Here is a 115,343-nt window from a genome sequence, read left to right on the forward strand (position 1 = left end):
TGATTGTACAGCTGGTTCCGCGCGCTTACAAATAAATAGGCAGTGATATTTTTTTCCTGTTGCAGGCGATCCCTTTTACTCCACAGGCTGGCAAATACTTCCTGCAAAAGATCTTCGGCGATCTCTTCCCGTTTTACATATTTTTTAAAATAGAAGAAAATCTTCGCCCCGTGCTTACGGAACAGGTCTGTGAACATTTGCTGTTCATCACCCGCATTGGGGTACGCGATATATAAAGTAGTGGAAGGCAAAATAAATAATGCACAAAATAGCTACTCATTGTTACCGGAAGGTTAAGCTTCTTTATTCATCCTGCGGTTCCAATGTAAACAGTTGCTCCACCGTAGTGCCAAAGATGCGTGCTATTTTTAATGCCAGTAAAGTAGATGGAATAAACTTACCCAGTTCTATGGCGTTAATAGTTTGCCTGGATACTTTGGCTTTCTCCGCCAGTTCTGCCTGCGTGATATTTTGTTTGGCCCGCTGCACTTTAATTGTGTTTTTCATATCGCCTTACTTGCTGTAGCTGCCAGAGAAAAGCAACCTGATGTAGAATACCAGGATACCCAGAGTGAGTACCAGCATGATAAAGTAGCGGGGAGTAGACAGCTGGAAGGTGAGTACACCTTTGCTGTGAAGATAGGTTGTTGCCACTTCAATGATGTATCCCAATGCAAAGCTGATCATGAGCGCATTGGCACGGAGGCTTTGCGCCCTTTCATCTTCTGTTTTTTCGCGGGTGAAAAAGATCAGGAATAACCCGGTGATGAGCGGCAGTTCAGAACCGGTTTGCGCATGGTTCATCCAGAAAAAAGGGATGCCTGCGAGTACCAGTGCGATGCCGAAATATTTCGTGGCTGTGAACATAGGGAGACTTGTTTTTCTGATATAAATGTAAAGTATACTTTACATAAAGACAAATTTAATTAACGGATGGAGGAGGGGCTTCATCACCGACAGAAAAATCTTATTTTTATAGATACCTTGTAAAATGAACCTATCTACCATCGTCAAAATTCCGCTGTTTATCCTGCTCCTGGTTAGCATTAAAGCCAGGTCGCAGCACATTTCCACAATAAAAGATTCCCTTTTTTCAGCCACGTTGAAAGAAATGCGTCCGCTGAATGTCGTGCTTCCGAAAAATTACGATCCCGCTGCTTCCGATGAATACGAGGTAATATATTGCCTGGGCGATATCCCGGACTTTTTGAACGTGGAATGGAGCCTTTTGCAATGGGAAGGCTTTATTCCTAAGAACACGATCCTGGTGGGTATCCCGGACTTTGAACATCATGGCGTGAACATGCGGGAAAGGGATCTTGCTCCCACAAAAACGTCTGCGAACTCAGGAGAGGCCGGCCGGTTCCTGTTGTTTTTCCGGAATGAGCTGATGCCCTATATCGGCAAGCGGTATCACGCAAAACCAGGCGGACATACCTTGTATGGCGGTTCAATGGGCGGACTGTTTGTAATGTATACGTTTTTAACCGCTCCTGACCTGTTTACGTCCTTTGTAGCCATTGATCCGAGTTTGTGGTGGAATCATTTTTATTTACATCAACTGGCAGCGGAAAAATTTGTCCGGCGCGACACCCTGAACAACACACTTTTTATCGCAGGCCGCGAAGGCGCTGCCTATCAATTCATGGGCGTGGCGGGCATGGATTCCATTCTCAAAGCAAACGCTCCTCCCGGCCTCGATTGGAAATGTGTGCAGTATAGCAATGAAACGCATTATTCCACAAACTTCAAAGGCTTTTGGGAGGGACTGAAATTTTCCTATGGTGGTTTTTACGCCTCGGCAGGAGGTTACCCTACATCCCGGAAAATTGCCATCAAGCCGGATAATGGTATCGTATTGCGCAACAAGCCGTTTAAATTAATATGCTATAACCTGGTGGCAGATGCATATCTCCGTTATACTACTGATGGTACCACACCCGGTATTTATTCTCCCCGGATAACAGGCGAAGAAACCGCCATTACCATCAACAGGGATTCAAAAGTGACCGTTAAATCTTTAGGCAAACGAAGGGAGTACGACAAATCAGCAAATGGTTTTTTTCAGGTGGAAGAAGTGTTCCCTGCGATGCCGATGCCGGCAGGAGCCCTGCCGGGCGGACTAAGGTATAAATATTATGAAGGCAACTGGGATACCATACATGATTTCAGAAAGTTGACGCCGGTAGAAACAGGTATTGCCGGAAAAGATTTTAATCTTAATAAAGTTTCAAAAAAGAATAATTACGCATTGGTACAGGAAGGATATATTAAAATCAGTGAGCCGGGGTATTATATTTTTGAGATGGGAACCGGTAATGACCATACCAGGTTGTATTTAAATAACCGGCTGATTCTTGGCGGGCATTTCAAAACAGGAGAAGGCGAGAGCTTTATGGTACCCCTGGAGAAAGGGTTTTATCCATTGCGGATTAATTATTTTCATAAAAAGAATGAAGTAGATCTTCAGCCCATTTATATTAAAACAGAAGGACAGGAAGATGTCCCCCTTCCCACAGATATGCTTTTCAGCAGGAAGTAAATATTACCAGGCAAGATAGAAAGAAATATTACCTACTTCGTGATGTGATATTCCATTGATCACCGGCGACATGGTTTTCTGGGTGAGAGAGAAGCCCGCCTTTCCAAATACGGCTACCAGTCCGCAGTCTATCCCGGCTAATAGTTTATTATTCGCATAGGTGGGGCGGTTACCCGGAAGCGGCGGCTGGCCCGGGCTTTCTACGGGCGCTACGCCTTTCACGAGCGCGTTGGTGAACATCAGCTCCACACCGGGCCGGATGATAGCATAGAGCTGCCAGTGCTTGGTGTTGGCGTATTGGGTGATATACCCGTTATAGTAAGGAAGCATTTTACCGATCCTGATCAGGGAGTAGGCAGCGAAACCATTCAGCATGGTACCGGCGTATAGCTGACCGCCTGCTGTTACCTCGGCTATTTTTTTATAGGCAGCTACCTGTTTCTCTGCCGTGAGATTGAGATTCAGGAGCACTTTGTTCCCGATCTGGTTACGCCATCCCCGTGGCCTGGTAAAGCCGAGAATGCGATGGGCGATGGTTTGGGTTTCTTTTGCCAATGCCCAGGGACCCATTACACCGGCAAACCATTCCGTTTGCAGGTTGAATTTGCGGACCGGGTTAGTGGAGTGGATAGTATGCGTAATAAACAATCCGCCGGCATAGGCAAAGTCGCCCGGCACCGGCACCACCTTCCGGAGGTCTCTGGGCGTAAACATCACCTGCATAAATCCCCAGCCATATGTATTGATGCTTTCTTTGCCAGCTTTGGGCATCCACCGGTCGGGAAAGGAGCGTGGAGGCTGCGGCCTGGTATAAAACAAATCGAACCGCGTACCATTGGTATATGCCTGGTCCGTTCCATTACCATTGAGGTTAATGAAGTCATTGTCTTCGTAAAAGCGGAACAACCGCGTATTTTCAGTGGAAGCCTGTGCTCTCAGATCATTCCAGGGTGTGCCTATTATGCCGCAGTAAATTAATACTGTTAGAATCGTCTTTTTCATCTAGCGCCTGACATCTTTGCGAAAATCGTACAATGAAGATAAATAAAGATGGTCGATCTGCCGGCATAATTAAATGATCATTTGACTATTCTGCTTTTAAGCTTTTCACCGGATTGGCAAGCGCTGCTTTTACCGATTGGAAACTAACCGTTACCAGTGCAACGAACATGGCAATGATGCCGGCCAGCACAAATATCCACCAGGAAATAGGAGCGCTGTAGGCAAAGCCCTGCAGCCACTTGTGCATGGCATACCAGGCAATGGGAGCGGCCAGCACGGCGGCAATGAAAACATACCGGAGGAAGTCCCTGCTCAGCAGTGCTGCAATATTCGCCACACTGGCGCCCAGCACCTTGCGGATACCGATTTCTTTGGTGCGCTGGCGGGCAGTGAAGGCGGCGAGGCCAAATAAACCAAGACAGGAAATAACGATGGCAATGGTCATACCGGTGTTCATCAGTTGTTCCATCTGCCGTTCCCGTTCGTAAAATTTGCGGATGGTATCGTCAAAGAAATGGTAATCGAATTTCTCGTTGGGATATACCGAGGCATATGCTTTTTGTATATCAGCAATGGTGTGTTGCAGTTGTGCGCCGGTATAACCGGCCAGCGACAACTTCACATTTACAAACCGGCAAATATCCAGGGAAGAAGTGACGAAAACAGGCTTGATCTGGTCACGGAGTGCAACGGTATGAAAATCGGCCAGTACGCCAACAACGGGTATGATTTTCGGGGATGGCCCGTCCCTCATGCCAGGCTCTACAAATTTGCCAACCGCATCTGCCGGGTTTTTAAATCCTAATGCTTTGGCGCAGGTTTCATTGATCAGCACTTCCTTCATGGTATCTGAAGGCTGCAGGTTCCTGCCGGCTACCAGCTTCAGCTGGTAAAGGGGCAAGTAGTTTTCATCGCCGAATTCCAGGTGACAATTTGCCTGCAACTCGGTTTTGCCCGTGTATTTAAGATCGGTGCCCCAATGGCCTTTGTCGGCAGGAGGGCCCTGGCTTAAGCTCACCATTTCCACCTGCGGCAGTAACCGGATCTTCTCCGCCAATACCCGTGGAAGGGTTTTGGCATATGCGCGGTTGGTGTTAAAGGTGATGATCGCATCTTTCGTAAATCCAAGATCCTTGTTCAGCATATACCTGATCTGGTTATTCACCACCAGTGAACCAATAATAAATACCAGGGAGATGGTAAACTGGAAAACTACCAGGCCTATACGAAGATATCCCCGTTGGTTTCCCTTTACCCCGGTGCTTCCTTTGAGACTTTGCACCGGCTTGAACGACGACAATATTTTTGCGGGATAGAACCCGGATAGCAGCGTGGTGAACAGAGTAATCAGCAACAGGAACACAACGGTAGGCCAGCTGAATAAATACAGCGATACACCATCAGGCATAAACGAACTGAAAATATCCAGTAAAGGTTTTACTGCTAAAAGCGACAACAGTACAGCAGCTACCGTAAGGAGGAATGTTTCCGTAAGGAAATAGACTACCAGGCTTCGTTTGTTGCTGCCCAGTACTTTCCTGATCCCTATTTCCTTTGACCGCTCCACTGATTGGGCGGTAGACAGATTGATGAAGTTGATGGCGGCAATGATCAGTATAAATAATGCAATGGCCATGAGTCCGTACATCGTAGGCAAATGTGCCTTGTGCCCGAATTCATCCGTATAGTCGCCGTTGAAATGGATATCTGCCAACGGCTGCAGCCGGAAGGCTTTGCTTTCCCCTGTTTCGGCTAATACCCGTTCGCTGGCGAAGGCGGCCAGCTGCCTGTTCAGCAATGCTGTATCAGCGCCGGGGTTTAGTTTTACATAAGCCTGTGTGCCACCGAACATGCCCCATTGACCAAACCCAAATTCATTTTCGAACGGACTGTTCTTTACCGAAGCAAAGGAAATAAAATCGTTGAAGAGGAAATCACTGTTCCGTGGCAGGTCTTTCACAATACCCGCTACTGTTAAAGGGATAGAATCGTTGTAGTGAACGGTTTTCCCCATGTATTTTTCAACAGGCAGCTCGCCGAAGTATTTAGCTGCTTTGCTGGCGGTTAATACTACCTTAAAGGGTTCCTGTAAAGCGGTGGCAGGATTGCCGGCCAGCCAGGTGTATTGAAATATGCTGAAGTATTCAGGAGAAGCAATCAACACATCGGGCTTGCCGCTGTTTTCAAATTTCTTCACCACGCCGTTGCTTCCATAAACAGCTACCTTGGGGTAAATGGGATGAATAGCCGCGAGCGTTTCAACGCCTGTAAATTTGTTGGTTAAAGCCTCCGGGGCTGAATCCGGCACACGCGACATTTTACGGGCGCCGCGTTCAGGGGAATTGAGCTGCGATACAATCCGGTAAATATTTTCTTTGCCGGGGTGAAAGTTTTCATAACTCAGTTCAAAGTGAACACTGAGAAATATCACCAGGCAGGCGCTGATGCCAAGCCCAAGGCCAATTACGTTGATGGCAGCATATACCTTGTTGCGGAGCATGTTTCTCCAGGCTATTTTTATGTAACTTTTAAACATAACAGGAAGTGTGAGATTGACAGTCAAAGCGTGAAAAATATGCCAATCATCAGGAGTATTGATATTGATAACGTTATGATCCTTGTTATCATGTAAAATGTCCGCTTGCGTAACCGGCGTGTCCGGAAACGAACATCGATGAGGAAGGAAACATTTTAAGCAGTTGAACGTTAATGATTATCATGACAACCGTAGCACTCAGGAGTTCCGAAGGCAGATGGGTAATGGTAACCACCATTCTCGCTTCTGCCATGGCTTTTATAGATGGTACTGCATTGAATGTAGTGTTGCCTGCGCTGCAACACAATCTGAATGCCTCCGCGGCAGAGCTGTTCTGGGTATTAAACGCCTATATGCTCATGCTGGCTTCTCTCATATTGATAGGCGGCACGTTGGGCGACAGGCTTGGCCGCAAAAAAGTTTTCATGGCAGGCATCTTTATTTTTATCCTGGGCTCTGCCGCGTGCGGGTTTGCCGGTACTGCCACGCTGCTTATCATTTTCCGGATGATACAGGGTATTGGCGGTGCATTGATGATTCCCGGAAGCCTGTCCCTGATCACTTCTTCCATTAATGAAAATGAAAGGGGGAAAGCTATTGGAACGTGGTCGTCCGTCACCACACTGGTGACTATGGGCGGACCTATACTCGGTGGCGCCCTGGCAGATGCAGGGTTGTGGCGGTATATCTTTTTCATCAATGTGCCTATTGGCGTGGCGGCCCTGGTATTCCTGGCATTGAGGGTAAGCGAGAGCAGGGAAACGGAAGGGGATCAGCGGCTCGATTATCCCGGCGCGGTGCTTACGGCGGCAGGACTGGCACTGCTCACTTTTGGGTTCCTGCGGATGCCGGTGCTGGGTTTTCGTCACCCGGAAGTATATGGCACTATTGCAGGTGGCGTCATATTGCTGATTGTTTTTATTGTGGTGGAAAACAAAAGCCCTCATCCTATGCTACCGGTTCACCTGTTTAAGAATTTAACCTTTACCGGTACCAACCTGCTTACGTTCTTTTTGTATGCGGGTCTTGGTGCGGGTATGTTGTTCCTTTCGCTGAACATGGTGCAGGTGCAGGGGTACAGCCAACTCCAGTCGGGGCTCACCTTTTTGCCCTTTACTGTATTAATGATCATCATTGCACGTTCCGCGGGGAGCCTGGCCGATAAATACGGTCCCCGTTTATTCCTGGTGGCTGGTCCATGTATTGCCGGCGGTGGGTTACTCTTGTTGTCTTTTGTAAAACAAACACAGGGCGCGGCGGATTACTGGACTACTTTTTTCCCGGGCATTGTGGGGTTGGGTCTTGGCATGTCTATCACGGTGGCGCCGTTAACCGCAGCGGTGATGGGGTCGGTGAGCGATCATTTATCCGGCACTGCCTCTGGTGTAAACAATGCCGTTACCCGTATTGCCGGTGTTTTTGCCAATGCTATTTTTGGTGCGCTGGCAGTATTGTTTTTTTCGGGAGCGGTGCAGCGGGAAATCCATGCGTTGCCACTAAGTGGTGCGCAGCGGGAGGCGGTGATCGCGCAAACGGTGAACCTGGGCAATGCGGCCCTGCCTGCGGATATTGACCCCGCGCATCAGCAGGCCATCCGTAAAGTTTATAAAGATGGGTTTATTGCCGCTTATGGAACTATTATGCGGTTATCGGCAGGGCTGGGCTTTATGGGCGGATTTATGGGCTTTCTTTTTATCCGTAAACGGCCGGCAGCGGCGTCTCCTGCAAAGCAATAGAAATACCGGTTTACAGGTATTGTCTCCGGCGGCCACTTTTCTATATTTGTATAATAACCACTCCTGATGCAAAAATTCCCTTTCCTGACCCTGAAGCAATCGTTATTCCTACTGCGTATATCTGTGGCTGTTATATTCCTGGCACATGCAATTGTGAGGATCTGTAATGGTACCATTCCCCGTTTTGGTGAGTTCATGGAAAGTAAGGGGCTGCCTGTTGGCGTAGCGTGGGTATGGGCTATTACTGCCTATGAAATTGCGGGCGGACTGTTGTTGCTGCTGGGCAGGTATACACGATTGCTCGCAGCGGGTTTTATCGTGTTGCTATTGGTGGGGGTTGTATTAATACATGCTTCCCTGGGATGGTTTGTAGGGGAGCACGGCACGGGTGGATGCGAATATAGTTTTATACTTATTGTAGCTTTGCTGGTAATTGCCGCAGAGAAGCGGCCGGAGGGGAATGTTTAATATGACTTCTTTTATAATGAAATCAGCATGCTGGCTTTTAATTGTTTTCCCGCTGGCGCTTCGGGCGCAGCAAGGAAGCGAAAAGTTATTTGGGTACACGCATCTCCAAACTTTATATAAGGGTGATACGGTGAATATGCTGGTAAAATCAAAGGCAGGGGAAGAGAATAAGAGAAAACCCATTTTTCTCTTCTGCCAGGGAAGTTTACCAATTCCACTGATGATCACTTATACCGCGAATGGAAAAACCCAGGTGGGAAATGTTTTTGTTTTTAATCCCGATGTACTGACAGATAAATATCACCTGGTTATTATCAGTAAGCCAGGAATTCCACTCATAGTTGATCAACGGGCACTGTCCGATAGTTTTACCTTCAAAGACAGTACCGGTAACTTTCCAGGGGCATATACGGAACGGAATCTGCTGGATTATTATGTCGAAAGAAATAAAGAGGTCATCCGGTTTTTGCACAGGCAAAATTGGGTGTCAAAAGAAGGGCTGGTAATTGCAGGTCACTCCGAAGGAAGTACGATAGCGGCTAAGCTGGCATTGGAAATCAAAGCGGTTACAGCATTGATCTATTCCAGCGGAAATCCCCTGGGACGGATCATGACCATTATTGAGCGCAACAGGTTGCTGCAAAAGGATTCCGCCGATTTAACAACAGAGGACATTGTCCATTGGCAAAATGTGGTGAATGATCCGGAGCAAATGGAGGGTGCAACAGGTGATTCGCACAAGGCAACCTACCAGTTTTCGATACCGTCTATACAATATCTTGAAAAATTAAAAATCCCGGTGTTGGTTTCATATGGTTCAAAAGATGCGATAGCGCCATTTGAAATGTATTTACGGGTAGAAATGATCCGGCAAAAAAAGAAGAACTTCAGCTTCCGTGTTTACCCCGGAACGGAACACAATTATTTCCCGCTGCATGCAGATGGTTCCGTCAACTATGATATTTTTAATTGGGACCAGGTAGCAAAAGACTGGCGTGAGTGGCTGCTGCAGATGGATAAGGAAAAGTGAATGTAGGAATCTTTCTCATCCAAAAACAATCCGGTGCACCGACCAACGCCAGGTTTCCAATATCGCTTCATTATCCAGTTTACACAGGTCTTTCAGGATCGTAACAGATTCTATCCCGAAAAATATACTCAACGCATTTACCATGTGCCTGAAGGCTGTGGAATCCATTGTTTTCCGCAATGGTTTGAGCGCTTCTTCTATCAGTACAATACGCCGGCCGGCCCTGGAATAACCACTTTTGGGATGAATGGATTCTGATATCACAGAGCTGAGGAATAACCTGAATTCTGTTTCATTTTTTGTAAAGAGTTCGAAGTGGTAATCGATCAGTTTATTCACCCGCGCTTCCAGATCTTTTTCAGGGATGTTGGCAAAGAGGTCGTCGCTTGTTTGGGCTTTCAACTGTAGGGAGGCTTCTCTTCTTAATACTTCTGTTCCGGTGAAATAGCGGTAGGCCGTAGCTTTGGAGATACCGGCTTCTTTGGCTACCAGTTCCACGCTGATGTCTTTCCCTTGTAACAGGAGGGTGTTGGCCACTGCTATCAGGGCCTCCCGTGTTTTCAATTTCTGCGCAATCCTGCCTCCGTCCAATGATAATTTGCCCATGCGTGGTTTTAAAATTTGATTTTAGATATAAAGGTACTACTTTCGTGAGACTAAAGTCTCATTAATTATGAAGCAGCACCTAAAGGTAAGGGGAATCAATATAGCATACGATGATTACGGGAGTGGGGAAACGATCGTGTTTATCCACGGGCAGCCATTTAACCGCAGCATGTGGGATCAGCAGATCGGCGTATTCAAAACCGGCTATCGCCTGATTATGCCTGATCTCAGGGGATATGGGGAGAGTGATATGCCTTCCGGGATGACGTTGCTGGATGAACTGGCGCTGGATATCATTCATTTGCTGGAGGCGCTGCAAATAAGGAAGGCCACGTTTGTAGGGCTGTCGATGGGTGGACAGGTGCTTTTTGAATTGTACCGGTTAGCGCCGCATTTGTGCCATGCCCTGGTGCTGGCAGATACAGATGCAAAGGCCGAGAGTGCGCAAAGTTACCAGGCGCGGTTGCGGTTATCACAGGATCTGTTGGCGAAAGGAATGCAGTTTTATACAGATCAGCACCTGCATCAATTCCTCGGTAAAGCAACGATGGCAGGAAAGCCGGCTGTGGTAGCACATTTGCGCGATATGATGGTGAACACAAACCCGTTGGGCGCCTCCCTGGTGCAGCGGGGCAGGGCAGAGCGAAGGGACCATACCGTGATGTTGCCAGATATCCATTGCCCGGTATTAATTGTAGTGGGAGAAGAAGATGGGTTTACTCCCGTGGAGGTGGCGAAAGGAATGCAGGCGCGTATCAAAAATGCGCAACTCGTTGTAATAAAGGACGCTTCGCATATGCCCAATATGGAACAACCAGAGATTTTCAATCATCACCTGGAATTATTTTTACAGGGTATTCAATAGATCCGTTGTTCTTCTCACAAAAAGAAAAAAGTTTTTAATTTATTTTATTATCTTTAGGTGGAAGCTATCCAACTCTACGGATGCTTCGCTGCGGTTATACCGTTTCCCGCCTTTATTCATTCCATGAAATTTATTGAATCACAAACCAGTTCATTAACATCTGATTGCTATGAAAAAAAAGGGATTTTTAATCGACATGGATGGCGTAATCTACAAAGGCAGCGAACCTATTCCCGGTGCAGTAGAATTTATTAACGGTCTCAGAGATAAAGGCCTTCCTTTCCTGTTCCTCACCAACAATAGCCAAAGAACCAGCAGGGATGTATGTTACAAGCTGAATAAGATGGGCTTTAAGGTAAATGACACAGATATTTTTACCTGTGCCATGGCTACCGCAAGATACCTGGCTTCCAAAAAGGAAAACGGTACTGCGTATGTAATCGGTGAAGGCGGGTTACTGACGGAACTTTACAATGCCGGTTATTCTATTGTAGATGATCAGCCTGATTATGTGATTATAGGAGAAGGCAGAACGATCATGCTGGAATCCGTTGATAAAGCGATCAACATGATCATGAAAGGCGCCAAATTAATCGCCACTAATCTTGATCCTAACTGCCCCATGGGCGATGGTAAATACCGCGCAGGTTGCGGCGCACTGGTAGCTATGCTGGAATTTGCCAGCGGCATCAAAGCCTTTAGTGTGGGGAAACCCAGCCCCGTGATGATGCGCATGGCGCGCAAAGCATTGCAGCTCACTACAGATGAAACGGTGATGATAGGTGATACTATGGGAACAGATATCCTGGGTGCGGGCTCTATGGGCTTTACTACCGTACTTACCTTATCAGGCGTAACACATGAAGACGACCTCGTGAATTTTGGTTATTCGCCTGATTTTATTATTAAATCCGTAAATGATTTGCTGAATGAAGAGTTGTTTATGAAAGTAATGGGAGAACCGGCGTTCGCGGAAGCGGAGTACTAAATAATTACAGGGGCGCTTGAATGGCGCCCCTGCTTTTTTATATCCTTCTTATTCTGCAGCATGATACTGCTTCAGCCAGGTGATCAGCGCTTCCGGATGATCCGTTTGCACGCCCTGTATTCCTTTGCCCATAGCTGCCTGCCAGCTGGCAGGGCCTTCATCGGGCGACTGTACATCCAGCCACACCGCGGTGTTGTATTTGCCGGTAACCGCCAGCATCGCAGGGTCGGTGATATTATCCAGTACGGCTATACGAATTTTTTTCAGGAAGGCTTCCAGCTGTTCCGGTGTTTTTATTTCTTCAGGTAAACTGGCCATCAGCGGTACTTCCGGCGCAGTTTCCCTCCACGCTTTGTATTGTTTTTTTTCATTGAGATATACTACCACCTGTTTTTCCATGCCGGCGGCTTGCAGTTGTCTCCAGGTTTCGGGAACATCGGCGGCTTTAAAGTCGAGGTAGATGTTCAGCTTGCCCTTACATGCCTGTAATGCTTCTGCGAAAGTAGGCACCCGGTATACTTTTCCATCGGCACTGCGTACCTGCAGTTTTTGGATCTCCGCCAGCGTAAGGTCCGTTACATTGCCGGTGCCATTCGTCATTTTATCCACGGTGGCGTTGTGCAGGAGGATCAACTGCCCGTCTTTGGTGGTGCGGAGATCCAGCTCGGCGTAGTCGGCCCCGCAGCGGATCGTTTCTTCGATGGCTGCCACGGTATTTTCCGGCACGCTCACATGGTTGCCACGATGCGCTACCACCACAAATTTATTTCGTGTAGCCGGCAGCGTTTGACCAAAGGAGTTAATGGCGAGGCAGCAGGCAGCTGCCAGTAATATCATTGATTTCATCAAAGAATGGCTTTAGTATCGGTAACGAATACACGTGTACTAACGGTGTAGGTACCGCCGGTGGCATTCTGGTATTTCAGGTCTACGTAAAAGGCGCGGTAGCCATTTGGCGGCAGGGTGGTGGTTACTTTTACTTTCGACTGATGCGCCATCCCCAGGCTCTTGGATTCCCATTTGTCGTTGCGGAAATCCAGGTCTGAAGAGTTGGCCGACCACAGGATTACATCCAGTAAACGGTCGGAGGTAGCCTTGGCGGTAAGCTGTACTTTACCGCTGTGCGTGCGGGTAGTCCAGCTGCAATCGGGGTACGGCTGTTTGCTCAGCGTCATTCCGAAGAAGGCGCTGAGTCCCTGAAAGGCCTGCTGTTTATCACCCAGGTTATGACCGGCATTTGGTACATAGTTAATAAGATTTTTACCAGGGATACTGTCTATGTAATTTTTGATATTATCTACTACCCAGTATTCATCATTGGTACCCATGAATATCATTTTGGGAATAGACAGGCTGCTGCGGTAGGAGTAGGGGTCAATCATGGTGTTGATGGCCATGCCTTCGGTGGTATGCGCCGTTTGGGGGATGCCCAGTTTCACGTAGTCTTCTATCTGCACACTATATTCTTTCCAGGTTTTGATCTGGTAATCCAGGCTCACCGGCATATTCAGCACATCAATCACCATTGGTGCAATAGCTACCACACGTTTGTCGTTGGCGCCGGTAAGCCAGGTAGTCCAGCCGCGTTTGGACGCCCCGGATACTACAAAGCCATTCACTTTGCGGTTCAGTTGTTTATCTGCAAATTCCTGGATTACATCCATGGCCCTTACCGCGCTTTTTACCATCGGGAACAGCAGAGGCCAGTTGTAGTCGCCATCTTTTTTAAACTGGTGAAGGGTATATGAGATCAGCGCATCTTCTGTTAGTTTACCGAAGAGCGGCTGATTGGGGGTTTGCCGTAATACGGCTGTTACCGCGTGATTCACGGCGGCTACTTTTCCCATTTGCTGGTACAGTTCATCCGTAGGGCCGTTCCAGTTAGGTAAGCCATCTTTTACGGAGCCGCCGGTGATAAACAGCAATGCACCGTCGTATTTAATTTCGTCGGGCACAAAAATAGTGAGCTGGTGCGTCCAGGTGTATTCCCGCCATTTCTGCGAAGTAAGGAGTACGTTATAGCCTTTGCCGTTAGTAACGTTGAAAGAATCCTTCAGTTCCCATTTGAACGAAGTATCTCCGTTGTCCAGGTAGCTTTTCAGCGCGTTGGCAGGTGTTACGGTTTGTTGTGCAAAAGTATTCGCCTGGCTTAACAGGAGTACAAATGCAGTGGCGGCATTTAAAAAGAGTTGCTTCATATCCAGATAGAATTGTTTTTTATGGGTTGATGAAATATAAGAAATTACCAGGGTTTTCCGGTACCCTGGATGATCCAGGGTTTCGACCACGGACTGTTTTTGGTGCCATTGGCGCCAAAGGACGAGTAAGTGGTTACTTCCAGCCGGCCGGCAGCTGCTTCCATATTTGCTTTATTCAGGTTGCGTTCTTCCAGCATATAGTACAGTCGTACCGGCACTACGGGGCCTTTTGCATAAGGGCCGGCCTGCAATACCGGGTAGCCTGTTCTTTTATAATCCGCCCAGGCTTCGGTGGCGGCGGTCCAGCTGGCGATCCATTTCTGTATGATGATCTGTTCCTGCGTATGATTGAATTTTACGGAAGGCTGCGCGAGATAAGCGGCAGTGCTGCCGGCTACTCCCCAAACATTGAGCGATGCCTGAACGCCGGCGTTGTAATGCGCTTCCGCGTCACCGGCCGCCCATCCTTTTATGGCAGCAGCTTCTGCCAGAATAAAATGAACTTCTGATGCAGAGATAATCCTTGCCTTTAACAGTGGTCCTTTCGGTTGTTTGTATATGTCGTTGAGCCAGGAAACATGCGGGTTCCTGGATGCCTGGCTGGCATCAGGACTAAGGTTATATACTGCCGGGCCGGAAATGGCCGGGGGAAGCCCCACGTAATTTTCGTCCTGGTTAATATCATTCGCAGTAAGTCCTTTGGAGGCCAGCACGTCGGGTGAAATGTATCTTACCTTCCGCGGTTCTCCTGCTATCACGGTGTCGGTGGCTTTATAAACGTTGCCGGTGCCGGCTGGTTTGGTATCATCTACCAATAAAAAACACTGCACTTTATTGGCCCATACGCCCAACCTGGGGTCGTGCCTAGATTGCAGGGCATTCACAAATGTGCTGCACATCTTCAGCCTGCGGTAGTTGCTGCTGTCGGTGTCGTAGGCTACATTCATAGGCCAGGAATCCGCATTGCTGTTCCCGGGGAACGACATGGTCGCATCTTCTGCGCCATCAATGCTGAGGATAAGAGGATATTGCGCGGGATCGGCTACCATTTTTTCAATACCGGCTTTTGCGATGGCCGGCAGCTTCTCAGACAGCCGCATATAATACCGTAATGCGAGGGAATTGGCCATTTTACGCCATTTCGCCGGGTCGCCCTGGTAATACACATCCACGGCATCAATAGGGTTGGAATAGGCGCTTTTAGGCTTTGAAAGCAGGGTGTTTGCTTTTTCAAGATCAGCGAGTATCCCGGTGTAAATAGCTTGCTGTGGATCGAATACCGGGAGCGTGGTTTCGGGTGTGCCCTTTTCTCCCTGCAGGGCATAGGTGTAAGGCGCATCGCCCCATAGGTCCGTGATCAGGCCAAAGAGCAGCGACTTCATCACCAGTGCAACGCCCTGGTGCAGTTCACTGTTCAGTTCCACGCCGCGGTTATACACCAGCTGGTTGTTCCGCAGCATATCGTAGTATCCTGTCCAGCTGTTGGACCCGGACCAGTCGTATTCGTTGTGGGTGGTAGTCCAGCCATCTTTTTGCGTGTGCTGCATCACCCCGGCCATATCCTGGTAGCCCAGGAATACCAGCTGAAACCCTGTGGTGGTGAGCACGGTAGACAACACCAGGTTGGGATTAATGGTAGCCGGATTGGCGCCGTTGGGATTTTCGTTCATGCTGATCAGGTCCTTTTTACAGGATGTAACAGATAAACAAAGGAACCCGATGCTGAGTATAATAGATTTACGCACTGTTTTCATATATCAGAATTAAAGGAACACTTAAAAGGTGACGTTCAGTTTTGCGCCCACCGGGATAGCCCAGGGAGTAACATTGTATCTTTCAATACCCTGCTTGAACTGCATGCCCGAGCCCTGTACAGCGGTAGAAGGCTGATAGGCATTTTCAGGATCAATGCCGATTTTGGCGGCAGTCCACAGGATAATATTCCGGCTGTATACAGAGAAGCTGGCGCGTTGCAATTTCGCGGTACTGATCAGTCGCTGCGGCAGCGCATAAGTCAGCGACACTTCTCTCAGCTTCAGGTAAGACGCAGGGAATAAAAACGCCCTTGTAAACGACCAGGCGGTACTGCCGGCATAAGGAAGCGTGAGGGTGCCATCGTTACCAAGGTTTTCCAGGTAGCCGGTAGGGTTACCGTTGCTGTCGTATCCTTTTGCCCTTACGCCCGGAATAAATACGCCGCCATAAGGCAGCACATACGGACCATACGTAAAAGGAAAACTATTGTATTCCGGCGTAGGACCACCTACCAGCGGGAAGTTATTGCCGGTGGGGATTACCAGCTGATCCTGGTGGCTCACCAGGTAATCGCGCAGTTCCTGGCCTTTCATCGTGCCGGGGTCCGTGAGCTTGTCGAGGAACAGCTGGGAGTTACCATGTTCTTCTCCGTAACGGTAAGTTTGCGATACAAAGTCACCGCCATTCCGCCAGTCGAACGTCATGTTCAGTGTAAAACTTTTATAGGAGATGGACGTCTGAAAACCCATGATAAAATCCGGGTTAAAATTGCCGATCTTATTTTTTGTATTGATGGCATCTATACTTTGCCATTTACCGGTGTTATCTAATATAGGGTAGCCGTAGTATGGGGACGATTTGTCTGTAACTGTTACCAGCTGCGCATCGTAGATGTCGCCGATATCTTCTCCCACATAGGTCCAGGCGCCGCCTTTTCCTTCTTCCCAAAGAGTATAGTAAGGCATGTCATCCGGCAGGGAAATGATGCGGGTTCTGTTGCGGGTGAAGTTAAAGTCTACGTCCCATCTCCAGTTCCTGGTTTGTACCGGTGTGCCGCCGAGCGTTAATTCAATGCCCCTGCTCCTGAGCAAACCCGCGTTAATACTACGGGAAGAGTAGCCCGAAGAAGGAGGTGTTTTAGGACTGAAGATCTGGTTTTTGTTTTCAACGATATAATAGGTGCCTGAAAAATGCAGGCGGTTCTGAAACAGGTTGATATCAACACCGCCTTCATACGACGTGGCGATTTCCGGCTTCAGGAAAGGATTCAGCAGGGTGCCGAACGTGGTGAGCTGCGGAATATTCCCCCAGGCGCCTACACTGCCCAAAGTAGCTGCCAGCTGGTAAGGAGAAGCGTCGTTACCTACCTGCGCTGCGCCGCCTCTTAATTTGATCATATTGATATTGGCGGAGGTGATGTGCGCCATTTCATTCAGCAGCACACTCAGTGAGGCCGACGGATAAAAGTAGGAAGCGGCATCGGGGAGAGTGCTGGACCAATCGGTACGGCCGGTCACATCCAGGTACGCCATTCCTTTGTATCCTATGTTCAGCATACCATAAAGACTGTTCACACCTTTTTCAAAGGTGCTGCTGTAGAAGTTGAGGTTGGCAGGAGAAATATTCTGGATGGTATATACCCCCGGCGTATTAAGACCGGTACCGTCTTTCGTAGAGGTGGTAACGTTGCTGCCTGTCTGGTAGCGCATATTACCACCGGCAGAAACGGAAACATCGAAATGATGAATGGCTTTTTTATAGGTAAGCAATACATCCATGTTCCGCTCGTAGTTATCGAGGTTGATGATGCCATAGGCGCCACCGGGATTATTCAGGTAGCTGTTGGAAATTTTGGTTTCTCTTTTTTCACCGTAGGTATCCAGTGCATACCGCGCCATAAAAGTAAGGGACGGCAGTATTTTCCAGTCGGCCCGGATATTACCAAACAACCGGTCCCTCACAAATCCGTTCTTTACTTCATACGCGAGGAAGTAAGGATTATTGAACACGCCGTTATATTGGGTGCGTTGTTGTAATCCTTCCTGTCCGGGCATCCAGTAGTCTGCCAGGTCGCGTATATCAATGTGCGGGGAAACGCTGTATACGGCCTGCAGCGGGTTGGCGCCACGGTCGCCGGCCGCGCGGTTGTTGGAATTGTTGCGGCTGAAATCAATGTTGGTACTTAAGCTCAGCTTTGAGTTCACCTGCAGGCCGGAGTTCAGGCTCAGCGTATTTTTATAGAGATCGGTATTAGGGATAATCCCTTTGTTCGACATGTTTGCATAGGAAATGCGATAGGAGATCTTATCGTTGTTGTTGGCAACAGAAGCGCCGGCAATGGTAGTGATGCCGGTGTTGACGAAATTCTTCACGTTGTCTTTGTGCGATACCAGCGGCATGGGAATTTTTTTGCCGTTTGCATCGAGGGGGCTGTTCCACTGCACTTCTTCATAACCCATATCCAGTTCGGCGCCGAAGGTGCCATCTACATTTTCCTGGATGATGGTGCCGAAGGGATTGGTAAGCAGGTTGCCGCTGCGGGAAAAAGGAATGCCTGCCAATTGACCGGAGCCGAATTTCGTTTGCCAGTTCAGGTATTTATAGGGAATATCGAATACGGAGTTTACATATGCATCAACGGTTACCTTATTAACTTTTCTGCCTGTTTTGGTAGTGATGAGCACTACGCCGTTGGCCGCGCGGGAGCCATACAATGCGGCGGCGCTGGGGCCTTTCAGGATGGTAACGCTTTCAATATTATCGGGGTTGATATCGGAAATGGCGTTGCCATAATCCACCATGTTATCTTTACCGATCTGGCTGATGTTGTTCACCGTGTTGGCTACGGGTACGCCGTCTACTACAAACAGCGGCTGGTTATCACTGCTGAGAGAAGTAGCGCCGCGTATGATCATGCTTACAGACGACCCGGTGGTACCGGTGGAGTTGATGGTAACGCCGGCCACTTTCCCCGACATGGAGTTGAGCAGGTTTTCCTGTGTTACGCGGTTAAATTCCCTGCCGCCCAGTTCTTCCACAGAATACCCCAGTGCTTTCTTTTCTCTTTTAATGCCCAGTGCCGTTACCAGTACCTGGCTTAACTCTTCTACTTTTTTTTTCAGGACCACCGATAAAGATAATTTGCTGGAATCGTTAATCATATATCCGCGCAGCGTATCGGTGGTATAACCCATTTGTGATAATACGAAATGATAGGGGCCGCCAGCAGGCAGTTTGGCAAATGTAAAGATGCCTTTCTCATTGGTGACGGTGGTGGCTAATACTTTATGGTCTGCGTTCTCCATTTTCACCATTACACCGGGCAGGCTTTCATTGCTTTCATTTTTGATCAGGCCGATAGCGGCAGGGCGCGGGTTTTGCGCCAGTGCGTTTCCGGCCATCAGTTGCCAGAGCAACAGCAACAGCCAGATGATGGTGGTGGGGCGTGATTGTTTGATTTTTACACACATAATATTGTTCGTTTTAGGCAAAAGGAAGTCCGTGCAGCCTCATAGAGGTTGCCTGTGTTGTAAGTATGGGAAATTAGTTTCCGGGATTATTGTACTATGTAGATAACATCATCTTTCTGATTAATAGTAAGATTATTTAACGTACCAATAGTTGTCAGGAATTCTTTTAGTGTTTCTTTGCTACTGTCGAATGTTCCGGTGAAATTCATGCCTGTAAGGCTGCTGGCTGTATATTGGATGCTGACGTGGTATTTTTCAGACATCTGCCTGAAAACGCCGGTCAGCGGTTCATTGTTGAAAGTAATAATTTCGTTTATGCGTGAAGGTGTTTTATCTTTTTTGATAACGTCATTCACCGTTACCAGCATTTTCTGGCGGTCGTAGCGCAGTGCCTGGCCAGGACGAAGGTAAACGCCTGCTGCATGATCCGGTTTCACTACTACCTTGCCGCTGATCAGTTGTACCTGTGTGATCGCTTTCCGGTCCCACGCTGTTATTTTGAATACCGTACCCAATGCGGTGGTGCCAAGCTGGCCTGCATATACGGTGAATGGCTGCTCTTTGTTACCGGTTACACGGAACAGGGCCTGTCCTTTTAAATAAACATCCCTGCGGTTGCCGGTGAACGGCTCCTGGTATTTCACCTCGCTTTCCGGGGCCAGTTCAATGATGCTGCCGTCGCTCAGCTGCAGCGGCATTGTTTTACCGGTGTTGTTCATTACGGTACGTAATGTTGCTGCAGGGGCGGTATTTGTTTGCACGGGTTTTACCGCCATTGTTTTATTGATGGGCAACGGGCGTAATATCGTCCATAGCAGTCCGCCGGAAATAATCAGCACAACGGCTGCTGCCGCTGCATACCAGCGCCTGTTTACCTGCTTCTTCTGAAAAGTATGCCCTTCGATCACTGTCATCATTTTACCGGAAACCGCCTCCGGCAATAGCTCTCCTGGCTGGAAGGAATGCCAGCTTTCTTCCGTTAAGTAAGGTTGTAAAGCCTCCGGATGCTGTGCAATGTATTCTTTTACCCATTGCTTCTCGGCTTCATTGCATTCATCCCGGAGAAACTTTTCAATAAGTGTTACTGAATGCTTCATAGTATGTATTCGTTTGAAAACGGTAAATCCCTCACTGCGTCACATTTAGTTAACAGATCAGCAATAGAAGCAGTAGCAGCAGGGAATTTTTTAACTGGCGGATCGCCCGTACAATATGGTTTTCAACTGTTTTAGGGGAGATGGATAACTGCCTGGCAATTTCTTTATGCGGGAGACCTTCAAAGCGGCTGAGTTTAAAAACATTTTTCCGGATGGGGGATAGTTGTTCTATACTGTTATACACGCGCTTCAGTTCTTCTTTTACGGAGATATCTGTTTCCACATGCCAGTTGGTGTTATCCCTTACCAATGTTTGCGTATGGCGGTCACGCACCTGTTGTTTGCGCAGGAGGTCGGTCATTACGCTTTTGCCTATACGAAAAATCTGTGTGGAGATATTGAAGCTGGTAGACAATCGCTCCCGCTTTTCCCAGAGGAGTATGAAAGTAAGTTGCACAGTTTCTTCCGCTATGTAAACGGAGTGTGTACATTTCAGAACGTAGAAGTAAAGTTTTGTGTGGTACTGTTGGTATACCATCTTAAAACTTCCGATATTCCCATTGATAATATCCTGTACAATACTTTCCATAATTGCCAGCAAATATCTGATCAGTCTAAACAAGATACAAGGAATTACCGATTATATTATTGTTATTTTCAACAATAGCATGCGATATCTCCGCGGTTCGTTTATTTCTTTAATTTTAATATTAAGGGTATAGTCGCCACACCGGGGATCGTTACCGTGAGGGAAAGATCCAGGTTGGTACTGCTGATATTTTCAATCCAGTGCGGATCGTTTTCTCCTTTGGCAGAAATGAGTTTTAACACCGAATCATGTACGTCCAGGTCCCAGGTGCCGCTGTTGCCGGCAACAGGCAGGATCAGCGTGGTACAGCCATCAATGGCAAAGGAGCCGTCGCCGTCAAACTGGTAGGTGTTATTCACGGTGCAGGTGAACAGGGCGCCGCCGGGTCCGAGCAGGGGCGCCAATGCAATGATGCTGGTGCCAGCGGGAATGTTCTGTTTATTCAATTTAACGGCTACTGCCAGCACGATGTCCTGTTGTTTCCAGGTACCCGTCACCAGTTCATACTTAGGCGATTTTTGGGGTATTGCAGGCTTGTCTTTTTTACACGCGCCTGTAAACAGGCAGTATACAGGCAGTACAAGAAACAGATAACGGGGGATAAAAAAGCGCATGAGTGTTTGGTATTAAATGATGGAAGGATTTTCGTTCCTTCTATATATTCGTTTTGAAACGCCATATCCCTCACTGCTTAACAATTGGTTAATATCATTCAGCCCTTATCTCTGAATTTTTTGGGCGATACCCCCATGATCAGTTTAAACGACCTGGAAAACGTGTATTGATCCGGGTAGCCCATTTCCTGTGCAATTTCTTTTACGGTCAAACGGGTATCTTTCAGCAGCTGGCTGGCCTTCTGCATCCGCAGGGAGGTGAACAGCTGGATGGGAGAGTAGCGTGTTTTTTCTTTGAAGAGGGCCGACAGATATGAAGCGGAAATACAGGTTTCCCTGGAGAGGTCGGCCAGGGTGAGGTGCTGGTCCAGCTTTTGTTTCATAAGCTGGATACATTGCTCAATAATATTATCTGCGCCCTTCTTCATATAGTTGAAAACCGTGAGCCGGAAGGTGCCAAGGAAACTATAGAACCGGAAATTGGCGTACAGCAGGTTCTCTATATTATTCATGAGGTCGAGATGATGGAGGATATCATCGAACTGTGCATTGCGTCCTACGAGGGGCGGTATGGTATGAGGTTTCAGGCCGGTGCCCAGGTAGCTGTATATGTCGTCTGCCAGCTTGCCGGAAAATTGCACGGCATAGATCCGCCACGGCTCCCCTTCAGCAGGGCCGGAGCGGAAGGCGGCGCCTTTCGGGAACAGCAGGTATTGATTAGGTTTGATAGTCACTTTCTTTTTCCCGGTTTCCAGCCATCCTTTTCCATGTGTTACATATAATAAGGTATACACCGGTGCGCCCTTTGGTTCACTGATTTCCAGGGCAGCATTTTCAGGATAGAGGCCAATAGTGGTAATAAAAAGGTTTCTGCCAAGCGGATGCTTTTCCAGCTTGCGTTTCAGGTGGTCCGGTAAGTTCCAGGTGGTCGGTGTGTTGGCGGCCAGGTTGTTCATCTCAATAGTAATTTAAGCTATTCTTTTCATAACATTCAACATTGTTTGATCCATAAAAATTAGTAATCTTCGTGTAACGACTGTAATTTTTTTTATCCACGTATTGAACTGGTTTTATCGACCAATCGGAGATTCATTATGCACCAACTGCCAATAATTGATCTGGCTGTAATCGCCATTTACCTGCTATGTATGATTGGAGTGGGGGTATGGTTTTCACGGAAAAACAGGAATGCGGCACAATTTACCACGGCGTCCGGAACTATACCGGGCTGGGCTTTGGGGCTTTCTTTATATGCCACGTTTTTAAGCAGTAATACTTTTCTCGGCGTGCCGGGAAAATCATTTGGCAGTAACTGGAATGCTTTTGTGTTCAGTTTATCTATGCCGCTGGCTGCTTTTATTGCGGCAAAATATTTTGTGCCATTTTACCGCCGCAGCGGGGAAGTGAGCGCATACACACACCTGGAACACCGGTTTGGCCCATGGGCAAGAACCTATGCGATGGTTTGTTTTATCCTGATGCAGCTGGCGCGGATGGGCTCCATCTTTTTTGGTGTGGCGCTGGCACTGCAGGCACTTACGGGATTGGAAATGCGTACTATCATGACCGTTACGGGAGTATGCATCATTATATATACGGTGTTGGGTGGTATGGAAGCGGTGATATGGACAGAAGTGCTGCAGGGTATTGTGAAAACTGCCGGCGCCGTAGTGATCCTCTGGCTGGTGATTACAGGTATGAACGATGGGGTGAAGGATATCTGGAAGATAGGAATGGCAGATGGAAAATTTTCACTGGGTAGTTTTTCCCTGCGGGATTTCAGCACTTCTACTTTCTGGGTGGTGTTCCTGTATGGATTTTTTATTAACCTGAATAACTTTGGTATGGACCAGAACTATGTGCAGCGCTACCATACTGCCCGTTCAGAAAAAGAAGCGTCGCGCAGTATATGGCTTTGTGTGTATTGGTACGTACCGGTGAGCATGGTGTTCTTTTTTATTGGCACTGCCTTGTATGCGTATGCGCAACAGCACCCGGAACTGCTGCTGGCGCTGAAACAGCAGGTGGCGGCAGAAAGGCAGGTGCCGGTTGCATCGCTGCAGCCAGCCGATTACGGCGATAAGGTATTGCCCTGGTTTATGGTCACCAAAGTGCCGAAAGGGCTCATGGGATTGATCGTAGCAGCCATCCTTTCTGCGGCGATGAGTACCGTCAGCAGTGGTATGAACAGTACTGCTACTGTTTTTCTGAAAGATATTTATCAGCGGTATGTTGATCCAAAAATCACGCCTGCAAAGGAGATGCGGGTGTTGTATGTCGCCACTACCTTATCGGGTTTGCTGGCTATTGGTTTTGGTATTTCGATGATTGGAGTGAAGAGTATCCTGGACATGTGGTGGGAGTTGTCTGGCATATTTGCGGGAGGCATGCTGGGATTGTTTTTGCTGGGCATTATCTCCAAAACAAAAAATGCCACGGCCGTTACCGCTACCATCATTGGTATTGTAGTCATCCTGTGGATGTCGTTATCAAAGTATCTCCCCGCCGGGTTAGTCAGCCTGCGCAGCCCATTGCATGCGCATATGATCATCGTGGTGGGAACGTTATCAATATTCCTGGCGGGTATGCTGCTATCGCGGCTGCAACGCTTTAAAACTTCCTGATTATTTAAACCCGTTTGTTATGCAAAAGAAATTTGTACCGGTGATGATCACCCCTTTTAATCTGAAAGCACAGATTGACCATGACATGGTGGAGTACCTGGTAGATTTTTATCTGGACGCCGGCGTAAAAGGTTTTTTCGCCAATTGCCTGTCGTCCGAAATGTACAGCATCAGCGAGGATGAGCGACTGGAGCTCACCCGTCACGTAGTGCAGTATGTAAATGGCCGCGTGCCGGTAGTGGCTACCGGGTCCTTTGGTCTTACGATCAAAGACAAGGCGTTGTTTACACAAAAGATCTATGACACCGGCGTGGATTCCGTGATCATGATCACCGGGCACTTCGCGAACGTAGACGAACCGGATTCCGTACTGCTGCAAAGATTCGAAGAACTGTTTTCTCTTACCGGCAATATACCCTTAGGATTATACGAATGCCCGGCGCCTTATAAACGGGTGATTACGCCGGAGATCCTGCAAACCTTACTGGCTACCAACCGCCTCATTTATCACAAGGATACTTCCTGCAAGGTGGAAAACGTGCGCGCCAAACTGGCCGTGACTGCGGGAAGCCGGCTGGAATTCTACGACGCCCATACACCTAATGCGGTAGCCTCCATGCAAATGGGCGCAGCAGGCATGTCGTCTATCTCCGGAAATTTTTATCCTGAAATATTGGTATGGCTGTGTAATCATGTAAATGATGAAAGCCGGCAGGAAGATGTGCATTGGATACAATCGGAGTTACAAAGAGTAGACCCGCTGATCCACATAGCTTACCCGCTGAGCGCAAAATATTTTCTGCAGTTAAGGGGCATTCCGGTGCGTACTATCAGCCGCGCGCATGCGCTGGAGCTGACGCCGGAACAGAAGGAAACCTTGCAGCAGATTTACCGTGATTTTAAAGGCTGGTGCGAGCGTTTACAGATCCGGGAAGTGGTGTCGGCGCCTTTACCCTCACATTAAATCGATGTTATTTCTGACAGGAAGTTATGACGGCAACCGGCCAATGTGTAGTTTAGAGAAAGATCCTTATGCTAATTCACACAATAGATGTCAAGCAGCCCATACAATCCTCAGCAAAATGAACAGCTCCTGTGGGTCCGGCTCTGTAGCGGAGACCGGGACGCCTTCGGAGAAATATACCGGCGCTACTTTCCGTTGCTGTTCCGGTACTGTATCCGGTTTACAACAGACAGGGCGCTGGTAAAGGACATGTTGCAGGACTTCTTCTCGCAGTTATTTGCGCAAAGGGCCGGCCTTTCGCTTCCTGTCAGCCTGAAAAGCTACCTGATGGTATCCGCCAGGAGAAAGCTGTTCAGGTACCTCGACAAGTCGGCCCACGGCCCCGCAAGTCTCGACGAAGGCGCCGCCTCCACTTTCGCCCTGGAACTTTCACCGGAAAGTATCCTCATCAACCGGCAGCACAGTGAAAACACCACCCGGCTACTGCAACAAAAACTAAACGCCCTTACCCTCCGCCAAAAGGAAGCCGTATACCTGCGCTTCTACGAGGGCCTTTCCTACGAGGAAATCGCCGATATCATGGTATTGAAAGAAGTAAAGTATGCCCGCACCCTCATCTACCGGGCCATCGCCGAACTAAAAGAGCTGCTCGCACAGGATGAAGCCGCACTGATGCTGTGGTAACGCGGATTTTGTCTTTCCCGCTGATTACGCTGATTATACTGATTTTGGGGATTTTACTTTTTGGATTTTTATGATTTTATAAAGGAGAAAGGGAGATATAAGCGTATATAGCCGCTTATATTTCCCTTTGCTATTAAATCAAAAAATCCAAAAAAATAAAATCCCCAAAATCAGTATAATCAGCGTAATCAGTGGGAAAGACAAAATCCGCGAAAAAAGATCCATTTCTGTGAGGGTATTTTCCGCATCCGCGTCTCTAGTTATTGTACAAGGTGTTTTTTTATGAATTATAGTGAATTTGAGGCAGCAGATTTTGCTGCGGATGACTTATTCCGTGCCTGGGTGCTGGAGGATACTGCTGCGGCCTTCTGGGAAAGCTGGATAGCGGTACACCCGGAGAAGGAGGCGGTATTGCAGGATGCCCGCGCATTGGTGCTGGCACTACGGTTCCGTACCAACGAAGTAAGCATGGAAGAAATGGAGGCTGTGAAAGCGCAGATAGACCTGTTGCTGGACGAACCCGTTATTAAAAAAAATAACGTAGTTGTCCGCAGGCCGTGGTACTACGCACTGGCTACCGCTGCTGCTGTGCTGCTGTTTGCCGGCATATGGTATGCACAGGGAAGTGAGCCATCCGTTGAAAACATTTTTGTTCAGACCGGCTTTGGTGAAACCAAAACCCTGCAACTGCCCGATGGCTCTATTGTACAGCTGAATGCCAATTCATCTGTTTCTTATCCCCGCAAATGGACAAAGGAAAACGTAAGGTCAGTTACGCTCAATGGTGAGGCCTATTTTAATGTATCCAAATCTCCCGCCGGGCTGCATCCTAAATTCCGGGTATTGATGCCACAGGTAACTATTGAAGTAAAAGGAACTGCCTTTAATGTATATCACCGTCATGATCAGGTGAAGGTATTGCTGGAAGAAGGGAAGATTGTGGTGAACGACAGCCTGGATATGAAACCCGGCGATATGATGTCTTTTTCGCCGGGAGAACATCACCGGCTGCAGGCAGATCCTGTGCAACTCACCGCCTGGAAGCAACGCCGGCTCCTGTTCAGGGATACGCCGCTGATAAGCGTTGCGCAGCAGCTGGAAGATATATATGGTTATAAGATCCAGTTCGGGAATAAGAAAATGGAAAGCCTGTTATTCACCGGCTCTGTGCCTGCTGATGATCCCCCGATGTTGTTGAAAGCGATAGCCACCGTGCATCAGCTGAAAATCAAACAAGATAATTCAGTCATCATTTTTGAATAAGGTTTTTAAAATTTACAGTTATGCAAAAGAGCTTTACGAAGCTTTATGCTCCCTGGAGAGCGATGCTGTTGTTGTTGCTGCTGCTGAACACCGAAACCAGCGCACAGCAATTAATGGTAAGAAGCGGAGATACTCCGGGGGAAGCAGGAACCATCCCACTCCGGCAAATGCTGACCAACCTCGAAACAAGGTTTAACATCAGCTTTAATTATTCGCCCACACAAGTGGCGGATAAATTTGTAGCGGGGAAACAACTCCGTGTTACCGGCAGCAACCTGGAAGCACAGTTAACGAAAGTGCTTACACCACTGGGTTTGCAGGCGGTAAAATTAAGCGATCATGATTATGCGATCCGCCCTGCCGGCGGAGAAGCAGGCGCCACAAAAATGCAGGAAGTAACCGTAAAAGGTATGGTAACCGATGAAAGCGGTGTAGCCCTTCCCGGTGTAAGCGTGCATGAAAAAGGCACCTCTAATGGTACGGCCACTAACGTAGACGGACAGTTTACCATCAAAGTAGCCGGCAGCAATGCCGTTTTGGTATTCCGTTCTGTAGGCTACCAGTCAAAAGAAACGGTGGCTGGCAACGGAACGCTGCAGGTACAGCTGGCGGCTACCATACGCAGTTTGGATGATGTGGTAGTTACCGCGCTTGGTATTAAACGCCAGGAGAAAGCACTCGGTTACTCCATCGCCACGCTGAAAGGCGACCAGGTGAGCACCGTAAAAGAAGTAAACATTGCCAACGCTTTAGCCGGTAAAGTAACCGGTGTAAACGTAAGAAGCACCAGCTCCGACCCGGGCGGCACCTCGCTGGTTACCATCCGCGGCCAGAGCAGCCTGGAAGGCTATAATCAGCCGTTGTATGTAGTAGATGGTATTCCCATTGCACCGGCGGTGCGTAATCCGAAACAGCCCGTAGGACAGGTAGTAGTGGATTATGGCAGCACCATCTCGGATATCAATCCCGATGATATCGCCAGCATCTCGGTGCTGAAAGGCGCCAGCGCTTCCGCTTTATACGGCTCCCGCGCTATCAACGGTGTGATTCTCATCACTACCAAATCCGGCTCAGGTACTACAAAAGGTTTAGGCGTTTCCGTTAACTCCAGCGCGATGTTTGATCAACCCTGGCTGTTCCCGAAATTCCAGAATGAATTTGGTTCCGGCGACCGTGAAGGTTCTGATGAAACTATTTCTGACGCTTCCTGGGGACCACGACTGGATGTAGGCACCAAACACGTACAGTGGAATAGTCCTTTGGATGCGAACGGACAGCCGATTCCTACCGACTGGGTATCTTATCCCGACCGGCATAAGGATTTCTTCCGCACCGGATCTACCTTCACCAACAACATTGCCATCACCGGTAATAACAAGGATGGCAACTTCCGGTTGTCGTTTACCAACCTGAAAAATGAAGGCATCATTCCCAATACCGACCTGAAAAGAAATACGCTCAACCTCGCAGCGGGATATAATCTGAATCCCAGCATTAAAGTGAGTACCAATATCGGCTATACGAAAAACAGCAGCGGCAACCGGCCTACTTTTAACCGGGGAAGCGTGAGCAACATTGTATATACCACCACACCCAACGTGGATATCAGGCAGCTGCGCAACTACTGGCTACCCGGAAAGGAAGGATTGCAGCAGTTTTCACATGTGCCGGGATCTACGGATAACCCTTACCTGGTGGCATATGAATTTATCAACGGGTTTGACCGTGACCGTATGACGGGTAACGTGGAACTGGATATCCAGATCACGAAAGACCTGTCGCTGATGGGCCGCACGGGTATGGACCTCTATTCTGAAACCCGTGAAAGCAAACGGCCTTTCAGTGCGATAAAGAATCCGACCGGCGCCTATGCTTTTGAAACGGAATTTTTCAGGGAACAGAATACCGACTTCCTGTTAAGTTATAAGAAGAATATCAACTCAGATTTCTTTGTATCTGTTTCCGCAGGGGCCAACCGCATGAATCAAATCACCAAAGGCTCCGGCCAGAAATCAGATGCGCTGGTGATACCCGGCCTGTATAATATTGCGAACGCCAAAGCAGGTTCGGTGGTAAATAGTTCTGGCAGGTATACCAAACGGATCAATAGTGTGTATGGAATGGGACAGGTGAGTTTCCGTAACTACGCATTCCTGGATCTGACGGCACGTAACGACTGGTCCAGCACATTGCCGGCAGGGAACAATTCCTATTTCTATCCTTCAGCTTCCCTGAGCCTGATTGTATCCGATATGCTGGGTATTAAATCGGATGTGTTGTCTTTTGCAAAGATCCGTGCCAACTGGGCGCAGGTGGGGGGCGATACCGATCCCTATAATTTGTATAATACCTTCAGCTTTGGGCAGGACTGGGACAAAACGAAATTGGCGAATATCAGCAACGTGCTGAAAAATAACCGGCTGAAACCGCTGATTGCTACCTCGCATGAATTCGGTGCGGATGTTCGTTTCCTGAAAGGAAGAATTGGCATCGACTTTACTTATTATAACACCGTGAACCGTAACCAGATCATCAAAATACCAGTGACAATGGCCACCGGGTATTCCAATATGGTTACCAACGCCGGTAAGATCCGGAACAAAGGTATTGAGATCGGGTTGAATGCAACGCCGGTAGCAGGGCCGTTCCGCTGGGATCTGCAATTAAACTATACCCGTAACCGTAATAAAGTGCTCAAGCTGATAGATGGCTTGAACAGCTACCAGTTAGGCAGTGCCGAAGGTATCCGGTTCCTGGTAGAAGAAGGCGCTGAAATGGGCGACATGTATGCGCAAACCTGGGCTACTGTACCGGATGGAGAATTTAAAGGACAGCCTTTATTGAGTAGCGAAGGTGGTTACCAGCAGTTAAATGAGTATGTGAAGATAGGTAACTATAACCCCGACTTTATGTTGGGTATTAACAACACCTTTACCTACAAGGGATTTACCCTGAATGTACTGATCGACTGGCGCCAGGGCGGCAACTTCTTCTCTTATGTGGCAAAGAACCTCTTGAGCGATGGCCGTACACAAACTACTATTCCCGGCCGTGATCCGAAAAGCGGTGGCCTCGCCTGGAAAGATGCAGATGGCAACAACCGTACAGACGGTATGATCCTTTTCGGTTATATAGATGACGGAAATGGTAAGTATAAGCTCAATGATAATGTTACAGATCCGGAAAACTATTATGGAGAATACTACTGGAGTTTCAACGGCCGGTCTACTTTCGACGCCAGCTATGTAAAGCTCAGGGAAGCTTCTCTTACCTATACTTTCTCAAAGAAAACACTTGGTAAGCTGCCACTGGGAAATCTGAGCGTATCACTGATTGCACGCAACCTGTTTACCTGGACTGCCGCCGAACAGGGCTACGACCCGGAAACGGCCATGACGATCTCCGACGGTAGTTTCTCCCCGGGAGTAGCCAGCTGGGGATTGCCTTACACCCGTTCTTATGGCGCTAAGGTAGGTTTCAATTTCTAAACCAATAATTATATGGTTATGCAACGCATGCCTTTTAAATACCTGATACTGATCTTCGGCGTCCTCTTTGCATCCTGCGAAAAAGGATTGGAAGATATCAATGTGAATCCGAATGAATCGGAAGTGATCAATCCTGAATTCCTGTTATCCTCAGTGCTGATCAATACCGCTTACGATTATCAGAAAGAAGCTTACTTTGATAAGCCCGCTTCCGCCGGTCGTTATATTACCATGGTGCGTAATGAGGGAAATGATAAGTTCGACTGGGGACCTCAAAGCTGGGATGGATACTATTCAAAGCTGTCATCCAACCGGGAGATGATGGACCTGGCAAAGAAGCTGAATGCACCGCAGTATGTAGCTGTAGGTAAGGTGCTGGAAGCTTTTAATTTTGCATATGTCACCGATCTGTTTGGCGACATCCCTTATAGTGAAGCGTTGCTGCTGAAGAGTCAAACACTGGCCCATCCGAAGTATGATCCGCAGCAAACCGTATACCCTGCTTTACTGCAAACATTGAAAGAAGCAAATGATGAGCTGTCTGCCGTTACCGGTAAGATAGATACTTTAGCAGATGTGATGTATAAGGGTGAACCGCTGAACTGGCGCAAGTTTGCCAACTCGCTGCGTTTGCGGATGCTGTTGCGTATTTCCAAAAGCTATCCAACTGCTTTTACAGAAATGCAGCAGATCCTGAATGATAAAAGCAAATATCCCATCTTTGAAAGCAATGCAGATAATGCGGAAATTATTTACCAGGGTGCTGTGAGCGCCAATAGCTGGCCAGGCAGCCCGCTGGGAAGTTCCTTTGATGAATTTGATAAGCGCAAGCCCAGCAAAGAAATTGTAGCTGCTTTATTGCAACGCAATGATCCCCGCCTGAAGGTATGGATAGCACAGGTTGATTCGTTGACCAAATGGACAACAGATCCCAATCCCTATGTCGGCGTACCCAATGCGATTCCTGCACCTTATGATTATAATGGGGGTAAGTATCATATTTCCCGCCTTTCTTCTTTGTTCAGCAGTCCCAACGGGTCTATGCTGAAGGCCAGCATGCTTACCTACGCGGAAGTTTGTTTCATCCTGGCAGAATGCGTACAGGCAGGAAAAGTAACGGTGGCGGGTAAAACAGCGGAAAGCCTGTATTATGATGGCATCCATGCCAACATGAAATTTTATGGTGTAGACCAGACAGCTATTAATGCCGGTTACTTTGATCAGGCATCTGTGAAATATAATGGCACGCTGGAACAACTCATTGGTCAGAAGTGGATTGCCGGTTTCCTGAAAGGCGCGGAAGCATGGTTTGATAACCGCCGCACCGGCCTGCCCAAGTTTGTACTCGGCCCTATGGCGTCTACTACGGTGCTGCCTAAACGATATATTTATCCAACCGGCGAAAGAGATACCAATGAAGAACAGTACCAGAAAGCACTCACCGTATTTGGAGCAGATAAACAAACCACGCTGATGTGGTACCTGAAGTAAAAGCTATGAAGAAAATATTGATAAGCGGGTGGCTGCTGGCCACCTGCTTTTTACAACAAGTATATGCCCAGCGTTTGCGGCCCGACAGGATTGTATTAAATGTAACAGCCGACCCTTCCCGCTCAGCGGCTGTTACCTGGAGAACGGGTGAGGCGGCAGCGGTCAGCTATGCAGAACTAGCGCCGGCAACTGCCGATCCGCGTTTCACGGCAACGGCTACACGGTATACTGCTGTCACTACGCCGCCTTTCGCAGATTCCTTACCGGTGCGGTATCATCACTTTACTTTCGATCACCTCCAACCCAATACCAATTACGTGTACCGCGTAGGGCAGGAGAACGACTGGAGCGAATGGTTTTCTTTTCGTACGGCAGGATTGCCCGGTGAACCCTTTTCGTTTATTTACCTGGGAGATGCCCAGGCAAATATTCTTTCCATGTGGTCAAGGACCATCCGGAAAGCCTGGTCCGTGGCGCCGGATGCGCGCCTCATCATTCATGCGGGCGACCTGGTGAACAGGGGCAATAATAACAATGAATGGCAGCAATGGTTTGAAGCAGGGGGTTTTATTCACAGCACAGTTCCGGGTATGATGACGACCGGTAACCACGAATACTATGAAAACGCCGCAGGCCAGGATGTGCCTTCTGCCTTCTGGCGGCCGCAGTTTACCTTGCCGGAAAACGGCCCGGCCGGTTTGGAAGAAACCTGTTACTATACCGATGTGCAGGGCATGCGTTTTATTTCGCTTAATTCACAGGAAGTGGAAATATCCGATACGTTGCTGGTCCGTCAAAAGGTATGGCTGGAACAGCTGCTGAAAAATAATCCCAACCGGTGGACGGCCATCACGTTCCATCACCCGGTACTGTCGACCAAGAAAAGCCGCAACAACGAGCGGCTGCGTGAAAACTTTAAGCCACTGTTCGACCGGTATAAAGTAGACCTGGTACTCCAGGGACATGACCATACCTATGCCCGTGGACGCGACGGCAACAAGGGACCGGTATACGTAGTGTCTGTAAGCGGACCCAAAATGTCAGAGATAGATCCGCAGCCGTGGATGACCCGCACCGGCTCTTATACGCAGCTGTTCCAGGTGGTGGATGTTAAGCCCGCGGTGGTTTCTTTCCGCGCCTATACGGCTACCGGCGAATTGTATGATGCTTTTGACCTGGAAAAACAAGCCAACGGAGAAAATCTCCTGAAGAATACAATGAAATAACCGTCCTGCTATTCCTTTTTTTACAATCATCAGTTTATGAAATAATGAGAGGATTCCTGATCATATTATTTTTCATTCCGCAACTTTGTGCCGGGTCTGTATTGCCACCCGTAACCATTGTGTCAAAAGATAAACAGGTTGCCGCGCAGGTATTACAGGAAGAAGTGAAACGCCGTACCGGCCTTGTATGGCCCATCACAGCGCAGGCGCCGGAAAATGGCATGGTGATCCTCTTTCAGACAAAGCCATGTGCACCGGAATCGTATCATATCCATAGAACAGGCCGCATTATTCTCGTAGAGGGAGATGGCTCCCGCGGATTGTTATATGGGGCGGGCTATTTGCTGCGTATTATGCAGTACCGCCAGAAGGCGGCGATGTTGCCGGAGGAGATACATGCAGACGCCACACCAGAGAAAGGAATCCGCGGTCACCAGATCGGATACCGCAACCTGGCCAACTCCTACGACGGATGGACGCCGGAGCAATATGAACAGTATATCCGTGACCTCGCCATCTTCGGGGCCAACAGTATAGAAGCGATTCCGTTTATGCCGGCGTCGCCGCATTTCACCGTTTCTTCCAACGAGATGACCCACCGGATCAGCGGGTACTGTAAAAAATACGACCTGGATTTTTCGGTGTGGACACCCGCAACGTTTGACCTGAAGGATACTATCAAGAGGCATCATTTCCTGATGCAGTTTGATACGCTGTTCCGCGAGACAGTGCGGCTGAATGCCGTATTTTTTCCTGGCGGAGATCCCGGCAACAACGCACCGCAGCTGGTGCTGCCGCTGCTGGAGGAGTTGGCGGTTCCGTTAAAACAGTATCATCCGGAAGCCTCCATCTGGTTATCGCTGCAAGGCTACGATTCCACGGAATGCGCTTTCGTTTATTCGTATATCCATCAACATAAACCATTGTGGCTGGGAGGCATTGTAGTAGGGCCGTCCAGTCCTTCGCTGGAAGATACCAGGGCAGCTTTGCCGCCACAGTACAAGATCCGTCACTACCCGGATATTACCCATACTGTTCGCTGCGACTATCCCGTAGTATGGTGGGACCCGGCATTTGCGTTTACCCTTGGCCGTGAGCCGGTGAACCCGCAGCCGGTATATTATGCAAACATTTACCGTTTTATTGTGCCTGATATGGATGGCTTTATCAGCTACTCCGACGGCGCGCATGACGATATTAATAAGATGCTCTGGAGCATGCTTGGGTGGAATAGCAAGGCCGATGTGCGGGAGATGATGATCCAGTATGCCAATTACTTTTTCCCTTCTGCCTCACCGGAATTAATAGCAGACGGGATCCTGGCGCTGGAAAAGAACTGGGAAGGACCGGTAGCGGATAACGGCGGTATAACAGCCACGCTTACACTGTGGCAACAACAGGAACGGCTACACGCAGAGTTGGCTGGCAACTGGCGCTGGCAAATGTGTTTGCTGAGGGCGTATTACGATGCGTATACCCGTGAACGTGCCATCCGGGAGGCCACGCTGGAAGCGGAGGTCAACCGCACCTTGCTGGAACATAAGGGCAATGAGATAGCCAACGCCGAAAGGATATTACAACAGGCAGATCAAAATGTGAAGCTGCAATGGCGGGATCGTATTATAGCATTGTGCGACGACCTGTATAAATCGGTATCCCTGCAAACCAGTGTGGCAAAGTATAAAGCCGCCGGGCCGGAACGCGGGGCGGTACTGGATTTCCTGGACCGGCCGTTGAATAACCGCTGGTGGCTGGAAGATAAGTTCCGTTATATTAAAACGCTTCCTTTGGCTGAGCAGCGTAAGGCGCTGGATACTTTGGGGAGATGGGAAAACCCGGGGCCAGGCAGCTTCTATGATGATATTGGCAATGTATCGAAATCGCCGCATGTAGTCCGGAAGGAAGACCTGCACACGGATCCGCTGATGCGCCGCAGTGATACGCCGGGTTTCGACTGGTGGGAGGGTGGTTACAGCCGCCAGCGGTTGTCGTGGATGGTAAGCCTGCGCTGGCCTTCAGCCATGCGTTATGATCACCTGGATACTACCGCGCATTACGTAGTAAGAATAACGGGTTATGGCGAAAGCCTGCTGCGGGCGAATGGCGTATTGCTGAAACCATCTCTTTATAACAAAGGAACAGGAGAGATAAAAGAATTTCCCGTACCTGCTGATATCAGCAAAAGCGGCACACTGCTGCTGACATGGGATGATATCAATGAAGAACATTTAAACTGGCGACAACATTCAAGGGTTGCAGAAGTGTGGCTCATTAAATTATAAAATTATTATTGGGATGAAGAAAATAGCTTTCCTGGCAGCAGCTGTGCTACTGTCGTGCTCCGCCCGTGCCGCGTCTGACCAGCCTTTTATACAGGCGGTTTCCGTTAAGTACAACATTCCGCAGGGACTGGAGCTGATTAAAGTAATCACCGACTATAACGATAACGTGCAGGTGCTTACGAAGCAAGGCTTTTATCGCCTCAGCGGAAACGACCTGGTGCGCGATCTGCGCTTCCGCCCACTGGCACAGAAGATCCCCGTGGATGTTACCACGCAGGAGGGAAGCGGCCATTTGTATTATCTCTACGCAGATAAATGCCTGACCAACGGATATGCGGGTATCCCGTATATTAATCTCCCGCAGGGGAAATTTAACCGGGTGGCGGTAGATGCTGCCGGTCGTATGCTGTTGTCGGGCAAGGATGCATTAGCCATTGGCAACAATGGAAGGCTGCAGGAGCTGCCGCTGATCCCGGAGGGGGTGCAACGGATGGAAGCCAACGGAGGTACTTTCTTTATCTTAACCAATAAAGCGGTGTATGCGCTGAAAGATCAGCGTTTTGTGGTGGTGCATACGGTGAAATATGCTACTGCCATGGCTTTCAAAGGAGATGATATCCTGCTTGGTACGGCGAATGGCTACTACAGTATTAACCGCAATACAGGTGATACGAGTATGCCGTTGCAAACACGTGTGCCCGTTCCCGTTATTAATGAACTGCTGGTGACGAATGGGCATATCTGGGCTGGTACCGGCGCCGGCGCTTTTATGCGCACTGATTCCGGCACTTACCGCTACTTCGCCTCCAAACGCTGGCTGGATCAGGATATGGTAAAAAGTATGGCTGCCGACAGCCATGGGGATGTGTATGTACTCACCGGTACCGGTCTTAATAAAATTGCTTTTATACAACAAACACTGGCGCAGAAAGCGGCCTACTTTGAGCGTAAGATACGCGAGCGGCACATCCGCTATGGCTTCATTGCCAACCTTCACCTGAACCCGCCGGGAGATGTGGGATCAGCTGAAATGGCGGATACGGATAATGATGGTTTGTGGAGCAGCTTTTATCTCGGCAGTCAGGCTTTCCGGTATGCGGTTACCCATGATCCAATGGCTAAAAGATATGCCTGGGAAGCTTTTGAAGCATTTGAAAGAATTTTATCGATCAACCAGTTAACAGGTTTTCCTTCCCGGACATTTGAAAGAAAAGGATATAAAAATTCTGATCCTGAAAGATGGCGCGACTCACCCGATCCCGAATGGGAGTGGAAAGGCCATACCAGCAGCGATGAGTATGTAGCCTATATCTGGATCACGGCGATATTACATGAAATGGTGGCGGAAACGCCGGACGAAAAAAAGCGGGTCACTGCTTTTATTGATAAGATCATGACACACATTGTGGATCATAAGTATACGATGGTGGACATCGACAACAAGCCCACACTGTGGGCGCGCTGGAACCCGGAGTACATCAACTGGTACCCGACCACCATTGGCGACCGGCGACTGGGCAGCACCACTATCATTGCGGGTTTGCAGCTGGCGTATCAGCTGACCGGCAAAGAAAAATATAAAACAGAAGCCTATAAGCTGCTTAACAGGCACGGCTATCTGAAAAATATACAGATCGACTACCGCACTATCAAACCAACACCGGGATACCTGCACCAGGGAATTGATATGGGCATGGGCGACTGGAATCATTCTGATGATGAGATGGCCTTTCTTACTTATTGGGTGCTGTATAAATACGCCTTCACGGATGAGTTGAAGGCACAGTATAAAGGCGCTATCCGCAATCACTGGGAAGTGGAGCAACCGGAAAAGAATGCCGTATGGAATCTGATTGCGCTGGCTACCTCGGGCGATTACGACGCCCCGGCTACTACCTGGTGGCTGCAAACTTTCCCGATGGATTTGATCACCTGGAAGGTTACCAATTCGAACCGTAAAGACATTACACTGCTTCCGCCTAATTTCCGGCATCAGTACACAGAAGTACTGCTGCCACTGGATGAACAGCCGGTGCATCGTCATAATGCCAATGCCTTTACCCTGGATGGTGGCGGCAATGGTGAATCCGAGCTGGCGGGAGATGAATATTTGCTGCCTTATTGGATGGCGCGTTACCTGAAAATACTGGACTGATTTAAAATATGAAACAGATACAACAACTTTATGCAGCGGGCATCCTGGTGTTGCTGGTGGTTACCGCAGCCGCGCAGGCGCCCGCATCCAAACCAAGGATTGTAGTGGGCATGATGGTAGACCAGATGCGTTGGGACTACCTGTACCGGTATGCCGCAAGGTATGGGAATGGTGGCTTTAAGCGCCTGTTGCGCGAGGGTTTTAAATGTGAGCAAACGTATATCAATTACGCGCCCACGGTAACGGCCTGCGGGCACACGTCGGTGTATACCGGCAGCAGCCCGGCGGTGCATGGCATCGTGGACAACGACTGGTACAGCTGCGCGTTGCAGCGATCCGTGTATTGCACGGAAGATAGCACCGAAACCACGGTAGGAGCAGAAGGGAAAGCAGGGAATATGTCGCCCCGCAATCTGCTGGTGTCTACTGTTACAGATGAGCTGCGGCTGGCGACCAATTTCAAAAGCAAGGTGGTAGGCGTTGCGTTGAAAGACAGGGCCTCTATTCTTCCTGCAGGTCATACGGCCAATGCAGCTTTCTGGTATGATGGCAAGTCGGGTAACTTTATTTCCAGCAGTTATTATATGAAAGCATTGCCGGAATGGGCGCAGCGTTTCAATGAACAACAGTTGCCCGTGAAATACCTGGCAAAAGGCTGGGAAACACTATATCCCATCACCACCTATACACAAAGTGATGCGGACAATAAAGACTATGAAAAATCATTCGGTCATGAGACAGCGCCGGTGTTTCCACACACTTTCACCGGCAGGGAAAAGAACGCCATACGTACTACTCCTTATGGCAACACGCTTACTTTTGCCTTTGCCAAAGCAGCCATTGAAGGCTATGGCCTTGGCGCCGGTATGGAAACAGATTTTCTTGCGGTGAGCTTTTCTTCTCCCGACGCCGTAGGGCATCAGTTTGGACCTAATTCAATCGAGGAAGAAGATCTATACCTGCGTCTTGATAAAGACCTGGAAGCATTCTTCACCTATCTTGATAAAAGATTCGGCAAAGGCAACTACCTCTATTTTATCACCGCAGATCACGGCGTGTCACAGTCGCCTGGCTTCCTCGAAGAGCACCGGCTGCCCACCGGCCTGCTGGATGCAGACATTGTATTGAAGGATATTAATACTGCTATCGCTGAGCAATTTGGCGTAGCAAAAGGCGTCGTAGCTTTATCGGCCTACCAGTTATACCTCGACCGTTCCGCCTTTGCGGCGCGGAACATTCCGCTGCAACAGGTTATCGCATTAGTAACGGAGAAGCTGAAAGCAACTCCCGGTATAGCCGATGCCGTTAGTTTGCATGATCTTGGTACGGCTGCATTGCATGAGCCTTTACGCACCATGCTGATAAATGGGTACAATAAGCAGCGCGGCGGTGATGTGATCCTGCTGATGCAGGCCGGCTGGAAAGATGGAGGCCGGAGCGGCGCCACACACGGCTTATGGTATCCTTATGATGCGCATATTCCGCTTGTATGGATGGGCTGGGGGATAAAGCCGGGTAGCACCTACCGTACCACCGGTATGACAGATATAGCGCCTACCGTGGCGGCATTGCTGAATATCCAGGTGCCCAGTGGGAATATCGGGAAGGTGATTTGGGAGATGTTTAGGTAGGTTTGGTGTTGATTGGCGATATAACGGACAGGAGTAACAGTTACCTCAAGGTTACTTCTCCCATGCTTCAGCCTTGCGTATATCCTGGAGTATCCATGCGCTATCAATACTGTTAGCATGCACTCCCCATGCACTTCTGATGCACTCCCCATGCACTATGAATACACTATGCCCCCTTAAAGCCGCTCCGTAAGCTTCACCGTTACGGTATCCCCGGCTTCTTTTCCCAATAGCTTTCTCAGTTCCACTTTTACCGGCAGCTTATGGGTGCCGTCGCCCAAAGCCATAAACGAGCTTTGAAAAGGGTGGTTGTCAATGGTGCCTTTTACCTTTACCAGGCCACGGGTGCCGAAAAATGCCACAGAATCCGGCCATATTACGTAAGTCCAGCCACCGGCATTGGGGCTTTTCAGTAGTGTTGCGCTAAACTGCTTGTTCAGCTTGCCTTTTGCTGGTTTTTCTTTTACAGTTGCCATGTGAATATGATTTTGTAAGATAAAGGTAGCGCTGTTACCGTGATGCGAGGGTGGGTTAAAACGACATTCTTGAGGGCGATATGCGACAATTGTGAAAATAGGAAATCAAATGTTTAATTTGTGGCAGTTAAATATATAATTCTACATGTCTTACCTGAAGGTTTGTTGCCTCTTACTTGTTTTTTATCAGTCCGGGACTGACACCCGGCACATCATGGAGCGGTACCGGAAAATCAATGCCGGTATCAGAACGTACCGCCAGGTAGTGATAGATACAGAGGAACGAAGTACAGAGGGCGGAGCGGTGACAGGCTATTTTTCCGGAGATAGCATTGTGCTCATTGTAGAGGATGTGTACGGGGAGATGGGAAAAAAGCGGACCGAAATCTACTACGATCAAGGGACGCCGGTATTTATTTATACACGGGACTACCATTATAACATTCCGATGTACGACAGCTCTTTTAGCAGTAAAAATATCAGGATAGAAGAAGACCGGGCTTATTTTCAAAAAGGCAACATGATCAAATGGATCAATAAGAAAAAAGTCCCGCTCACTAAGCGGGACCAGCTCTTTACCAACCATGAGCAACAGGTACTAAAATATGCAACGCGTTTGCATACCCGGCTTAACCCTTCATCACTCCACTCAACGGTTTCCGGCTATCGGCCTTTCCGGCAGACATGGCAGTTAAGCTATCCAGGAATGTAACGGTCAGTTTATCTCCTTCAAAAACACATTGAATCCTGTCGCCGTGCAGCGTTTCCACAAAGCGCAGGTTCAGTTGCAACGTATTATCATTGATCCAGGTGGCGGTGCCGGCTACTTTGGTGGGCTGATGATTTAATCCCACTTCCGGAAATTTATAGTGCTGCCGTTCTTTGCTCAGTACCCATTTTTCCCAACCTAAACGGATACTGGCTAGGCCTTCGGTTGTTTGGGTAGTCCAGGTGCAACCGGCTGGTGAGAAATCGAACTGCATGGTGGTGGCGTTAAAATCGTTTTTATCCAGTGTCCAGGTTTTGTGCTGGTACCGGGAAGCAGTGTCTTTAGCCATGTTGCCGGTTACCACGGGCAAGGCTAAACGACCCAGCGCTGTTTTGAGTGCCGCCTGCTCTGATGGATTGTCCGGCAGCACGGTGTCGTGCAGTGCGGGGAGCAGGTGTTCCCAGATGATGTTGAGGGATTGCTGCATATCGGCGGTTTGACTGGTCACAGCCAGCACCGCATCTTTATCAGGCATTACGATGCAATACTGTCCGAAGGCGCCATCGCCGCGGTAGGCGCCGTGCCTGCATTGCCAGAACTGGTAGCCATAGCCCTGCGCCCAGTCGCCATTACCTTCCTGGGAGGAGGTTTGGTAGCCGGTGGCATCTTTTACCCAGCTTTCGGAGAGGAGTATTTTGCCATTCCATTTTCCTTTTTGCAGATATAGCTGCCCCAGTTTGGCGATATCTGTTGTTTTAACGCGGAGGCCATACCCTGCGGTATTCAGTCCTTGTGGCGAGGTTTCCCAGTCGTACCCGGTAATGTCCAGCGGCTCAAACAGGCGGGGACTGAGGTATTGTTCCAGGGTTTGCCCGGTGATGGCGTGGAGTATTGCGCCCAGCATATAGGTGGCGCCGGTGTTATACAGGAAATGAGTGCCGGGTTCAAATTCCACTGGTTGTTCCAGGAAAGTTTGTACCCAGGTTTTATTTGATTTAAGCATGGGTGGCAGGGTGTCCGCGCCATTGCCGGTGTTCATGGTCAGCAGGTGTTTGACTGTCATTTTCTGCAGGTTAGGCGACGGAGTAGCCGGTATGTCTTTTGGGAAAAACGACACCACAGTACTTTGGATATCCAGTTTGCCTTCCTTTACCAGCATGCCGATCGCGGTGCTGGTAAAGCTTTTCGACAAGGAGTACAACGAGTGCGTAAATTCGGCCGAGTAAGGATTCCACCAGCCCTCGGCCACAATATGCCCGTGCCTTAATAATACGAAGCTATGCCAGCTGATGCCGGAAGCATTGGCAGCTTCGATAAAAGAGAGGATGCCGCGGGACGATACCCCCTGTGATTCAGGAAGGGCGTGCGGCAGCAACACGGAAGGGCGCCATAGCTGGCCAACAGGGCCCAGCACAGGAAGAAACCCGATCCCCGCGAGGCCAAGCCCCGCATTTTTAATAAAATGTCTTCTGGATTGCATTGAGTTCATGGAAATTAGCGTGAAACGTGGAATGATTAAATAAATTTACATCTTACTGATAGCTGTTATACCACTGGTGCTGCATCTTCCGAGGCTTTGCGCCTGCCGGCTATAACCTGCGCTATAACAAATACAACTCCTTCACCTGTCAGTATTAACAGGTAGTGCAGCGAGCTGGTTTCATATTTTCCTGACACCCAGAAAAACAGCAATGCGGAGAATGCGCATACGGTGCCGGTTAATAACAGGATCCATTTGGCAAACACCATTTGTTGATATGCCTTGTGTACTTCGGGTGTGGAGGGCGTTACGCCTGGTTTTATTTTATTCAGCAGGTAGCAGTTTTCCATTACATCAAACAACCACGCGATGAGCTGAAGCCATGCCAGGCATTCAAAAAATATTTCGCCGGCAGGCGTCATTTTATTTGCCACCTGAATGCATAACAAAAAGATGCTGCCATAAAAGGCAGGCATAAAAAGGAAGTCGACCCACAGCTGTCCGCGGAGGGCTGAAAGCGTACGTGATTGCTGCGGGGCAGGCAATGCGTAGATCCCTTTGATCAGCTCGGGAATTTCTTTGGAAGAAGCAGGGAACTGCAGATCGATGATACTGAACTTGCGCACCACTACATCCATGAGGTAGAACTGACGCGCCTGGCGGAGCATAATAAAAGCGGTGAGCAGCAACAGTGCCGCAGAAAAACATAACCAACACCATGCATTTGAAATAACAAGTTCCATATTTATTTTTTGAGTTGGATTTGAAGATCGGTACGGTCGTTTTTATAGGTTTCCCAGTCGAAGTTTCTTAGAAATTCACAGGCCGCTTTGGCGCCAAGCACAAACATGTCGATTTTATCTTTATCAGACAGGAAAAAGTTGAGCCAGTTGTACTGATCGGACGACAGGTCCACTTTTCCCACGCCGCGCTGATACACTTCATTTTTAAGCAGGAAGTCTTTATCGTAATAGTTGCGGATAGTATTAAACATCCGCCCGAAATACCCGGTGAGCGACCAGCTGAAGGCATTTTCCTGTTTGTCGGCGGGCTTGCTGTCGTCCAGGTCGATGCCAAAGGAGGGCAACCTCGGCACCGTTACGTTGGGATTAAAAAAGATGCTGATCGGGAAATTAGACAGGATGCCCCCATCTACAAAGCGGGCAGTGGAAGGCGGCTGCGTGATACCGAAAAACTTTTTCCACGCGTCTTTGATCCGGATGTCGTTTGCCGGAATATCATTGATCATATAAGATTCAAAGAAGAGGGGAATAGACATGGATGCGCGGATGAATCCGGCAGGGGAGAGTGTATCCACATCCGTGCGGAACAGTGAGCACATGGCAGGGAACTGGATCTTATTTTGCGTAACCAGTTCGGAGGCAATAAAGGTGACATCTCCTTTCAGTTCTTCGAGTCCGCTTTGATTAGGTACGCGCAGTTGCAGCGCCGGGCAAATGGCCGCTTTCCTATTCAGATCGCTCACCGTAGCCACCTGGTTCTCCAGCAGCAACCGTTTGATCCAGTCATAAAAAACATCTCCCGGATTTATTCCATACCCTGAATTCTTCAGTCTTTTAAAAAGATCAATCAGATAAGAAACACCAATGCCAATCACCAGCGATAAAAATCCGCTGAGAATAAAACAGATGCCGGTCCATACATACAGCGCGGGATATTTGTTGCTCAATCCCACCAGCACCACGTCACCCACTATCAGTAATGCAAATGCCGCCAGTACCACCAACAGCTTATTTTTGGCTTTATCGATATAGTTTTTCCGGGTAATAAAATTTTTGATCAGCGTGCGTGCCGCGGGATGTCCATCTACCAGGGAAAAGAAATCCAGGTCGCAGATGGCCTGTAATACTTCCGCTGATTTTTTATCAGATTTATTTTTAATCACTGTAATCAGCGCCGTATTAATGGCTCCAGCGCTGGTACCGGCCAGCCGGAGGAAACGGATACCCATTTCTTCCAGGATATAGGTATATCCTACGAGGGCAATGCCAAATACGCCGCCGCCTTTCTGTACCAGGTTTACATATTGATGACCATCGGCATCCAGCACGTCAGAAACGATGAGGGGCCTGCCACCACTGGCAGCAGGATCAAAAGTTTGCTTTAAACTTTCCAGCTCCGCAATCACTTCGTGGTGGTAAATAAAATCGGATACGGTTAATTTAACAGGGTTTTTCGGCGGCATAATGTTATGTATAAGGGGTATCCTTCTAAATTAATCATTTTTTTGATTTTTTTCATTCCGGCATAAGGTTGCAGAATCGTTGCTGATCGACTATATTTATCTGTTATTATTTTTCCACGTTATTCAAATGCTCCTTATGCACCGGTTGGTCCTGTTATTCATTATTGGTTGTTGCGTATTCACCGGGCCTCTCCGGGCGCAGGAGATGTCTGAAAAGGCAAACCGGTTTATCCGGTTGCTCAGTAAAGCGCAGCAGGCACAAACACTTTTTCCTTTCGATACCGGTGAACGCTATCATTTTGCGTATGTTCCCCGGGACGACCGGAAGGGTATTTCTGTAAATGAGCTGAACCCGGCGCAACGAAAAGCGCTCATGGATTTATTGAATACGGCGCTGAGTGAAACCACCGTGAAAAAGGTGAATGATATCATGCAGCTCGACCAGGTATTGAAACAGCTGGAACACCGGGAAGAGAACGATCATTACCGTGACCCCGGCAAATACTTCGTCACCATTTTTGGTGTGCCTGCCGCCAATACTATCTGGGGCTGGCGGTTTGAGGGGCATCATGTGGCATTTAATTTTTCGGCAGATAAAAAAGAACTGGTAGCGGGCACCCCGGCTTTCCTGGGCGCTAATCCTGCTATTGTACTGGACGGACCACAAAAAGATAAGGAAGTACTGAAAGAAGAAACAACACTGGCCTTTGACCTTGTGCATGCCCTGTCGCCAGCGGAGTTGCAGAAGGCGCTGGTAACCGCCAAAGCGCCTGCTGAAATCATTACGGGCAACAGCCGCAACGCCATGATTGCACACCCGGAAGGCATCCGTTTTAGGGAGTTGAGCCCCGCACATCAGCAATTGTTACTCCAGCTCATTAACGTATATGTGCATCGCTTCACCAAACTGTTCGCCGATAAAATGCTGAAGGATATCCAGCAAGATGGTTTGGATAACCTGTGGTTTACATGGGCCGGAAGCACAGTACATGCCTTGGGCAATCCTTGCTACTACCGCATCCAGGGCCCCGGCCTCATTATCGAATACGACAATACCCAAAATAACGCCAACCACATTCACACCATCGTACGGGACCTGAAAAACGATTTCGGCGGCGACCTGCTGCTGGAACATTACAGGGCAGCCCATGCGAGATAATGCAGCGGAGGTTGTCTTTCTCACTGATTACGCTGATTATACTGATTTGCTTGATTTTTACTTTTGGATTTTATACGGATTTTAAAGGATTTTGGGAGATATAAGCGGATATTTTCGCTCATATCTCCCAAAATCCTTTAAAATCCAAAAAGTAAAAATCAAGCAAATCAGTATAATCAGCGTAATCAGTGAGAAAGACAACATCCGCGGTGAACCCCTATTTAACTTATGGCTTATCGCGTATTGCCTGGAGTTCCGCAGCCAGTGCGGATGCTTTGGCAGGATATTGTGCGGCTACGTTCTGTTGTTCGCCGGCGTCGGTGGTCAGGTGGTAGAGTTGTGGGGCGGTGTCGTTGCCCAGTTCGATGTTGACATCGCGGTCGAGTTTGGCGCCTTTGGAGGGTGAAATATATTTCCAGTCGCCGGAGATAATGGCGAGGGTGCCCGCATGTGTAACGAGGTAGCGGCGGTTTTGACGGGATTTGCCCAGCAATTGTTGCAGCATGTCGAAGCTGTCCGGTGCTTCACCGGGTTGGATGGACTGGCCGGTTAAGCGGGCGAAGGAAGCAAAGAGGTCCAGTTGACTGATCAGTGTGTTGGAAGTTTGTTTTGCTTTGATGCCGGCAGGCCATTTAACGATGAAAGGTACCCTGGCGCCGGCTTCAAAGGCGCTGTATTTGCCGCCTCTCAAAGGTCCTGCGGGGTGGTGGTTGCCGGCCAGTTCTGCTGCCTGGTCCAGGTATCCGTCGTTGAGCACGGGGCCATTGTCGCTGGAAAAAATGATCATCGTGTTTTTTGTGAGTCCAAGGCTGTCCAGCGCTTTTACAATTTCGCCTACGGTCCAGTCGAGCTGTAATATAGCATCTCCTCTCAGGCCCATGCCGCTTTTACCCCGGAACAAGCTGTTAGGGTAACGGGGTACATGGATATCGCCGCTGGCGAAATAGAGAAAGAATGGTTGTTGTTTATTTTTGCTGATGAAGTCGATGGCTTTGCGGGTGATGATCCCGGCAATGTTTTCATCTTTCCAGCGGGCGCTGTTGCCACCGCTCATCCAGCCGATCCTGCTGATGCTGTCTACGATGGTTTGGTTATGTCCCTGGTGGGGATCGGGATGCATGCGCAGTTTTTCCGGATTTTCCAGGCCGGTAGGATCATTGCCTGTTTTATGTTTATAGTTTACTTCGATAGGATCATTGGGATCTGCATTTACTACGTGGTGATCTTCCACAAATACACAGGGCACACGGTCGAGGGTAGCGGGCATAATAAAGGAATAGCTAAATCCTGCTTCCAGGGGACCGGGGCTGATGGATTTGTTCCAGTTGATGCCCGTGCCGTCGCCAAGACCTAGGTGCCACTTACCAATAACAGCGGTCTGGTAGCCGGCGTCTTTCAACATGCCGGGAAGGGTACGGCGGTCGGTAGGAAGGATCAGCGAAGCATCGCCGGGAGCGATGCCGGTATTCTTTTGCCGCCACGGATACTTGCCTGTTAAGATGCCGAAACGGGAAGGGGTACACGTAGCAGAGGTAGCATATGCATTGCTAAACCGGACGCCCTGCTGCGCCAGCCGGTCGATGTGCGGTGTTTGGATCCTTTTCATACCGTAGCAGCTTACATCTCCATATCCGAGATCATCTGCATAAATAATAACGATGTTAGGTTTTTGCTGCGCAGATACCGTTAGCGAGAGTAAACCGCATAACAATCCGGTACTGATTTTTTGAAAGAAAGTAGTCTTTGTCATCAGGATAATTGTTCACTTTTAGCCCCAGATAGCGGAGGGGTGCCGGGCATAAATATAGTTTTTTCCTGCTGAAATGTCCGGCGTTGTTCCTTTATATTATCAGCCGGCATTCAGGTGTTTCAACGGATTAGCGCCAACAGCGCGGATTACCTGGAAGCTAACCGTAGCCAGTGCAATGAGTAACGTAAAACTGCCTGTAGCCACAAAGATCCATGCGCTGATACCGGTGTGGTAGGCAAAGCCCTGTAGCCAGCGATGGATCACTATCCAGGCCAGGGGAGCGGCTGTTATAAAGGCAATAGCTACCAGTTGCAGGAACTCTTTTGAAAAAAGGGTGATGATGCTGGTCACACCGGCGCCCAATATTTTCCGGATACCGATTTCTTTCATCCGTTGATGGGTAGCAATATGCGCGAGCCCGAATAACCCGGAGCAGCAGATGAGCACCGACAGTAATGCCGCCCAACGGATAATTACTTTCCAGCGTTGGTCCTGCGCATATTCCTGTGCATTCAGGTCGTTGAGGAAACTGTAGGTAAAGGCGGTTTCAGGCAATGCCTTTTTATATGCGGCCGCCACTGCGGTTAATGCGGCCTGTTGCCTGCGAGGGTCCAGTTTTATCCATACGTCGCCGCCATACCAGGGGCTCATGATCATCACCATGGGTGCTATGCGTTCGCGCAGGGAGCCGGCATGAAAATCTTTCACCACGCCGGTGATGGTCCTCATTTCCTTATCAAAATATTCATCCGTGCGGATGGGTGTTCCAATGGGATTTTGGAGCCCGGCAGCTTTTACAAAGGCTTCGTTTACGATTACGCCATTGGACCAGTTGTTTGTAAAGTTCCGGCCTTCTTTGAGTGTAATGCCCAATGCAGCCAGGTAGTTTTTATCGATCACCCGGTGGACGGCTGCGATCTCTTTATCATGAAGATGTACGGCGCTGGCGCCACCGCGTTCACCTCCAAAGGAAAGGCCGGTGATGCCAGGTTCACTGGCCAGTTCATTTTTCAGAATATCCTGTACCTGTTTGAGGTTGCGGTCGCCGCTGATATGCGTTACCACTACCTGTTCGGGACGATAGCCCAGGTCTTTCGATTGCACATAATCCATCTGCCGGTAAAACAGGGCGGTAACAATGAGGAAAAATACGGCCAGTGAAAACTGCGTGACAATCAGTATTCGTCCGGGTATATTCCTGCCGGTTAGCGGCTGGTGCCCGGAAAAGGCTTTTATGGCGCTGAATTTCGCCAGCACATATGCCGGGTAAGCACCGGTTAATGCAATGATGAACAACAGCAATCCGGCGGCGGCCAGTCCTGTTAGCGGCTGCAATATTGCCTGGATAGCAATGGCTTTTCCGGACAGTTCATTAAATACCGGCAGCGCGGCGGCGGCCATCAGAAAGGCCAGCAGCAGCGCGATGGCGCAAAGCAGCGCGGATTCTGTCAGGAACTGATTGATGATTTGTATACTGCTACTTCCATTAATTTTGCGGACACCTACCTCTTTGCTTCTTCTCAGGGACCCGGCGAGTGTAATATTGATAAAATTAATACCCGCCATTACCAGGATAAATACGGCGATGCCTATAAAGATCCAGGCAAATACGGGGTTGCTGCCGTTGATCACACCGCCTTCGCGGTTACCGTCGGGGGAGTAGAGCGGATGAAGGTGAATGTCGGTGATCCGTTGCAGGCCAAACCTGAGGGCGGTGGCGTTATTATCTTTTGCATAGGCTGTCCCCACCCGGTTTAGTTGCTGCGTAACTGTATTTATGGTGGCATCGGGCCGGGTAACCACAAATGTGCTCAGGTATACATTGTTCCAGTCGGTGTCGTTAAACGACAACTGCATAAACCGGAAGGGGAGCAATACATCAAACCTGATAGAAGAATGTATGGGAGGGTCTTTCACCACGCCGCTGATCACCAGTGGTTTTCCGAGGCGCCGGGCAGAAGGGTCGGCGTCCATCCGGAGCAGCTCACCTGTTACATCGGTACGGTTAAAGTATTTCAGGGCCGTACTTTCTGTAATAACGGCCGATCCAATGTCGTTGAGCGCAGTGGCGGAATCGCCTTTTACCAGGGGAAAAGAAAAGACCTGGAAGAAGCCGGGGTCTACAAACAGGAGCTGTTGTTTGAGTACTTTGTTGCCGGCAATGATATCCCCGTAAATATCTCCGCCCATCACCCGGGTGTAGGCGGTTATTTCCGGTACCTGCGCTTTGAAAGCCGGGCCGTGTAACTGACCGGTGCTGCCCGTCCACTGCGGACTGCCACCTGGTTGGGTTACAGCAGTGGTGATACGGTAAAGATGTGGATTCTGATGATGAAACCGGTCGAAGCTGTTTTCATCTTTCAAATATAAAAATGCCAGCAAAACACAGCTGATACCAATGGCCAGGCCAATGATATTGATGCCTGCATACAGCTTGTTTTTCCGGTGGTGACGAAGGGCTATTTTCAAATAGTTAAAGAGCATACAGGAAGATAATATTTTTATGGTTGTTTATAAAGGAAGATGCAGGGTGCTATCCAGTATAAATGCCGCCCTTTCCGCCACGGTGGTTTCGGGGAGCTGAACCAGCTTATATTCCAGCCGGCTGTATACTTTTATCATGCTTTCATAAGTTTGCACGGCTTCCTCAAAAGATTGTTTACGTTCCTTATCGTGTTCATAAATGGCTTTCCACGGAGAGGCGAGGAATACGGTTTGATGGTACCTGTATAAGGCGGCCGCCTGCTCCATTTCTTCCGGAACGGGCAGTCTGCATAGTTCAAGATAACCGATGGTATCGGCAATGCCCCGGTCGAAAAAATACGGGGCGGCCGGTGGCTGGCTGTTCCAGGTAATCCTGCAGAGACTGCTCAAACATCAGCCGGGCAAATGCCTGCCGGTTGACCCAGGGCAGTGCCTGCCCGCCGGCAGCTACCTGCTGCCGGATAATTTCCCGGCCCGTTTCCGGAACGGTGATATGTCCCTGTTCACGCAGCGCCGCTATGATAGCGGTTTTGCCCATGCCGGGCCCACCCGTGACGATAAAAAAGTGATCTCTTACTTTTTTGTTCATCTTAATAAATTAAAAAAATAAATAATTGGATTAAAGGAAGTGGGGAGGGGGGTAAAAAAATATTCCACCGACAAACGTTATAAAGTATCTTTACGGCATCTATGCTGCAGGGAGTCAAGCAATTTCTATACCGTTCAGCCGAATATCACTGGAACAACATCGTGAATGTTGGTGTGCATCCTGCTATGCCCTATATAGAATCCAGGCGCACAAAATTATTGAATTTATTGTCATTGCCCTGTATTCCTTTCATGTTTTTTTATTGCATCTTAAATACGATCCAGGGCAGGTATATACTGGCGGGCCTGAATGCCATTACCACCACTACTTCCGTGCTGGTACTGATATTCCATAAGTACCGGATGTATCTTAGTGCAAGGATAGTGTTGATCTGTATCAGTATCCTGATCTATACGTTTACCGGTGTTTATTTTCATAACGGGGCGGAATATTTTTTACTGAACATCCTTTTTATCGTAATCCTGATTTACGATAATAAATGGATAGTGGGGAGCCTGAGCCTCCTGGTGATCACGGCTTTTATGCTGATTATATTTATGCCGCGGTCGTGGTACCTGGCGCCACCGGTGCCGGTGGAAAGGGTATGGTGGAATGTGGCGGTGGCATTATTATTTGTGGTGGTGGCACTTAGCTTTTTTAAGTATATCCAGGCGGACTACCAGCAGGAAATTGAGCAGCAGCGACAGGCATTAGTGTCGATGAACAAGGACAAGGAAAAACTTTTTTCTATTGTGGCGCATGATATCCGCAGCCCGCTGGCTACGCTGGAAAGCCTGCTGGACATGTTCCGGAAAGGACAATATCCCCGCGAGGACATGGAGGAAGCGGCAGATGTGTTGCACAAAAAAGTATCGCAGCTGGGTGTTACGCTCGACAACGTACTACGCTGGAGCACCCGCAGCATGAAGGGGATCCAAACCCGGCCCCGGCATTTTTTACTGGCGCCCGTGGTAACAGAAGTGCTTCATTTTTTTGAACTGATCATACAACAAAAACAGATTACAGTAGAATTGCAGATACCCGTAACTACTGCTTTGTATGCGGACCGCGACCAGGTGTCGGTGATCCTCCGGAATCTCTTCAGCAATGCGCTGAAATTTAGTTATACCGGCGGGCAGATAGAAGTAATGGCGGTGATAGCAGAGGATGTGGTGATTACTATTACCGATCACGGTGTGGGCATGTCGCCGCAGCAACTCAGCACCCTGTTCACTTCCCACCAGCATCCGAAGTACGGTACAGATGGGGAACGTGGCACGGGCCTCGGCTTATTGCTCTGCGGGGAGTTTGCGGCGCAAAATGGTGGCACTATTAAAGTAGCAAGTTTGCCCGAAAGCGGCACCAGCTTTACCCTGCATTTTGCTAAAGGGGATTTTTCCCCGGAAGACGAGGCAGCTTTCAATTAATACATTATTGCAGGGCTTCCTGCATGCGGATCGGTTACCAGCGGGGATACTTCCTGACCCATCAGGACACTACAGGATAGTTTATTACAGGTATTCATTATCTTGTTCTATTCCACGTTTAACTGTTCGATATGAAAAAACGCCTTGTTCCTGTTGCAGGATTATTGTTATTGACTGCAGCGGTTTCCGCCCAATCTGCCAAAGGTCCTGCGCCCCTGAAATTTGAAAAGCGGCAGATCGCTGCAGAAAGCTATGAATCGGTAGCGGTGATGGACGTAAACAATGACAAGATCCCTGACCTGGTATCCGGTGCTTTCTGGTATGAAGGACCGGCTTACTTCAAGCGTCATTATATTGGCCCGGTAAAGCAGTTTGGCGAATACTGGGATGACTTCTCCACCATTCCTTTTGATGTAAACGGCGATGGCCGCATGGATTATGTGACCGGCGGCTGGTTTGGGAAAACGCTGGTATGGAAGGAGAACCCGGGGAACGACAACGAATGGAAAGAACATGTGATCGCCACACCCGGCAATATTGAAACCACCCGCGCATGGGACCTGGATGGCGACGGTATTCCCGAAATAATTCCCAATACGCCGAATGATCCGCTGGTGGTATATCATTATTATACCAAAGGCAGTGCAGCATTTACCGCGCATACAATACTGGACCGCAAATCGGGGCATGGCCTGGGCAGCGGTGATATTAACGGCGACGGACGTACGGACCTGGTGGTGCCGGAAGGCTGGGCAGAAGCGCCGGCATCGCCTTACAGTGCTGCATGGACTTTCCACCCGGAGTTTAACCTCGGCACGGCCAGCGTACCGGTAATAGTAGCCGATGTAAATAAGGATGGGTTGCCTGATCTTATAGCAGGGCAAGGGCATGATTATGGGCTCGACTGGTACGAGCAAAAGAAGGACAGCAAAACAAATAAGCGGCTATGGATCAAACATGGCATTGATCCTTTCAATTCGCAATATCATACCATGCTGTGGGAAGATATAGATGGAGATGGGGAACCGGAGCTGATCACAGGAAAGCGTTACCGTGCGCACAATGATCATGATCCGGGTTCCGATGATCCCTGCGGTATCTATTATTTTAAATGGAACGGCTCTTCTTTCACCAAACAGGTGATCAGCTATGGATCAAAAGGAGCGGGATTATATTTTGTGACGCATGATCTTACGGGATCAGGCAAAAAAGATGTGATCGTAGCCGGCAAAGATGGATTGTTCATCTTTTATAATAAAGGAAACCAGTGATCAGCATCTTTATAAAAATACTGCCTGCAAGATAAGCAGGCAATATTTTTTGTAAAAAAAAATTCAGGAATTATGTTTCGCCAGCCAGTTCTCAATGGCGGCCCCAATATTAGCGGTGAGGGAAGTTTCATTATCCTTGCCCTGTTCAAACCAGTGGTTAGCTCCTTCATTGTCCTGCCTTTTTTCCACGTAAATAGTTTTTTCAGGAAGACGAACGATAAACACATCTTCGTCGTGGCGCGTAACCCCGGTCTCGTGATTGTCGAGTTGTATGTTAAAGGTATCCATATCGCAAAGTTTATCTTTTGCGGTACAATCATTATGCCTTATGTGGGTTGGTTGGTCCTTTTTTTGTTTCTTCGCAGCTGAGTCCTCTTTATCCTATTTAACCAGACCAACAAAATGTGCGTATGATCATTAAAGAGTTACCTGTTGTTATTGAAACTCCGAGAGGGAGTAGTGAAAAATACGATTTCGACCCTGCATCGCGGTTTTTTGTACTCAGTAAAATATTACCCGCCGGTATGGTTTTCCCATATGATTTTGGTTTTATCCTGGGAACCAAGGGTGCTGATGGAGATCCACTGGATGTGATGGTGATCTCTGAGTTTAAAAGCTTTCCCGGCTGCCTGATCAAATGCCGTTTGCTGGGCGCTATTAAAGCAGAGCAAAAGGAAAGGGATGGCACCATTGTCCGGAACGACCGCTACATAGCGGTGCCGGTGGTATCCAGGTTATATAAAGGAGTGGATGCGGTGTCGGCGCAAACCATCCGGGAAATAGAGCTTTTCTTTATTAACTATAATGAGCAGGAAGGAAAACAGTTTACGCCACTTGGATATATAGAAGCAGCTCCTGCCTATGAGCAAATAAAATTTCCTGAAAAATGAGTGCCGCGGCTAACCTGTGGGGACAAGGCGATCAGTTAAATGTGCTGCAGATGTCTGTCAGGGCGGTAGCCATGTATTTTGTTACCCTGACCCTCATCCGGTTGGGAGGGATGCGCATTTTTGGGAAGAAATCAGCTTTCGACACGATTATTGTAATTATGATGGGAGCAGTGCTGGCCAGGGTGATTGTAGGCGCCTCGCCGTTTTCAGGTACTGTTGCCGCCGCCGCTGTAATGGTGGCTATCAACAGGAGCCTGGCCTGGATCTCTTTGAAAAGCAATATGATCAACCGGCTGCTAAAAGGAAAGCCACTGCTGCTATATGATGCAGGAGAAATTAAATGGGAGAATATGAATAAGGCCTGTTTGAGTAAATCCGATCTCATGGAAAGCCTGAGACTGGAAACACTGAAGGCCTCGCTTGCTGAAATAGAGCAGGCATACATGGAAACGAACGGAAGGATCAGTTTTATATTGAAGCCGGAATAGATGATGATTGTGCATTTTATTACACGGTTTTATAGTTGATTGTGGAATTTTAATGGCATCCCCCATCTTAGAATCAACCAGTATATATTTTAGGATTATATATTTTGTACAATGATAAATGCCCCGACAAAGGCAACTTTAAGTGAACCGGCTGCGGCGTCAGATAAATTTCCCTCCGGCGGAGGTGAAACGGGTGAGTTGATCCGTTCTTTTAACTGGACAGATAATCCCCTGGGGCCGGCAGATCATTGGTCGCAAAGTTTAAAGACCTGTATCCAGATTTTACTCTCCTCCGTGCAACCCATGCTGTTATGCTGGGGTAACGAAAATATTTTTATCTATAATGATGCATGCCGGGAATTACTTGGCAGCCAGCATCCATTGTCCATGGGGCAACCGGCAGTAACGGTATGGCCCGCCTTGTGGTCGGCTACTGAAGCGGCGGTAGCAGCGCCGCAGCTGCAGCTCATGCGGCCGGATGGCAGTTGCTACCAGTTTAATGGTATGCCTGTAAGAGACGATTCCGGCGATACGGGCATCCTCTTTATGGGGGCAGCCCTGAACAACGGGAAGGCGCCTACGTTTGTTAAAACAGATCTGGGCAATTTCACCAGGACCCTCCTGGAGCAGGTAGAACCCGTGATCCGGGAAGGTGGATTAACCCTCGTTATTAACCTGGATATTGTTCCGGAAGATATTTATATAGACAGGGACATCTGGGAACAGATCCTGTTGTCGTTGCTCACTAACGCGATCAGCTATACGTTGAAGGGCGGAGTGGCCGTGAGGCTGAGGCAGGAGGGCAACCAGGTATTGCTTTCCATAGCAGATACGGGTATCGGCATCACGCCTGGCCTGTTGTCTGAAATTAACGCTGCATTGCAGGAGCCGCCCCGGACCCGCCGGGGCCTGACCGTAGCCAATGAAGGCATTCTTCTGCACGGCGGGGAGTTGCAGATCAGCAGCATTCCCGGCGAGGGAAGCACTTTTACCATCTCCATTCCGGTGGGTTATGCGCACTTACCTGCCGAGCAGGTGGTTCGTAATGCTGCGCCGGTACACAAGGCCTATCACGGTTACCTGCCGCATATGGCTGCCGAGATGCGGACCTGCCGGGAAAAGCTCCAGCAGCAAAGCGCGGGGTTGCATTACCGGCAATTGCTGGAGGCATTGCCAGCCGCCGTATACACCTGTGATAAGGAAGGCCGCGTGCTCCTTTATAATACAGCCGCCGTTACATTGTGGGGCCGGGCGCCCGTAGCAGGAGTAGACATGTGGTGTGGTTCCTGGAAAATATATGAACCCGACGGCACTACTCCCATTGACCTGGATAGCTGCCCGATGGCAGAGGCCATCAAAGGCGCCGTGCCGGTGAGAGGAAAGATGATCATGATAGAAAGACCCGATGGTTCCAGGCGCATCATCCAGCCATACCCCGATCCGATTTTTGACAGCGCCGGCAATCTGCAAGGCGCGGTGAATATGCTGGTAGATATTACCGATCAGAAAACTGCGGAAGAATATGTATCCAGGCTGGCCGCCATCGTGGAAAATTCAGACGATGCCATTATCAGTAAAACACTGGATGGTGTTATTACCAGCTGGAACCCTGCTGCAGAAAGGTTGTTCGGGTATACTGCTGCAGAAATGAAGGGGGAACTCATCACCCGTATCATACCGGAAGACAGGCTGGATGAAGAACCCCGGATCATTAGGCAGCTCAGGTCGGGCAACAGGGTAGATCACTTTGAAACAAAGCGCGTCACCAAAGCCGGGCAACTGCTGGATATTTCCCTGACCATCTCCCCGATAAAAGACATGCAGGGAAATGTAATCGGCGCCTCCAAAATAGCCAGGGATATTACACAGCAAAAAAGATTATTCGAAGCGCTCCAGGAAAGTGAAGCCCAATATATGCAGCTGGCCATTAAGCTGGAGGCCATGGTGGAACTGCGAACCAAAGAGCTGCTGGAAGCGAACTTCTATCTCGAAAAATCAAACCGAGAACTTGAACAGTTTGCCTATGTAACCAGCCACGATTTGCAGGAACCGCTCCGGAAGATCCACACGTTTGCAGGCATGCTGTATAACGTGAACAAAGACATCCTTTCGGAAACATCGCGGATGTACATTGAAAAAGTAATGCAAAGCGCCAAACGGATGTCGCTCCTGATCAGCGAACTGCTGGATTACTCCCGGCTGGTGCACGTAAAAGATCCGTTTGTGGAAACAGACCTCAACGAAATCGTGAAAAATGTACTGACGGATTTCGAAGTGGTGATCGGTCAGCATGACGTTACCATTGACGCAAAAGAACTGCCCAGGCTTATAGTAAGCCCGCTGCAGATGAACCAGCTGTTTCATAACCTTATCGGAAACGCTATTAAGTTTTTGTCGCCCGGAAGAAAGCCGGTGATCAACATTTACGCGGAACCGCTCAGCCCTGCCGACGCCGTGGCATTACCGGACCTGGACCCGGGCAGGACCTACTGCACCATAACGGTATCGGATAATGGTATCGGGTTCGACCAGATTTATGCCGATAAAATCTTCCAGATCTTTCAACGGTTAAACGACCGTACCGCCTATGAAGGAACAGGAATAGGGCTGGCCCTGTGTAACAAAATTGTACTGAATCATAAAGGAGGAATTTATGCGAATGGTGTACCGGACAAGGGCGCTGACTTTAAAGTGATCCTGCCAATGTAAAGGTGCCCGATCTGTTGTGTTTTTGTTAATTGTGTTTCTTTTCTGAAGAAAGGAGGGGGATTGCCGGTCGCTGATTTTTTCAGGAACATTTCCTGCTGTACTTTTGCAGCAGTTACAACTTTTCTTTTTCCTCTTTTGTTTTTCATAGTACGAATTGTTACCGATTTATCCTGCCATTAAAACTGCCCTGCAATGAGAGAGAAATTAATCAGCTTACTAATTGACCCGGACCGCGACCGGCGTAACCAGTTTTACCTTGCGCTGGACCTCCTGAATGTGAGCAAGGCCTGCATAGCACAGGATAACACCAGCAAAGCGCTGGACTATTTTAAGAAGCACACCAGCCTTGTCCCGGACTACATTTTCTTAGACAGCCTGTTACCTTCAGATGAAACGCCCCATTTCTTGCGTGAGCTGAGAAAGATCAAGCGCCTGAAACAGGTGCCGGTTATCTGGTATGCAGCCTCTTTTGAACCCGATCAGCAACAGGCTATCAGGGAAGCAGGATTTGCTGCCGGTTTGGCTAAACAGAGCGATCTGTATAGACTGAAAGGAAATCTCCAGGTGCTCTTCCAGAGCGAGCTGCAGGAAACCGTTATACCGGATGAAACTTCTGCTGCCACCCGCTTTAAGATGAAGATGAAAGAGATGTTACTGCAAACCCAGTCGTTGCTGGAGGCGCCGGAACATCTGCTTACCCACTCCTGATTTATTTTATTCCGATTGCAATGCCTTTACAGGATTGGCCATCGCAGCTTTCGTACCCTGATAGCTGATGGTCAGTAATGCAATGAGCGCAGTAAGTATGCCTGCTGCCGCAAACATCCACCATTGCAGTGATATGCGGTAATCTATATTGCGCAGGGCGGCCTGCATGGCCAATACCGCCAGCGGCACCGTAATCACAAAGGCAATGAATACGGGTTTCAGGAATTCTTTGGCGAGCATATACCAGATCCGGCCTACGCTGGCGCCCATAATTTTACGGATGCCGATTTCTTTACTGCGCCGTTCTGCGAGGTAGGTAGATAAACCAAATAATCCCAGGCAGGAGATCAGGATAGCGAGACCGCTGGTCCAGTTGAACATGAAGCCCGACGAACGCACGCCGTTAAACATTTTTTGATAGGCTTCTTTGATGAAGCTGAATTCAAAAGGAAATTCAGGATTACTTTTTTTGAGAGCCGCTTCTATCTTGGCAAGGGCTGTTTCCGGGTGATCTGTTTTACGGAGCCGCACAAAAATATGACTTACAGGCCCGTTGCCTAAATAGATAACCAGCGGTGGCGCCGCCTGGTAAGGGTTATTAATTACAAAGTCTTTCACTACCCCGATGATCGAATTAGTGCCGAGTAATGTGCCCACCACCGGTTCTTTCAATCCCATTTTCTTTACTGCGGCTTCATTCACCAGGCACCCGGTGGAATCGCTGCCATATTCCGTGCTGAAATCGCGTCCTGCAGCCAGTTGCAGCCCGGCGGTTTTTACCCAGTCGTATTTCACCCAGGTAATATTAATAGGGAAATTCTGATCCGCTGTTTTCCCGGGCCAGGCAATACCATCGGTGGCGCCGCCAAACCTCAGCAGGTCGTCTGTACCGGCAGACACGTTTTCTATTTCAGGAATACGCAGCAGATCTTCCTGCAGCAGGTTGTACTTGTTAGCCATTTCGCCGCGGGCGGGTATTTCCAGAAGATTGTCCTTGTTGTAACCCACTGGCCGGTTTTCGCCGTACTGCAGCTGCCGGTATATCACGATGGTGGAGATAATGAGAAAAATAGAGATGATAAACTGGAAGGTGACCAGGCTTTTCCGGAATAGCCCGCCGCCACGATTGGTGGATATCACGCCCTTCAATACTTTTACAGGCCGGAAGCTGCTGAGGAAAAAGGCCGGATAACTACCCGCAACGAGGCCGGTGAACAGGAGCAGTAATGATATCCCTGTCCATACCTGCCAGTTCATAAAATCGAGGTGGATATTTTTGCCGGATACGCTGTTAAGCCCCGGCAGCGCCAGTTTCACCAGCAATATTCCCAGGAGCAAGGCGCCAAAGGTGATGATTAGCGCTTCTATGAGAAATTGAAAGATGATGGTGATGCGGGAGGCGCCAAGCGCTTTCCTTACGCCTACTTCCCTGGCGCGGCGTTCTGCACGCGCAGTGGAAAGGTTCATAAAATTAATACACGCAATCAGTAAAATAAAAAGGCCGATGGTGCCCAGCAGCATCATGATCTCTATGCGGCCGCCGCTGGGCTCACCATTTCTGAAACCACCGTGCAGGTGCAGCGCGGTGAACGGGTAGGCAAACAGGTAGCTGGTACTATCCGTGGTACCAGTGAGCTTTGCTTTCTTCAGCTTTTTGTTAAAGCCATCCACGCTGCTTCCGGGTTGCAACAACGCAAAGCTGCCGACACGGTAATTGTCCCAGCGGTTGATCCAGTCGGCATTCTCCAGTTCATAAAGGCGGAAGGGGAGTACTACGTCGAATTGAATGGAACTGTTTTCCGGTGCATCGCGGATTACCGCTGCTACCCGGAGGTGATGCTGGTTATTGTGTTTAACAATGCTGCCAATAGGGTCTTTGTCGCCAAACAGCCTGTGGGCAGCACTTTCCGAGAGTATAATGGCGCCGGGGTCCTGAAGGGCGGCAACCGGGTTACCGGATATAGCCGGGAAAGTAAAGATGTTGAAGTAATCAGGATCTGCGTACACGCTTTGCTGGTAAATACTTTTCTTACCGGTGCTGAGCAGTTGTTGCCCGCCATAAACCTGGCGCGTGGTATATTTTATTTCGGGGAACTCCCGTTTTATTTTCTCTGCCAGTGGCGCCGGTGTAACGTCGCCGGTAAACCACCGGCCTTCGTGGTACTGATTGTTCATCAGCAGATGAATGTCCGTATTATGCTGGTGGAAGGAATCGTAGCTGACTTCCCCATGGATCCACAACAGGATGATGATACCGGTAGCCAAACCAAGGGAGAGGCCTCCTATATTAATAAGGGTGGAGAGTTTGTTTTTAAGGAGATTTCTCCAGCCGTGCCTGCAATAATTTTTGAACATAGCGGATAGTTTTGGGTGGAGAACTGGGTTCTCCTTTGTTCCCTAAAAATAACTGCCCGCACGGATCCTTAATTTACAATGTGACAGAAGTCTTGTTTGCTGTGATGAAAATGGTGTTGCGTTATGTGGTGCCCTGCTTCCTCCATGCCAGGATAAACCCTGCTGCTACCGCCACCAGTAACAGGATAGAAGATATCGTGGAGATCTTTCTTCCGAGGAAGAAGGTGGCCGGCTCAAACCGGAATACAATTTCATGTTTCCCCGCCGGCACCATGAGGCCACGCAAGGCATAGTTTACACGGAGGATAGGTGTTTCCTTACCATCGATAAAAGCTTTCCAACCGGCAGGGTAATAAATATCGGAGAACACGCCGAGGCCCGCCCTGGTATTCACAGCAGTATACTTCAGTTCATTGAGACCATATTTATCCAGTACGATGCGCGCATTGCTGTCGGCCGCAGGTATGAAGGCGCCGGTGGTTTGCTGAAAGCGCTGGTCAATAATCACCGTATCTGCCGGGTTAAAATGATCGAGTGCTTTCATTTCTGCGTTGGCGTTAGGCGCCCACTGGATGGCTTTTACAAACCAGGCATTGCCCAGTGCGCCGGGGTTGCGTTGGGCTACCGGCTGACCGCTCCGCTGGTCGGGCACAATAAAGTAGCGGGTGTTCAGCATATTGAACACAGCCATATTGTTTTTGGTGAGCTGGTGTTGGATCAGGTCTTCATAGATCCAGAGTTTCGCCGGGCTCTGGCCGCCTATGGATTTATGAAAGTAGCTGGTATTGGCATCAAGAAAAGGATTGGTGGTGGCGTTAAGCACCCGGTAATAGGGGTCTTTATCGCGCAGGATCATCTCATCTGCCGGGGATGGGGCAATATAGTTTTCCAGGCGGGACACTTCCATGAAGCTGTCTTCATTCAGATAATTTTTATCCACCTGGAAGAGATCGAAGAGTACCGCAAAGGCGACAATGCCCGCTGCGTATACCGGTTTTAATTTTTCTTTCAGGGAGAACCAGAGGGCGGCAAAGGCGATCAGCATAAACACCAGTGCACGGATACCATCGGCCCGCAGAATGGCGCTGCGGTCTTGTTTGAGGGCATTCAATAACCTGGCGGCGGGAATTTCGCCTCCCAGCATTTGTGTATACCGCGCAAGGATGTTACTGTCGTTAGGGCCATTGAAGGCATATACCACACTGCCGCCAATGGCCAGCAGTAATACCAGGCCGCCGGTTACATACAGCGTCATTTTGAGGTGTTGTTCCAGCCAGGCTTTTGTCTGCTTACCATATAATAACTCCTGTAAAGCCCAGCATGCGAGGATCACCATGGTTACCTGCGGGATCACCAGCGCCATTGTAGGTGCGCGGAACTTGCTGTATAACGGAAGATGATAAAAGAGGAAGTTGTTCAGTTCCGGGAAGTTGGCGCCCCAGCTGAGGAGTATGCCGATAACGGTGGCGGCTATCAGCCACCATTTATGCCAGCTGTGAACGATGAACAAGCCAAGCACAAACAGGAAGCAGATGATTACGCCGATGTAAACGGGGCCACCGGTGAAGGGCTGGCCGCCCCAGTATAGCTGCCACGACGGGCGTTCCACGGCTTCCGCTGCTTTTGCCGGCGGTACGCCGATATCGGTGAGGGTTTGGTAAACGTGGGAGCTGGTCGACAATTTCTCCGAAGTAGATCCGCCTACCAGGTGAGGCAACAGCATGGTAAAGGTTTCTCCTTTGCCGTAGCTCCATTGAAATGCATAGGCGATATCGAGACCGCCGGATTTTTTGGCGGCTTTATCCGGCTGCGTTAACTCCGACTGGCTGCCCCGGATCGTATAGCTGGTATACTCTTTCATGATAAGCAGGTTATCCATGGAGGGCAGGATCGCCATGATACCGGCCGCCATCAATACCAGTGACGCTTTGAAAAATGCCGGGAGCTGCTTTTCGCGGAAGGCGTGTATGCCGGCAGCTACGGCTGCGCATAGGGCGATGATGCCGGTGTAATAGGTGATCTGCGGGTGGTTGTTGTAGATCATCACCGCCGCAGCCAGGGCAGTGAGACTTCCGCCTGCGAGGTATTGTTTGCGGTAAGCCAGGATAATGCCGGCCAGCACCGGCGCCATGTAGGCCATGCTCATTACCTTGGTGATATGCCCCGCGTCGATGCTGGTAATGGTGAAGGTGGCAAAGCCATAGGCGATGGCCCCGGTTATCCGTATCCAGTATTTAAACCCCAGTACACACAGCAGCACATACATGCCCATCATCAGCATAAAAAACATGTCTACCGGGTTGGGAAGGTATAAGGCAAACGCGCGGTTCAGTATTCCTACTTTGTTGGTGGAGGGACCGGTGTAGATGACATAGGTGGGCATACCACCAAACATGCTGTTGGTCCAAAGAGGAATATCGCCGGTAGCTTCATAGTAATCAGCCGCTTCTTTTTGCATGCCTTTGTAATGTATCATGTCCGATTGCAATAGTTGTTTGCCATCCAATACAGGGCTGCAAAACACAAACGCCAGGGTCACAAAAAGGACTAATGCGCCCAGGTGAGGCGTTAAAGCTTTAAACCACATGTATTTCATATTATGCTGGTTTTCATATATTTTAGAAAGGATGATTAATGAGAATTTTAATCAATTTTCATCTCTACTTAAAGTTTTACTTTAAGTGTGCGTTTACAAGGAAAGCAGTTCTAATGTGCGGGAGAACATGGCAGCTGGGCTGTCGCGCCAGGCATCATGACCAGGAATAACATAAGCCGGGTTGGGAAATTGTTGTTTCACTCTTGCTACGCTGGCAGGCCATGCTTTTACGTTGCCATCGCCGGTATAACCAATATCTTTTGCTTTACTGCTTTTTATAAAGCAGCCGCCGTACAATACTTTTGTGGCAGGGAACCAGGCAACGATATTATCTTTCGTATGTCCTTCGCCAGGATAGTAAGTTTGTATTTTCACACCGCCTATATTAAAAGTGGTGTCTTTGGTAAATACATACTGCGCCTGTTTTTCTCCTTTGGCCTTGCACAATTCCAGTGTAGCGGTACTGCTGTAGGTTTTTACGCCCAGTTTTTTGAAGAGGTCGAGACCGGCGGTTCTGTCTTCATGAAAATGCGTAACGATGCAGTAAGTAATTTTGCGGTGGTGCTTTTTCAGGATGCTGTCTGCCAGCTGCCGGGTTTGATCTACGCTCCAGGGCGTGTCCATTACTACCACGCCCTTTTTTGTTACCGCATACACGCCATTGGTAGGGTAGACCACATTCTTGAATTCTCCATAGGACGTATATACGTACAGGTTACCGGTGAGATGGGCGATGTTAATCCGGAACCTGCTGCTGTCCTGGGCAGATGTGGCGCCTGCTGTCAGCAGGGCGCAGATAAAAGCAAAAACTGGTCTCATAAAAAACAGGATGAGCCGCAAAATTACATATTATCCCGGCCTGCCGCTTATTTTCTTCTTTTAAAACATTACCCTACTAATTTAGTAGATTATTCATATCTTACCGGTAAATCCCACACCCGTATGGATAACAAGCATACCCAAACATTAATCAGTTTGCTCAGGAAAACGCATCATGCGGAGTGGGAAGCTACGCCGTCTGCCCACGATGCCATTACCTGGCTGAACGACCTGGTTGGTTTTTTATTCCCGGGAAATCATCTCCCTAAACAAACCTCCTATGAGGGCATCTTAAAAAAGAACCAGATAGACCTGGAGAATATCCTGCTCAGTTACCTGGACCCCCGCGAGGTACCTATAGAAGAAATTGTAAACGCCTTTTATAACTCATTGGGAACCATTTATCAGCACCTTCGCCAGGATGCTGCTAAAATACACGAATACGACCCCGCCGCCACCAGTGTGAACGAGGTAATTGTATCGTACCCGGGATTTTATGCCATCACAGTATATCGCATTGCCAACCGGCTAACGCAACTGGATATACCGGTATTGCCGCGGATCATCAGTGAGTTTGCACATGGCAAAACGGGGATCGATATTCATCCTAACGCCACCATCAGTGTGCCCTTCATTATAGATCACGGTACGGGCATCGTGATTGGGGCCACCAGTATCATCGGCTCCAATGTAGTGATATACCAGGGCGTAACGCTGGGTGCATTGCATGTAACAAAGGAGTTGTCGGATGTAAAAAGGCATCCTACGGTAGAGGACAACGTGATCATTTATGCGCGCAGTACCATCCTGGGCGGTAATACCGTGATCGGGCAGGGCAGTATTATTGGCGGCAGCGTTTTTATCACGAAAAGTGTTCCGCCATATTCGCAGGTGTTCAATACACACCAGGTGCGGATTACCACCAAAACAGGCGTATAACAGTTTCACACAAATAGCGGTTGCATTCGCAGAAATATTTATATCTTAAGCCGAAAGATGACCGTCTTCCGCGGCGGATAAAGAATTACTGACATGCGAATGAGCGTTTTGCCGGCAGGCATTTTATTAACCATGCTATCCTTTTCTCCGGGGCTAAAGGCCCAGCAGGACACCTTGCAGCAGTTGCCGGAGGTGGTGGTGCAATCCTATTATTCAAAAGCTTCGCTGCAGCGTGTACCCACCGCCGTGAGTATCCTGTCGCCCGCCGACATGCAGCTTCAGCAGGGCGCTTCCCTGTTGCCCGCCATAAATACGGTGCCGGGCATACGAATGGAGGAGCGCTCGCCGGGCAGTTATCGTTTATCCATCAGGGGTAGTTTGCTCCGTTCTCCCTTTGGTATCCGGAATATTAAAATTTATGCAGATGATATCCCGCTGACCGATGCCGGGGGCAATACCTATCTCAATCTTACAGACGCTGATGCGATAAGCCGGGCGGAAATACTGAAAGGACCGGACGGCAGCTTGTTTGGCGCTAATTCCGGCGGGGTGGTGCGACTGGACCTTTTCCCCCCACCGGCTGACACGCACCACCTGCAGGTGAACCTGCAAGGCGGCAGCTATGGCCTGTTTCACGGCAGTGCGGCCTGGCAGCAGCAATGGAAAAATTACCAGGTACAGGTATTCCAGGGATACCAGCGGGCAGATGGCTACCGTGAAAATACCGCCATGAAGCGGTCTTATACCCAAACGGCTCAACGCTGGGAATACAAACCGGGCTACGCACTGAAGCTGCTGGCATTTTACTCGGATCTGTCGTACCTCACGCCGGGAGGATTAACCCTGGCGCAGAGCGAAGCCAATCCCCGTGCCGCCAGGCCCGGCACGCCCGCTACACCAGGCGCGGTAGCGCAAAAGGCAGGCATCTATAACCGTACTTTCCAGGGCGGACTGGTCCACGAAGCGCAGTTTACCCCACGGCTACAGCATGTGCTCTCGGTGTTCGGGGCCAATACTCATTTTGAAAATCCTTTTATCACCAACTATGAAGCGCGGGATGAAAATACCGCCGGCTTCCGCACCTACCTGCAATGGACCAACGATCCGCAGCGCAGCTCGCCGTTCCAATGGAAATGGCTGAACGGCGCCGAGTGGCAGCAAACCACCACCGACGTGATCAATTACGGTAACAAGCAAGGTAAGCGCGATACGGTGATGGCTGCCGATAAGCTAAAAGCGGATCAGTACTTTTTCTTTACCCGCTTCCAGGCCAATGTGAGCGCATTTACCTTTGAGGCAGCGGCCAGTTTAAATTATTATGGTTACCGCTACAACAGCAACGGGCACACGAAAATCAACTTCACGCCGCAGCTGATGCCGCGCTTCTCGCTGTCGTACCTGTTTACGCCACAGGTAACAGGCCGTATTACGGTTAGCAGGGGCTATTCCCCACCGGCTACGGCAGAAGTTCGTGCATCCGACAACGTGATCAACACGGCGTTGCAACCCGAAACCGGCTGGAACTATGAAGCCGGTGTACGCGCGGCTTCCCGTAACCACACGGCAACAATCGATGCGGCCTTCTTTTATTATAAAATGCAAAATGCCATTGTGCTCCGGCAGCACGACAATGGCGAGGAGTTTTTTACCAATGCCGGCGGCGTTCAGCAGAAAGGGATAGAGGTACAGGGCATGTGGTGGCTGATGAAGCCACGTAACGGCGGTGTGTTACGCGGCATCCGGTGGCAGGAAGGGTATACGCTGAGTGACTTCCGGTTTAACCACTATGTAAGTGCTGATGGGAAAGACTATTCGGGGAATGCACTCACCGGTGTGCCGCAGCATGTGCTGGTGAGCAGTTTGTTGTGGCAGTTCCCTGCGGCAGTGTCGTTATATGCGCAGCATACTTTTACCAGCAGCATACCGCTAAACGACGCCAACAGCGTGTATGCCGGCGGTTATCATTTGCTGCAGGCCAATGTGAGCTGGAAACTGCCGCTGCGTTCGCGTTGCAGCATCCGCTTGCGCGCGGGCGCCGATAACCTGCTGAACGTAAACTACAGCCTGGGCAACGATCTTAACGCCTTTGGCGGCCGTTATTACAATCCTGCGCCGGGCAGGAATTATTTCGGCGGCATCAGTATGCAGTTATAGTAATGATATGTCTACAACCACAGATAATGCAGCGGAACAACATTCCGCTGCATTTTTTTTGTCCGGTTGGGGAAGATAATGACCGTAGTGTGAAGGGACATCCTCATGGGAGATTACTCCTGTGCAGCAGCTTCCGCGCCGTGGCGTCAAAAAATCCTATCACAGCGGGGCCTGACGTTAACATCTGTGTATTTAACAAAAGCGGCATAGAATTGTAATAAGTGAGTAAGCATTAACAAGAAGATGAATTCTACCAACGGAAAATCGGATAAGCCGGTCATAACCGCAAAAATTGATGGCTTTTTTCTCCAGTTTTATCATATCGCCGCCTTTATAGGTCGCTTTTTCAGGGAGGCATTCCGGCCTCCTATTGAGTGGGGCGAGTTTGTGCGGCAATGTTACCAGGTGGGGTATAAGTCGCTGGCCCTTGTTACGGTAACGGGGTTTATCACCGGCGTGGTGTTTACGGAGCAGTCCCGTCCTACTTTATCGGAGTTCGGGGTTACTGCGTGGCTGCCGTCGCTGGTGGCTATTGCGGTGGTGAGAGCGCTGGCGCCGCTGATCGCGGCCCTGATCTGCGCAGGTAAGGTGGGCTCGAGCATCGGCGCAGAGCTGGGATCGATGAAGGTAACAGAACAGATTGATGCGATGGAGGTATCTGCCATTAACCCTTTCCGTTACCTGGTGGTTACCCGCGTCATTGCCATGACGGTTTGTTTGCCTCTGCTCATGTTTTATAACGCCCTCATAGGTTGTTTGGGTTCTTACTTTGATGTACATGCGCACGAACAAACCAGCCTGGTATCGTTTTTTGATAACGCCTTTGCGCAGATCACTTTCCTGGATTATACCACCGCTCTTACTAAAGCTATCCTGTACGGGTTTACCATTGGCATTGTGAGTTGTTACCAGGGTTTTAATGCAAGCCAGGGCACCACGGGCGTGGGTAAGGCAGCGAATGTATCCGTTATTGTATCCATGTTCCTGATATTTATAGAGGAAGTAATTATTGTTCACGTGTTTAATACCATCCGCTAGTCATGAAAACAAATGGTCACCAGATAGATATGAATGAAACCGTGATCAGTATCCGGAACCTTTATAAGTCTTTTGGAGAGAAGCATGTACTACAGGGAATCGACCTGGATCTTCATAAAGGCGAAAATGTGGTCGTGCTGGGTCGTTCCGGTACCGGTAAATCGGTGCTGATAAAAATTATCATCGGGCTGCTGCGACCAGACGCAGGTACTGTGAATGTATTGGGGGAAGAGGTGGATCAGCTGAAAGAAGCCGAGCTGCGTGCATTGCGGCTGAAGGTGGGGTTCTCTTTTCAGAGCAGCGCCCTGTATGATAGCATGACGGTAGGGGAAAACCTGGCCTTTCCGCTGAAACGTAATCAGCGCGATATGACCAAAGAGCAGATCCGGAAAACGATCGACATTGTACTGGAAGCCATCGGGCTACCGGAAACCATTAACCAGATGCCGTCGGAGCTGTCGGGTGGCCAGAAGAAAAGAATTGGCATTGGCCGTACCCTCATCCTGCGGCCGGAAATTATGCTGTATGATGAACCCACTGCTGGTTTGGACCCTATTACCAGCATGGAGCTGAACAAACTGATCATCGCTGTGCAGGAAAGATTCAATACCAGTTCTATTATTATTACCCACGATCTTACCTGTGCCAAGGAAGTGGGCGACCGGGTAGCAGTGATGGATGAAGGGAAATTTATACGGCAGGGAAGTTTTGAAGAAGTATTTAACGAGAAGGACGGACTTATTAAAAGTTTTTACGACTATAATTTTATACAGTAAGTTATGGAAGCAGGAAAAAAACGCGCTGTCATTGTAGGCATCTTTGTATTTGTGGGGCTGGCCATTTTTGTAACCGCCGTGATGATGCTGGGCAAGCAACAGAAACTATTCAGCAAGTCCATCCAGGTGAAGGCTTATTTTAAAGATGTGAACGGGTTGTCCGTAGGCCGCAATATCCTGTACTCCGGTGTAAAGATCGGTACGGTGAAAAAGATCAGTTTTGTGAGAACCAACCAGATCCTGGTGTTGATGAATATCGATGAAAGCTCGCAGGAGTTTATCCATAAAGATGTAGAGGCCCGTATCAGCTCTGAGGGCCTGATGGGTAATAAGATCGTGATGCTGACTGGCGGTACGCCCAACATGCCGGTAATAGAAAACGGCGATCAGCTGCATGTGGTCAGCGGTTTAAGCACCGAAGAAATTATGAGTACCTTGCAGGTAAACAATAAAAGCCTGGTGGAAATCACCGACAACCTGAAAGTGATCACCAAAGGCATTGTAGACGGGAAAGGCACTTTAGGGAAATTGATTACCGACGATACTGTTTACAAAGATCTGAATGCCACCATGGCCGGCTTGAATGCCGCGGTGGTAAATACCCGCAGGCTCACCGGGGCTTTATCTTTATATGCGGCCAAGCTGCAAACCAAGGGCGTATTGTCCAACGACCTGGTAACGGATACGGTGGTATTTGCGCAACTTCGTGCAGCCGTTACCGAAATGAACAGCGCAGCGCTCAACGCCAATCAAACCGTGCAGGAGCTACGGCAGGCCAGTGCAGGAGTGCGGGCCAACCTGGATGATCCGGAAGCGCCGGTGGGCATGCTTTTAAAGGACACCCTGCTGGCGGATGCCTTTAAAGAAACGATCTATAACCTCGAAAGCAGTACCCAGAAACTGGATACCAATATGCTGGCCTTACGGAACAACTTCCTGTTCCGCGGTTATTTCCGGAAACAGGCAAAGCGGGAAAGAAAAGCACAGAAAGAAAAAGAAAAGGCGGAGCGCCAGGCGCAGAAATAACTACGCCCACTTCCACTGATTTCATATCAATGTCCTTTTTTGGAGAAGGCAGTAATAGGCGTGAGATCCACTTTCCGGAACTCCACTTCAGAACCTTCCGCCTGCAGGGCGATTTGTCCTTTGCTGGCAGTAGCATTGGTGCCATAGTTCACCAGGTCGCCGTTTACCCATACTTTAATGGCGTTGCCTACGCATTCCACGATCATCGTGTTCCATTCCTTCAATGCTTTTTCGGAGCCATCGGTGAGGTTGATGATGCGGCGCTTTTTACCATCTACAGCTCCCCATTCGCTTTTCGGTCCCCTGCGTTTTTCCATATCCGGTACGGTGATATCTTCACCTATGCACCAGAAATCACCGGCATCCTGGTTTTGCAATTGTACTTCGATGGACTTCGGGAACATATCATATAATACCCGTGGCGTAGAAGCGAACACCAGTACACCGCAGTTGCCTGGTTTGGCCGGGAAGCGGTATTGCACCTCCAGCCGGAAGTTTTCGTAACTGGCATCGGTAATAATGTGCCCCTGTGGGTTAGCCAGGCTTACGAAAACGCCGTCCCTTACAATGAACGGGCTTTTCACGTTCGGATCTTTATCCATGGCAGGAACATCAATATGCCACCCACTGAGGTCCTTAAAGTTAAAGAGGCTGCGCGTTTGTGCATTCGCGTTAGCCATGCCAGCCAGCAATGCAGCGGCCGTGAGGACAGGGAAAATATACTTCTTCATGAACTAAATATAATAAATTCCACGCGAAGGTTGTCTTACTCAGGATTAAACTTATTTCACTGATTACGCTGATTTGATCACTTTGTGATTTTAACAGATTCGGGGAGATAAAAGCGGAGACGCGGATTTTGTCTTACTCGCTGATTACGCTGATTATACTGATTTTTGGATTTTGTTTTTTTGATTTAAAATGATTGGGGAGATATAAGCGAAAATATCCGCTTATATCTCCCCGAATCTGTTAAAATCACAAAGTGATCAAATCAGCGTAATCAGTGAAATAAGTTTAATCCTGAGTAAGACAACCCTCGCTGCACCCTGCTAATTAAGGACCAACTCGACCACAGGGATTTCCACGTTGGGTTGTTTGTCAGGCAAGTTTAGTGTGATGTTGTTGCCATCAGTGGTGAATTTTACTTCTGAGTTGTCGTGCAGCAGCTGGGCATATTTAATTTTGCCTTTGTATTGCGGTAGCTGGAGGCGGTTGTTGTATTCCAGCAGGTGTACGTACAATCTTTTGGTGGTGGGATTGTAGGTGAGCATGGTGTTTTTGGGCGTTTCGAAAGTCTCCGGTGCGTAGGTGCAGCCGTAGATGGATTCGCTGTTGCCTTTCATCCAGTCGCCAATGTTGCCGAGGGCGCTTTGTGCGCGGTAGTCGAACAGGCCGCGGGCGGTGGGGCCTACGTTGAGGATGAGGTTACCGCCTTTGCTTACGGAGCCGATGAGAAGTTCCAGCAGCTGGTGGGTGCTTTTCCAGGAGTTTTCATCGCGGTAGTAGCCCCATGAGCCGGAGAAGGTTTGACAGGTTTCCCATGTTTTGCCGCGGTATTGTGCCAGCTCTTCCACCTTTACCTGTTCGGGGGTGAGGAAGTCGGCGCCATCTTCATATTCCTCGAGGTTGAGGCGGTTGTCCACGATGATGCCGGGTTGCAGTTTGCGGATCATTTTCAGGAGATTTACCGCGTCCCAGTCGTCTTTGCCTTTCCCGTTTTTGCCGGGATAGGAGAAGTCGAGCCAGAGGATATCCACTTTGCCGTATTGGGTAAGCAGCTCCGTGATCTGGTTGCGGAGATACTGGCGGTATTTGTTCATGTCTTTGCCTTTGTTGAGGCGTGCGTAGGTGCTGTCGGCGCCGTTTTCCACCCGTTGCGGATGTACGCCATCGATGGTGAAATCGGGATGGTGCCAGTCGATCAGCGAGTAATAGAACCCTACTTTGATGCCTTCTGCGCGGAAGGCATTTACAAATTCCCGTACCAGGTCGCGGTGGGCTTTGGTGTTGGTGGCTTTATAATCGGTGTACCTGGAGTCAAACAGACAAAAGCCTTCATGGTGTTTGGTGGTGAGTACGGCGTACTTCATGCCCGCGGCCTTTGCCCGCTTTGCCCAGGATTTCGGATCAAACTGGTTGGGGTTAAATAAGTCGAAATAATTCTGGTATTGTTCGTTGGTAAGTCTTTCGTTATGTTTCACCCATTCGTGCCGGGCGGGCATGGCGTACAGTCCCCAGTGGATGAACATACCGAAGCGATCGTGTGTCCACCAGGCCATGCGTTTTTCTTTTTCGGCGGGTGTTTCATGTCCGATCCATTTTTTTTCCTGCGCCTGCAGGGTGATGAGTGGGCTGCATAACAGCAGGATGATCCCTAATTTCCTAAGTTGTTTGTTCATGATGCAATTGCTATTTATCTCTGATCAGTAATACGTTGCTTATCCGGATGGTTTGTTCCGCGGGATTGGAAAAGGTGCCGGTGAATCCTAAGGTTACGGTGGTAGTGGCTGTTAGCGTGAAGGCAACAGAGGCGTATTTGTTGTTGTTGTCTACAATCCTTGCTGCGCCCAATGCCGTATTTACCTGGTCTACATCCGGTAAGGCGTTGCCTTGGGCTACTAACAGCCAGGTGTTTTCCAGGGTGTTATCTATATTGGAGACGGCTGCTTCGAAGCGGTATTCACCTGCCGGCAGGGTAATGGTCTGGTAAATTTTGCCGTTGGTGATAGGGCCGTTGCCCCAGATCCACATGGTGAGCCTGCCGGTGCCGTCGATATTATCATAGGTACCGTTCCTGGATGCTTCCGCGTTGTATTGCCAGTCTTTCACCTGTCCGAAGCGGCCGCTAAACGGTTTGGTATCGTCCAGTACGAAAGGGTTGCCCGGGTTACGTATATACGTTGCTGTGATATTCTCTTTTACGCCTTTTGTTTCATACGGGGTGTGAAAGGTATCTACCGACAATTTATCCGGCATGTACAAGGTACGGTAACGGAAGGTGCTCATGGAAAGATAGTTGTTAAGAACGGTTACCTGGCCTTCCGCTTCTGCGGCAATAACGGTGTCATGTGCTACATTGTCGGCGGTGGTGTATTGCAGTTGCATACCGATGATACCGCCGGTGGTGTCGATGTTGGCCCAGCTTATTTCCGCGTTGCCGTCTTTCATTTCCGCGTTGCTGAAGGCCCTGGTCAGCAGGGCATCTTCATAAAAACTACCATATACGAAACCGGTGGCTTCTGATCTTACGGAGGTGTTGCCGTCGCGGTCGAAGTTATACACTTCAAACGTATAGGCCCGTTCCTCGAGATTATTGATAACGTAGCGGATGGTGTCTACGCCGCTGGTGCGTTTAATATCGAGCATAGCGGAGTCCTTGTGGTTGTTCCAGTAGATTTTTGCGCGGCTGATCTTTGGATCGGAGATCAGGAGCCACGACAGCTGTACGCGGTTGCGGCCTGAATGTACCAGCAAGGAATCTGCTTTACCGGTGTAAAGGATTTCACCGTTGCCCAGGTATTTTTTATAATCGCTTTGTTTGGTGCAGGCGCTGATGGCTGTCAGCAGTACACTATATAATATGATAGAATGAAGGATGCGCATAAATTTTGTTTTAGGTAGATGATCATCATTTGTCGTTACCCCAGAACTTCATTTCCTGGATGTTGGCGGCGTATCCGCCGTCGGTCCAGGTACGGAGTATTTTCACGCGGATATACCTTACGCGTGGTGCATCCAGTGGTACGGTCATTTGTTCGCCGGCGATGCTGGCGTCTATGTCGTCCTGTGTTTTTTGTCCTACGGGCAAGCCGGAAGGCTTGATTACAGTATGTTCCACGAGGCGGGTCCAGCTGTCCCAGCTGCCATCAGAGGCGGGATTGGTGGAGCCCCATATTTCAAACTTGCGGACGTTGTTCTGCAGGTAGATCCATTCATTGGGGCGTTGCCACAGGGTGATGCGGCTCAGTTGCGCCGTTACGCCGAGGTCGAACGTGATAGACATGGGCATGCCGTCGAGTTTATCTGCCGAGTGCCATAATGTTCCGTTCCATAGGTTGGGGATAGGCAGGCCCCAGCCGTAGTCCACATCTCCCGGTAATTTCACTTCCCTGAAATTTGCTTTATCCAGCAGTTTTTCAAAGATGGGCGTCAGTTCCTGCATAAGGGTATCTGATTGGTTGCCCCATCGGTCTCTCACAAAAAATCCAAACTTTCTCTTTTCTGCTGCGAAGCCCCTGATGGAATAGTTGCCATTTTCGAGTTTGGTATAATGAACATCCGACGAGCTGAATGCGCCCAGGGAATCGGTAGTGAGTGCAACGATGGCGATATCTGCTTTGGTATCATTTTTAAAGCTGATGTTGATACCGCCGAAGTCTGCTTTTATCTCCAGTGATTTGCGTACAATCAGCATGGGCGGCGACAACGGCTTGATGGTCGTTTTTACTGCATCGGAGGCTGTTTCATTACGGCTTACCACATACAGGGCTATTTCGTGGCTGGCGGAGTCGCCAAAGCCATCTACCACGAGGAAGTTATTATAGTAAGAGGATCTTATTTCGCGTTTCTCTCCCGGCCTGATATCATACACGGCCTTTACATACAGGATATCCTTGTTGTCGGGCAGGCTGTAGGTAATTTTTGCGGCGCCTGGCATATTGGTAACGCTGAGATTTGTAATGACGCCAGGTTTTTCTCCGGAGGTATTTACCGGCTCATGTGTTTCTTTTTTGCAGGCGGCTGCCAGCAGTAAGCAGGCAAGCGGCAGGATATATTTATTGATGTTCATGTTGTGCGTTTTTAGTAAATGAAAGATTACCATCCAAAGCCCTGCACCAGTTTTGGATTGTTGAGCAGGTCCCAGTTTTCCAGCGGCCAGAGGTAATTGCGGGTCTGGAATGTTTGCCGGTACAGGGTTCTTACGCGGTAGTAGAACACGGGATCTGACTGGTCCACATCCCAGCCGGTAACCGGTTTGTTCAGTTCTTCCATACTTTTTTTCCAGCGGCGGAGGTCCCAGAAGCGGGCGCCTTCCATGGCGAGTTCTATTAGTCTTTCCTGCTGAACGATCTGGCGGAAACCTTCCTTGGTCTGGTATTTTCCGGGTTGCCTGGAGTAGGCCGTCCATGCGGCTTGTACGCCTGGTAATCCTGCGCGGGCCCGTACTTTATCGATGTAGGTAAAAGCTGCGGGTTGCGGGCCTTCTGCTTCATTCAGTGCTTCTGCGTACAGCAGGTACAGGTCGGCGAGTCGCATTTCCGGCCAGGGGTGGGTTTCTACAAAGAGGCCCTGTCCTTCGAGGATTTCATTTTTCCAGTTCACCAGTTTTTTGGCGAAGTAGCCGGTAGTGTTATTATCGTAAATATTTTTCCGTGTTTGCCATTGACCTGCTTTGGATTCTATATGGAACATTTTCTTTTGCATCATCCATATGGCTCCGTCGAATGCGAGATCTGCGTAGAAGCGGGGCTCGCGGTTGAAGTGCATGGCGGCGGTGGTATATCCTTCCTGTATGAGTTCTCCCTCTGCTTTCACGGCTGTTCTGAGTTTCAGGCGACCGGCATAGTCGAAGGTTTTATCTTCGTTCATGGGCACGCCTTTGTCGGTATAAAATTGCTCTGCTATTTTCATGGTGGGCGCCAGGCTGCCGAGTACCGATTCGTTGCCTATGCGGGCAGGATCAAGGCGGGGCATAGCCTGCCGTTGTATTTCATAGGTGTTTACACTGGGATTAGCCCAGATGATTTCCGGGTTCCATTGTTCGCAGGTGCTGTTGCGGATAGACATTTGCCGGGTGAGTGTATCCGACAACGTTACCCCCAGCTCGCTGAAGGTATAGAGCAGCATGCTGGTGCGTTCGCATGCGTCGATGGCTGCTTTACACGCATCGGCGGCCACTTTCCATTTGTTGGCATCGAAGGCGGTATTGAACAAAGGTACGCCGTTGGCGTTTTTGAAAGCGGTGTAATCGATGTTGCCGTTGTACAGGGGGCTGGCAGCGGTTACCAATATGCGCGCTTTGATGGCGAGTGCAATCGGTTTGGTGATGCGTCCCAGTTCTGTAGACCTGTCGGCAATAATTTCCGGCAACCCGGCTGCGGCGGTGTCCAGCAGGTGCGAGATATAGTTGAATACGGTATCCACGTGTTCGCGCGGCACTTTAGTTTCTTCGGCGGTGCTGGGAAATGGGCAGGTTGTACCGGATCACGGGAACGGGGCCGTATTGGCGGAGCAGCAGCCAGTGGTAATATGCTTTAAGGAACATCACTTCTGCACTCCAGCGGTCTACTTCACTCTGGCGCATGTCTACCACTTTATGGATATTTTCCAGGAAGATGTTACAGTCGCGCAGCGCCTTGTAATACCATCCCCAGGTGGACATATACACGTTGTTGGCGCTCTGGAAGCCCTGTGCCACCTGCCAGGGTGTTTCGCTGGTGCTGTAAGGGCGTACCATCCAGAATTCGTCGCCGGCCACGAGGGCAGGATTCGTGGAGAGGTCCGCACTGTTGGGAAGATAGGAGTAACAGGTAAAGAGGTATTTTTCTGCTTCTGCGCGCATGGTAAAAGCGTTGTCGATAGTAGCCACGTTGTCGGGTACTACATCAAGGAATTTTTTACAGGAAGCGGCAGAGAAAAGGAGTATGCATAATCCGCACCATTGCAGGTACCGGCGTATATTGAGCGTATTGGTATGTTTCATATTTGCACAGTTAAGCGGTGAATCAAAGTCCCAGGGTTATTCCCATATTAATAACCCTTTGTACCGGGTAGCCAAGCCCGTTGCCTCCCATTTCGGGATCCCAGGTTTTAAATTTGCTGATCGCAAAAAGATTGGAGGCGTTGGCGTAGATGCGTGCGTTGGTCATGTGTACGCGGTCCAGCAGGCGTTTGGAAAAGGTGTATCCCATTTCGAGGGATTTTAACCGGAGGAAGTCGCCGCTGCGCATCCACCAGGTAGACGTTTGATTGTTGTTGTTCACAAAGTAGTCGCTGAGGCGTGGCCACATGGCGTAGAGGTTGCGGTTACTTTCGCTCCAGTGATCATCCGCAATGGCTTGTAACAGGCCATGCTGGCCGCCTTCGTTCAGCACAAACGGTGAAATTTGGTAAGAGCTGATAAAGAAGGAAGAACGGGCAGATCCCTGGAAGAAAAAGCTAAGGTCCAGTTGTTTGTAACCAAAAGAAAACCCGAAGCCATAAGTGATTTCCGGTGTGGTAGGTAACCCGATGGGCACCGCATCGGAGCTGTTGATTTGCCCGTCGCCGTTTACATCATGGTATTTGATATCTCCGCCCATTACTGCCTGTCCCCAGTTCTGGTAGGCCGAATTGGCTACTTCCTGTTCATCTACAAATAACCGTTCTGCAATATAACCCCAGCTTTGGGAAAGGGGATGTCCTACCCGCGAGCGGTATTCTTCCGGGTAAATGGGTTCCTCATTTACGAGCAGCTTGCTGGTAGCGTAGGTGAAGTTACCGCGGAACTGTACGAAGGAGTTGTTGTTGAAACTTTTCGTATAGTCGACCGAGAGATCCACGCCTTTACCGGAGGCTTCGCCAACGTTTGCCTGTGTGGCGGCATTGAGCCCCATGGTGCTGGGAATGGTACTCCGTGTCATGAGGATATTTTTCCGGTTTTCCTGGTATACGTCCAGGGTGATGTTCATGGCGTTGAAGAGGCCGACCTCCATACCGAGGTTTGTTTTGTATGATTTTTCCCAGGTGATGTCGCGGTTCTCATAACGGTTCACGGATACGCCATTGCGGTAGTAGCTTCTTCTTTCTCCGAAGGAGGCGCCTTTGGAATTGTCGTTCATATTTACATCCGACAGGTAGAAGAAGCGGTCGTCTTCATTTCCGATCTGGTCGTTACCTACCAGTCCGTAGGTGGCGCGGAGTTTCAGTTTATCGATTGTTTTGGAGAATGGTTTAAAGAACGCTTCGTTTTGAAGGTTCCAGGCGATACCGGCGGAGGGGAAGAATCCAAAGCGGTGGTTGCTGGCGAATCTTTCGGAGCCATTGTATCCAAAGTTAAATTCTGCAAGATAGCGGCTGTCGTAGTCGTAGGTAAACCTGCCGGACACGCCCTGGTTGCGGTGTGGCAGGGATGTTTGCAGTGTACCGGCGTTGGCGGTGAGGTAGTTGCGTACCAGGCCGATGAGCATACCGGACACGTTATGTACTTTATTGAACTGCTGGTTGTAGTTAACCGCAGCTTCCATATAAGCCGTAGTGTTCAGCACTTTATTGCCGGGTTCATAGCCCAGGTATTCGGTACCATTGGTGTTGAGTGAAGTGAGCACCGGTTCTTTTGTGAACTGATCATACCTCATGGTATAAAAGTAAGGGGTGTACCTGCGCGTTACATCGAAGTAGGAGTAACGTTCTGTATAACCCATCATGCGCGCGGTGAGGCCGGGAAGCAGGAATTTCAAGTCCTGTTTCAGTTCCAGTTGTACCAGCAGTGTAGAGGTGTTGTATTGCTGGTAACCGGAAACGGAGTTGGCGTAAGGGTTATTATAGAGGTTACTTCCGTTGCCGGGCAGGCTGGGGGAGCCTGGTTTGATGGCGTTACCAAACAATGGATGTTTTAATTGCGGTGCATAGCTGGCGGGATAAACAGCGGGGAACATTACGGGGTTGGCCCATATAGTTTGTGAAAAGAGCCCTGCGCCGCCGCCTACTGGTCCGTTATAATCATCGAACTGGCCGTAGGTACGTACAATTGCCTGCGAAGTGGGGGTGAGGTTAATGTTTACGTTGGAGCGGAGCGAATAGTTTTTTAGTTTGATGTTGCTGTTGAAATTATTCCGCTGATCAACGTTTAGCACGCCATTGTCGACGTTATAAGTACCTGCAATATAGAACTGGGCTACTTTTCCGCCGCCTTTCAGGTTGAAGTTAGTGCGTTGGTTGACGGTGTAGTCTTTGATCAGTTGTTCGATCCAGTTATTATTCGGATACAGCAGCGGATCATCGCCGGCGGCAGTATGGTCTATTTTAGATTGGGAGTATTGAACATCCTGCAGCGGAAACCTGGTGAGCACGGCTTCATTGGCCAGTTTCATATAGGTGATGTTGTCTGCAAACTGGAAGTTGCGGGTATTGCTGGAGATGGAGTTTTCGAAGCGTACATTAAAAGATGTTTTTGCTTCCACGCCGGATTTGGTCGTTACCAATACCACGCCGTTAGCGCCCCTGGCGCCATAGAGGGAGGATGCGGTGGCATCTTTCAGAATAGAAAACCCGGCGATATCATCCGGCTGCAGGCGGGCGAGGTCGTTGGTGCTGGATTCCATTCCATCTATGAGGATGAGCGGATCCACTTTACCGGTGCCGAAAGTGGTGATACCGCGTATAAAGAAGCTGGCGTTGTCCCTGCCGGGTTCCCCGCTGCGCTGGTAGGATATTACACCAGACAGGCGGCCTGCGAGCATGGTAGTAAGATTGCTGGTAGGGCCTTTCAGTTCTTTTGGATTGATGCTGGTTACCGCGCTCACCATACTGGTTTTTTTCTGGGTGCCATAGGCTACCACCACCACTTCACCTACATCCGATACTTTTTGCTGCATCGTTATTTTCAGGAGTTTGTCGTTTTTTACCTGTACTGTTTGCGGCTGCATACCGATCATGGTAAAGAGGAGGCTATCGCCCACATTGGCTTCTATGGTGAAGATACCCAGTTCGTCGGTGAGGGCGTTGGTGCGGGATGTTTTATTAACAACGGATACGCCTACCATGGGGGTGCCGCTGTTTTCCGTTACCTGTCCTTTTATTTTTATACGCACCGTGCCGGTGGGAACGGTGGAGGCGATGAGGGGTTTCTTTTTAAGGATAATTGTTTTTTTAACGATGGTCCAGGTGAGAGGCTGGTCCCGGAAGATGTCGTCCAGCAGGCGCTCCAGGGGTACATTGTCCTGTGAGCAGTTAACCGGTTTGGCATTTTCCACCATTTGCAGGTCAAATACAAATACATACCCGGTTTGCTTCCTGATAGATTTAATCACTTCCGTGAGGGGGGCTGCTTTTACGTGCAGCGTAACGGGCTGCGCATAGCCGGTGGCGTGGGCCTGGAGAACGGCGGCGAGCAGCAGCAGAAAGGTTAGTTTCATAAAGCATAATAGTTTTTGGTTCGATGAAACATGCCACCAGTTATGGCGGACTTTCAGAGAAGTTTGCATCATTTTTTACTGCGATTTAGCATGTTATTAAGGTTGATAACGTAACAGGAACATAAGGGCATAGCTACGCCAGTGCGAGCAGGCCGCTGGTAATTATTCACTGCCGGTAAATAGCTTTAAATGTTAAGCTGTCGTTGATTTTGGCTGACTTATTTCTTTTTTCATAACTAAAAATGCGCGTGGTGTTAAGGACTTACTGTAATTGTTTTATCGTTGATGTTGAAATGAATACTGCCGGTTAATTCCAGTTGTTGCAAAATATCTTTCAGGCTGTCGTGGCGAGAGAAGGTGCCGGCGAACGCTTTATTTGTCAGCTCGCCTTCATAGATAAACTGCACATCGTACCAGCGGGCCAGTTCGCGCATAATGCTTTTGATGTTACCATTGAATTCGAAGCGGCCTTCTTTCCAGGCGATTGCTGCCTCTACATCAGCATTACTGATGCTGATACCATGATGATCGCGGTTTACGAGCGCCTGCTGGCCGGGTTTCATTTGCCGTACGGTATTTCCGCTGATGATGTTTACGGCGCCTTCCAGCAGGGAGGTGCAGATGTTTTGTTCTTCTTCATATGCCATCACATTAAAGTGGGTACCCAGTACTGCTATTTTCATGTTGTTGGCTTTTACAATAAAAGGCTGACTGGCCTGATGCGCTATTTCAAAATATACTTCTCCCTGGATGGTTACTTCGCGGGTGCTGTCGGTGAATGCGGTGGGGAAACGGATGGAAGAGGCGGCGTTGAGCCATGCTTTGGTGCCATCGGGTAATATTAACTGGTAGGTACCACCTTTATTAGTATAGAGGGTATTGATGGTAGGCGTGATGGTGGCGCTACTGTTATAGGCAAGGGTGTTGCCTTTGCGGGCAACGGATACGCCGGATTGCACATCTACTGCTTCATCTTTATGTTGTTCCAGGTCGATCACCGCGCCATCGCCACGTACCAGGCGGGCGTGTTCCTCTTTACGGGCAGGAGCGTGGTTGCTGGCAACGGCCGTATTAACGGCGCTGCTTTTCACATATAGTTTATAGCCAGCCAGTGCGAGTACGCCGAGCACGCAGGCGGCTACGGCCGCGCGTTTCCATACTGCTATCCTGCGCACAGGGGCCGGCTGTGGCTCGCTGTTGCTGGTTTGCATGATCTGTTGCAGCATGTTGGCGGCGGTATCGTCCGGCATGGCGCTGCTGTCCTCATCTGCCTGCAGGAGCAGTTCATCGAGTAGTTCTTTAAGTTCTTCGTCATGTGTTGATTGCTCCATCAGGAGCATAAACTCCTTTTTTTCTTCCGGTGTGTATTGCCGGCTATAGTAACGATCAAACAGGTATCTGAATCGGGATACTGTCATGAATAGCGATTTGAATAAGGAGACTATAAAAAGAAGCACATGGGTTAGTGCTTTTAAAAAAAAATATTTAACTGTAAATCCAAACCAGGAGAAGGAAGGTGTTGAGGTCCATGCGGGTGAGGCAAAATGCGCGGATAGAGCGCATGGCATTGGCCAGGTGTACTTTAATGGTTTCGGGGCTTAGCTGGAGGCGGTCGGCGATTTCATTTCTTTTCAGGCCTTCTTCCTTGCTGAGTTTATAGATCAGTTCCTGTTGGGGTGGAAGCTGGGCGATGGCATGTTGCAGGATCTGTTCATATTCTTTATGGATGACATGAACGTCTCTTACATCCGGTACGATGGCGGCCGACAGCTCGGATTCCATGAGCTGTTCACGGGCCAGCAGCTTCATGGACGTGAAAATATGATTGCGGGTAGTGGTAAAGAGATATGCTTTGAAGTGACTGATTTCATGGAGTTCATACCGCTTGAGCCACATCTTCAGAAAAACATCCTGTACAATATCCTCAGCTTGTGACGTAGAATTGAGCAGGCGGAAGGCAATTGCGTATATGCGGTGACGGTAGTGATGGAATACACCCGCAAAGGCATGATCGTTGCCCTGAGCGAGGCTCAACAAAAGTTCCCTCTCATTGTAAGTATTTATTTCCATACGTGGTTACAAGTAACCCCAAATTACTTGATTTCCAGATAGCTTGTTAGCCGTAAATTCGCCGCGATTAATATTATTTTAGCTTTTAATAAACGCAGCGGAACTTTGTCCACTGCGTTTACTAAAAGATTTAAAAAGTTACATGCCGCCGCTCCCGGCCCTTACCGTCGCCAAAGGTTCCGGGATAGCCCAGCGGTGCCGTTGGACATGAGGAAAAGTTCACATGGCGCCTGCTATTCCGAAATGATTTAAATTAGCGGTTTAATATTATATAAGGACGATTAAATGTGACCAGGATTTATGGAAATAGCAAACGACGCAACATACCAGGCCGCTGCGAAGGTGGCCGGAACGATAGAAGCACATTTTAAGAAACATCTTTGCGCTGCGAAGGAGAATGGAGAAGATGATCTCGCCACTGTGCCGGCAGCCTGGCAGGTGGAAAAGATCATTGACGTGGCCTTTTGGGCCAGCTTGCGCAAGGAAGAAGGGAACGCCATCCGGATTTCCCTGGCGTTTTTGCCGCCTTCACAGGCCGGCAAGCCCCTGCTTTTTGAGAAACCCCTGCTGCTCACGCCGCAGCTGCTCACCAAACTGGCGCCGGGCGTGGAACGCCCCGGCATTCATATTGGCGTATGGCCGGTGGGCGATGAGTTGCACGTATGGGGCACTACTATAAAATTACCCAACCTCTGTTTTGTATTGGATGTATCGGAACCGGGATTGCTGGTAGTAAAACACCGCCGTGCCGCCGGATTGGGCAAGTTTACCAATGTGGCCATGCTTCGTGGCGACCAGGTGAAGGTGGTGAACGAAGACAGCGGGTTGCTGCCCGACAGTCCGCCGATTCTGAAATCCCTGCTGGGCTTAACGCCTTCCTGTTTATGGAACAACAGCGTGAATGTATTGATACAAATTGCCGTGTCGATGCGTGCGCACAAGCGGGGTGGTATTTTGCTGGTAACGCCTTCCAACAGCGACGCCTGGCGCGAATCTATCATTCACCCGCTTCAATATCCCATCAGCCCTGCCTTTTCAGGGGTGGCCGATTTGCTGCGCTATGACGGGAAAAGCGTGACCGAAATTTTCTGGCAGAATGCACTTCGCCGCGAAGTGGAGAATATCACCGGGCTTACCGCTGTAGACGGCGCCACTATTGTAAACGACCAGCAGGAGTTACTGGCTTTTGGCGCTAAGATTACCCGCGCCAAAGATGCCTGGCCCGTTGATAAAGTATTGCTGGCCGAGCCGATAGAAGGCGGCGTGCCTACGCTGATACATCCGTCTGCCATCGGGGGAACGCGGCATTTGTCCGCTGCGCAGTTTGTGCACGACCAGCACGATTCACAGGCGCTGGTAGCCTCGCAGGATGGATACTTTACGATATTCTCCTGGTCGAACCAGCAGCAGCTGGTACAGGCGCACCGGATCGATATCCTGCTGATATAACTTACTTTGCAGCCTCTTATGCACAGATACTTCATTATTAACAAGCCTTTTTGATATGGTGTCGCAGTTTGTCAGCTCTCACGATGTGAGGTTGCTGGGGGAGCTGCCGTTTGATTTCCCGGAGGGAACCCATGCCATTGGGCGGCTGGACAATCATTCCGAAGGGCTGCTGATATTGACCACCAATAAAAAGGTGACGCGGTTGTTGTTCCAGGGGAAGGTACCGCATGAAAGAACGTATCTCGTAAAAGTAAAAGGGGAGATGAACGAGGCCACCCTGCAACGTTTGAAAGAAGGGGTGCCTATTTGCGTGGGGGAAGGCGAGGAGTACATTACCACGCCGTGCCGCGTGGAAATAGTAACGCGCCCGGAGGGACTGTTTGATCACCCGCGGGAGTTGCCTATTAAAGTACCGCATACCTGGCTGCTGATCACGTTAACCGAAGGGAAATTTCATCAGGTGCGTAAAATGGTGGGAGCGGTGCATCACCGCTGCCAGCGGCTGATCCGCGTGTCTATCGAAAACCTGTTGCTGGGAGACATGCAACCCGGCGAAGTAAGGGAACTGCGGGAAGCCGAGTTTTTTGAACTGCTGAAGATCACAGATTATAAAGATTAACATCTGTCAGAGATGAATATAGCTGCATGATAAGTGAAGATCCCATTAGTTTGGGGCCTTGTTTCTTATTAGGTTTGCCCTTTGGACATCATGCTTTAATGAGATTTTTTATGAAGAAGATTTTTTTGCTTGCAGGGGCTTTGTGTTTACTGATGCAGGCTACTTTTGCGCAATCTGAGCGCTATCCCTTAATTCCTTATCCGCAGCAACTGGAGGCCAGGACCGGCTCATTTGTAATTACACCTGCTACCAAACTGGTGTTGCCGGCCAACCGGGCGCAATTTTCTACCGAAGCGGCGCAGCTGCAATCTTTATTTGCGCAGGCATTGGGAGCATCCTTGCGGGTAACAAAGAAGCCCGTGAAGGGCGCCATTGTGATGCAGCAGAATCCTGCGCTTGCCGGCGAGGAAGATTATACGATGGACGTGAGTGAGCAGCAGTTGCTGATCACCGCCCGCACACCGGCAGGATTTTTCCGTGCCATCCAAACATTAAGACAGCTGATGCCTGCTTCCATTGAAGGAGCACATGCGGCGGCGTTAAAAAGCATCGCCATCCCGGATATGCTGGTGAAAGATCACCCGGCCTACGGCTGGCGTGGGATGCACCTGGATGTATCGCGTCATTTCTTCTCTGTTGATTATCTTAAAAAATACATCAACCTGCTGGCATTATATAAAATGAATAAGCTGCACCTGCACCTGACCGATGATCAGGGCTGGCGCATAGAAATAAAAAAGTACCCGTTGCTTACTTCACAGGGCGCCTGGAGGGAATTTAATAACCAGGATTCTGTTTGTATGAAGATGGCCGCTACCAATCCGGACATGGTTATTGATACGCAGCATATTATTCATAAAGATGGTAAAACGCTGTATGGCGGCTTTTATACGCAGGAGCAGATGAAGGATATAATCCGCTATGCGGCCGACAGGCAGGTGGAAATTATTCCTGAAATTGATATGCCGGGTCATATGATGGCCGCTATCAGGGCATATCCTTTTCTTGCCTGTAGTGGTGAAATAGGCTGGGGCAAGAATTTTTCCACGCCTATTTGCCCGTGTAACGAATCTACTTTTGCTTTTGCAGAAGATGTATTTACAGAAATCGCCGCGTTGTTTCCTTCAAAATATATTCACCTTGGCGCCGATGAAGTAGAGAAAACCAGCTGGGCTGCTTCTCCGTTGTGTGCTGAAGTAATGAAAGCCAACAGCCTGAAAACGGTAGAGGAGCTGCAGAGTTATTTTGTGAAGCGCATGGAAAAGTTTTTCCACTCAAAAGGCAAGGTACTGATTGGCTGGGATGAAATTCTGGAAGGAGGTATCAGTCCTACGGCGGTGCTGATGTACTGGCGCTCCTGGGTGCCGGATGCCCCTGTAAAAGCAGCGCGGCATGGCAACTCCGTGATCATGACACCGGGCAACCCGCTGTATTTCGACGCGGTTCCGGATCGTAATTCCATTTATAATGTATATCATTTTCAGCCGGTGCCAAAAGGTTTAACGGCTGATGAGGCTACGCACATCATGGGTGCGCAGGCGAATATGTGGACGGAATACATTCCTTCGGAGAAACGCGCCGACTATATGTTTATGCCGCGTATGACTGCGCTGGCGGAAGTATTGTGGACGAACCGGAACGAGTACGACCACTATCTGCAACGCCTCAACGAACAATACAAACGCCTGGATGTGCTGGGTGTGCATTACCGTTTACCTGACCTGGACGGTTTTACAGAAGATAACGTGTTTGTAGATGAAGTAACGCTGCGTGTAAAGAAGCCACTAACGGACATGACTATCCGCTATACAACGGATGGCACGATTCCCGGTGAGCAGGCGGCCGTGTTACCGGACAATTATGTGATCCGGGAGCCGCAAACGATCAGGCTGGCGGCTTTCAGTCCCGCGGGCAACCGGGGCGATATTTATACGCTTCGTTACCGCAAAGAAGCCTACCGCAAAGCTACTGTGGTAAAAGATGCGCGGCCGGGTTTGAAGCTGGATTATGTTGAAGGCGCCTACAAAAGCGCTGCAAAGATCAAAGAGCAGGCCGACAGCTCCATGCGTGTGAGCAATGCCATTATTCCGGAAGGAATGGGTAAAGGCGGCGGTCCGTTTGGTGCGCGGGTGTATGGTTATATCAATGTACCGGCTACCGGCATCTACAGTTTTTACCTGACGGCAGATGATGGCGCCATATTATACATCGATGACCAGGAAGTGGTGAACAACGATGGCTGGCATGCGCCGTTGCAGAAAAGCGGGCAGGTAGCGCTGGAGAAAGGATGGCATCCTATTAAAGTAACGTTTGTAGAAGGGGGAGGCGGGTACACGCTGAAGCTGGAATACAGCGTGAACGGCAGTAAGCTGCAACCGGTACCAGACAGCTGGCTGGGAGCGGGGTTATAAAAAATGTTTTTAAGATAAATGGAAGCGGGTGGCTGTTCAGCTATCCGCTTCTTCTTTTTTGGGAAGTAAATTTTTTTGTTATTTTTGATACCATCTATGCGTATCATAAAAATATTCCTGTTCCTGTTAACCTTCAGTCAGGCGGCATTTGCAACAGATGCTGCGTTGGCGAAGATCCTGGCCTCTCTTAGTTCTGAGCAAAGAACGTTATTGTATCAATATGGCACCTTGAATACCTGGGCGAGTCCTGCGGAGGCAGACAGTTTCTGGCGCGTGCATCAGCCGGCGTTGGGGGCTATTTCGCCTGAACAGGGTAAGTTGCTGGCAACAGAGTTGCTAACGAATACTGAACTGACCTACACCATTAAGAAGCCTTCCCGTTTGCAGGCGCTCAGGGGCGTGTTTACCGCTTCGAGGCTGTTGCTGGGGCTGGCGGCGCTGGTAGGGGCTTTTGCGGCCGTGCAGTTGATTGGCCGGTACCTGCCGGGCGCCTGGCAATGGCTGGTGCGGCATCTGTATCCCTTTTACCGGCGGTTATTTTCGCCGCAGATGCTTAGTTGGGAGCTGCTGATAGTAGCGCTGGCGGGCATTTACTGGGGGCCGCTGATCCCGGAGCTGATCATCCGTACCATTGTGATCCACGTAGCGTTGGTGTTGTTTTGGACGCAACTAACGGCCATCCTTACACGCCGTTATTTTGCAAAGCAGTATACGCATATCATCCTGCAGAGTTTTGATCATTATAACACGCCGATGCAGGCTTTTTTATATGTATCTGTGCCGGCGATCCTTACTTCGGCCGCGATATTGTGGGTAATGCAGGTATGCGCGGATGTGTGGTATCCGTATGAGGTGATTGTGCCGGCGATGATAGGGATATTTACGTTGCCGCCATTGCGGAGCATGGAAAAGGCGTTGAGCCGTTTGCTGTTCCCTTTTACCTACGAGCGGTTACGGCCCAAAGATCAGCGTGCAGCCACTTACGTGCTCATTTCCCTGGTGGTATGGGGCGTGTTGTTACTGCTGCCGGTGGTGCTGAAAGAGGCCTTGCTGATGCTGACGATTTTCCTCACAGGCGCCTTGTTGTTTATTTCCATCGCAGACGTGATCCACAGCGGTGGTAAAAATTATATCTGGCTGCAGGTGGTTACACTGGGCTTTCTTTTCGGGGTAGTGGTAACAGGATCGCAACTGGGCATGCTGTTACTTACCTGGACAGGCATGGGCGGGTTGCTGGTGTATTTGCTGATCAAGTACTGGGAGCTGCCGGTAGTGCTGGGTTGGAGCTGGAAGGATAAGAAGGCGTGGGGTGCGCTGGGCATGGCGGTGCTGATATGGGGCATTGCCACATTGATCCGTTCGCGGCCGGAATGGTTTGCGTTATTCCCTAAGATTTAGCGAAGAATTTAATGTAAAAGTGTATTTTTGCGCTCCTTATAGGCACCGCATTTAATTAATTTAAGATACGCGCAGATCCGAAAACGTACTGACAAGGCTTCTCAGGGCCTCCAAGGCGGGAGTAGGGTTTGCGTTTTTTTTGTGTTTTCCCTTTTCTTTTTTTTCTCCGGAGATATTTTTTCGACAGCTAGTACTAACCACGTTGATGGACGATATACCAGTAACGGGGACGTTTTTTTATGAACGGTTATGAATCCCCCGGAAAATGTAATACTTTTATTAACTGTACTTTATACGCTTAATCGATTTATCAAATCACGTTATGGTGAAAACACTCGCATTTTTGGCCCTGCTGGGCATCGGCGGCGGCGCTGTGGCACAACAAAAGGCTCCGTCTTATCCTTTGATCACGCATGATCCTTATTTCAGTATCTGGTCGGCTACCGACGAATTGAATGGCAGCACCACCAAACACTGGACCGGCGCGGCTCAATCGCTCACCGGGCTGGTAAAGGTAGACGGCGTTACCTACCGGGTGCTGGGACAGAACGAACAGAGCTACCAGGCCATAGCCGCTACCAGCGATGAAGCGCCTTACCAGGTGAAGTATACTGAATCCGCCCCTGCGGACGACTGGAAGGCGTCCTCCTTTGACGACAAAGCCTGGAAATCAGGAAAAGCGCCATTTGGCGATAACGTGGCCTCCGGCGGTACACGCTGGGAAAGCAAGGAGTTGTGGACCAGGAGAACCTTTGACGCGGGCGACCTGAGCGCCGCGGAGTTATTCCTGAAAATCTCTCATGATGATAATATTACCGTATACCTCAACGGGGAGGAAATTTACGGGCATAAAGGCTGGCTGAATCAGTACATCTACAGGCCAATACCGGATGCCGTAAAAAGCAAGTTAAAACCCAAAGGCAACGTACTGGCCGTACACATCCTGAACACCGCCGGCGGCGCCTTCCTGGATGCCGGCATTGCGCGTTTGGTACCTCCTCCGGGCAACAAAGGCATAGAGAAAGGAGTTCAGACAGCGGTGAACATCAACGCCACCCAAACCAGCTACCAGTTCACCTGCGGCAAAGCAGATGTAACCCTCACCTTTACCTCGCCCTTGCTCATGGACGACCTGATGCTGCTGTCGAGGCCCGTTTCTTACATCTCTTATAAAGTAACGTCCAACGACAACGCTGCCCACAAAGTGCAGGTATACTTTGGCGCCTCTACCAACATCAGCGTAAACGTGCCCGCACAGGCCGTAACTACTGCTAAATATACCAACGGCCAGCTCTCCATACTGAAAGCCGGCACCAAAGAACAACCGGTGCTGAAAAAGAAAGGCGACGACCTGCGGATAGATTGGGGTTATATGTATATAGCCACACCCACCGCCACACGCCCGGTGCAATATATCAGCAATGCAGGTGACGCCATGGCGGCATTTGCCAACGGCACCACTGCCGGCACCAAACAGGATAAGCAACTGGTGCTTAGCACCGCTGTGGACCTGGGCACGGTAAACGCCACGCCGAAAGAGCAGGTGTTCCTGCTCGGCTACGATGATCTTTACGCTTTGCAGTATTTCAATACCAACCTGAAAGCATGGTGGAAAAATGATGCCACCCAAACCATCGATAAACAACTGAATGCCGCTTACACTGGTTACGCTTCCATCCTCGAAAAATGCGCGAAATTCAATGCGCAGCTGTATAAAGATGCCGTAAGCGCCGGTGGTGAAACCTACGCCAAACTCTGCGAACTGGCCTACAGACAAGCGATTTCCGCGCACAAACTGGCTAAGAGTCCGCAGGGAGATATCCTGTTTCTTTCCAAAGAAAACTTCAGCAACGGCTGTATCAATACGGTAGATGTTACCTATCCATCGGCCCCACTGTTCCTGCTCTACAACCCGGACCTGCTGAAAGGCATGATGAACGGCATCTTCTATTTCTCTGAAAGCGGCAAGTACACACAACCTTACGCTGCACACGACCTGGGCACCTATCCACTCGCCAACGGACAAGCCTACGGCGAAGGCATGCCAGTAGAAGAATCCGGTAATATGCTGGTGCTGGCAGGCGCCATTGCCCGCGCAGAAGGCAATGCGGACTACGCCAAGAAACACTGGAAAACGCTCACCACCTGGGCGGAATACCTGCTGAAAGAAGGCTTTGACCCCGCTAACCAGTTATGTACTGACGACTTTGCAGGCCACCTTGCCCGCAATACCAATCTTTCCCTGAAAGCGATTGCCGGTATCCGTTCCTACGCCATGCTGGCTAAACAGCAAGGGCTTACCGACGTAGCCACTAAATACGAAAACGCCGCCAAAGAAATGGCCGCCAACTGGGTGAAGCTCGCTGATGATGGCGATCATTTCAGTCTTGCTTTCGAAAGCAAAAACACCTGGAGCCAGAAGTACAACATGGTATGGGACAAAGTGCTCAACTTTAACCTGTTCCCTGCGGCGGTATACAAAAAAGAAACAAACTTTTACCTGACTAAACAACAGCATTTCGGGCTTCCACTGGACAGCCGTAAGACCTACACCAAATCCGACTGGATTATGTGGACAGCTGTACTCACTGATAACTCTTCCGACTTTGACGCCCTGGTAGCGCCTTTATACACCTATGTAACGGGCACGACTACACGGGTACCACTGAGCGACTGGCATGAAACAACTGATGGGAAGATGGTGGGATTTCAGGCGAGGAGTGTAGTAGGAGGGTATTTTATGAAGATGTTGGATGCGAAGTTTAATCCTTCGTCAATTTCTTCTAGGTGATTTGCATTGCGCCCTTTCTGCGTTGCGTAGAAAGGGCGTTTTATATATTCATTTCAATTGATGTGGATAAATTATTCAAAATGAGTTTGGAAGTAATTTAGAAATTCCTATCTTTGCACTCCGTTAAACAAAAAAGAAGATTCCCTAGCTCAGTTGGTAGAGCAATACACTTTTAATGTATGGGTCTTGGGTTCGAGTCCCAAGGGGATCACCATCAGGAGTAAAACAAAGTACTCTTACGTAATTCAAACCTTGTAGAAGCTGATTCTACAAGGTTTTTTTGTTTTTAGGGGTAAAGATGTGAAAAGATAAATAAGGATAGGAAAGTGAGCGTTGCGGTTAGCAATAGAATTATTAAATTGTGCTAACCGTCACTGGCCTTAAATGCTGAATTGTGTTGCGTTTGACCAATGTTAAGTGATGTCAGGATAAGTGAAGTTGAAACAATTTTGGTTAACTTAAAACAAGTGTTGTATGATCAGTTTTTCCGTTCTTTTCTGGCTTAATAAAAGCCGCTCTAAAAACAACAAGCCCGCTATTTACCTGCGTCTTAGCGTAGGCGGCAAACGTGCAGAACTTTCCACGTATCAGTATTTAACCCCGGCAGCATGGAATGCAGCCACCCAATCCGTAAAAGGAAATTCAGAAGAAGCGCAGGCAATTAACCGGCAGTTAGTGACGCTAAAAGCCAATCTACACAAACATTACAGCCATTTAGTTACATCTGGTGAATTAGTAACAGCTAACACTGTTAAAAATTCCTTTGCTGGAATTACGGAACATTCGCGGACATTATGCGAAGCAATAGACTTCCATAACCGCCGGTTTGCAGAGAAGGTGAAAGCAGGAATGAAGTCCGGGCGCACGCTGAAACGCTTTGAGATTACGAAAGAGAAGGTAGTCACTTTCCTTAAAGCGCATTTTCACGTATCAGATAAGCCGCTTTCTGAAATTCGTTTTTCTTTTGCCCCGGATTTTGAACATTTCCTCACGATCGTGCAGGGTATAGGTGCTAACACCGCCATGAAGTATTTGAAGATTTTAAAACAGATGCTCAAATTGGCCGTAGATCAAGGTTGGTTGGTCGTTAGTCCATTGAGCGGGTTTAAGTGCAGCTACGAAGAACCGCAACGGGAACGGCTTACAATGGACGAAATTATGTCCTTGTATAATAAAGAGCTGATTCCACGATTAGCAGAGGTGAGAGATATTTATCTGTTCTGCTGCTTTACCGGCTATGCCTACACAGATGTACTGCACCTTACACCTGATAATCTCGTCATTGGCATTGACGGCGAAAGATGGATCATGAAAGACAGGATGAAAACCCACACAGCGGAACGTGTACCGCTTTTACCGATTGCATTGGAGATAATAGACCGGTATAAAGAAAGCCTGTATTGTAAGGCATACGGCCGTTTATTACCGGTTAATAGTAACCAGCGGTATAATGCCTATCTACAAGAAATAGCCATCGTATGTGGCATTAAAAAGCATTTAACAACGCATACTGCGCGGCATACCTTTGCCACTACGGTGACGCTTGAGAATGATGTACCTATTGAAACAGTGAGCCAGATGTTAGGGCATAAATGTATCCGTACAACGCAGATTTATGCGAAGATCACGCAGCAGAAGGTGAGTAATAATATGCGGGCTTTGCGGGATCGGTTGGCTGTTCCGGGAATAGGATTGCAGCGGACCGTTTAACTTGGTGTCGCTGCCGCGGGCGGGTGCCTTATGAATAGATGTTTTTTGCAACGGTGGTTCTCTATTGGGCCGCATCGGAAAAAACATCTGTTCATAAAGCACTTGTGTTTTGTGGGAGGTCTTTTTTTCTTTTCACCGGCTTATTTGTGCGTCTTAGTTATGGCTGGTAAATAAATATTAGATAATTTTATCTTATTATGACGATGTTAAACAAAAGTGATGATTATATCCAGAATAGGTTGATCTGGAAAGCTAGAAAGTACTCGCTGCCTTTAGAGTATTCTTTCTTTTATAGTGATCTTTCGTCTGAGATAAAGGAATATCTTTCAGTGCATATTAATACTGAATCGGCCGGAATACCGGTATTGTTTTTTACGCGACCTAATAAGGAATGGTCGTTGCTCTGTACGCAAGAATTGATAGGATTTAACAATTATGACTTTTATTCATTGCCTCTTAAAGAGATTAGCCATATAACTTGTAATATCAAAGAGCAAGTTGAGGTTAGTGAAGATTCGCAAAAAGTAAAGCAGCTAGTGAAAGCTGAGTGGTATAAGCTGGCAGTCAAAAATAAGAATGAACAAGTTTTTTCATTCTATACATATAAAGGCCCTGATTTATTTGCCCTGTGGAATATTCTTTTAATGGCCGTTCGATTATATCCATAATTACCTATGTCTTTTGCACTAAAGAACGAGTGGTAGAAGTCAGTCAGAATATAATCAAGTTACTCACTTTAATAATACAGATAAATAATGAAAAATAAAACAATAGTTGTCCCGATAGATGATAAAGCAAAAATCGCTTTAGATTATGATAATGCAACCCCGGAACAATTAATGGAGGTGGTATTAAGTGATGCTGAGTTTAAAGTATTATGGGATACAGGTTTTTTTGAGCTTATAAATAAAATAGCAGATGTAAATATTGATGATTATGAAGACGAGGGTATAGAAGACAAAGAGAAATTGGGAAAAGTATTAGCTAGTGATATTTTCACGGCAAGTGCTATAGATAGTGTGAATCATATTAAATCTCTTTTTGAAGAAGCCTTAAAGCGAGAAACAGGGATTTACTTTTATTTTTAACCTTGTTCTACTTCTCTAGATAATTAAAGCAGAAAATACAATTGAATAATTAAAAAGTACTACCGACACCCTTAAAGTAATAAACTTGTTAAGGTAAACGTAATTGTAAATACTTATTCAATTATTATAGTATGCTTCTATATTGTACTTCTCAAAAATGGCGCAAGAGGAATCAAGCGCCATTTTCATTTCACTTTCATAACAAAAAATTACTTTCTCTTTGTGATCTCTGCAATGGTGGTAAATTGATAGTTTTTTGTCATTGCTCATAAGTGAGGTGTGCGAAAGCCTTTATTCTATTAGCTTTCAGTTCCTGAAACACGTAAAATATCAGATTATACTACAGCCACTTATTTTGAGATTTTCAGCTTCGCAAAAATCTGCAAGATTACAGGTTGTATCACAACCTGATTTTTTTATCGCTTCCCCTCCGAAGTCGGGGCGCTGTTTGACCTCATTAAAATTTGATGGGGTCATTTTTTTGAAATGCTTTTTATTAACTTCGACCGGATAAATAGCCCCAATAATTTAAAAAGCAGGTGTATGAGTGAAAATGTGCGCAATGAAAATGTAATGGCTCCGATGTTATTCCCCTTTGATCCGGACCAATTTTGGCAACGTGTTAGATTAATAATCCGAGAAGAATTGGCAGTCAAAGAAAAATCAGATTCCCCTAAGCATGTTTACGAGACATCTGGACTACTTTATAAGCCAGTCTATAAGATTGCCGAAGTATGTGAACTATTTCAGGTAACCCGGCAAACAGTATATGATTGGATAAGGGTAGGCAAGCTGAAGCGGTATAAAGTGAGATCCCGTGTTTTCTTTTTGAAGGATGAAATCTGGAAGGTATTTCAGCAGGAAGATAAGACTCTGGATAATTACGGAACAATGAAGTAAACCGCCGCCGCGGGCTGGTGCTTTATGCCGGATGATTTTTTCAGCGTAATATCGCTATTCGGTTTTTTCGGAAAAATCATCCGGCATAAAGCACCTTGTTTTGCCCATAGGCGTAATTTGAGCAATATAATACTGGAGATTTAAAGCTCTTCTACTCTTTTATAGAAGTCAGAAAGAGAGATGCCGAAATATTTGCAAAGCGCAGCTTATCTTAAATACCGGACCTGTTTTCGCGGACCATTATAGTGGGGTGTAAAGGTCCATGGAACTGCTGAATGGTAACATAAAATGAGGAGCGCATAATTTTATTTTGCTCCACTTGATTTTTAAATTTATTCTCTTATCTTTATTAGGCTGGGTTGTTTCAATTGTGTTAATCTAACGCGCAGTCGCTTAAAGAACGAGTTTAGTCTACCCCGGCATTATTTAAGTAAATATTTTCAATTTATTAGTGCTTATAACAATAGCCTGTTACGACTGGTAGCGGTAGCTATTGATATTAATGACGTGATCTCTCTCTCATCCGCCATGAGCTACAGTTACCCGCTTCGGATGCCGGTGACCGGTAGCCGTATGCCTGCTTCCCCGGGAAATTCAATTTATTTTCATTTTACGCTTATTGTTATGATAGAAACAGTTAATAATATTAGCAGAAGTACCTTTTACAGTGACTTTGTAATTCCTGGTAAACCGGTATTAATAAAGCATGCCCTGAAAAAATGGCCCGCCCTGGAAATATGGAATTACGAATATTTTAAAAAATTTGGCGACTCACTGCAGCTGCCTATTAAAACCGGTGATGTTTCTAAAGGAAATAAGGTGATGATGTCATTGGCAAATTATACCGCATTGCTGGAAGGATATGAAAAACAATTGGCCGAAAAACAGCAGGTGTCGAATCCACCTTATTTACATGATGTGCCCATTTTCCTGCTACTGCCACAACTTAAGGAAGATGTGTCGCCTTTCCCTTCTTTCCTGCTGCCTTCCTGGTATGGAAACAACTGGTGGAAGTTTGTGCAGTTTTTTATGGGAGGCACAAACAGCCTTACCCCGCTTCACTTTGATACTTTATGTACGCATAACTTGTTCTTTCAGATACAGGGAAGCAAGAAGTTTTATTTGGTAGCAGCCAAGGACCGGGAAAAATGTTATCTCAACAGTTGGCGTTGGGCCAATGTAGATCTGGAGAATCCGGATTTTGAAAAATATCCGCTACTCAGAGAGGCAGAAAGAGGAGAGGTAATTGTAGAACCCGGAGATATTTTATTTATGCCTTCTGGTACGCTGCACCAGGTAAGAGGCCTTAGTTATTCAATATCTTTCAATATTGATTGGCATACACGACGTAGTGTACTCTCCGGTCTGGCTTCAGGACTCAAGGGAGCGCCATCTCAGAATGTGTTTTATAACAGTGTTGTTGCAACAGGGCTATACCTGGGCGTTCCTTCAAATTATCTTTTCAGGTATTACCAGTCTTATCTCAATTATGTGTCCTGAAAATTTAAGTTGAGAAGATACCTGCCGGGTATTTATTTTTTACTGTTTTCGAGGGTTTTAAGTATCTCCATTCCTTTTTTATTGCCAGGGTTCAGGGCCAGGGACTTCCGATAGCATTCAATGGCTAATTGTTTATTGCCTTTAATAGTATATGCTTCTCCCATACTATCATATGCGTTGGCTGATCGCGGATAATTTTTGACATTGTGACTGAAAATATCGATCGCATTGTCTATGTTATTCAACTCCAGTTGTTTGTATCCGCAGGAATTTACAAAATCTTCGCCTGGCATAATGTCATAGCCGAATTCCGTGGATAATTTTTTGAAGTGGTTAGCAATAGACTGATAGTCCGACATATTGGTCGTGTCGTCAATATTTACATACCAGTTAGCATAAATGAACCGTAGTCCGTCGTACATCGCTCTCAGTGGCATTGAAAAGTGATCTTCTTCTTTGTAGGCTTTAAAGTCCCATTTCAAATCCGGTCCGGCATGGTTTTTCAGCTGGAGGATTAACGAGTCCACTTTCTCTGTTTTTTCATCGCCGATCGAAAGGAATATTCTTCCTTTTATCGCCTGGTTCTTTTTCAGAAACGGTGTTACCTCAGATAGCACTTTGTTATTGCCGCCATAAAAGGCCGGACTCATAACAATATTGGACTGGAACAGTGCAGGAGCAGTGATTTTGCTATACACGGTAAAAAGACCTCCCAGAGAGGCGCCAGCCAGTATACGGAATGGTTGTACCCTATAATGCTTTTGCATATAAGGCAGCAGTTCATCTTTAATGAATGTGAGAAATTTAGCTCCTCCGCCGGTGGTGGCCAGGCTGCTATCTATTTTATCATTGAAGATAAGTGAGTGCACGGGTGTGAAATCTCTCCGGCGATCAGTATTAATGATGCCCACTATAATCATTTTGGGCATCCGTTCGCGGTTAGTAAGGTATTCTGCCAGCGCCACGCTATACTTGAAATGAACGTCTCCATCCAGCAGATATAACACTGGGTATGATTCAGAAGAGGTATTGTAGCCTTCGGGTGTATATATCCACAGCACTCTGTTTTCCTGTAGTGTGCGGGAGAAAATACTTACCTGGGACTGGTTGGTTGCCGGGATACTGTCATCTGTTTGAGAAAATGCCTGTTGACATACGGTACACAACATGATAGCCTGTATTAGAATAGTGTATAAAGTCTGCTTGTTCATCATTAGAATATCCGGTTTTAGTTTTTTCAGTAATTATTTATACTGCTATATATAATTACTGCTTATTTGCATTCAATTCGCAGTTCTAAGATAAGGTTATTTAACAGCAGAAGTGATGCTGTTGCAATATGTATTGATAATAGCTGCAATTTTTTCCGGATGAGTGTGGATGAAGAAATGTCCGCCTTCAAAGAGGCTGTAGCGGAAAGAAGCATGGGTAAATCTCTGCCAGTTGCCGATGTTACCGGTATTTTCTTCCTGGCTTCCCATCATGGCATAAATAGGAACATGGGTAACGAATGGATCAAATGTACTTTTCTCTGCTAATTCAAAATCTGCCCTGAGTATCGGTAGGTAGTAGTTCATCAGGTCTTCATCTTCCAGGAACTCTGGTGGTATACCACCAAGTGCAGTCAGCTTTTCGATAAAATCACGGTCATCCAACAGGTGCCAATCCGTGTTATTTCGAATGCCTGGTCCGGCATTACCACTGGTAAAAAGAAATGCAGGTGGTTGAAGATGTTTTTCCAGCAGCTGCGTAACTGCGAGTGCCAGGTAGGCGCCCAAACTGTGTCCGAATATAACAAAGCGGGCACTATTCCGCCCGGCGCAAATCTGTTCATATATATCTGTTACTGCTGATTTGAAATCGTATAGCAGGGGAGAGGAGCTTCTTTTTCCTCTCCCCGGAAGTTCCAGCGGGACGACATCAAATGCAGTCAGTAGAGGTATCATAGCGCGGAAGGAATATATGTTTCCTCCGGCGAAATGCAGTAGGAATAATTGCGGTTTATCTGCTTTCATTATAATATTTTGTCCAGTCCGGAATTGGTTTTTGTGCTAGAGTGATAACAGACCCTGTTTTATGGCATACTTAAGCAGTCCTACCGTAGAGGTTACACCGATTTTTTCTTTTATGTTCTGCCTGAGCTTCTCCACAGATCTGATTCCTACGAAAAGCTGATCTGCAATTTCTTTATTACTTTTTTCTTCCCATAATAATATAAGGAGTTTAATTTCCCTTTCATTGAGGGAGATCAGGTTTTTATTATGCTGCTGCCGATAATAGAGCATTTCGGTAAAATGCCCGTTACGGTAAATTCTTTCGCTGGAAATGGTCAAAATGGCGTCAAGTAGTTCGTGTACCGAATCAGACTTTGAAATATATCCGTAGATGTTATGTTCGACCTGTTGATCTGCCGCAAAGTTTCGTACATTCTCAGATAGCATCAATATTTTTATATCGGGATGTTCTTTCTGTACCAGTCGCATGATGCTGTTCGGGTGCACATCCTGCATACGTGGATCGAAAATTAATATGTCCACCGTAGTATGCCTGAGCTTAAGCAAGAGTTCGTGGACCTCCGTAGAATGGATTATTTTATTTATTTCCCTATGTTCAAGCAGAAAACTCTTTAGGATTTCAGTAAATAGTAGTTGCTTGTCCAGGAGCGCCAGGGTTATCGGTTTCGGGTACATAGCATGAAAAGTTAAAGGACAATGGAAATCTCAATTGGCAAATGAATTATTCGGACTATTTGAATTTAAAGTAAGCTAACATAGCGGTCTTGTGATTGAGGCAAAGCATTGCCAATCAGGACGACTTTTATGCAATTTACTATCGGTTGTAATTCTCTACTTACATTTTTTTCTCCTGCTCAGGCAATTTTCAGCGATCCCACGGGCAACAAAATAATAGAGAGAAATTTACAAATTTTTTTTGAGAAAATTACTTCAGCATAGTTAAAAATGGCAGATATGCCACAAATATATTGTTGACAAGGATTGTGAATGAAAGCGAATACATAGATGCTTGCGTTCTGAAAATTCTATAGCTCCAACAGGGCTCATTAAATGGAATCGGGTATCAGTTGTCATATTCGCAATTGATTTTTTTTTCGTTAACGGGTTCTTTGAGGATAACCTGACCAACACTGTAATTTTTTCAGTTCGTGCGCTGCTACGCACTCCTTCAAATAGCTTCCATAATTAATACAGTTGCCAGATCTGCAGTGGCAGCCAGGTAAAATAATTGTTATTTTGAAGCTTGCGATACAGGAATAAATATATGGTTTTTTCGCAAAAACCGTATTAATTTTTTCGTAGTGATAACATCCTGGGTTTTATCAGAGATGTTATTTTTACGAATAGGAACTAAAGTTTGTTCCTTACAGTAGCGATAGCTGTACCCGGACCATACGTCCAACCGCTATGGTCAGTCTGATCAGTTCAAAGGGGATCACAGGGTGGCCGCCACATGATGACTGCGATCTGCCTGCAGTTTTGCAGATTCCCGGGGAGAATAACACCATCTTAATATCTACATATCCGTAGAAAATAAATTTTTTTATATGTATCAACCATTGATTGCCCGCTTCCAGCAATGTAGTGTGCTGGTAATTGGCGACATCATTCTTGATGTATACCTGAAAGGGGCCAGTACCAGGCTTACACCGGAAGCACCGGTTCCTGTAGTAGATATACTGTCGGGTATCACTGCGCTGGGAGGAGCTGCCAACACTGCCATGAACCTGAGATTACTGGGTGCAGAGGTAACGTTTTGCAGTATTGCCGGTCAGGATAATAAAGGTAACAAAGCGATCTCGATGCTTAAGGCTGCAGGGGTTAATTGTGTAGTACTGCAACACGATAGCAGAAGTACCATTGTAAAAACCAGGATAATGGCGCAGGATCGGTTATTACTCCGTTACGATAAAGGAACAGAAAGCGCTATCTCCACTGAACTGGAGGTGGCGTTTATCGCCGCATTGGAGGAGCACCTGAAATACCATACCGCCATTGTTATTGCGGATTACAATAAGGGCCTTATTACACCAGCCATTATCAGCTATCTTGAAACTGCCTGTTCGGGAGACGAAAATTTCATAGCGGTAGATTCCTGTCGCCTGGATTGCTTCACCAATCTACGTCCAGCCCTGATAAAGCCTAACTATAAAGAGGCGATGGAGCTGCTGGGGCAGCAGCGGAAAAATGTGGGAAGAATACAACAGGTGAGTGAGTTGGGGCCTGAATTATTTCGCAAAACGGGCGCTACCATCACCGCAATTACGTTGGATGAGGAAGGCGCAGTTATATTTGAAGGACCACAACCGGCATACCGCTGTTATGCGCATCCGGTATCATCGCCACAGGTAGCCGGTGCCGGAGATGTATATATCAGTGCTTTCACACTGGCATCTTTATCGGGCGCCGATGTTACTACCGCGGCGGAATTGTCTGCAGCAGCTGCTGCAGTGGCTATCAGTAAGAAAACAACTGCCAATTGCAACTTCCAGGAATTGAGAGCCTATCTGGCCATCAATGAAAAGTATGTGCAGGATCTGCAACAGCTGGAGTATATCAGCGAAATGTACAAAGGCCAGGGGAAAAAAATCGTATTCACCAATGGTTGTTTTGATATTCTGCATAACGGCCATGTAAGTTATCTCAACAGGTCCCGGGAGCTTGGCGATGTATTAATTGTGGGGATTAATACCGATGAAAGCATCCGACGGTTAAAGGGATCCACCAGACCCATCAATAATCTGGCCGACAGAATAGAAGTATTAGCCGGTCTGGGCGCGGTAGACCATATTATAGCCTTTGGTAACGAAACAGACGATACACCTATCCCGGTGATATTGGCAGTTAACCCACATATAGTGACTAAAGGTGATGACTATACGAAAGATCAAATGCCGGAAGCCACTGTGGTAGAAAATGTTGGAGGAGAAATAGTATTGATTCCATTGCTGCCGAACCGATCCACGTCACTCATACTCAACCGTATCCATGCAGGAAAAGCTAAGTCTGAATAAACAACAACCTTTTCGTAAAAACCGAAATTAAAACGGCGGAAATTTCTACGGATTGTCACCCATTCAGTTATTAAATTGTACTTCCAAGAAACTGAGTAACGAAAATCAGTTTCAACTTATGCCTCCCCGGGCCAACGTAGAGTAAGTTTGTTACTTGCAGTTGCGGTAGCTATGTTAACTATCTATCAAAACTATCTTTAAAATTTGTTAGTCTATATATTTCGTGCAATAGGTACGAACGTTGTTTGCATAATTAAGGAAACCTAGTCTATGTTAAATTGAATCGTTATGAGCATATTCCAGATTGGTTGGTATCTTATTTATACCAGGTCACGCCATGAGAAAAAAGTTTGGAGCCGGTTAGCAGATAAACAAATAGAATGCCTGCTGCCTATGAGAAAGACCTTTAAAAAATTACATGATCGTTGTAAGTATGTTGATGAACCCCTATTTCCTTCCTACATTTTTGTCCGCCTGGAAGATATAAAAAGCTATTATGGTGGTATGGATACGGAAGGCGTACTTTCATATGTAAAATGCGGAAAACACGCGGTGAGAGTGAATGACTCCGTGATTAATAATATTCGCCTTATTGCCGACAAAGTCGAGGATGTAGAAGTCTCGAGAGATTATTTTCAACCGGGACATCGCCTGGTAATCAGCCATGGTGCGCTAACCGGGGTTGACGGTGAAGTAGTGACATATAAGAATAAGCAACAACTATTGATTCGGGTGCAACTACTGCAACGAAGTCTCATAGTAACACTGCCCGAAGAAGCAGTACTGTCGAGGGAAGAATCTTCGTGCTACTCCTGCGTTACCAATGACCGTTTATAACGGATAACACACGATAACGGAAATCTGTTTACCCGAAATGGCATCGTACAATAATGAGCGTTATCCACGATTACAAAAGTATCATCCATGCCTTGATACAGCAGTCTGCTTCGTCTCCTATGCAGCCTGTTTATATTTTCCCAAACAATAATGAAGGCGTAGAATGTGAAATTACATTCGCTCAATTGCTGAAACAAGTGGAAACACTGTCGGCCAGCCTCAATATGCTGCAACTATATGGAGAAAGAGTATTGTTGGTATACCAGGAAATACCGGAGTTTATCACGGCTTTCCTTGCATGCCAGTACAGTGGTATTGTTCCCGTGCCGGTATATTATTTTCAAAGAGCCGCACAGTTGCAGAAAATATTGCCGGTTATACGGGATGCAGACGCCCGGACTATACTGTGTACTTCCAAAACAGCAGTAGTGCTGCAGGACTGCGTAAATAAGCATCCGGATACAGCACATCTGCGGATTGTCGTAACGGATGAACATAATGGCAGCACCGCAGTAAATGCACCTACGCTGCATGAAATTGCATTCCTGCAATACACTTCCGGCTCCACCGGCCATCCGAAAGGAGTGATTGTTTCCCACAAAAACCTGATCTGTAATCAGGCCGCTATTAAACAAACATTTGGCTGCGATAAAGATGCTGTCATTTTTTCCTGGTTGCCATTTCATCACGATATGGGACTTGTTGGGAATATACTACACGCTATTTATGCAGGATGTACAGCCGTGTTAATAACACCACTGCATTTTTTGAGAGCACCCGACACCTGGCTGAAGTATATCTCTAAATATAAAGCAACACACAGCGGCGGCCCTAATTTCGCCTATGATCTGTGTGTCAGTAAAATTGATAGTACTATCATACCATCCCTTAACCTGGCGGGCTGGAAAATAGCATTCAATGGCGCGGAGCCTGTCCGCTATACCACCATAAATCATTTTTCAGAGAAATTTAAAAGTGCTGGATTCAATGCCGCCTCCTTTCATCCCTGTTATGGATTGGCAGAGGCGACACTGATGGTTTCCGGCGCCAAAGGAGATAATATACCGCGCACCATTTTTATCAGGAAAGAAGTGCCGGCCTCCGGAAAAATATCCCTGTGTGAGGAAGAAGATGCTGCGTCTCAGCCGATAGTAAGCGCGGGGGGCATCGCCAGTGGTATAAAAGTGAAAATTATTTCTACACAAGCATATATAGAATGCGGGGAGCTGGAGGAAGGAGAGGTATGCATTGGTGGCGACAGTATAACCCGCGGATATTGGAACAGAGATAGCGATACGCTGTTTCATTGCCAGGGGGATGAGGTGTTTCTCCGCACCGGAGACCTTGGATTTATGTACCAGGGTGAACTTTATATTCATGGCAGAAGAGATGAAATGTTAATCTTACGGGGACGCAATATTTATCCGTATGATCTGGAGTTAATGATCAGCCAGTGCAGTGAATCCATTGAAAATAACGGAGTGGCTATATTCCCGTTACCAGGCTCACCAGATAAAATAATTGTGGCAGTGGAAGTGAAGCGCTCTGCAATGAATACCCTGGATGCAGATAGCGTTATCCGCGCGATCAGCGATCTTACAGGTGGTTTGTTAGGCATGGCCCCTCATGATGTACTCCTTGTCCGTCCGCATGGCATACCCAGAACAACGAGTGGCAAATTACAGCGGGTTAAGTGCGGTGTATACTATGCAACGGGCGCATTCGATATTATCAAATCTCTCGGGGAGCTGAAGTCAGACAGGGCAGAAAACGTATCTATGCCGGAACTGATCCCTCCTTCACAGGTGATTGAGCTGGGAGACTATGACATCATTTATAGATATCTCACTGCTATGATCGCCCATAAAGTTCAGCATATGCGCGACGATTCACCTGATGCTGATACAGAGCTGACAGCCATGGGAATCGATTCTTTGCGTGCCACTGATTTGATTAACACCATTAACAGGGAGTTGCATATTAATGTGGATATAGCAAAAATACTACAGGATAATACTTTGTCTGGTCTGATTGCCACCATTGAAGGCAAATTATGGCTGAAAGAGAATAACGTTTTTGAATAGGTACTGTATGAATGTTTTGGCGATTATTACCGAGTTAAAGCGGAAGAAGATTATTCCACGGCTTATTCATGAGGAATTGCACCTGCACGGCGATGTGTCACTGCTGTCTCCTGCTTTATTGCAGGCAATAGAGGACCGTAAGCAGGAGCTGAAAGATTTCCTGAACGAAGCCCTGGACCGCCACAGATCAGCTGCGATTCTGCCTGTTCCATGGCAGCCGGACTACCTGGCTTCCAATGCGCAGCAAAGGATCTGGATGCTGTGTCGGGATAAATCCGGAAATGCTGCCTATAATATTGTAACGCCGTTGTACCTGAAAGGGGCACTGGAGAAAGACCGTCTGCTGACATCTTTTCAATGGCTGATAAATCGACATGAATCATTACGTACCGTTTTCAGAGAAGTAAATGGAAGTGTACGACAAACCGTATTGTCTCCATCAGCCTTAGGCCTGCGGTACCTGGATCTGAGGGCAGAACAATATCCGATGCAGCCGGTAATAGCGGAGATCCGGCATTTTATGCTGCAGGTTTCAGACCTCTATAATGGCCCTTTAGTAGGTGCTGCATTACTGCAATTGTCTGATGATGAACATGTGTTTATCCTTTCTGTACATCACCTGGTAAGCGATGGTCGCTCCATGATGCTGATGATAAAGGAGATAATGCAGTGCTATGAAAATGGAGGCGGGCATAACGCGCCGCTTTCTATTCAATATAAAGATTATACAAAATGGCTGGAAATTTTACTGAACGGCGAATACGGCCGGAGAGCAAAGGCATTTTGGTCGCACTATTTATCACAGGCGCCCGACCCCTTGATGCTGCCTTCAGATTTCAGCAGACCATTAACGAGGTCTTTCGCGGGCGCTGTCGCAAGGTTTGATCTTGGTAACGGGTTTTACCCGGAGATTAACAATTACTGCAAGCAATCAGGTGTTACGCCTTTCAACTTTCTCATGGCTACCATCACGTTGCTGTTAAGTAAAATTTCCGGACAGCAGGATATTATTATCGGTACGCCGGTATCAGGAAGAAGTCATTATGATCTGCACGAACAGATAGGTCTATATGTGAATGTACTACCGTTGCGGTCTGTTATCCGGGCAGATGTAACCTGGAGTGAATTTTTGAAGCAAACCGCTGATAATACCTTCCGCGTATTCGAATACCAGGACTATCCTTTTGATAAAATAGTGAACGACCTTGACCTGCGCTGGGAGCCAGGGCATAATCCTCTCTTTGACGTGCTGATGGTATTACAGGATGTTGCCGCCGGTGACGGGAGTATGTGGCAAAGCACTAAACAAGCGATTGAGATGAAGCCGATGGATACTGTATTACCCGGTGTAATGCAAACGGCAAGAGAGCAGACATTCTCAAAGTTCGATCTGAGTTTTAGTTTTAGCAGCGAACCAGGAAATTATTTTTATCTGGAAGTGGAATATGCAAGCTCATTATTTACCGGCGACACTATCGTCCGGTATTTTAATATGTGGCAGCACATCGTTAAACAGCTATTGTTTAACCCCGGTGCAACGCTGGGTAGTATAAAGATCACAGATCCGCTGGAGGAAGAACGCGTATTGCAGCTATTTAATAAAACGGAGGCACCGTTTGACCTTACAAGGCAGGTAACAGATCAGTTTGAAGCACAGGTAAGGCGAACGCCGGATGCCATAGCGCTGGTATATGGTGAACAATCTTTTACTTACAGCAGGTTAAATGACCTGGCCAATCAACTGGCGCATTATCTGCGTGTACACCACCAGCCGAATCGGGATGATCGTATTGCCGTGAAATTACCGCGTAGTGAATGGACTATCATTTCCATCCTGGCAGTGCTAAAAAGTGGAGCGGCTTATGTACCGATTGATCTTGATTACCCGGCAGAAAGAATCAGCTTTATTATAAGCGATAGCAGTTGCAAAACGACTATCGATATAAATATGTTAGAAGCTTTCAAAGCAGTGCGGGAAGAGTATAGTAAAGATAATCCGGATATCATTGTAACGATGGATGCGCTGGCGTATGTGATTTATACCTCGGGGTCTACAGGAACACCCAAAGGTGTGATGATAACGCATCGTAATCTGAACGCATTTATCCATTGGTGCAAGTCGGAGTTTTCGGATGATGATTTTGATACCGTGCTGGGTGTTACTTCTATCTGTTTTGACCTGTCAGTTTTTGAGATATTTTTTACGTTATCTATTGGAAAGAAACTACTATTTCTTCCCGGTTATCTGGCTGTGCCGCAGCAGTTATCTGCTACAGACAAATTTCTGCTAAATACGGTGCCTGGTGTGTTGAATGCGTTGCTGGACGGACATGCAGATCTGAGCAATGTGAGTGTACTTAACCTGGCAGGAGAGGTGCTGTCTCCCCAGCTCCTCAGCAGAATACCCGATGGTCCCGTTGTCAGGAACTTATACGGGCCAACGGAGACAACTATTTACAACACAGTGTACAAAACAAAAAAGGATGGGCAAATACTGATTGGCCGTCCGATCGCCAATACCCGTATTTATATCCTGGATGAAGGTAAAAAGCCGCAACCAACAGGTATCAACGGCGAAATTTTTATTGCAGGTGAAGGAGTGGGAAAAGGATATCTGAACCGGCCCGACCTGACAATGGAGAAATTCCTGCCCGATCCGTTCGGACATGGTTATATGTATCGAAGCGGTGACCTGGGCAGATGGTTACCTGATGGTAATATTGCTTTTGTAGGTAGAAATGATGCGCAGGTGAAGATTAACGGGTTTCGAATAGAGCCGGGTGAAGTAGAAGAAGTGCTTGCCACCTACCCGGGTATCGGACCTGTTGTGGTAGTGCCCCATACGAATATGGCCGGCGATAAAAAGCTGGTGGCGTATCTGACTGGCGAACAACCCATTGAGGCCACTTACCTGGCTGATTACGGAAAGTCTTTATTGCCATCGTATATGATTCCTTCGGATTTTATTTATTTGTCTGAACTGCCAATGATGCCCAACGGAAAGGTAAACCGCAAGGAGTTGCAGCAAAGGCCGTTGGAAGAAGCTCCGGAGATAAATTACAGTATGCCGGGTAATGCCACAGAAGAAAAAATTGCCCTCATATGGTGTGAGCTGTTACATCTGGTAAAGGTGAGTATAACAGATAACTTTTTCTTAATTGGCGGAAATAGCCTCAAGGCAATTGCGCTTGCCAGCCGGTTACACCAGGAATTTGGTGTATCGGTGTTGCTTGATAATCTTTTGCTGCATCCTACTGTGGCGGAAATGGCTGCATGGATACAACAAAACAAAGAGCAGGTGCAGCGGCTCATTCCCCGGGCAGCTATTCGCAGGAACTATCCGTTGTCTGCTGCGCAGCAACAACTATGGATTCTCAGTCAGCAGCCTGAAGCCAGTGCTGCCTACAATATGCCCGGTGTGTATGTGATGGAAGGAGAACTGGTAAAAGACGCGTTGGAATATGCTTTCAGATGTGTTATTGAACGACATGAAGTTTTGCGCACCTCTTTCTCCGAAACTCCCGATGGAGATATCAGACAGATCATTCACCCGGATGGCCTGCTACCTTTTAATATTGCCTGTCATCACCTGGTAAATGAACCAGGGAAAGAGGCATTGCTGCAGCAACTGCTGCAGGCAGCACTTTTTCAGCCATTTGATCTGAATATACCCGTATTACTGCGTGCTTTCTTATACCAGGTAGAAGAGCATACCTGGATATTTGCCTGTGTATTGCATCATATTATTGCCGATGGATGGTCATTAGACGTGCTGTTTAGTGATATACGCCGGTATTACATCCAGTATATGGATGATATGGCTTTACCACCGGCAGCACTTACCATTCAATATAAGGATGTTGCCGTTTGGCAAAACGAATTGCTGGCGGAAAATGCATTCGGGCAACAACGGGACTATTGGCTGCAACAATTTCAAGGGGAACTGCCGCTTATCGATCTGCCGTTTAAAGTAAGGCCGGCAGTCAAAAGATATGATGGCGCAATTTTTACGATACCACTGGATAACCAGTTGGTAGAAGGGTTGGATCAGGTGGCAAAAGAAAACGGCGCAACCGTTTTTATGTGTATGCTCGCAGTCCTGAATACTTTATTATACCGGTATACGGGAAAGGAGGATATTATTATTGGCAGCCCTGTTGCCGGCCGTGAACATGCTGCCGTAAAAGACCAGATGGGGCTTTATATCCACATGCTGGCGCTCCGGACAACCTTTAACGGGGAGGGCAATTTCAGAGACCTGGTAACGCAGGTCAGAAATACCGTCACCAACGCTTTTAAACATCAACAGTATCCATATCATCTTTTGGTCGATGCTCTCCACCTTCCTATGGATCCGGCAAGGAACCCGCTATTCGATATTGTACTGACCCTCTGGGAGGAAACACCGGGAGGAAGCAGCGGTAGCGGCGGGCTACCAAATTTGCGAATCCGGAAGTACGAACCGGAACTCTTCACTGCGGCCAAATTTGATCTGTTGTTTGATATTGTTATTAACAACGGAGCTTATTCCCTGCGGATAACTTATAACACCGGATTGTTCAACCATAATATAATTCGCAGCATGGCCGGACATTTTGTGGGAATCGCGTCAGCGGTTATACAATGGCCGGATACATCATTATCAAAATTGGATTACCTGGGTACCCGGGAGAAGGAGGTATTACTGGGGTTTAGCGGAACAAAACAATCATTCCCGGAAGAGCAAACAGTTGTGCAACTGTTTGAGCAACAAGTTCAACAAACTCCTGATAACATTGCCATTGTTTGTGGCGCTGGAACACTCACTTACCGCGCGCTCAACGAGCAGGCCAATCGTATTGCCGCCCGCCTGCGGGCAGATAGCCAGGTAAAGCCCAATAGTCTCATTGGTGTAAACCTTCCCAAAAGTGAATCACTTATTGTTGCGATACTGGGCGTATTGAAAAGTGGTGCTGCATATCTTCCCCTGGATACCGGATATCCGGCAGAGCGTATCAGGTATATGGTGGAAGACAGTCGTTGTGCCATGGTCATCGATGAAAACTGGTTACAGGCTTTTCATAAATTACAGGAAGAATATAGCGCTGCCGATCCTGTGCAGGTAAATAGTCCACAGGACCTGGTGTATGTGATCTACACTTCCGGATCAACCGGTGGCCCAAAAGGTGCCATGGTTCGTCATAATTCATTTACCAACCTGGTATGGTGGTATCAATCAGCGCTGCACCTGCAGGCCGATGATTGTGTGCTTCTGATGGCCCCGGTGAGCTTCGATCTTGCCCAGAAGAACATATTTGCACCTTTGATAAGCGGGTGTCGTTTATGCGTGCCGGATGACTTTTACGGCGATTATTATCAGTTGGCAGATACGATTACTGCCAGGCAGGTAACGGTGATAAATTCTGCTCCCAGCGCCTTCTATCCTTTACTTGATACTATTATCAGTGATCATTATAAAAAGCTGGCCTCCGTGCGTAATGTGGTATTGGGCGGAGAACCAGTGCTCATGGGCGAACTCGATGGATTGATTACTTCCGGGCATTTTCATGGGGCAGTGATTAATTCCTACGGTCCAACTGAATGCACGGACGTAGTAAGCTGGTATAAGATTAACACAGATGAATGGCATACTGCCGGTAGTTTTCCTATTGGTATACCGGTAAACAACTGCCGCCTGTATATTCTTGACCCACAACACCAGCAGCTGCCGATGGGATGTATAGGGGAAATTTTCATATCAGGCCTGTGTGTTGGTAATGGGTATATTTACCAGCCGGCATTGACCGCAGAAAAGTTTGTATCGGATCCTTTCCTGCCAGGTGCAGTGATGTATAAAACCGGTGACCTTGGAAGATGGTTGCCGGGAGGTGTAGTAGACTTCATCGGCAGAAAGGATGAACAGATTAAAATCAGGGGATATCGTATTGAACCGGGGGAAATTGAAACAGCCCTCAAACAATATCCTTCTGTTGAAGCAGCCGTAGTGATAGCACGGATAGCTGCCGATGGCTCAAAGGAGCTGGTGGCCTGCATTACCGGTAAAGAACCACTTCATATCAGCGGAATAAAAGCCCACCTCGCAAATGTCCTGGCTCCGCATATGCTTCCAGCCACATTTATCCAGCTGGATCATATTCCACTGACGCCCAGTGGTAAAGCCGACCGGAAGGCATTGGCGGCATTGAAGGGATGCGATCTCTCCGCAGACGTTACGCATATTCCGTTCCAAAATGAAGCAGAGATAGCGCTTGCAGCAATCTGGTCTGATATATTGGATAAGGAGGTGCTAAGTGCAGCAGATAATTTCCTTACACTCGGAGGCAATAGTTTGAAGACCATAAGACTGGCTGCTCAGATTCACCGTCATTTTGAAGTAAAAGTGCCGGTGAGGGAATTGTTTGAAAATCCCTTGCTGACAGCCCAGGCCCGTCGGATATCCGAATTACAGAAAGTATCTTTTTCTCAGATACCGGCACTGAAAGAGCAATCGTCCTATCCGTTATCTGCTTCCCAACACCGGATATGGGGACTTAGTCAACTTCACGGAGGGAGTATTGCTTACCATATTACGGGGATATATACACTTGAAGGTAATCTTGATATTGCAGCGCTGGAGCGTGCGTTCACCGCTACCATTGCCCGTCATGAATCCCTGCGTACCGTTTTTCGCGAAAATGAACAGGGAGAAATAACCCAGGTGATACTTAAGTACACAACGGATTTTCATATTCCGGTGACAGATCTCACAATGGCTGATAATGGTGAAGAGCAACTAAGAGGTTTGCTGGAAACAGCGAATGCACAGCCCTTTGATCTGACCACGGGGCCGCTGTTACGGGCCGGCTTGTTCCACCTCGCAAACAATAGCTGGGTACTCATCTATGTGATGCATCATATCATCAGCGATGGATGGTCTACACAGATTCTGGCGGCCGAACTTTCTCAACGTTATAACGCTTACAGAAGAAAGCTGGAGATAGAAATAACTCCACTTCCCTTTCAGTATAAGGACTATGTTTCCTGGCAATTATCACATTCGCAGCAAACGATATCCGATACAGACAGACCATACTGGCAGCAGCAATTTTCCGGAGTGCTGCCTGTATTAAACCTTTACGGTGATACAAAGCGGCCTCCCGTAAAAACATTTTCCGGAGGAACCGTATACAGGAAAATATCAAAGGAAAAAGAGTGATCGGTTGTTCTCCCTGGTGAAGGAAGTAGAAGGAGGAACACTATTTACAGCTTTGTTATCAGTTGTATTTGTATTACTCCATCGTTACACGCAACAGGAGGATATCGTGATTGGTAGCCCGGTAGCAGGAAGGGCGCACGCGGATCTGGAAAAACAAATAGGACTATACATCAATACCCTTGCATTAAGAATACGTAGCAGCGGGCATCATGATTTCAGAACTTTATTGGCGGAAGTCAGAGAGGTGTGTCTGGACGCCTTTGCACATCAGGAGCTGGCGTTTGAGGAGCTGGTGGCAATGTTGCCGTATAAACGCGACATGAGCCGCAATGCGCTTTTTGACGTAATGGTGGTGCTGGAAGATAAGGATAATCAAAGCCATGAGCAGCTGGTGCTGGACGATCTTGCTGTAGGTACCTATCCGGAGTATATTAATCCCACCAGTAAAGTGGATCTTTCATTCTTCTTTCGGGAGCGTGCAGCTGGTCTGCATTTTATGATAGAATACAATAGTGATATATATCATCGTGATACAATAGAGAGAATGGCGGGTAATTTTGAAGTATTGCTGGATGCCATTCTTATTAATCCCGCCGGGCCAATCAGTGAGTTACCATTCATTACGGCGGATGAAAGACAGAAAATCTGCGATGACTTTAACGATACATCCATTGAATTTCCGTCTGATGCCACATTTCTTCATCAGTTCAAGGAAAAAGCGGCCCTGTATCCTGCGTATGATGCGGTATTGTTTGAAGAGAAACGTCTTAGTTACCGTGAGCTGGATGAAGCCTCAGATGTAGTTGCAGCCTATCTTGCGGCATCGCGTCATTTATTGCCGGGCGACCTGGTTGGTGTGAAGCTCGAACGAAGTGAGTGGATCATCATTGTGTTGCTGGGAATTATTAAATCCGGTACCGCTTATATACCTGTTGATCCGGCATATCCGCAACATAGGATTGATTATATGATGTCGGACAGCGGTTGTAAATTATTGTTTGATGAAGAAGAACTGGAGCGTTTCAGAAAATGGCCGAAAGGTGAACCGGCGGTTTTGACTTACAGGCATCAGCCCAATGATACGGCATATGTGATATATACTTCCGGATCTACGGGAACACCAAAAGGCGTGGTGATTAGTCATCATAGTCTTAACACTTTTATCAACTGGTGCCACCTGGAATTTGACAGGGATGATTTTGACCTGGTTTATAGTGCCACCTCTATCTGTTTTGATCTTTCTGTATTTGAAATATTCTATACGCTGACTACCGGTAAAAGCATACGCTTTTTGTCCGGACCATTGTCGATCCCTGTTTTTCTAAGTCGCGAAGAAAAAGTATTGATCAATACGGTACCGGCTGTAATGGGGTACCTGTTGAACGAAAATATTGACCTGGGTGGTGTAACGGTGGTAAACATGGCAGGAGAGCCTTTGCCGCAGCGATATGCGGACCAGCTGCTGTCGAAAGGTATTGTTGTCAGAAATCTGTATGGTCCTTCCGAAGATACTACGTACAGTACCTGTTATAAGATGCAGGCAGGGGATGAAGTACTTATCGGATCTCCTGTTTCAAATACGCAGCTATATATCCTTGATAAGCGGTTGGACATCCGGCCTATTGGCGCGGTAGGGGAAATATATCTGAGCGGCGATGGCCTTGCGCTGTCATACCTCAACAAACCTGATCTTACGGCAGACAAGTTTATAACGCATCCATTCAGGACAGGTGAACGGCTCTATAAAACCGGGGACCTGGGCAGATGGACTTCCAATGGCAATGTTGTTTTTATAGGGCGGGAAGATTCACAGGTGAAAATTCATGGATATCGCGTAGAACTGGGAGAAGTTGAGCAGGCATTGCAACAGCATAAAGAGGTGAAAAATGCGGTGGTGCTTTGTTGGAAAAACGCCGATGGTGACGATTACCTCGCGGCCTACATCATCGTTTCGGAGAGTGTACCTGACATAAACTTTAAGAGTTATCTCAGTGCGCGCCTACCGGCTTATATGATACCATCCTGGTTCATACCGATGAATGAATTTCCCATCGGGGCAACGGGAAAGATTAACCGGAAATTGTTGCCCGAACCTGATAAGGTGGCTGCTGTTAAGGTTGCTTATGTGCCCCCTTCAAACGAGATAGAAAAAACACTGCAGTTGATCTGGAAAGATCTGCTTCATAAAGATAACATCGGCATCAGAGACAACTTCTTTGACCTGGGTGGTCACAGCCTGAAAGCCATACAGCTGATTATGCGGGTGAAGAGTATTTATCATGTAAGTATCAACCTTTCGTATTTTCTGTTAGAAGCAACGATAGAAGAATTGGCTAACCAGATAGCATTTGTGCTGGATCAGGAAAAGCAACTGCGCGACAAGGAAACACTCGTTCAAATTAAAATCTGAACCAATGAAAATAGTACAGAGCTTATGGTCTAAGCCCGGGCAGAAGGCCGGTGAATGGAACCGGTGCGGATGGCCAGACAGAAAGTATAACTATTATAGCTGGATGCTCAGTGCATTGCAGTTCAGGAAATTTTATGACGAGGTAGAACTGGTAACAGATAAGGCCGGTTATGATCTGCTCATTGATAAACTCGGACTGCCATATACCAGTGTAAAAGTAGTACTGGATGATTTGAATGGATATCATGAAGATCTGTATGCGTTGGGGAAGGTGTATGCGTATGGCTTACAGGATAAACCGTTTATTCATGCCGATGGGGATGTATTTATATGGGAACCATTTGGCGACAGATTGGCGCAGGCGCCACTTGTTTGCCAATGCAAGGAAGACGGGGAAGATTATAACAGGTGGTACTCAGGTGTATTTATAGAAGTGGCCAAAGCTTTCAATTCTTACCCATCTGTACTGGACAGGACCATTAGCCGGAACAACCGGTTGGTAGCTGCCAATGCAGGAATTATCGGCGGCCAGCATACGGATTTCTTTCATGCCTTTGTCAGAGAGGCCTTTGCTTTTATCGACAATAACATTGCCTCATTGAGTAAAATAAACATCGATTTGTTTAATACTATTTTCGAACAGCTGCTTTTCCATGCTATGTCGGAAGATGCCGGGATCAATATCAGCTACCTGCACCCGGATTTCGTACGCTTTGGAAATGACATTATTGATTTTACAGGAGTTCCGGAGAGGACCCGGTTCATTCATACGATCGGCGTGCTCAAAAAATCCTGGTTTACACTGGACGCATTGGAATTCCGTCTGAGACAGGATCATCCGCAATACTATCAAAAAATTAATCACCTGATTAAAACGCACCAGGTATGATTAAAGATCCATATACTCCTACTGTTGAATCACGAATATTAGATATGGCAGGTAACTTCGTGAATTATTTTCTGGATCACGGAACGGGTGCAGCCTGGAAAATGGAGGATCCGGCGCCTGTTGGAGCGCTGCAATGGGCAAATCCGGAAAATATTGATACCGGCGTTAGCGGCCTTATTCTGATGCTGATAGCATTATACAGGAAAACAAAGGAAGATCAATATCTTCTCCTGACAGATGCGCTCATCAGCGACCTGGTACAATACTGTGAGGAGCATCCCACAGATAATTATGCGCTTTATACAGGAAGAGCGGGTGTTGTATATGCCTTGATACAGGCGTATCAGTTAGGAGGGAGGGACCACCTGCTGCCGCTATCGCTGGAACTCATCAAACCGGCGAATGGACTTTTTTTGCAGGATGTTCATACCTCAGATTATCTCTACGATGGAAGAGCCGGCACCCTGTTGGTGATATACCATCTTTATCTGCTCACAGGCGCGTCTTTTTTGCAGGAATATATCGCCGCCTATACACTGAGAATTATTACAAATGCCCGCACTGAACAAGGAGGACGTATATGGTGGATACAGGAAGGAGAGACCTGTCAATATCCATCTGAAGGGTTTGCGTATGGTAGTGCGGGGATCAGATACGTATTGACGCAATTGCAGTGCGCCGCAAATAACGAAGGACTCGATCTTATCATCAGGGGGAGTGCAACATCTTTAACGGCTACTGATGATAACAGCTGGGCAAATGGCGCTATCGGTATTATGTTTTCTGGTGTTGAAACACCGGATAGCAATGTGCGGCACCTGAATACGAAATTAAAACCGGGTGGCATATTTACCGGCGATGATCTTTTTGAAGGAACAAGTGGATGGGGAATGTATTGTTTGTATCGTGAAAGATTCGCTCTGGGCACTACCATTGCTGAATTGACAGAGAGGTTATCATCCGTCCGGAAAGAAGAATATTTGAAAGGTGGCCTTATGCATGGTAAAATAGGCGTGCTGTATTTCCTTTTACATGCCTGCGGCGGAGCAACCATTGCAGAAAATGTGTTAGTTCCATTTGTTAACATGGCGCATACACAAGCGCCACTATCCCTTCCATTCGGGTTGCCGGAAGTAAGGCGTTGTTTACTACAAGCTGACTATCCACGTACTATTTATTTCCTGGAGAAAGAGGCCCCTACGGTATTGGAGGCGTTTTTGCTGACACCATCCCCAACAGGTGCTGGTAATATTTCCGTTTTTATCAGCAACAATGCCGTCGGATTACTGCCTGAAAAAACTTATCAATGTTTGTCAGACCTGTTTTCCCTGGAACACCAAAAGCTCTTATGGTGGAAGCAGGATCATCGCTCTTTATTACAACTCTTTGCAGACAGGTGCCGTTACCAGGAGATGTCAGCCACTCAGTTGAGTAAACCCGATGAATGGTTGAAAAACCAGCAGATCAGTATATCTCACCGGGTAAAGCTGGT

Annotated in this window: 84 protein-coding genes and 1 tRNA gene (2 of these 85 cut by a window edge); 47 read left to right on the top strand and 38 right to left on the bottom strand. The window is 48.1% G+C overall.

The genetic code is table 11. The annotated features are described in order from the left end of the window. The 3 genes in view from QFZ48_RS24405 to QFZ48_RS24415 are tightly spaced (at most 52 nt apart) and all read right to left on the bottom strand, a layout consistent with a single transcriptional unit that may run on beyond the window. Window positions 1-251, bottom strand: partial view of an RNA polymerase sigma-70 factor gene (locus tag QFZ48_RS24405; RefSeq protein ID WP_429064078.1) — the 5' portion only. It extends 316 nt beyond the left edge of the window; 251 of the gene's 567 nt are visible here — the first part of the coding sequence; the start codon lies at window positions 249-251; the stop codon falls past the left edge of the window. 52 nt (window positions 252-303) lie between these two features. After that, window positions 304-507 (bottom strand): helix-turn-helix transcriptional regulator, encoded by a 204-nt coding sequence (locus tag QFZ48_RS24410; protein ID WP_429048723.1) that lies wholly within the window; start codon window positions 505-507, stop codon window positions 304-306. Window positions 508-513: 6 nt separating this feature from the next. After that, window positions 514-867: a hypothetical protein gene (locus QFZ48_RS24415; protein WP_429064082.1), complete on the bottom strand. Its 354-nt coding sequence runs from the start codon at window positions 865-867 to the stop codon at window positions 514-516. Between the two features lie 124 nt (window positions 868-991). On the opposite strand from QFZ48_RS24415, the gene QFZ48_RS24420 reads away from it, so the two are divergent. Beyond that, window positions 992-2,542 carry an alpha/beta hydrolase-fold protein gene (locus QFZ48_RS24420; protein ID WP_429064085.1) on the top strand — a complete coding sequence of 517 codons (1,551 nt, stop codon included), beginning with the start codon at window positions 992-994 and terminating at the stop codon, window positions 2,540-2,542. Between the two features lie 3 nt (window positions 2,543-2,545). Here QFZ48_RS24420 and QFZ48_RS24425 read toward each other — a convergent pair whose 3' ends face one another. Both QFZ48_RS24425 and QFZ48_RS24430 read right to left on the bottom strand, forming a co-directional pair. Then, the gene (locus tag QFZ48_RS24425) at window positions 2,546-3,544 is read right to left on the bottom strand and encodes a lipid A-modifier LpxR family protein (protein WP_429048717.1); all 999 of its coding nucleotides are present in this window, start codon (window positions 3,542-3,544) and stop codon (window positions 2,546-2,548) included. An 85-nt stretch (window positions 3,545-3,629) separates the two neighbouring features. Continuing rightward, window positions 3,630-6,080, bottom strand: a complete 2,451-nt coding sequence (locus tag QFZ48_RS24430) for an ABC transporter permease (RefSeq protein ID WP_429064088.1) — start codon at window positions 6,078-6,080, stop codon at window positions 3,630-3,632. A 182-nt stretch (window positions 6,081-6,262) separates the two neighbouring features. Here QFZ48_RS24430 and QFZ48_RS24435 point away from each other — a divergent pair, with 182 nt between their 5' ends. The 3 genes from QFZ48_RS24435 (at window position 6,263) to QFZ48_RS24445 (ending at window position 9,314) form a co-directional block, all read left to right on the top strand. After that, the gene (locus tag QFZ48_RS24435) at window positions 6,263-7,816 is read left to right on the top strand and encodes an MFS transporter (protein WP_429064089.1); all 1,554 of its coding nucleotides are present in this window, start codon (window positions 6,263-6,265) and stop codon (window positions 7,814-7,816) included. A 66-nt stretch (window positions 7,817-7,882) separates the two neighbouring features. Beyond that, window positions 7,883-8,284 (top strand): DoxX family protein, encoded by a 402-nt coding sequence (locus QFZ48_RS24440; RefSeq protein WP_429064090.1) that lies wholly within the window; start codon window positions 7,883-7,885, stop codon window positions 8,282-8,284. Between the two features lie 16 nt (window positions 8,285-8,300). Then, window positions 8,301-9,314 (top strand): alpha/beta hydrolase family protein, encoded by a 1,014-nt coding sequence (locus QFZ48_RS24445; protein WP_429064093.1) that lies wholly within the window; start codon window positions 8,301-8,303, stop codon window positions 9,312-9,314. A 15-nt stretch (window positions 9,315-9,329) separates the two neighbouring features. On the opposite strand, the gene QFZ48_RS24450 is transcribed toward QFZ48_RS24445, so the two are convergent. Then, window positions 9,330-9,920, bottom strand: a complete 591-nt coding sequence (locus tag QFZ48_RS24450) for a TetR/AcrR family transcriptional regulator (RefSeq protein WP_370910493.1) — start codon at window positions 9,918-9,920, stop codon at window positions 9,330-9,332. 67 nt (window positions 9,921-9,987) lie between these two features. Here QFZ48_RS24450 and QFZ48_RS24455 point away from each other — a divergent pair, with 67 nt between their 5' ends. Next, complete coding sequence (locus QFZ48_RS24455; protein ID WP_429048710.1) at window positions 9,988-10,785, top strand: alpha/beta fold hydrolase; 798 nt, start codon at window positions 9,988-9,990, stop codon at window positions 10,783-10,785. Between the two features lie 169 nt (window positions 10,786-10,954). After that, entirely contained in the window at window positions 10,955-11,773 is an 819-nt protein-coding gene (locus tag QFZ48_RS24460; RefSeq protein WP_429048708.1) for an HAD-IIA family hydrolase, read from the top strand. A 48-nt stretch (window positions 11,774-11,821) separates the two neighbouring features. On the opposite strand, the gene QFZ48_RS24465 is transcribed toward QFZ48_RS24460, so the two are convergent. From QFZ48_RS24465 to QFZ48_RS24500, 8 genes are all read right to left on the bottom strand, one after another. Further along, window positions 11,822-12,619, bottom strand: a complete 798-nt coding sequence (locus QFZ48_RS24465; protein WP_429048707.1) for a glycerophosphodiester phosphodiesterase family protein — start codon at window positions 12,617-12,619, stop codon at window positions 11,822-11,824. Continuing rightward, entirely contained in the window at window positions 12,619-13,971 is a 1,353-nt protein-coding gene (locus tag QFZ48_RS24470; RefSeq protein WP_370910497.1) for a PhoPQ-activated pathogenicity-related family protein, read from the bottom strand. Before QFZ48_RS24470 ends, QFZ48_RS24465 begins: the two co-directional genes overlap by 1 nt. A gap of 44 nt (window positions 13,972-14,015) precedes the next feature. After that, on the bottom strand, window positions 14,016-15,725 hold the full coding sequence (locus tag QFZ48_RS24475) for a SusD/RagB family nutrient-binding outer membrane lipoprotein (RefSeq protein WP_429064095.1): 1,710 nt from the start codon (window positions 15,723-15,725) through the stop codon (window positions 14,016-14,018). Window positions 15,726-15,746: 21 nt separating this feature from the next. Then, window positions 15,747-19,196, bottom strand: a complete 3,450-nt coding sequence (locus QFZ48_RS24480) for a SusC/RagA family TonB-linked outer membrane protein (protein ID WP_429064098.1) — start codon at window positions 19,194-19,196, stop codon at window positions 15,747-15,749. Between the two features lie 86 nt (window positions 19,197-19,282). Beyond that, window positions 19,283-20,293, bottom strand: coding sequence for a FecR family protein (locus QFZ48_RS24485; RefSeq protein WP_429048703.1), 1,011 nt, complete (start codon window positions 20,291-20,293; stop codon window positions 19,283-19,285). 49 nt (window positions 20,294-20,342) lie between these two features. Next, on the bottom strand, window positions 20,343-20,882 hold the full coding sequence (locus QFZ48_RS24490; RefSeq protein ID WP_429048701.1) for a sigma-70 family RNA polymerase sigma factor: 540 nt from the start codon (window positions 20,880-20,882) through the stop codon (window positions 20,343-20,345). 101 nt (window positions 20,883-20,983) lie between these two features. Then, entirely contained in the window at window positions 20,984-21,496 is a 513-nt protein-coding gene (locus QFZ48_RS24495) for a hypothetical protein (protein ID WP_429064101.1), read from the bottom strand. Between the two features lie 98 nt (window positions 21,497-21,594). After that, on the bottom strand, window positions 21,595-22,452 hold the full coding sequence (locus QFZ48_RS24500) for an AraC family transcriptional regulator (RefSeq protein ID WP_370910504.1): 858 nt from the start codon (window positions 22,450-22,452) through the stop codon (window positions 21,595-21,597). Between the two features lie 138 nt (window positions 22,453-22,590). Between QFZ48_RS24500 and QFZ48_RS24505 the strand changes: the two genes are divergently transcribed. The 10 genes from QFZ48_RS24505 to pafA all read left to right on the top strand — a co-directional run bounded on the left by QFZ48_RS24505 (window position 22,591) and on the right by pafA (window position 39,304). Beyond that, complete coding sequence (locus QFZ48_RS24505; RefSeq protein ID WP_429064104.1) at window positions 22,591-24,120, top strand: sodium:solute symporter; 1,530 nt, start codon at window positions 22,591-22,593, stop codon at window positions 24,118-24,120. A gap of 19 nt (window positions 24,121-24,139) precedes the next feature. Beyond that, window positions 24,140-25,084, top strand: coding sequence for a dihydrodipicolinate synthase family protein (locus tag QFZ48_RS24510; RefSeq protein WP_429064107.1), 945 nt, complete (start codon window positions 24,140-24,142; stop codon window positions 25,082-25,084). A gap of 87 nt (window positions 25,085-25,171) precedes the next feature. Further along, window positions 25,172-25,768, top strand: coding sequence for an RNA polymerase sigma factor (locus QFZ48_RS24515; protein WP_429064110.1), 597 nt, complete (start codon window positions 25,172-25,174; stop codon window positions 25,766-25,768). Window positions 25,769-26,050: 282 nt separating this feature from the next. Beyond that, a complete protein-coding gene (locus QFZ48_RS24520; protein WP_429048692.1) occupies window positions 26,051-27,031 on the top strand; it encodes a FecR family protein in 981 nt (326 codons plus the stop codon). Between the two features lie 20 nt (window positions 27,032-27,051). Continuing rightward, window positions 27,052-30,519 carry a SusC/RagA family TonB-linked outer membrane protein gene (locus QFZ48_RS24525; RefSeq protein ID WP_429064112.1) on the top strand — a complete coding sequence of 1,156 codons (3,468 nt, stop codon included), beginning with the start codon at window positions 27,052-27,054 and terminating at the stop codon, window positions 30,517-30,519. 12 nt (window positions 30,520-30,531) lie between these two features. Next, entirely contained in the window at window positions 30,532-32,010 is a 1,479-nt protein-coding gene (locus tag QFZ48_RS24530) for a SusD/RagB family nutrient-binding outer membrane lipoprotein (protein ID WP_429048688.1), read from the top strand. Window positions 32,011-32,015: 5 nt separating this feature from the next. After that, window positions 32,016-33,236 carry a fibronectin type III domain-containing protein gene (locus QFZ48_RS24535; protein WP_429048686.1) on the top strand — a complete coding sequence of 407 codons (1,221 nt, stop codon included), beginning with the start codon at window positions 32,016-32,018 and terminating at the stop codon, window positions 33,234-33,236. Between the two features lie 44 nt (window positions 33,237-33,280). Further along, entirely contained in the window at window positions 33,281-35,518 is a 2,238-nt protein-coding gene (locus QFZ48_RS24540) for a glycoside hydrolase family 20 zincin-like fold domain-containing protein (RefSeq protein ID WP_429064115.1), read from the top strand. 13 nt (window positions 35,519-35,531) lie between these two features. Then, on the top strand, window positions 35,532-37,673 hold the full coding sequence (locus QFZ48_RS24545) for a hypothetical protein (protein ID WP_429064117.1): 2,142 nt from the start codon (window positions 35,532-35,534) through the stop codon (window positions 37,671-37,673). A gap of 8 nt (window positions 37,674-37,681) precedes the next feature. Then, complete coding sequence (gene pafA / locus QFZ48_RS24550) at window positions 37,682-39,304, top strand: alkaline phosphatase PafA (RefSeq protein WP_429064120.1); 1,623 nt, start codon at window positions 37,682-37,684, stop codon at window positions 39,302-39,304. A 176-nt stretch (window positions 39,305-39,480) separates the two neighbouring features. On the opposite strand, the gene QFZ48_RS24555 is transcribed toward pafA, so the two are convergent. Next, window positions 39,481-39,780: a DUF1905 domain-containing protein gene (locus QFZ48_RS24555; RefSeq protein WP_429048680.1), complete on the bottom strand. Its 300-nt coding sequence runs from the start codon at window positions 39,778-39,780 to the stop codon at window positions 39,481-39,483. A gap of 145 nt (window positions 39,781-39,925) precedes the next feature. On the opposite strand from QFZ48_RS24555, the gene QFZ48_RS24560 reads away from it, so the two are divergent. Continuing rightward, window positions 39,926-40,492, top strand: a complete 567-nt coding sequence (locus QFZ48_RS24560) for a hypothetical protein (RefSeq protein ID WP_429064123.1) — start codon at window positions 39,926-39,928, stop codon at window positions 40,490-40,492. Here the strand turns inward: QFZ48_RS24560 and QFZ48_RS24565 are convergent. From QFZ48_RS24565 to QFZ48_RS24575, 3 genes are all read right to left on the bottom strand, one after another. Continuing rightward, window positions 40,410-41,969, bottom strand: a complete 1,560-nt coding sequence (locus QFZ48_RS24565; RefSeq protein WP_429064124.1) for a serine hydrolase domain-containing protein — start codon at window positions 41,967-41,969, stop codon at window positions 40,410-40,412. The two genes, QFZ48_RS24560 and QFZ48_RS24565, sit on opposite strands and share 83 nt — an antisense overlap. Before the next feature lie 65 nt (window positions 41,970-42,034). Then, entirely contained in the window at window positions 42,035-42,712 is a 678-nt protein-coding gene (locus QFZ48_RS24570; RefSeq protein WP_429048674.1) for a hypothetical protein, read from the bottom strand. Window positions 42,713-42,714: 2 nt separating this feature from the next. Next, window positions 42,715-44,175 carry a patatin-like phospholipase family protein gene (locus tag QFZ48_RS24575; protein ID WP_429064127.1) on the bottom strand — a complete coding sequence of 487 codons (1,461 nt, stop codon included), beginning with the start codon at window positions 44,173-44,175 and terminating at the stop codon, window positions 42,715-42,717. A 136-nt stretch (window positions 44,176-44,311) separates the two neighbouring features. Between QFZ48_RS24575 and QFZ48_RS24580 the strand changes: the two genes are divergently transcribed. Continuing rightward, window positions 44,312-45,334: a DUF3500 domain-containing protein gene (locus tag QFZ48_RS24580; RefSeq protein WP_429064130.1), complete on the top strand. Its 1,023-nt coding sequence runs from the start codon at window positions 44,312-44,314 to the stop codon at window positions 45,332-45,334. 226 nt (window positions 45,335-45,560) lie between these two features. Here the strand turns inward: QFZ48_RS24580 and QFZ48_RS24585 are convergent, their stop codons facing one another. The 4 genes from QFZ48_RS24585 to QFZ48_RS24600 all read right to left on the bottom strand — a co-directional run bounded on the left by QFZ48_RS24585 (window position 45,561) and on the right by QFZ48_RS24600 (window position 50,157). Further along, entirely contained in the window at window positions 45,561-47,084 is a 1,524-nt protein-coding gene (locus QFZ48_RS24585) for a sulfatase family protein (protein ID WP_429064133.1), read from the bottom strand. 99 nt (window positions 47,085-47,183) lie between these two features. Next, the gene (locus tag QFZ48_RS24590; protein WP_429064136.1) at window positions 47,184-49,568 is read right to left on the bottom strand and encodes an ABC transporter permease; all 2,385 of its coding nucleotides are present in this window, start codon (window positions 49,566-49,568) and stop codon (window positions 47,184-47,186) included. Window positions 49,569-49,595: 27 nt separating this feature from the next. After that, window positions 49,596-49,958, bottom strand: coding sequence for an AAA family ATPase (locus QFZ48_RS24595; protein ID WP_429064139.1), 363 nt, complete (start codon window positions 49,956-49,958; stop codon window positions 49,596-49,598). Beyond that, window positions 49,864-50,157 (bottom strand): AAA family ATPase, encoded by a 294-nt coding sequence (locus tag QFZ48_RS24600; RefSeq protein WP_429064142.1) that lies wholly within the window; start codon window positions 50,155-50,157, stop codon window positions 49,864-49,866. Before QFZ48_RS24600 ends, QFZ48_RS24595 begins: the two co-directional genes overlap by 95 nt. 101 nt (window positions 50,158-50,258) lie before the next feature. Here QFZ48_RS24600 and QFZ48_RS24605 point away from each other — a divergent pair, with 101 nt between their 5' ends. Together QFZ48_RS24605 and QFZ48_RS24610 are read left to right on the top strand one after the other, a co-directional pair. Beyond that, a complete protein-coding gene (locus tag QFZ48_RS24605; RefSeq protein ID WP_429064145.1) occupies window positions 50,259-51,584 on the top strand; it encodes a sensor histidine kinase in 1,326 nt (441 codons plus the stop codon). A gap of 131 nt (window positions 51,585-51,715) precedes the next feature. Continuing rightward, a complete protein-coding gene (locus QFZ48_RS24610) occupies window positions 51,716-52,855 on the top strand; it encodes an FG-GAP-like repeat-containing protein (RefSeq protein WP_429064146.1) in 1,140 nt (379 codons plus the stop codon). A 63-nt stretch (window positions 52,856-52,918) separates the two neighbouring features. Here the strand turns inward: QFZ48_RS24610 and QFZ48_RS24615 are convergent, their stop codons facing one another. Beyond that, the gene (locus QFZ48_RS24615) at window positions 52,919-53,143 is read right to left on the bottom strand and encodes a hypothetical protein (protein WP_429048663.1); all 225 of its coding nucleotides are present in this window, start codon (window positions 53,141-53,143) and stop codon (window positions 52,919-52,921) included. A gap of 122 nt (window positions 53,144-53,265) precedes the next feature. On the opposite strand from QFZ48_RS24615, the gene QFZ48_RS24620 reads away from it, so the two are divergent. From QFZ48_RS24620 to QFZ48_RS24635, 4 genes are all read left to right on the top strand, one after another. Continuing rightward, on the top strand, window positions 53,266-53,745 hold the full coding sequence (locus tag QFZ48_RS24620) for an inorganic diphosphatase (protein ID WP_429048661.1): 480 nt from the start codon (window positions 53,266-53,268) through the stop codon (window positions 53,743-53,745). Further along, on the top strand, window positions 53,742-54,233 hold the full coding sequence (locus QFZ48_RS24625; RefSeq protein ID WP_429064149.1) for a DUF421 domain-containing protein: 492 nt from the start codon (window positions 53,742-53,744) through the stop codon (window positions 54,231-54,233). Before QFZ48_RS24620 ends, QFZ48_RS24625 begins: the two co-directional genes overlap by 4 nt. Before the next feature lie 111 nt (window positions 54,234-54,344). Then, window positions 54,345-56,942 (top strand): PAS domain S-box protein, encoded by a 2,598-nt coding sequence (locus QFZ48_RS24630; protein ID WP_429064150.1) that lies wholly within the window; start codon window positions 54,345-54,347, stop codon window positions 56,940-56,942. Between the two features lie 192 nt (window positions 56,943-57,134). Continuing rightward, complete coding sequence (locus QFZ48_RS24635) at window positions 57,135-57,650, top strand: hypothetical protein (protein WP_429048658.1); 516 nt, start codon at window positions 57,135-57,137, stop codon at window positions 57,648-57,650. 6 nt (window positions 57,651-57,656) lie between these two features. Here QFZ48_RS24635 and QFZ48_RS24640 read toward each other — a convergent pair whose 3' ends face one another. The 3 genes from QFZ48_RS24640 to bla form a co-directional block, all read right to left on the bottom strand. Continuing rightward, window positions 57,657-60,005, bottom strand: coding sequence for an ABC transporter permease (locus tag QFZ48_RS24640; RefSeq protein ID WP_429064151.1), 2,349 nt, complete (start codon window positions 60,003-60,005; stop codon window positions 57,657-57,659). 121 nt (window positions 60,006-60,126) lie between these two features. Then, window positions 60,127-62,601, bottom strand: a complete 2,475-nt coding sequence (locus QFZ48_RS24645) for a YfhO family protein (RefSeq protein WP_429064153.1) — start codon at window positions 62,599-62,601, stop codon at window positions 60,127-60,129. Between the two features lie 93 nt (window positions 62,602-62,694). After that, entirely contained in the window at window positions 62,695-63,420 is a 726-nt protein-coding gene (gene bla, locus QFZ48_RS24650) for a BlaB/IND/MUS family subclass B1 metallo-beta-lactamase (RefSeq protein WP_429064154.1), read from the bottom strand. Window positions 63,421-63,543: 123 nt separating this feature from the next. Between bla and QFZ48_RS24655 the strand changes: the two genes are divergently transcribed. From QFZ48_RS24655 to QFZ48_RS24675, 5 genes are all read left to right on the top strand, one after another. Further along, complete coding sequence (locus QFZ48_RS24655; protein ID WP_429064157.1) at window positions 63,544-64,359, top strand: serine O-acetyltransferase; 816 nt, start codon at window positions 63,544-63,546, stop codon at window positions 64,357-64,359. Window positions 64,360-64,452: 93 nt separating this feature from the next. Further along, window positions 64,453-66,513, top strand: a complete 2,061-nt coding sequence (locus QFZ48_RS24660; RefSeq protein ID WP_429064158.1) for a TonB-dependent receptor — start codon at window positions 64,453-64,455, stop codon at window positions 66,511-66,513. A gap of 243 nt (window positions 66,514-66,756) precedes the next feature. Further along, a complete protein-coding gene (locus tag QFZ48_RS24665) occupies window positions 66,757-67,551 on the top strand; it encodes an MlaE family ABC transporter permease (RefSeq protein WP_429048647.1) in 795 nt (264 codons plus the stop codon). Window positions 67,552-67,553: 2 nt separating this feature from the next. Beyond that, window positions 67,554-68,327: an ABC transporter ATP-binding protein gene (locus QFZ48_RS24670; RefSeq protein ID WP_429048646.1), complete on the top strand. Its 774-nt coding sequence runs from the start codon at window positions 67,554-67,556 to the stop codon at window positions 68,325-68,327. A 3-nt stretch (window positions 68,328-68,330) separates the two neighbouring features. After that, complete coding sequence (locus QFZ48_RS24675; protein WP_429048644.1) at window positions 68,331-69,353, top strand: MlaD family protein; 1,023 nt, start codon at window positions 68,331-68,333, stop codon at window positions 69,351-69,353. Between the two features lie 26 nt (window positions 69,354-69,379). Here QFZ48_RS24675 and QFZ48_RS24680 read toward each other — a convergent pair whose 3' ends face one another. The 9 genes from QFZ48_RS24680 to QFZ48_RS24720 all read right to left on the bottom strand — a co-directional run bounded on the left by QFZ48_RS24680 (window position 69,380) and on the right by QFZ48_RS24720 (window position 81,541). Further along, window positions 69,380-70,084, bottom strand: a complete 705-nt coding sequence (locus QFZ48_RS24680) for a 3-keto-disaccharide hydrolase (RefSeq protein WP_429064159.1) — start codon at window positions 70,082-70,084, stop codon at window positions 69,380-69,382. Between the two features lie 321 nt (window positions 70,085-70,405). Beyond that, complete coding sequence (locus tag QFZ48_RS24685) at window positions 70,406-71,755, bottom strand: alpha-L-fucosidase (protein WP_429064162.1); 1,350 nt, start codon at window positions 71,753-71,755, stop codon at window positions 70,406-70,408. A gap of 10 nt (window positions 71,756-71,765) precedes the next feature. Further along, complete coding sequence (locus QFZ48_RS24690) at window positions 71,766-72,959, bottom strand: DUF4998 domain-containing protein (protein ID WP_429064164.1); 1,194 nt, start codon at window positions 72,957-72,959, stop codon at window positions 71,766-71,768. 25 nt (window positions 72,960-72,984) lie between these two features. Further along, the gene (locus tag QFZ48_RS24695; RefSeq protein ID WP_429064166.1) at window positions 72,985-74,145 is read right to left on the bottom strand and encodes a DUF5000 domain-containing lipoprotein; all 1,161 of its coding nucleotides are present in this window, start codon (window positions 74,143-74,145) and stop codon (window positions 72,985-72,987) included. A 26-nt stretch (window positions 74,146-74,171) separates the two neighbouring features. Beyond that, window positions 74,172-75,500 (bottom strand): RagB/SusD family nutrient uptake outer membrane protein, encoded by a 1,329-nt coding sequence (locus QFZ48_RS24700; RefSeq protein ID WP_429064169.1) that lies wholly within the window; start codon window positions 75,498-75,500, stop codon window positions 74,172-74,174. A gap of 16 nt (window positions 75,501-75,516) precedes the next feature. Further along, window positions 75,517-76,059 carry a RagB/SusD family nutrient uptake outer membrane protein gene (locus QFZ48_RS24705; protein WP_429064172.1) on the bottom strand — a complete coding sequence of 181 codons (543 nt, stop codon included), beginning with the start codon at window positions 76,057-76,059 and terminating at the stop codon, window positions 75,517-75,519. Between the two features lie 22 nt (window positions 76,060-76,081). Continuing rightward, window positions 76,082-79,471 (bottom strand): TonB-dependent receptor, encoded by a 3,390-nt coding sequence (locus QFZ48_RS24710; RefSeq protein ID WP_429048634.1) that lies wholly within the window; start codon window positions 79,469-79,471, stop codon window positions 76,082-76,084. Window positions 79,472-79,725: 254 nt separating this feature from the next. Then, the gene (locus QFZ48_RS24715; protein ID WP_429064174.1) at window positions 79,726-80,889 is read right to left on the bottom strand and encodes a FecR family protein; all 1,164 of its coding nucleotides are present in this window, start codon (window positions 80,887-80,889) and stop codon (window positions 79,726-79,728) included. Window positions 80,890-80,956: 67 nt separating this feature from the next. Next, window positions 80,957-81,541 (bottom strand): RNA polymerase sigma factor, encoded by a 585-nt coding sequence (locus QFZ48_RS24720; RefSeq protein WP_429064177.1) that lies wholly within the window; start codon window positions 81,539-81,541, stop codon window positions 80,957-80,959. A 300-nt stretch (window positions 81,542-81,841) separates the two neighbouring features. Between QFZ48_RS24720 and QFZ48_RS24725 the strand changes: the two genes are divergently transcribed. From QFZ48_RS24725 to QFZ48_RS24775, 11 genes are all read left to right on the top strand, one after another. After that, a complete protein-coding gene (locus tag QFZ48_RS24725) occupies window positions 81,842-82,990 on the top strand; it encodes a putative sensor domain DACNV-containing protein (protein ID WP_370910550.1) in 1,149 nt (382 codons plus the stop codon). Between the two features lie 55 nt (window positions 82,991-83,045). Continuing rightward, window positions 83,046-83,609: a pseudouridine synthase gene (locus tag QFZ48_RS24730; RefSeq protein ID WP_429064179.1), complete on the top strand. Its 564-nt coding sequence runs from the start codon at window positions 83,046-83,048 to the stop codon at window positions 83,607-83,609. Window positions 83,610-83,719: 110 nt separating this feature from the next. Further along, window positions 83,720-86,020, top strand: a complete 2,301-nt coding sequence (locus QFZ48_RS24735) for a family 20 glycosylhydrolase (protein ID WP_429048628.1) — start codon at window positions 83,720-83,722, stop codon at window positions 86,018-86,020. A gap of 96 nt (window positions 86,021-86,116) precedes the next feature. After that, window positions 86,117-87,418 (top strand): hypothetical protein, encoded by a 1,302-nt coding sequence (locus QFZ48_RS24740; protein WP_429064181.1) that lies wholly within the window; start codon window positions 86,117-86,119, stop codon window positions 87,416-87,418. Between the two features lie 322 nt (window positions 87,419-87,740). Then, a complete protein-coding gene (locus QFZ48_RS24745) occupies window positions 87,741-90,209 on the top strand; it encodes a glutaminase domain-containing protein (RefSeq protein WP_429064183.1) in 2,469 nt (822 codons plus the stop codon). Between the two features lie 138 nt (window positions 90,210-90,347). After that, window positions 90,348-90,423 (top strand) — tRNA-Lys (locus QFZ48_RS24750). Between the two features lie 260 nt (window positions 90,424-90,683). Beyond that, window positions 90,684-91,919, top strand: coding sequence for a site-specific integrase (locus tag QFZ48_RS24755; RefSeq protein ID WP_429064184.1), 1,236 nt, complete (start codon window positions 90,684-90,686; stop codon window positions 91,917-91,919). 197 nt (window positions 91,920-92,116) lie between these two features. Then, window positions 92,117-92,587 (top strand): hypothetical protein, encoded by a 471-nt coding sequence (locus QFZ48_RS24760; protein ID WP_429064187.1) that lies wholly within the window; start codon window positions 92,117-92,119, stop codon window positions 92,585-92,587. Window positions 92,588-92,674: 87 nt separating this feature from the next. Beyond that, window positions 92,675-93,007 (top strand): hypothetical protein, encoded by a 333-nt coding sequence (locus QFZ48_RS24765; RefSeq protein ID WP_429064189.1) that lies wholly within the window; start codon window positions 92,675-92,677, stop codon window positions 93,005-93,007. A 543-nt stretch (window positions 93,008-93,550) separates the two neighbouring features. Next, window positions 93,551-93,907: a helix-turn-helix domain-containing protein gene (locus QFZ48_RS24770; protein WP_429064191.1), complete on the top strand. Its 357-nt coding sequence runs from the start codon at window positions 93,551-93,553 to the stop codon at window positions 93,905-93,907. Window positions 93,908-94,531: 624 nt separating this feature from the next. After that, on the top strand, window positions 94,532-95,407 hold the full coding sequence (locus QFZ48_RS24775) for a cupin-like domain-containing protein (protein ID WP_429048613.1): 876 nt from the start codon (window positions 94,532-94,534) through the stop codon (window positions 95,405-95,407). Window positions 95,408-95,439: 32 nt separating this feature from the next. Here the strand turns inward: QFZ48_RS24775 and QFZ48_RS24780 are convergent, their stop codons facing one another. The 3 genes from QFZ48_RS24780 to QFZ48_RS24790 form a co-directional block, all read right to left on the bottom strand. Then, complete coding sequence (locus QFZ48_RS24780; protein WP_429048611.1) at window positions 95,440-96,621, bottom strand: alpha/beta hydrolase-fold protein; 1,182 nt, start codon at window positions 96,619-96,621, stop codon at window positions 95,440-95,442. Between the two features lie 93 nt (window positions 96,622-96,714). Continuing rightward, window positions 96,715-97,422: a thioesterase II family protein gene (locus tag QFZ48_RS24785; protein ID WP_429064192.1), complete on the bottom strand. Its 708-nt coding sequence runs from the start codon at window positions 97,420-97,422 to the stop codon at window positions 96,715-96,717. Window positions 97,423-97,458: 36 nt separating this feature from the next. Beyond that, entirely contained in the window at window positions 97,459-98,097 is a 639-nt protein-coding gene (locus QFZ48_RS24790) for a response regulator (protein ID WP_429048607.1), read from the bottom strand. A gap of 872 nt (window positions 98,098-98,969) precedes the next feature. On the opposite strand from QFZ48_RS24790, the gene QFZ48_RS24795 reads away from it, so the two are divergent. The 7 genes from QFZ48_RS24795 to QFZ48_RS24825 all read left to right on the top strand — a co-directional run. Continuing rightward, window positions 98,970-100,436 (top strand): PfkB family carbohydrate kinase, encoded by a 1,467-nt coding sequence (locus QFZ48_RS24795; protein ID WP_429048605.1) that lies wholly within the window; start codon window positions 98,970-98,972, stop codon window positions 100,434-100,436. A 288-nt stretch (window positions 100,437-100,724) separates the two neighbouring features. Next, entirely contained in the window at window positions 100,725-101,273 is a 549-nt protein-coding gene (locus tag QFZ48_RS24800; RefSeq protein WP_429048603.1) for a UpxY family transcription antiterminator, read from the top strand. Between the two features lie 53 nt (window positions 101,274-101,326). Beyond that, on the top strand, window positions 101,327-103,357 hold the full coding sequence (locus QFZ48_RS24805; protein ID WP_429064194.1) for an AMP-binding protein: 2,031 nt from the start codon (window positions 101,327-101,329) through the stop codon (window positions 103,355-103,357). A gap of 7 nt (window positions 103,358-103,364) precedes the next feature. Beyond that, window positions 103,365-110,552 (top strand): amino acid adenylation domain-containing protein, encoded by a 7,188-nt coding sequence (locus QFZ48_RS24810; RefSeq protein WP_429064196.1) that lies wholly within the window; start codon window positions 103,365-103,367, stop codon window positions 110,550-110,552. A 4-nt stretch (window positions 110,553-110,556) separates the two neighbouring features. Further along, window positions 110,557-112,962 (top strand): non-ribosomal peptide synthetase, encoded by a 2,406-nt coding sequence (locus tag QFZ48_RS24815; protein ID WP_429064198.1) that lies wholly within the window; start codon window positions 110,557-110,559, stop codon window positions 112,960-112,962. 4 nt (window positions 112,963-112,966) lie between these two features. Then, a complete protein-coding gene (locus QFZ48_RS24820) occupies window positions 112,967-113,851 on the top strand; it encodes a DUF6734 family protein (RefSeq protein WP_429048599.1) in 885 nt (294 codons plus the stop codon). Continuing rightward, window positions 113,848-115,343 carry the 5' portion of a lanthionine synthetase LanC family protein gene (locus tag QFZ48_RS24825; protein ID WP_429064201.1) on the top strand. Its footprint extends 373 nt past the window's final position, so only the first 1,496 of its 1,869 coding nucleotides appear in the window; the start codon lies at window positions 113,848-113,850; its stop codon lies beyond the right edge, outside the window. The genes QFZ48_RS24820 and QFZ48_RS24825 overlap by 4 nt, the downstream gene beginning before the upstream one ends.

Origin of the sequence: Chitinophaga sp. W2I13 (assembly GCF_050434005.1) — a bacterium.
In the GTDB taxonomy this organism is placed as follows: Bacteria; Bacteroidota; Bacteroidia; order Chitinophagales; family Chitinophagaceae; genus Chitinophaga.

Excerpts from the sequence above, each read along its gene's own strand:
- QFZ48_RS24410 (WP_429048723.1), bottom strand. The coding sequence starts at position 507 with ATGAAAAACACAATTAAAGTGCAGCGGGCCAAACAAAATATCACGCAG.
- QFZ48_RS24415 (WP_429064082.1), bottom strand. The coding sequence starts at position 867 with ATGTTCACAGCCACGAAATATTTCGGCATCGCACTGGTACTCGCAGGC.
- QFZ48_RS24420 (WP_429064085.1), top strand. The coding sequence starts at position 992 with ATGAACCTATCTACCATCGTCAAAATTCCGCTGTTTATCCTGCTCCTG.
- QFZ48_RS24425 (WP_429048717.1), bottom strand. The coding sequence starts at position 3,544 with ATGAAAAAGACGATTCTAACAGTATTAATTTACTGCGGCATAATAGGC.
- QFZ48_RS24430 (WP_429064088.1), bottom strand. The coding sequence starts at position 6,080 with ATGTTTAAAAGTTACATAAAAATAGCCTGGAGAAACATGCTCCGCAAC.
- QFZ48_RS24435 (WP_429064089.1), top strand. The coding sequence starts at position 6,263 with ATGACAACCGTAGCACTCAGGAGTTCCGAAGGCAGATGGGTAATGGTA.
- QFZ48_RS24440 (WP_429064090.1), top strand. The coding sequence starts at position 7,883 with ATGCAAAAATTCCCTTTCCTGACCCTGAAGCAATCGTTATTCCTACTG.
- QFZ48_RS24445 (WP_429064093.1), top strand. The coding sequence starts at position 8,301 with ATGAAATCAGCATGCTGGCTTTTAATTGTTTTCCCGCTGGCGCTTCGG.
- QFZ48_RS24450 (WP_370910493.1), bottom strand. The coding sequence starts at position 9,920 with ATGGGCAAATTATCATTGGACGGAGGCAGGATTGCGCAGAAATTGAAA.
- QFZ48_RS24455 (WP_429048710.1), top strand. The coding sequence starts at position 9,988 with ATGAAGCAGCACCTAAAGGTAAGGGGAATCAATATAGCATACGATGAT.
- QFZ48_RS24460 (WP_429048708.1), top strand. The coding sequence starts at position 10,955 with ATGAAAAAAAAGGGATTTTTAATCGACATGGATGGCGTAATCTACAAA.
- QFZ48_RS24465 (WP_429048707.1), bottom strand. The coding sequence starts at position 12,619 with ATGAAATCAATGATATTACTGGCAGCTGCCTGCTGCCTCGCCATTAAC.
- QFZ48_RS24470 (WP_370910497.1), bottom strand. The coding sequence starts at position 13,971 with ATGAAGCAACTCTTTTTAAATGCCGCCACTGCATTTGTACTCCTGTTA.
- QFZ48_RS24475 (WP_429064095.1), bottom strand. The coding sequence starts at position 15,725 with ATGAAAACAGTGCGTAAATCTATTATACTCAGCATCGGGTTCCTTTGT.
- QFZ48_RS24480 (WP_429064098.1), bottom strand. The coding sequence starts at position 19,196 with ATGTGTGTAAAAATCAAACAATCACGCCCCACCACCATCATCTGGCTG.
- QFZ48_RS24485 (WP_429048703.1), bottom strand. The coding sequence starts at position 20,293 with ATGAAGCATTCAGTAACACTTATTGAAAAGTTTCTCCGGGATGAATGC.
- QFZ48_RS24490 (WP_429048701.1), bottom strand. The coding sequence starts at position 20,882 with ATGGAAAGTATTGTACAGGATATTATCAATGGGAATATCGGAAGTTTT.
- QFZ48_RS24495 (WP_429064101.1), bottom strand. The coding sequence starts at position 21,496 with ATGCGCTTTTTTATCCCCCGTTATCTGTTTCTTGTACTGCCTGTATAC.
- QFZ48_RS24500 (WP_370910504.1), bottom strand. The coding sequence starts at position 22,452 with ATGAACAACCTGGCCGCCAACACACCGACCACCTGGAACTTACCGGAC.
- QFZ48_RS24505 (WP_429064104.1), top strand. The coding sequence starts at position 22,591 with ATGCACCAACTGCCAATAATTGATCTGGCTGTAATCGCCATTTACCTG.
- QFZ48_RS24510 (WP_429064107.1), top strand. The coding sequence starts at position 24,140 with ATGCAAAAGAAATTTGTACCGGTGATGATCACCCCTTTTAATCTGAAA.
- QFZ48_RS24515 (WP_429064110.1), top strand. The coding sequence starts at position 25,172 with ATGTCAAGCAGCCCATACAATCCTCAGCAAAATGAACAGCTCCTGTGG.
- QFZ48_RS24520 (WP_429048692.1), top strand. The coding sequence starts at position 26,051 with ATGAATTATAGTGAATTTGAGGCAGCAGATTTTGCTGCGGATGACTTA.
- QFZ48_RS24525 (WP_429064112.1), top strand. The coding sequence starts at position 27,052 with ATGCAAAAGAGCTTTACGAAGCTTTATGCTCCCTGGAGAGCGATGCTG.
- QFZ48_RS24530 (WP_429048688.1), top strand. The coding sequence starts at position 30,532 with ATGGTTATGCAACGCATGCCTTTTAAATACCTGATACTGATCTTCGGC.
- QFZ48_RS24535 (WP_429048686.1), top strand. The coding sequence starts at position 32,016 with ATGAAGAAAATATTGATAAGCGGGTGGCTGCTGGCCACCTGCTTTTTA.
- QFZ48_RS24540 (WP_429064115.1), top strand. The coding sequence starts at position 33,281 with ATGAGAGGATTCCTGATCATATTATTTTTCATTCCGCAACTTTGTGCC.
- QFZ48_RS24545 (WP_429064117.1), top strand. The coding sequence starts at position 35,532 with ATGAAGAAAATAGCTTTCCTGGCAGCAGCTGTGCTACTGTCGTGCTCC.
- pafA (WP_429064120.1), top strand. The coding sequence starts at position 37,682 with ATGAAACAGATACAACAACTTTATGCAGCGGGCATCCTGGTGTTGCTG.
- QFZ48_RS24555 (WP_429048680.1), bottom strand. The coding sequence starts at position 39,780 with ATGGCAACTGTAAAAGAAAAACCAGCAAAAGGCAAGCTGAACAAGCAG.
- QFZ48_RS24560 (WP_429064123.1), top strand. The coding sequence starts at position 39,926 with ATGTCTTACCTGAAGGTTTGTTGCCTCTTACTTGTTTTTTATCAGTCC.
- QFZ48_RS24565 (WP_429064124.1), bottom strand. The coding sequence starts at position 41,969 with ATGCAATCCAGAAGACATTTTATTAAAAATGCGGGGCTTGGCCTCGCG.
- QFZ48_RS24570 (WP_429048674.1), bottom strand. The coding sequence starts at position 42,712 with ATGGAACTTGTTATTTCAAATGCATGGTGTTGGTTATGTTTTTCTGCG.
- QFZ48_RS24575 (WP_429064127.1), bottom strand. The coding sequence starts at position 44,175 with ATGCCGCCGAAAAACCCTGTTAAATTAACCGTATCCGATTTTATTTAC.
- QFZ48_RS24580 (WP_429064130.1), top strand. The coding sequence starts at position 44,312 with ATGCACCGGTTGGTCCTGTTATTCATTATTGGTTGTTGCGTATTCACC.
- QFZ48_RS24585 (WP_429064133.1), bottom strand. The coding sequence starts at position 47,084 with ATGACAAAGACTACTTTCTTTCAAAAAATCAGTACCGGATTGTTATGC.
- QFZ48_RS24590 (WP_429064136.1), bottom strand. The coding sequence starts at position 49,568 with ATGCTCTTTAACTATTTGAAAATAGCCCTTCGTCACCACCGGAAAAAC.
- QFZ48_RS24600 (WP_429064142.1), bottom strand. The coding sequence starts at position 50,157 with ATGAACAAAAAAGTAAGAGATCACTTTTTTATCGTCACGGGTGGGCCC.
- QFZ48_RS24605 (WP_429064145.1), top strand. The coding sequence starts at position 50,259 with ATGCTGCAGGGAGTCAAGCAATTTCTATACCGTTCAGCCGAATATCAC.
- QFZ48_RS24610 (WP_429064146.1), top strand. The coding sequence starts at position 51,716 with ATGAAAAAACGCCTTGTTCCTGTTGCAGGATTATTGTTATTGACTGCA.
- QFZ48_RS24615 (WP_429048663.1), bottom strand. The coding sequence starts at position 53,143 with ATGGATACCTTTAACATACAACTCGACAATCACGAGACCGGGGTTACG.
- QFZ48_RS24620 (WP_429048661.1), top strand. The coding sequence starts at position 53,266 with ATGATCATTAAAGAGTTACCTGTTGTTATTGAAACTCCGAGAGGGAGT.
- QFZ48_RS24625 (WP_429064149.1), top strand. The coding sequence starts at position 53,742 with ATGAGTGCCGCGGCTAACCTGTGGGGACAAGGCGATCAGTTAAATGTG.
- QFZ48_RS24630 (WP_429064150.1), top strand. The coding sequence starts at position 54,345 with ATGATAAATGCCCCGACAAAGGCAACTTTAAGTGAACCGGCTGCGGCG.
- QFZ48_RS24635 (WP_429048658.1), top strand. The coding sequence starts at position 57,135 with ATGAGAGAGAAATTAATCAGCTTACTAATTGACCCGGACCGCGACCGG.
- QFZ48_RS24640 (WP_429064151.1), bottom strand. The coding sequence starts at position 60,005 with ATGTTCAAAAATTATTGCAGGCACGGCTGGAGAAATCTCCTTAAAAAC.
- QFZ48_RS24645 (WP_429064153.1), bottom strand. The coding sequence starts at position 62,601 with ATGAAATACATGTGGTTTAAAGCTTTAACGCCTCACCTGGGCGCATTA.
- bla (WP_429064154.1), bottom strand. The coding sequence starts at position 63,420 with ATGAGACCAGTTTTTGCTTTTATCTGCGCCCTGCTGACAGCAGGCGCC.
- QFZ48_RS24655 (WP_429064157.1), top strand. The coding sequence starts at position 63,544 with ATGGATAACAAGCATACCCAAACATTAATCAGTTTGCTCAGGAAAACG.
- QFZ48_RS24660 (WP_429064158.1), top strand. The coding sequence starts at position 64,453 with ATGCGAATGAGCGTTTTGCCGGCAGGCATTTTATTAACCATGCTATCC.
- QFZ48_RS24665 (WP_429048647.1), top strand. The coding sequence starts at position 66,757 with ATGAATTCTACCAACGGAAAATCGGATAAGCCGGTCATAACCGCAAAA.
- QFZ48_RS24670 (WP_429048646.1), top strand. The coding sequence starts at position 67,554 with ATGAAAACAAATGGTCACCAGATAGATATGAATGAAACCGTGATCAGT.
- QFZ48_RS24675 (WP_429048644.1), top strand. The coding sequence starts at position 68,331 with ATGGAAGCAGGAAAAAAACGCGCTGTCATTGTAGGCATCTTTGTATTT.
- QFZ48_RS24680 (WP_429064159.1), bottom strand. The coding sequence starts at position 70,084 with ATGAAGAAGTATATTTTCCCTGTCCTCACGGCCGCTGCATTGCTGGCT.
- QFZ48_RS24685 (WP_429064162.1), bottom strand. The coding sequence starts at position 71,755 with ATGAACAAACAACTTAGGAAATTAGGGATCATCCTGCTGTTATGCAGC.
- QFZ48_RS24690 (WP_429064164.1), bottom strand. The coding sequence starts at position 72,959 with ATGCGCATCCTTCATTCTATCATATTATATAGTGTACTGCTGACAGCC.
- QFZ48_RS24695 (WP_429064166.1), bottom strand. The coding sequence starts at position 74,145 with ATGAACATCAATAAATATATCCTGCCGCTTGCCTGCTTACTGCTGGCA.
- QFZ48_RS24705 (WP_429064172.1), bottom strand. The coding sequence starts at position 76,059 with ATGAAACATACCAATACGCTCAATATACGCCGGTACCTGCAATGGTGC.
- QFZ48_RS24710 (WP_429048634.1), bottom strand. The coding sequence starts at position 79,471 with ATGAAACTAACCTTTCTGCTGCTGCTCGCCGCCGTTCTCCAGGCCCAC.
- QFZ48_RS24715 (WP_429064174.1), bottom strand. The coding sequence starts at position 80,889 with ATGACAGTATCCCGATTCAGATACCTGTTTGATCGTTACTATAGCCGG.
- QFZ48_RS24720 (WP_429064177.1), bottom strand. The coding sequence starts at position 81,541 with ATGGAAATAAATACTTACAATGAGAGGGAACTTTTGTTGAGCCTCGCT.
- QFZ48_RS24725 (WP_370910550.1), top strand. The coding sequence starts at position 81,842 with ATGGAAATAGCAAACGACGCAACATACCAGGCCGCTGCGAAGGTGGCC.
- QFZ48_RS24730 (WP_429064179.1), top strand. The coding sequence starts at position 83,046 with ATGGTGTCGCAGTTTGTCAGCTCTCACGATGTGAGGTTGCTGGGGGAG.
- QFZ48_RS24735 (WP_429048628.1), top strand. The coding sequence starts at position 83,720 with ATGAAGAAGATTTTTTTGCTTGCAGGGGCTTTGTGTTTACTGATGCAG.
- QFZ48_RS24740 (WP_429064181.1), top strand. The coding sequence starts at position 86,117 with ATGCGTATCATAAAAATATTCCTGTTCCTGTTAACCTTCAGTCAGGCG.
- QFZ48_RS24745 (WP_429064183.1), top strand. The coding sequence starts at position 87,741 with ATGGTGAAAACACTCGCATTTTTGGCCCTGCTGGGCATCGGCGGCGGC.
- QFZ48_RS24755 (WP_429064184.1), top strand. The coding sequence starts at position 90,684 with ATGATCAGTTTTTCCGTTCTTTTCTGGCTTAATAAAAGCCGCTCTAAA.
- QFZ48_RS24760 (WP_429064187.1), top strand. The coding sequence starts at position 92,117 with ATGACGATGTTAAACAAAAGTGATGATTATATCCAGAATAGGTTGATC.
- QFZ48_RS24765 (WP_429064189.1), top strand. The coding sequence starts at position 92,675 with ATGAAAAATAAAACAATAGTTGTCCCGATAGATGATAAAGCAAAAATC.
- QFZ48_RS24770 (WP_429064191.1), top strand. The coding sequence starts at position 93,551 with ATGAGTGAAAATGTGCGCAATGAAAATGTAATGGCTCCGATGTTATTC.
- QFZ48_RS24775 (WP_429048613.1), top strand. The coding sequence starts at position 94,532 with ATGATAGAAACAGTTAATAATATTAGCAGAAGTACCTTTTACAGTGAC.
- QFZ48_RS24780 (WP_429048611.1), bottom strand. The coding sequence starts at position 96,621 with ATGATGAACAAGCAGACTTTATACACTATTCTAATACAGGCTATCATG.
- QFZ48_RS24785 (WP_429064192.1), bottom strand. The coding sequence starts at position 97,422 with ATGAAAGCAGATAAACCGCAATTATTCCTACTGCATTTCGCCGGAGGA.
- QFZ48_RS24790 (WP_429048607.1), bottom strand. The coding sequence starts at position 98,097 with ATGTACCCGAAACCGATAACCCTGGCGCTCCTGGACAAGCAACTACTA.
- QFZ48_RS24795 (WP_429048605.1), top strand. The coding sequence starts at position 98,970 with ATGTATCAACCATTGATTGCCCGCTTCCAGCAATGTAGTGTGCTGGTA.
- QFZ48_RS24800 (WP_429048603.1), top strand. The coding sequence starts at position 100,725 with ATGAGCATATTCCAGATTGGTTGGTATCTTATTTATACCAGGTCACGC.
- QFZ48_RS24805 (WP_429064194.1), top strand. The coding sequence starts at position 101,327 with ATGAGCGTTATCCACGATTACAAAAGTATCATCCATGCCTTGATACAG.
- QFZ48_RS24810 (WP_429064196.1), top strand. The coding sequence starts at position 103,365 with ATGAATGTTTTGGCGATTATTACCGAGTTAAAGCGGAAGAAGATTATT.
- QFZ48_RS24820 (WP_429048599.1), top strand. The coding sequence starts at position 112,967 with ATGAAAATAGTACAGAGCTTATGGTCTAAGCCCGGGCAGAAGGCCGGT.